General features: G+C 69.6%; 100 protein-coding genes and 9 pseudogenes (1 of these 109 running past the window's edge). 54 read left to right on the forward strand and 55 right to left on the reverse strand.

What is annotated here, in order from left to right:
• The 6 genes in view from ACFY5C_RS09685 to ACFY5C_RS09710 are tightly spaced (at most 53 nt apart) and all read right to left on the reverse strand, a layout consistent with a single transcriptional unit that may run on beyond the window.
• A protein-coding gene (locus tag ACFY5C_RS09685) for an acyl-CoA dehydrogenase family protein (protein WP_389442584.1) crosses the window boundary here: on the reverse strand, window positions 1-52 show its 5' portion. It extends 1121 nt beyond the left edge of the window; the window shows 52 of its 1173 coding nt (coding positions 1-52); its start codon is at window positions 50-52; its stop codon lies off the left edge, out of view.
• A 40-nt stretch (window positions 53-92) separates the two neighbouring features.
• Window positions 93-1265 carry an acyl-CoA dehydrogenase family protein gene (locus ACFY5C_RS09690; protein WP_389442586.1) on the reverse strand — a complete coding sequence of 391 codons (1173 nt, stop codon included), beginning with the start codon at window positions 1263-1265 and terminating at the stop codon, window positions 93-95.
• A gap of 49 nt (window positions 1266-1314) precedes the next feature.
• On the reverse strand, window positions 1315-3369 hold the full coding sequence (locus tag ACFY5C_RS09695) for an acetate--CoA ligase family protein (protein ID WP_389442589.1): 2055 nt from the start codon (window positions 3367-3369) through the stop codon (window positions 1315-1317).
• A 1-nt stretch (window position 3370) separates the two neighbouring features.
• A complete protein-coding gene (locus ACFY5C_RS09700) occupies window positions 3371-3562 on the reverse strand; it encodes a ferredoxin (protein WP_389442591.1) in 192 nt (63 codons plus the stop codon).
• A 53-nt stretch (window positions 3563-3615) separates the two neighbouring features.
• Window positions 3616-4854: an NADH-ubiquinone oxidoreductase-F iron-sulfur binding region domain-containing protein gene (locus ACFY5C_RS09705; protein WP_389442593.1), complete on the reverse strand. Its 1239-nt coding sequence runs from the start codon at window positions 4852-4854 to the stop codon at window positions 3616-3618.
• Entirely contained in the window at window positions 4851-5279 is a 429-nt protein-coding gene (locus tag ACFY5C_RS09710; RefSeq protein WP_389442594.1) for a hypothetical protein, read from the reverse strand. The genes ACFY5C_RS09705 and ACFY5C_RS09710 overlap by 4 nt, the downstream gene beginning before the upstream one ends.
• A 441-nt stretch (window positions 5280-5720) precedes the next feature.
• Between ACFY5C_RS09710 and ACFY5C_RS09715 the strand changes: the two genes are divergently transcribed.
• The 7 genes from ACFY5C_RS09715 to ACFY5C_RS09745 all read left to right on the forward strand — a co-directional run bounded on the left by ACFY5C_RS09715 (window position 5721) and on the right by ACFY5C_RS09745 (window position 13935).
• Window positions 5721-6914 (forward strand): aromatic ring-hydroxylating dioxygenase subunit alpha, encoded by a 1194-nt coding sequence (locus tag ACFY5C_RS09715; protein ID WP_389442596.1) that lies wholly within the window; start codon window positions 5721-5723, stop codon window positions 6912-6914.
• 193 nt (window positions 6915-7107) lie between these two features.
• Window positions 7108-8232 (forward strand): spermidine/putrescine ABC transporter substrate-binding protein, encoded by a 1125-nt coding sequence (locus tag ACFY5C_RS09720; protein WP_389442598.1) that lies wholly within the window; start codon window positions 7108-7110, stop codon window positions 8230-8232.
• A 3-nt stretch (window positions 8233-8235) separates the two neighbouring features.
• Window positions 8236-9135, forward strand: a complete 900-nt coding sequence (locus ACFY5C_RS09725; protein ID WP_389442600.1) for an ABC transporter permease — start codon at window positions 8236-8238, stop codon at window positions 9133-9135.
• A complete protein-coding gene (locus ACFY5C_RS09730) occupies window positions 9132-10016 on the forward strand; it encodes an ABC transporter permease (RefSeq protein WP_389442603.1) in 885 nt (294 codons plus the stop codon). The genes ACFY5C_RS09725 and ACFY5C_RS09730 overlap by 4 nt, the downstream gene beginning before the upstream one ends.
• A gap of 4 nt (window positions 10017-10020) precedes the next feature.
• Window positions 10021-11091, forward strand: a complete 1071-nt coding sequence (locus tag ACFY5C_RS09735; protein ID WP_389442606.1) for an ABC transporter ATP-binding protein — start codon at window positions 10021-10023, stop codon at window positions 11089-11091.
• Window positions 11092-11174: 83 nt separating this feature from the next.
• Window positions 11175-12509: a flavin monoamine oxidase family protein gene (locus ACFY5C_RS09740; protein ID WP_389442609.1), complete on the forward strand. Its 1335-nt coding sequence runs from the start codon at window positions 11175-11177 to the stop codon at window positions 12507-12509.
• On the forward strand, window positions 12502-13935 hold the full coding sequence (locus ACFY5C_RS09745) for an aminobutyraldehyde dehydrogenase (RefSeq protein ID WP_389442612.1): 1434 nt from the start codon (window positions 12502-12504) through the stop codon (window positions 13933-13935). Before ACFY5C_RS09740 ends, ACFY5C_RS09745 begins: the two co-directional genes overlap by 8 nt.
• Window positions 13936-13968: 33 nt before the next feature.
• Here ACFY5C_RS09745 and ACFY5C_RS09750 read toward each other — a convergent pair whose 3' ends face one another.
• From ACFY5C_RS09750 to ACFY5C_RS09760, 3 genes are all read right to left on the reverse strand, one after another.
• The gene (locus ACFY5C_RS09750; protein ID WP_389442615.1) at window positions 13969-15591 is read right to left on the reverse strand and encodes a sigma-70 family RNA polymerase sigma factor; all 1623 of its coding nucleotides are present in this window, start codon (window positions 15589-15591) and stop codon (window positions 13969-13971) included.
• A 301-nt stretch (window positions 15592-15892) separates the two neighbouring features.
• Window positions 15893-16960 carry a DUF1152 domain-containing protein gene (locus tag ACFY5C_RS09755; protein WP_389442617.1) on the reverse strand — a complete coding sequence of 356 codons (1068 nt, stop codon included), beginning with the start codon at window positions 16958-16960 and terminating at the stop codon, window positions 15893-15895.
• Window positions 16957-18396, reverse strand: a complete 1440-nt coding sequence (locus tag ACFY5C_RS09760; RefSeq protein ID WP_389442620.1) for a coproporphyrinogen-III oxidase family protein — start codon at window positions 18394-18396, stop codon at window positions 16957-16959. The genes ACFY5C_RS09755 and ACFY5C_RS09760 overlap by 4 nt, the downstream gene beginning before the upstream one ends.
• Window positions 18397-18612: 216 nt before the next feature.
• Here ACFY5C_RS09760 and ACFY5C_RS09765 point away from each other — a divergent pair, with 216 nt between their 5' ends.
• From ACFY5C_RS09765 to ACFY5C_RS09780, 4 genes are read left to right on the forward strand one after another with little or no spacing between them, the layout of a single operon-like run.
• The gene (locus tag ACFY5C_RS09765; protein WP_389442623.1) at window positions 18613-19863 is read left to right on the forward strand and encodes an ATP-grasp domain-containing protein; all 1251 of its coding nucleotides are present in this window, start codon (window positions 18613-18615) and stop codon (window positions 19861-19863) included.
• A 3-nt stretch (window positions 19864-19866) separates the two neighbouring features.
• Window positions 19867-21126 (forward strand): ATP-grasp domain-containing protein, encoded by a 1260-nt coding sequence (locus tag ACFY5C_RS09770; protein WP_389442626.1) that lies wholly within the window; start codon window positions 19867-19869, stop codon window positions 21124-21126.
• Window positions 21123-22394 (forward strand): MFS transporter, encoded by a 1272-nt coding sequence (locus ACFY5C_RS09775; RefSeq protein ID WP_389442629.1) that lies wholly within the window; start codon window positions 21123-21125, stop codon window positions 22392-22394. The genes ACFY5C_RS09770 and ACFY5C_RS09775 overlap by 4 nt, the downstream gene beginning before the upstream one ends.
• A complete protein-coding gene (locus ACFY5C_RS09780) occupies window positions 22391-23419 on the forward strand; it encodes a peptidogalycan biosysnthesis protein (protein WP_389442632.1) in 1029 nt (342 codons plus the stop codon). The genes ACFY5C_RS09775 and ACFY5C_RS09780 overlap by 4 nt, the downstream gene beginning before the upstream one ends.
• On the opposite strand, the gene ACFY5C_RS09785 is transcribed toward ACFY5C_RS09780, so the two are convergent.
• The 3 genes from ACFY5C_RS09785 to ACFY5C_RS09795 all read right to left on the reverse strand — a co-directional run bounded on the left by ACFY5C_RS09785 (window position 23416) and on the right by ACFY5C_RS09795 (window position 26377).
• Window positions 23416-24849, reverse strand: coding sequence for a hypothetical protein (locus ACFY5C_RS09785; protein ID WP_389442635.1), 1434 nt, complete (start codon window positions 24847-24849; stop codon window positions 23416-23418). The two genes, ACFY5C_RS09780 and ACFY5C_RS09785, sit on opposite strands and share 4 nt — an antisense overlap.
• Before the next feature lie 221 nt (window positions 24850-25070).
• The gene (locus tag ACFY5C_RS09790; protein WP_389442638.1) at window positions 25071-25952 is read right to left on the reverse strand and encodes an NAD(P)H-binding protein; all 882 of its coding nucleotides are present in this window, start codon (window positions 25950-25952) and stop codon (window positions 25071-25073) included.
• Window positions 25949-26377: a nuclear transport factor 2 family protein gene (locus ACFY5C_RS09795; protein ID WP_389442640.1), complete on the reverse strand. Its 429-nt coding sequence runs from the start codon at window positions 26375-26377 to the stop codon at window positions 25949-25951. The genes ACFY5C_RS09790 and ACFY5C_RS09795 overlap by 4 nt, the downstream gene beginning before the upstream one ends.
• Window positions 26378-26490: 113 nt before the next feature.
• Here ACFY5C_RS09795 and ACFY5C_RS09800 point away from each other — a divergent pair, with 113 nt between their 5' ends.
• Complete coding sequence (locus ACFY5C_RS09800; RefSeq protein WP_389443365.1) at window positions 26491-27075, forward strand: TetR/AcrR family transcriptional regulator; 585 nt, start codon at window positions 26491-26493, stop codon at window positions 27073-27075.
• A gap of 13 nt (window positions 27076-27088) precedes the next feature.
• On the opposite strand, the gene ACFY5C_RS09805 is transcribed toward ACFY5C_RS09800, so the two are convergent.
• Window positions 27089-27658 (reverse strand): heme-binding protein, encoded by a 570-nt coding sequence (locus tag ACFY5C_RS09805; protein WP_389442642.1) that lies wholly within the window; start codon window positions 27656-27658, stop codon window positions 27089-27091.
• Window positions 27659-27893: 235 nt separating this feature from the next.
• On the opposite strand from ACFY5C_RS09805, the gene ACFY5C_RS09810 reads away from it, so the two are divergent.
• Window positions 27894-29108 carry a sensor histidine kinase gene (locus ACFY5C_RS09810; protein ID WP_389442643.1) on the forward strand — a complete coding sequence of 405 codons (1215 nt, stop codon included), beginning with the start codon at window positions 27894-27896 and terminating at the stop codon, window positions 29106-29108.
• Entirely contained in the window at window positions 29105-29746 is a 642-nt protein-coding gene (locus tag ACFY5C_RS09815; RefSeq protein WP_389442645.1) for a response regulator, read from the forward strand. The genes ACFY5C_RS09810 and ACFY5C_RS09815 overlap by 4 nt, the downstream gene beginning before the upstream one ends.
• Here the strand turns inward: ACFY5C_RS09815 and ACFY5C_RS09820 are convergent.
• Window positions 29721-30107 carry a hypothetical protein gene (locus ACFY5C_RS09820; RefSeq protein ID WP_389442647.1) on the reverse strand — a complete coding sequence of 129 codons (387 nt, stop codon included), beginning with the start codon at window positions 30105-30107 and terminating at the stop codon, window positions 29721-29723. The genes ACFY5C_RS09815 and ACFY5C_RS09820 overlap by 26 nt on opposite strands.
• A 366-nt stretch (window positions 30108-30473) precedes the next feature.
• Window positions 30474-31370 carry a nucleotidyltransferase domain-containing protein gene (locus ACFY5C_RS09825; RefSeq protein WP_389442650.1) on the reverse strand — a complete coding sequence of 299 codons (897 nt, stop codon included), beginning with the start codon at window positions 31368-31370 and terminating at the stop codon, window positions 30474-30476.
• A gap of 326 nt (window positions 31371-31696) precedes the next feature.
• Between ACFY5C_RS09825 and ACFY5C_RS09830 the strand changes: the two genes are divergently transcribed.
• Window positions 31697-32209, forward strand: coding sequence for a hypothetical protein (locus tag ACFY5C_RS09830; RefSeq protein ID WP_389442652.1), 513 nt, complete (start codon window positions 31697-31699; stop codon window positions 32207-32209).
• Window positions 32210-32346: 137 nt separating this feature from the next.
• Here ACFY5C_RS09830 and ACFY5C_RS09835 read toward each other — a convergent pair whose 3' ends face one another.
• Window positions 32347-33420 carry an NAD(+)/NADH kinase gene (locus tag ACFY5C_RS09835; protein ID WP_389442654.1) on the reverse strand — a complete coding sequence of 358 codons (1074 nt, stop codon included), beginning with the start codon at window positions 33418-33420 and terminating at the stop codon, window positions 32347-32349.
• 490 nt (window positions 33421-33910) lie between these two features.
• On the reverse strand, window positions 33911-34474 hold the full coding sequence (locus tag ACFY5C_RS09840) for a snapalysin family zinc-dependent metalloprotease (protein ID WP_389442657.1): 564 nt from the start codon (window positions 34472-34474) through the stop codon (window positions 33911-33913).
• Between the two features lie 337 nt (window positions 34475-34811).
• Here ACFY5C_RS09840 and ACFY5C_RS09845 point away from each other — a divergent pair, with 337 nt between their 5' ends.
• The gene (locus tag ACFY5C_RS09845) at window positions 34812-35390 is read left to right on the forward strand and encodes a dihydrofolate reductase family protein (RefSeq protein WP_389442660.1); all 579 of its coding nucleotides are present in this window, start codon (window positions 34812-34814) and stop codon (window positions 35388-35390) included.
• A gap of 77 nt (window positions 35391-35467) precedes the next feature.
• Here ACFY5C_RS09845 and ACFY5C_RS09850 read toward each other — a convergent pair.
• Window positions 35468-35743 (reverse strand): annotated as a pseudogene (locus ACFY5C_RS09850) (aminopeptidase); the annotation flags it as partial.
• 388 nt (window positions 35744-36131) lie between these two features.
• Between ACFY5C_RS09850 and ACFY5C_RS09855 the strand changes: the two are divergent.
• The 3 genes from ACFY5C_RS09855 (at window position 36132) to ACFY5C_RS09865 (ending at window position 38935) form a co-directional block, all read left to right on the forward strand.
• Window positions 36132-37082 carry an alpha/beta hydrolase gene (locus ACFY5C_RS09855; RefSeq protein ID WP_389442662.1) on the forward strand — a complete coding sequence of 317 codons (951 nt, stop codon included), beginning with the start codon at window positions 36132-36134 and terminating at the stop codon, window positions 37080-37082.
• A 98-nt stretch (window positions 37083-37180) separates the two neighbouring features.
• The gene (locus tag ACFY5C_RS09860) at window positions 37181-38023 is read left to right on the forward strand and encodes an alpha/beta fold hydrolase (protein WP_389442665.1); all 843 of its coding nucleotides are present in this window, start codon (window positions 37181-37183) and stop codon (window positions 38021-38023) included.
• Window positions 38024-38272: 249 nt separating this feature from the next.
• Window positions 38273-38935, forward strand: a complete 663-nt coding sequence (locus tag ACFY5C_RS09865; RefSeq protein WP_389442668.1) for a pyridoxamine 5'-phosphate oxidase family protein — start codon at window positions 38273-38275, stop codon at window positions 38933-38935.
• Window positions 38936-39054: 119 nt separating this feature from the next.
• On the opposite strand, the gene ACFY5C_RS09870 is transcribed toward ACFY5C_RS09865, so the two are convergent.
• Entirely contained in the window at window positions 39055-40173 is a 1119-nt protein-coding gene (locus ACFY5C_RS09870) for an AI-2E family transporter (protein ID WP_389442671.1), read from the reverse strand.
• A gap of 404 nt (window positions 40174-40577) precedes the next feature.
• On the opposite strand from ACFY5C_RS09870, the gene ACFY5C_RS09875 reads away from it, so the two are divergent.
• Window positions 40578-41345, forward strand: coding sequence for a dienelactone hydrolase family protein (locus tag ACFY5C_RS09875; RefSeq protein ID WP_389442674.1), 768 nt, complete (start codon window positions 40578-40580; stop codon window positions 41343-41345).
• On the opposite strand, the gene ACFY5C_RS09880 is transcribed toward ACFY5C_RS09875, so the two are convergent.
• From ACFY5C_RS09880 to ACFY5C_RS09895, 4 genes are all read right to left on the reverse strand, one after another.
• Window positions 41324-41908: a TetR family transcriptional regulator gene (locus ACFY5C_RS09880; RefSeq protein ID WP_389442677.1), complete on the reverse strand. Its 585-nt coding sequence runs from the start codon at window positions 41906-41908 to the stop codon at window positions 41324-41326. The genes ACFY5C_RS09875 and ACFY5C_RS09880 overlap by 22 nt on opposite strands.
• Window positions 41905-43395, reverse strand: a complete 1491-nt coding sequence (locus ACFY5C_RS09885) for an MFS transporter (protein ID WP_389442680.1) — start codon at window positions 43393-43395, stop codon at window positions 41905-41907. The genes ACFY5C_RS09880 and ACFY5C_RS09885 overlap by 4 nt, the downstream gene beginning before the upstream one ends.
• Window positions 43396-43542: 147 nt before the next feature.
• On the reverse strand, window positions 43543-43977 hold the full coding sequence (locus ACFY5C_RS09890; protein WP_389442682.1) for a VOC family protein: 435 nt from the start codon (window positions 43975-43977) through the stop codon (window positions 43543-43545).
• Between the two features lie 97 nt (window positions 43978-44074).
• Entirely contained in the window at window positions 44075-44641 is a 567-nt protein-coding gene (locus tag ACFY5C_RS09895) for a LysR family transcriptional regulator (RefSeq protein ID WP_389442685.1), read from the reverse strand.
• A gap of 164 nt (window positions 44642-44805) precedes the next feature.
• Here ACFY5C_RS09895 and ACFY5C_RS09900 point away from each other — a divergent pair, with 164 nt between their 5' ends.
• Window positions 44806-47814: a family 16 glycoside hydrolase gene (locus ACFY5C_RS09900; RefSeq protein ID WP_389442687.1), complete on the forward strand. Its 3009-nt coding sequence runs from the start codon at window positions 44806-44808 to the stop codon at window positions 47812-47814.
• 344 nt (window positions 47815-48158) lie between these two features.
• Entirely contained in the window at window positions 48159-49295 is a 1137-nt protein-coding gene (locus tag ACFY5C_RS09905; protein ID WP_389442690.1) for a PQQ-dependent sugar dehydrogenase, read from the forward strand.
• A 59-nt stretch (window positions 49296-49354) separates the two neighbouring features.
• On the opposite strand, the gene ACFY5C_RS09910 is transcribed toward ACFY5C_RS09905, so the two are convergent.
• From ACFY5C_RS09910 to ACFY5C_RS09920, 3 genes are all read right to left on the reverse strand, one after another.
• Window positions 49355-49840, reverse strand: coding sequence for a GntR family transcriptional regulator (locus tag ACFY5C_RS09910; protein WP_389442692.1), 486 nt, complete (start codon window positions 49838-49840; stop codon window positions 49355-49357).
• Window positions 49833-50627 (reverse strand): hypothetical protein, encoded by a 795-nt coding sequence (locus ACFY5C_RS09915; protein WP_389442694.1) that lies wholly within the window; start codon window positions 50625-50627, stop codon window positions 49833-49835. Before ACFY5C_RS09915 ends, ACFY5C_RS09910 begins: the two co-directional genes overlap by 8 nt.
• 126 nt (window positions 50628-50753) lie before the next feature.
• Window positions 50754-52007, reverse strand: a complete 1254-nt coding sequence (locus ACFY5C_RS09920) for a low temperature requirement protein A (RefSeq protein ID WP_389442696.1) — start codon at window positions 52005-52007, stop codon at window positions 50754-50756.
• A gap of 216 nt (window positions 52008-52223) precedes the next feature.
• Here ACFY5C_RS09920 and ACFY5C_RS09925 point away from each other — a divergent pair, with 216 nt between their 5' ends.
• Window positions 52224-53855, forward strand: a complete 1632-nt coding sequence (locus ACFY5C_RS09925) for a protein kinase (RefSeq protein ID WP_389442698.1) — start codon at window positions 52224-52226, stop codon at window positions 53853-53855.
• Window positions 53856-53930: 75 nt separating this feature from the next.
• Here the strand turns inward: ACFY5C_RS09925 and ACFY5C_RS09930 are convergent, their stop codons facing one another.
• Together ACFY5C_RS09930 and ACFY5C_RS09935 are read right to left on the reverse strand one after the other, a co-directional pair.
• Complete coding sequence (locus ACFY5C_RS09930; protein WP_389442700.1) at window positions 53931-54773, reverse strand: GntR family transcriptional regulator; 843 nt, start codon at window positions 54771-54773, stop codon at window positions 53931-53933.
• A gap of 92 nt (window positions 54774-54865) precedes the next feature.
• Window positions 54866-55165: a hypothetical protein gene (locus tag ACFY5C_RS09935; protein ID WP_389443393.1), complete on the reverse strand. Its 300-nt coding sequence runs from the start codon at window positions 55163-55165 to the stop codon at window positions 54866-54868.
• Between ACFY5C_RS09935 and ACFY5C_RS09940 the strand changes: the two genes are divergently transcribed.
• The 5 genes from ACFY5C_RS09940 to ACFY5C_RS09960 all read left to right on the forward strand — a co-directional run bounded on the left by ACFY5C_RS09940 (window position 55050) and on the right by ACFY5C_RS09960 (window position 61327).
• Window positions 55050-56306, forward strand: coding sequence for an extracellular solute-binding protein (locus tag ACFY5C_RS09940; RefSeq protein WP_389442702.1), 1257 nt, complete (start codon window positions 55050-55052; stop codon window positions 56304-56306). The genes ACFY5C_RS09935 and ACFY5C_RS09940 overlap by 116 nt on opposite strands.
• A gap of 94 nt (window positions 56307-56400) precedes the next feature.
• Window positions 56401-57387: a carbohydrate ABC transporter permease gene (locus tag ACFY5C_RS09945; RefSeq protein ID WP_389442704.1), complete on the forward strand. Its 987-nt coding sequence runs from the start codon at window positions 56401-56403 to the stop codon at window positions 57385-57387.
• Window positions 57384-58247: a carbohydrate ABC transporter permease gene (locus tag ACFY5C_RS09950; RefSeq protein WP_389442706.1), complete on the forward strand. Its 864-nt coding sequence runs from the start codon at window positions 57384-57386 to the stop codon at window positions 58245-58247. Before ACFY5C_RS09945 ends, ACFY5C_RS09950 begins: the two co-directional genes overlap by 4 nt.
• A gap of 42 nt (window positions 58248-58289) precedes the next feature.
• Window positions 58290-59846: a beta-N-acetylhexosaminidase gene (locus ACFY5C_RS09955; RefSeq protein ID WP_389442709.1), complete on the forward strand. Its 1557-nt coding sequence runs from the start codon at window positions 58290-58292 to the stop codon at window positions 59844-59846.
• 47 nt (window positions 59847-59893) lie between these two features.
• Window positions 59894-61327, forward strand: coding sequence for a cellulose binding domain-containing protein (locus ACFY5C_RS09960; protein WP_389442711.1), 1434 nt, complete (start codon window positions 59894-59896; stop codon window positions 61325-61327).
• Between the two features lie 70 nt (window positions 61328-61397).
• Here ACFY5C_RS09960 and ACFY5C_RS09965 read toward each other — a convergent pair whose 3' ends face one another.
• Both ACFY5C_RS09965 and ACFY5C_RS09970 read right to left on the reverse strand, forming a co-directional pair.
• Window positions 61398-62342, reverse strand: a complete 945-nt coding sequence (locus ACFY5C_RS09965; RefSeq protein ID WP_389442713.1) for an LLM class F420-dependent oxidoreductase — start codon at window positions 62340-62342, stop codon at window positions 61398-61400.
• Entirely contained in the window at window positions 62339-63124 is a 786-nt protein-coding gene (locus ACFY5C_RS09970) for an ABC transporter ATP-binding protein (protein WP_389442715.1), read from the reverse strand. The genes ACFY5C_RS09965 and ACFY5C_RS09970 overlap by 4 nt, the downstream gene beginning before the upstream one ends.
• A 220-nt stretch (window positions 63125-63344) precedes the next feature.
• Here ACFY5C_RS09970 and ACFY5C_RS09975 point away from each other — a divergent pair, with 220 nt between their 5' ends.
• From ACFY5C_RS09975 to ACFY5C_RS09985, 3 genes are all read left to right on the forward strand, one after another.
• On the forward strand, window positions 63345-64370 hold the full coding sequence (locus ACFY5C_RS09975) for an ABC transporter substrate-binding protein (protein WP_389443367.1): 1026 nt from the start codon (window positions 63345-63347) through the stop codon (window positions 64368-64370).
• Window positions 64371-64396: 26 nt separating this feature from the next.
• Window positions 64397-65245 (forward strand): ABC transporter permease, encoded by an 849-nt coding sequence (locus tag ACFY5C_RS09980; protein ID WP_389442718.1) that lies wholly within the window; start codon window positions 64397-64399, stop codon window positions 65243-65245.
• Between the two features lie 464 nt (window positions 65246-65709).
• On the forward strand, window positions 65710-66759 hold the full coding sequence (locus ACFY5C_RS09985) for a PP2C family protein-serine/threonine phosphatase (RefSeq protein ID WP_389443369.1): 1050 nt from the start codon (window positions 65710-65712) through the stop codon (window positions 66757-66759).
• A gap of 203 nt (window positions 66760-66962) precedes the next feature.
• Here ACFY5C_RS09985 and ACFY5C_RS09990 read toward each other — a convergent pair whose 3' ends face one another.
• Window positions 66963-67346: a hypothetical protein gene (locus ACFY5C_RS09990; RefSeq protein ID WP_389442719.1), complete on the reverse strand. Its 384-nt coding sequence runs from the start codon at window positions 67344-67346 to the stop codon at window positions 66963-66965.
• 620 nt (window positions 67347-67966) lie between these two features.
• On the opposite strand from ACFY5C_RS09990, the gene ACFY5C_RS09995 reads away from it, so the two are divergent.
• Entirely contained in the window at window positions 67967-68407 is a 441-nt protein-coding gene (locus ACFY5C_RS09995) for a VOC family protein (protein WP_389442721.1), read from the forward strand.
• A gap of 331 nt (window positions 68408-68738) precedes the next feature.
• Here the strand turns inward: ACFY5C_RS09995 and ACFY5C_RS10000 are convergent, their stop codons facing one another.
• Window positions 68739-68939 carry a hypothetical protein gene (locus ACFY5C_RS10000; protein ID WP_389442723.1) on the reverse strand — a complete coding sequence of 67 codons (201 nt, stop codon included), beginning with the start codon at window positions 68937-68939 and terminating at the stop codon, window positions 68739-68741.
• A gap of 160 nt (window positions 68940-69099) precedes the next feature.
• Here ACFY5C_RS10000 and ACFY5C_RS10005 point away from each other — a divergent pair, with 160 nt between their 5' ends.
• The 4 genes from ACFY5C_RS10005 to ACFY5C_RS10020 all read left to right on the forward strand — a co-directional run bounded on the left by ACFY5C_RS10005 (window position 69100) and on the right by ACFY5C_RS10020 (window position 73021).
• Window positions 69100-69921, forward strand: a complete 822-nt coding sequence (locus tag ACFY5C_RS10005; RefSeq protein ID WP_389442725.1) for an ABC transporter ATP-binding protein — start codon at window positions 69100-69102, stop codon at window positions 69919-69921.
• The gene (locus ACFY5C_RS10010; protein ID WP_389442728.1) at window positions 69918-70679 is read left to right on the forward strand and encodes an ABC transporter permease; all 762 of its coding nucleotides are present in this window, start codon (window positions 69918-69920) and stop codon (window positions 70677-70679) included. Before ACFY5C_RS10005 ends, ACFY5C_RS10010 begins: the two co-directional genes overlap by 4 nt.
• Before the next feature lie 15 nt (window positions 70680-70694).
• On the forward strand, window positions 70695-71486 hold the full coding sequence (locus ACFY5C_RS10015) for a MerR family transcriptional regulator (protein ID WP_389442730.1): 792 nt from the start codon (window positions 70695-70697) through the stop codon (window positions 71484-71486).
• A 377-nt stretch (window positions 71487-71863) separates the two neighbouring features.
• Complete coding sequence (locus ACFY5C_RS10020; protein ID WP_389442733.1) at window positions 71864-73021, forward strand: DNA gyrase subunit B; 1158 nt, start codon at window positions 71864-71866, stop codon at window positions 73019-73021.
• A gap of 261 nt (window positions 73022-73282) precedes the next feature.
• On the opposite strand, the gene ACFY5C_RS10025 is transcribed toward ACFY5C_RS10020, so the two are convergent.
• Entirely contained in the window at window positions 73283-74101 is an 819-nt protein-coding gene (locus tag ACFY5C_RS10025) for an SDR family NAD(P)-dependent oxidoreductase (RefSeq protein WP_389442734.1), read from the reverse strand.
• 243 nt (window positions 74102-74344) lie between these two features.
• A pseudogene (locus tag ACFY5C_RS10030) lies at window positions 74345-75129 on the reverse strand (transposase).
• Between ACFY5C_RS10030 and ACFY5C_RS10035 the strand changes: the two are divergent.
• The 4 genes and pseudogenes from ACFY5C_RS10035 to ACFY5C_RS10050 all read left to right on the forward strand — a co-directional run bounded on the left by ACFY5C_RS10035 (window position 75128) and on the right by ACFY5C_RS10050 (window position 78409).
• Complete coding sequence (locus ACFY5C_RS10035) at window positions 75128-76294, forward strand: GNAT family N-acetyltransferase (protein ID WP_389442737.1); 1167 nt, start codon at window positions 75128-75130, stop codon at window positions 76292-76294. The pseudogene ACFY5C_RS10030 and the gene ACFY5C_RS10035 overlap by 2 nt on opposite strands.
• Before the next feature lie 139 nt (window positions 76295-76433).
• Window positions 76434-77030: a hypothetical protein gene (locus tag ACFY5C_RS10040; RefSeq protein WP_389442739.1), complete on the forward strand. Its 597-nt coding sequence runs from the start codon at window positions 76434-76436 to the stop codon at window positions 77028-77030.
• A 41-nt stretch (window positions 77031-77071) separates the two neighbouring features.
• A pseudogene (locus tag ACFY5C_RS10045) lies at window positions 77072-77409 on the forward strand (hypothetical protein); the annotation flags it as partial.
• Window positions 77410-77425: 16 nt separating this feature from the next.
• Window positions 77426-78409 (forward strand): BtrH N-terminal domain-containing protein, encoded by a 984-nt coding sequence (locus tag ACFY5C_RS10050; RefSeq protein WP_389442741.1) that lies wholly within the window; start codon window positions 77426-77428, stop codon window positions 78407-78409.
• Window positions 78410-78431: 22 nt separating this feature from the next.
• Here ACFY5C_RS10050 and ACFY5C_RS10055 read toward each other — a convergent pair.
• Together ACFY5C_RS10055 and ACFY5C_RS10060 are read right to left on the reverse strand one after the other, a co-directional pair.
• A pseudogene (locus ACFY5C_RS10055) lies at window positions 78432-78563 on the reverse strand (IS5/IS1182 family transposase); the annotation flags it as partial.
• A 132-nt stretch (window positions 78564-78695) separates the two neighbouring features.
• Window positions 78696-79817 carry a PP2C family protein-serine/threonine phosphatase gene (locus ACFY5C_RS10060; protein ID WP_389442743.1) on the reverse strand — a complete coding sequence of 374 codons (1122 nt, stop codon included), beginning with the start codon at window positions 79815-79817 and terminating at the stop codon, window positions 78696-78698.
• Between the two features lie 202 nt (window positions 79818-80019).
• On the opposite strand from ACFY5C_RS10060, the gene ACFY5C_RS10065 reads away from it, so the two are divergent.
• Together ACFY5C_RS10065 and ACFY5C_RS10070 are read left to right on the forward strand one after the other, a co-directional pair.
• Window positions 80020-82761, forward strand: coding sequence for a SpoIIE family protein phosphatase (locus ACFY5C_RS10065; RefSeq protein WP_389442745.1), 2742 nt, complete (start codon window positions 80020-80022; stop codon window positions 82759-82761).
• Window positions 82762-82866: 105 nt separating this feature from the next.
• A pseudogene (locus ACFY5C_RS10070) lies at window positions 82867-83061 on the forward strand (hypothetical protein); the annotation flags it as partial.
• A gap of 82 nt (window positions 83062-83143) precedes the next feature.
• Here the strand turns inward: ACFY5C_RS10070 and ACFY5C_RS10075 are convergent.
• The 3 genes from ACFY5C_RS10075 to ACFY5C_RS10085 all read right to left on the reverse strand — a co-directional run bounded on the left by ACFY5C_RS10075 (window position 83144) and on the right by ACFY5C_RS10085 (window position 85760).
• The gene (locus ACFY5C_RS10075) at window positions 83144-83836 is read right to left on the reverse strand and encodes a TetR/AcrR family transcriptional regulator (protein ID WP_389442747.1); all 693 of its coding nucleotides are present in this window, start codon (window positions 83834-83836) and stop codon (window positions 83144-83146) included.
• Window positions 83837-83910: 74 nt separating this feature from the next.
• Complete coding sequence (locus ACFY5C_RS10080) at window positions 83911-84558, reverse strand: HAD family hydrolase (RefSeq protein WP_389442749.1); 648 nt, start codon at window positions 84556-84558, stop codon at window positions 83911-83913.
• A gap of 2 nt (window positions 84559-84560) precedes the next feature.
• Window positions 84561-85760 carry an acetyl-CoA C-acyltransferase gene (locus ACFY5C_RS10085; protein ID WP_389442751.1) on the reverse strand — a complete coding sequence of 400 codons (1200 nt, stop codon included), beginning with the start codon at window positions 85758-85760 and terminating at the stop codon, window positions 84561-84563.
• A gap of 278 nt (window positions 85761-86038) precedes the next feature.
• Here ACFY5C_RS10085 and ACFY5C_RS10090 point away from each other — a divergent pair, with 278 nt between their 5' ends.
• Window positions 86039-86872, forward strand: coding sequence for an alpha/beta fold hydrolase (locus tag ACFY5C_RS10090; RefSeq protein ID WP_389442753.1), 834 nt, complete (start codon window positions 86039-86041; stop codon window positions 86870-86872).
• 127 nt (window positions 86873-86999) lie between these two features.
• Entirely contained in the window at window positions 87000-87821 is an 822-nt protein-coding gene (locus ACFY5C_RS10095) for a hypothetical protein (RefSeq protein ID WP_389442755.1), read from the forward strand.
• 140 nt (window positions 87822-87961) lie between these two features.
• Here ACFY5C_RS10095 and ACFY5C_RS10100 read toward each other — a convergent pair whose 3' ends face one another.
• Window positions 87962-88360 (reverse strand): hypothetical protein, encoded by a 399-nt coding sequence (locus tag ACFY5C_RS10100; RefSeq protein WP_389443371.1) that lies wholly within the window; start codon window positions 88358-88360, stop codon window positions 87962-87964.
• Window positions 88361-88540: 180 nt separating this feature from the next.
• On the opposite strand from ACFY5C_RS10100, the gene ACFY5C_RS10105 reads away from it, so the two are divergent.
• Window positions 88541-89782, forward strand: coding sequence for a cytochrome P450 (locus ACFY5C_RS10105; protein WP_389442757.1), 1242 nt, complete (start codon window positions 88541-88543; stop codon window positions 89780-89782).
• Here ACFY5C_RS10105 and ACFY5C_RS10110 read toward each other — a convergent pair whose 3' ends face one another.
• Genes ACFY5C_RS10110 through ACFY5C_RS10130 form a run of 5 tightly spaced genes read right to left on the reverse strand, consistent with a single transcriptional unit; the run spans window position 89783 to window position 93908 of the window.
• Window positions 89783-91150 (reverse strand): cytochrome P450, encoded by a 1368-nt coding sequence (locus tag ACFY5C_RS10110; RefSeq protein WP_389442759.1) that lies wholly within the window; start codon window positions 91148-91150, stop codon window positions 89783-89785. It lies immediately after the preceding gene.
• Window positions 91147-91785 carry an ATP/GTP-binding protein gene (locus ACFY5C_RS10115; RefSeq protein WP_389442760.1) on the reverse strand — a complete coding sequence of 213 codons (639 nt, stop codon included), beginning with the start codon at window positions 91783-91785 and terminating at the stop codon, window positions 91147-91149. The genes ACFY5C_RS10110 and ACFY5C_RS10115 overlap by 4 nt, the downstream gene beginning before the upstream one ends.
• Window positions 91763-92122, reverse strand: coding sequence for a DUF742 domain-containing protein (locus tag ACFY5C_RS10120; RefSeq protein WP_389442762.1), 360 nt, complete (start codon window positions 92120-92122; stop codon window positions 91763-91765). The genes ACFY5C_RS10115 and ACFY5C_RS10120 overlap by 23 nt, the downstream gene beginning before the upstream one ends.
• The gene (locus ACFY5C_RS10125; RefSeq protein ID WP_389442764.1) at window positions 92119-92532 is read right to left on the reverse strand and encodes a roadblock/LC7 domain-containing protein; all 414 of its coding nucleotides are present in this window, start codon (window positions 92530-92532) and stop codon (window positions 92119-92121) included. The genes ACFY5C_RS10120 and ACFY5C_RS10125 overlap by 4 nt, the downstream gene beginning before the upstream one ends.
• Window positions 92529-93908 carry an ATP-binding protein gene (locus ACFY5C_RS10130; protein WP_389442766.1) on the reverse strand — a complete coding sequence of 460 codons (1380 nt, stop codon included), beginning with the start codon at window positions 93906-93908 and terminating at the stop codon, window positions 92529-92531. The genes ACFY5C_RS10125 and ACFY5C_RS10130 overlap by 4 nt, the downstream gene beginning before the upstream one ends.
• A gap of 296 nt (window positions 93909-94204) precedes the next feature.
• Here ACFY5C_RS10130 and ACFY5C_RS10135 point away from each other — a divergent pair, with 296 nt between their 5' ends.
• Window positions 94205-95161 carry a helix-turn-helix domain-containing protein gene (locus ACFY5C_RS10135; protein ID WP_389442768.1) on the forward strand — a complete coding sequence of 319 codons (957 nt, stop codon included), beginning with the start codon at window positions 94205-94207 and terminating at the stop codon, window positions 95159-95161.
• Window positions 95162-95181: 20 nt separating this feature from the next.
• Here the strand turns inward: ACFY5C_RS10135 and ACFY5C_RS10140 are convergent.
• Window positions 95182-95826, reverse strand: a pseudogene (locus ACFY5C_RS10140) (AMP-binding protein); the annotation flags it as partial.
• Between the two features lie 626 nt (window positions 95827-96452).
• Between ACFY5C_RS10140 and ACFY5C_RS10145 the strand changes: the two are divergent.
• On the forward strand, window positions 96453-97226 hold the full coding sequence (locus ACFY5C_RS10145; RefSeq protein ID WP_389442770.1) for a calcium-binding protein: 774 nt from the start codon (window positions 96453-96455) through the stop codon (window positions 97224-97226).
• 91 nt (window positions 97227-97317) lie between these two features.
• Entirely contained in the window at window positions 97318-98094 is a 777-nt protein-coding gene (locus ACFY5C_RS10150) for a calcium-binding protein (RefSeq protein ID WP_389442772.1), read from the forward strand.
• 209 nt (window positions 98095-98303) lie between these two features.
• On the opposite strand, the gene ACFY5C_RS10155 is transcribed toward ACFY5C_RS10150, so the two are convergent.
• Window positions 98304-99248 (reverse strand): AraC family transcriptional regulator, encoded by a 945-nt coding sequence (locus tag ACFY5C_RS10155; protein WP_389442774.1) that lies wholly within the window; start codon window positions 99246-99248, stop codon window positions 98304-98306.
• Window positions 99249-99385: 137 nt separating this feature from the next.
• Here ACFY5C_RS10155 and ACFY5C_RS10160 point away from each other — a divergent pair, with 137 nt between their 5' ends.
• A complete protein-coding gene (locus ACFY5C_RS10160) occupies window positions 99386-99703 on the forward strand; it encodes a DUF1330 domain-containing protein (RefSeq protein ID WP_389442776.1) in 318 nt (105 codons plus the stop codon).
• A 170-nt stretch (window positions 99704-99873) separates the two neighbouring features.
• Here the strand turns inward: ACFY5C_RS10160 and ACFY5C_RS10165 are convergent, their stop codons facing one another.
• Window positions 99874-100986: a catalase family protein gene (locus ACFY5C_RS10165; protein WP_389442778.1), complete on the reverse strand. Its 1113-nt coding sequence runs from the start codon at window positions 100984-100986 to the stop codon at window positions 99874-99876.
• Between the two features lie 165 nt (window positions 100987-101151).
• On the opposite strand from ACFY5C_RS10165, the gene ACFY5C_RS10170 reads away from it, so the two are divergent.
• On the forward strand, window positions 101152-101415 hold the full coding sequence (locus ACFY5C_RS10170) for a helix-turn-helix transcriptional regulator (protein ID WP_389442780.1): 264 nt from the start codon (window positions 101152-101154) through the stop codon (window positions 101413-101415).
• A 272-nt stretch (window positions 101416-101687) separates the two neighbouring features.
• Here the strand turns inward: ACFY5C_RS10170 and ACFY5C_RS10175 are convergent.
• Window positions 101688-102016, reverse strand: a pseudogene (locus tag ACFY5C_RS10175) (transporter); the annotation flags it as partial.
• 473 nt (window positions 102017-102489) lie between these two features.
• On the opposite strand from ACFY5C_RS10175, the pseudogene ACFY5C_RS10180 reads away from it, so the two are divergent.
• Window positions 102490-102594, forward strand: a pseudogene (locus ACFY5C_RS10180) (winged helix-turn-helix domain-containing protein); the annotation flags it as partial.
• Window positions 102595-102679: 85 nt separating this feature from the next.
• Complete coding sequence (locus tag ACFY5C_RS10185; RefSeq protein WP_389442782.1) at window positions 102680-103483, forward strand: hypothetical protein; 804 nt, start codon at window positions 102680-102682, stop codon at window positions 103481-103483.
• Window positions 103484-104702: 1219 nt separating this feature from the next.
• Here the strand turns inward: ACFY5C_RS10185 and ACFY5C_RS10190 are convergent.
• From ACFY5C_RS10190 to ACFY5C_RS10200, 3 genes are all read right to left on the reverse strand, one after another.
• Window positions 104703-105335 (reverse strand): LysE family transporter, encoded by a 633-nt coding sequence (locus tag ACFY5C_RS10190; protein ID WP_389443373.1) that lies wholly within the window; start codon window positions 105333-105335, stop codon window positions 104703-104705.
• A 289-nt stretch (window positions 105336-105624) separates the two neighbouring features.
• Entirely contained in the window at window positions 105625-106350 is a 726-nt protein-coding gene (locus tag ACFY5C_RS10195) for a hypothetical protein (protein ID WP_389442784.1), read from the reverse strand.
• A gap of 158 nt (window positions 106351-106508) precedes the next feature.
• Window positions 106509-107408 (reverse strand): alpha/beta fold hydrolase, encoded by a 900-nt coding sequence (locus ACFY5C_RS10200; protein ID WP_389442786.1) that lies wholly within the window; start codon window positions 107406-107408, stop codon window positions 106509-106511.
• Between the two features lie 241 nt (window positions 107409-107649).
• Between ACFY5C_RS10200 and ACFY5C_RS10205 the strand changes: the two genes are divergently transcribed.
• Entirely contained in the window at window positions 107650-108201 is a 552-nt protein-coding gene (locus ACFY5C_RS10205) for a hypothetical protein (protein WP_389442788.1), read from the forward strand.
• A gap of 58 nt (window positions 108202-108259) precedes the next feature.
• On the opposite strand, the gene ACFY5C_RS10210 is transcribed toward ACFY5C_RS10205, so the two are convergent.
• Window positions 108260-109165 carry an alpha/beta fold hydrolase gene (locus tag ACFY5C_RS10210; protein ID WP_389442790.1) on the reverse strand — a complete coding sequence of 302 codons (906 nt, stop codon included), beginning with the start codon at window positions 109163-109165 and terminating at the stop codon, window positions 108260-108262.
• A 359-nt stretch (window positions 109166-109524) separates the two neighbouring features.
• Here ACFY5C_RS10210 and ACFY5C_RS10215 point away from each other — a divergent pair, with 359 nt between their 5' ends.
• Window positions 109525-110793, forward strand: coding sequence for a hypothetical protein (locus tag ACFY5C_RS10215; RefSeq protein ID WP_389442792.1), 1269 nt, complete (start codon window positions 109525-109527; stop codon window positions 110791-110793).
• A gap of 9 nt (window positions 110794-110802) precedes the next feature.
• Here ACFY5C_RS10215 and ACFY5C_RS10220 read toward each other — a convergent pair.
• Window positions 110803-111165 (reverse strand): annotated as a pseudogene (locus tag ACFY5C_RS10220) (transposase); the annotation flags it as partial.
• A 14-nt stretch (window positions 111166-111179) separates the two neighbouring features.
• On the reverse strand, window positions 111180-112229 hold the full coding sequence (locus ACFY5C_RS10225; RefSeq protein ID WP_389442794.1) for a zinc-binding dehydrogenase: 1050 nt from the start codon (window positions 112227-112229) through the stop codon (window positions 111180-111182).
• Window positions 112230-112870: the final 641 nt, after the last annotated feature.

A 112870-nucleotide genomic window follows, 5' to 3' on the forward strand; every position in this document is an offset into this window, starting at 1 on the left:
CGCGTGCGTCGGCCTTGAGCTGAACCTGGCGCGGGGTGAGACGGAAGTCCATGGAAGTCCTCGCTGTGCGGTGATGTGACGGGTGGGCGGTGTCAGGGCGTGGGCAGGGCAAGGGCGCGCGTGCCGCGCTTGATCAGCTCGTTGGCGATGATCAGCCGCTGGATCTCGGAGGTGCCCTCCCAGATCCGGTCGACGCGCAGCTCGCGGTACATGCGCTCGACGGGGTAGGTGCGGTCGTAGCCACGGCCGCCGAAGATCTGCAGACAGCGGTCGGCGACCCGGCCGGCGGCCTCGCTGGCGGCGAGCTTGGCGGTGGAGGCCTTCGCGTGCAGCGTCTTGCGGTCGGTGCCCGGCTGGTCGGCCTCCCACGCGACCTGGTGGGTGTAGGCACGGTTGACGGCGATGTCCACGGCGCAGTCGGCGAGCATGCCCTGGATGAGCTGGTACGAGGAGATCGGCGCCCCGAACTGCTCGCGCTCCACGGCCCAGTCCCGGGCGAGTTGCAGGGCGCGCTCGGCCGCGCCGACCGTGCGGGCCGCGATCATCAGGCGTTCGTCGGTGAACCATTCCTTGGTGAGCTCGTAGCCGTTGCCGACGCCGCCGAGCACGTCCTCGTCGGCCACGAAGACGTCGGTGAAGGTGAATTCGGGGTGCCCGTTGACGGCGGAGTGCATGAAGTGCGGGACCCGGGTCATCTCGACGCCGGGCGCGGCCCGGTCCACGAAGAACAGCGTCGGCTGCCGCTCGGGTCCGGCGTCCGCCTGCACCAGCAGGAAGTCGGCGATGTCGCCGCAGGTGACGAACCACTTCTCGCCGTTGAGCACCCAGCCGCCGTCGGTGCGGTCGGCCGTGGAGGTGCCCGAGGACGGGTCGGATCCCGCTCCCGGCTCGGTCACCGCGAACGCGTCGAACTTCTCCGCGCGGATCACGGGCAGCAGGTACTTCTCGCGCTGCCGCTCGTCGCCGTAGGCCAGCACGTTCGCGGGCCGCCAGGGAATGTCCCAGAGGCAGTTGGTGACCTTGCCGAACTCCTCCTCGACGATGACCTGGTCGAGGAGGCTGAGTCCGGCGCCGCCCCATTCGGCGGGCATGTTGATGGCGTAGACGCCGGCGTCCATGGCGGCCCGGGTCAGTTCGGTCACCAGCTGCTGCGGCAGGGGTCCGCCGGCCTGCTCGGACTGGTCCTCGTAACGCATCAGCAGGCGGGCGTACTCGGCGGCGCGGCGCTTGAGGTCGGCCTGCTCGGGGGTGTAGCGCATGTCCATGGGGGCCTCTTCGGTCAGGTCGGGGGTACGGCGTGCGGGGAGGGACGGGTCAGGCGAGTACGGCGCGGGAGTCGAGGGCGAGTGCTCCGTCGGGGCGTACGAGAAGGGGGTTGACCTCGATCTCGGCGATCTCCGGGTGGGCGGCGGCGAACGCGGTGATCGCTTCGACGGCCTTCGCGGCGGCGTCGACGTCGACGGGCGGTTTGCCCCGCACCCCGTCGAGCAGGGCGGCGGTGCGCAGTCCGCGCAGCAGACTCACGGCTCGTTCGGCGGGCACGGGGGCGAGGGTGAAGGCGACGTCGTGCAGGGCCTCCGCCAGCACTCCGCCGAGCCCCACCATGGCGACCGGGCCGAAGCGCGGGTCGCGGTTGACGCCGACGATCAGCTCGATGCCGTCGGTCAGGTCGGCCATGGCCTCCACGGAGTAGGAGGAGGCGCCGAGCCGGGCGTGCATCTCACGGAAGGCGGCGAGCAGTTCGCCGGGTCCGGCCAGTCCGAGTGCCACTCCGCCCGCGTCGGACTTGTGCAGCAGATGAAGGGCCTTGAGGACGTACGGGCCGGTGAATTCCTCGGCTGCGGCGAGCAGTTCGGTCTCGTCGTGGATCTCGCGGGCGGCGGGGAAGGCGAGGCCGGCCTCTTCGAGGGCTCGGCGCGTCTCCATGTAGCCGCTCTCGCGCAGCGGGGTTGCCGGCCGGGGAAGGGGCGTGACGCCGGTGCGCTGTGGCGCGGGTGCCGTCGCGGCGAGGGCGCGGGCGGCGTCCTCGGTGGCGGCGAAGACGGGTATGCCGGCCGCGGCGAGGGTACGGCAGCTCGGGGACTCGGGGTACATGGACTGCACGACGAGCGGCTTGGCGGTGGCGCGGTGCCGGGCGGCGATGAGGTGAGCGGCCTCCTCCTCCCCGTCCGCAAGGGCCTTGCCGCCTCCGCCGAGGCCGCCTTCGGCCGCCGCGTAGCCGCCGAAGTAGCCGGTCATCAGCACGGCGTCGACCTCCTCGGCCGCCAGCAGCGCGGCGACCGTCTCCGCGTAGGAGCCGGGGTCCTGCTCACCCATCCCGGCGAGGTCCACGGGGTTGGCGACGGCCGACTGCTCCCAGAGGGCCTCCCTCAGCTCCTGCCGTGTCGGCTCGTGGAGTTCGGGCACCGTCAGGCCGGCCGCCTCGACGGCGTCGGCGGCGACGACGCCGTGTCCGCCGCCGTCCGTGAGCACGGCGACCCTGCGTCCCGACGCCCGCCGTGCACCGCTCAACGCGGCCACGGCGACGGTGAGTTCGCGGGGGGTGGCGACGAGTTCCACACCGGCGTCGCGGCAGGCCGCGGTCACGACGTCGGCCGAAGTGGTCAGCGCGCCGGTGTGGGACTGCGCGCTGCGCGCGGAGGCGTCGCCGCGTCCGGCGGTGAGCAGCACCACGGGCTTGCCCGCGTCGGCGGCAGCCTCGGCGAAGGCACGTCCGTCGCCGAAGTCCTCCGCGTAGACCGCGATGGCCCGGGTGCCCTCGTGCCGGGCGCAGTCGGCGAGGAGGTCTACGAGGGTGACGTCGGCCTGGTTGCCGAGCGAGACGAACCGCGAGAAGCCGAGGCCGTGCGGGCGGAAGCGGAGCTGGAGTTCGAGGGCGAGGTTGCCGCTCTGGCTCAGAAGCGCGACGCCGCCGGGTGTGAACGTGTCGGAGGCCAGGAAGAGGTCGGTGGTGTTGTCGGCGATCCCCAGGCAGTTGGGCCCGACCATCACGGCACCGGCGGCGCGTACGCGTTCGGCGACGGCCTGCTGCCGTATCCGCCCCGCGTCGCCGGTCTCGGCGAAGCCGGCGGTGATCGCGACGATCGCCCGGGCCCCGCACCGCAGGGCCTCGTCGACGGCGTCCTCGAAACCGGCGGCGGGCACGGAGACCACCGCCAGGTCGACGGGCTCGCCGATCGCGCTCAGGCTGGGGGCGACGGTCCGGCCGAGCACCGTGCCGCCGCGGCGGTTCACCATGTGCACGGGGCGGCGGCCGCCCGCGCGTATCGCCTGGGCGGCTATGGCGTGGCCGTACTTGGCCGGGTCGTCGCTGGCCCCCACGACGGCGACGGATACGGGGTCGAAGAGGGCCGACAGGTCACGTCCCATGTCACTTCACCAGCCGCAGCGCGGTGTTGGGGCAGGCGGCGACAGCGGCCTCGGCGGCTGCCTCGTCGCCCAGCGGCACTTCGGTCGCGCGCATCCGCGCGTAGCCCCACTCGTCGAGGTCGATCAGCTCGGGTGCGGGTTCCTGGCAGAGGCCGTAGCCCTGGCAGCGGGTGGAGTCCAGCAGGAGTTTCATGGTGCGGTCCTTTCGGTGCGGCGGGTCGGAGGCGTACGGGGCCTGGATGCGGCTCAGGGCACCGGCACCGTGAACCGGCGCCCGTCCTCGGGTGCCGAGCCCGCGCAGGTGGGGCAGTCGGAGCGGCGGTGGGCGTCGATCCGGTCGGGGAAGTGGACGAGGAGGCTGCCTGCGATGCGGGCGGCGGCGTCCAGCAGCCCGCAGGCCCCGCGGCCGGGCAGCTGCTGCGACCAGCGGCGCAGCTTGTCGACGGAGTCGTGACCCGCCTCGCCACGGGCCACGGCCGTGAGGGTGGTGGCCAGCGCCCCGGTGCCGGACACGCACACCCCGCACTGCCGGGCGCTCTGAGCGGCCAGATAGGCGGCGGCCTCGGCGGCCACGCCGACGGGACAGTCCTCGGGGCGCAGGAAGTGCAGCGCGCCGCAGCCGAGGGCGCCGCCGGCCTCCTTCAGGCGGTCGTGGTCGAGGGCGAGGTCCGTCCAGCCCTCTCCGTACAGCCCGCCGAACATGCCGCCCAGCAGGACCGCGGTGGCCGTGCCGTGTCCGCACAGGTCGGCGAGGACCTTCAGATGCGTACCGGCGGGGACCTCGGCCAGCGCGGCACCGGCGGCACCGACGCCTGAGACGGTCACCAGGTGAGTCCCGGCGACGGAGTCCGCCTCGTCCGGGCGCGAGTTCAGCACCGCGACGCGGGCCAGGGTCTCCACGTTGGCGACCAGCGTGGGCGCGCCGCCGACACCGCTCTCGAACGGGCGGGGCGGCTTCGCCGTGGGCAGCGCCGGGCCGCCGTTGACGGCTCGGACGACCGCGCTCTCCTCCCCCGCGACATAGGTGTGCCGCGTCCGTACGACGTCGATGCGCACCTGGGGCGCGGACTCGGCGAGCGCCCGTCGCACGGCCTGCTCGGCGAGGTCGTCGGAGAGGTACACGAAGCCCCGCTCGGCGCCGGTCATGGCCGCGGCCAGCCGCAGACCGTCGAGGACCGCATGCGGGCGGTGCCGGAGCAGCCAGCGGTCCTTGACGGAGCCGGGCTCGCCCTCCTCCCCGTTGGCGACGACCACGCGCGGGCCGGGTGGTGCGTCACGGACGGCACGGAGCTTGACGGCGGCGGGGAACCCGGCTCCGCCGCGGCCACGCAGTCCGGTCGCGCTGATGCGGTCGAGCAGCCGGTCGGGGGCGACGAGCGGGGCGTAACCGCCCACGGCGAGGTAGCCGTCGATGTCCTCGGCGCCGCCGGGCGGAGCGAGCAGGCCGCGGCGCCCTTCGGGGAGGAGGGAGTACACGCCGGTCATACGGTGCTCCTGGGCTGGTGGTGTCCGGTGCGGGCGGGGGTGCGCCGGGCTCGCAGGAGTCCCAGCGCCCGTTCCAGATCGCGACGTTGCGTCGCGGTTCGGGCGTAACCGGCCCCGGGCAGGCCGATCAGCATGCGGTGGTGATCGAGGACGACCTCGCCCGCAACCAGCGCCGCCCGTGGATCGGCGGTGCCGGAGCCGGTGGCGGCCTCGACGACCAGTTCGGTGACTTCGCCGAGGTAGCGCAGCCAGCCGCGATGGGTGCCACGCAGGACCAGTCGCTCGACCCGGTGCCGTTCGGCGGTGACCAGGGCCGGCAGCGGGCTGCCGTGCGCCGGGGCGCGCAGGGCGGCCACGGCGGCGGGCAGTTCCTGTTCGGGCTCCGGCGTGAGGCCGAGCCAGACGAGACTGCGGCGAGCGCTCATGCGTGCCTCCGGGTTCGCACCGTGGCCGGGTGGTCCGGAGACGGTGGTTGCGCGGCGATGACGTGAGTGGGGATGACGTGGGTGCGGATGACGTGAGTACGGATGCTCCGGTGCCGTGACGCGAAGGGGCGGGAGCTGTGGGGGTGTCGGATCGGACACCCGCTGTGGCACGGACGGTGTCCGCGGGCTTGCGGAACACGCCTGGGCATCGGTCTGCGGGACCAGGGGCATCCGCCTGCCACGAGACTAACTAACTAATTAGTCAGCTCACAAGTCTTGACTTGCCCCCGCGATGGTCCCACTCTGACTAACCAATCAGTCAGCCGGATCGCGGCTGGTCCGGCGCCCCGCCTCAAGCAGACCTGGCGCCCCACCGGACGTCGTACCGGCCATCGCCCTCACCGCCCATCGCCGCCGCAGCGGCGCGGAGGAGGACCCCGAATGCATCCCTCGACCACCCGGGCAGGCACTGTCTCCGCTCCCCCGCCGGAGTCGCCCGAGCCGGCCCAGTCGCCCCTCGATCACCCCGGGGAAGCGCTGCCCGCCCGCTACTACACGGATTCGGCCGTCGCCGAGGCCGAGACCGACCGTATCTTCGCCAAGTCATGGCAGCTCGTCTGTCACGAGTCCGACCTCCCCGGCCCCGGCGCCCGGCTGACCGCCACCGCCGCCGGCCGTGAGGTGCTGGTCGTGCGCACCGAGGACGGCGGCCTCGCCGCCCACCTCAACGTCTGCCGGCACCGCGGCACCCGCCTGGTCACCGCCCCCGAGCCGTCGGGCAAGGCCATCCGCTGCCCGTACCACGGCTGGACCTACAAGCTGGACGGACGGCTGGTCGGGGCCCCCGAGGCCCGCCGGATCCCCTGCCTGGACAAGCCCCGGCTCGGACTGCACCCCGTCAACGTCGAGTCCTTCCTCGGCTTCGTCTTCGTCAACCTGGACATGGAGGCGACCCCGCTCGCCGAGAGCTGCGCCGGGCTGGCCGAGGCCGTCGGCCGCTACGCCGGAACCGGCCTGGTCCCGGTCGGCAAGCACCGTATCCACGACGTCACGGACGGCGAGGAACAGAACGCCAACTGGAAGGTGATCGTCGACAACTACCTGGAGGGCTACCACGTCCCCGTGGCCCACCCCTCCCTCATGCGACTGCTCGACTACCAGGCGTACACGGTGGACGTGCAGGAGAACTACGTACTCTTCGAGTCCCCGCTGCGCGACAAGCCGTCCTCGAACTGGACCGAGCGGCTCTACCAGCGGCTGGCGACCCCGATGCCGGGGCTGACCGAGGCCGACCGGCGGGTGTGGCGGTACGCCGTGATCTATCCCAACACGCTCATCGACTTCTACCCTGACCACGTGCTCGCGTGGACCGCCCTGCCCACCGCCCAGGACCGGGCGGCGATTCCCGGCGGCTTCTACACCCGGCACGGGGAGAGCTTCCGTACCCGGCTGGCCCGGAGGATCAACATCCACATCGGCTGGGTCACCAACGACGAGGACGCCGAGCTGGTGGAGCGCGTGCAGGCAGGTATGCGCACCCCCGGCTTCGAGCCGGGTCCGCTGTCACAGCGCGAGGCCGCTGTCGGCTGGTTCGCCCGCCGGGTCCGGGACGACCTGGACGGGAGCGCCGGGTGACGACCTTCGGCGCTGCGCGTCCGCCGCAGCCGCACGAGGCCGCCGTGCGCCTCCGTGCATCCTTACCGCGCGCCGTCTGACGCGCGCACGCACCCTCCCCAGACCGGTCTTCACTGCGGAATCAGGGCCTGAAGTGAGCCGACCAGCCGGTCCCGCCCTGGAGTTGTGCCGTTCCTCGACGGAGAGGACGTTCATGTCCCCCGAGGCAATACCGCCGTCCCGACGCGCCGTGCTGCGGGCGAGCGCCTTCGGCCTGCTGGGCGCCGCGGCCGGCGGCTGCGGGTTCATGCCCGCGAAAACGCCCGACGCCGAACAGCTGGCGCCTGTGAAGGCGCGTGTCGACGGCGATCTCGTCTACTTCAACTGGGCCGACTTCGTCGACCCGAGTGTGTTCAAGGGCTTTGAGAAGGAGTACGGCGTCAAGGTCATCCAGTCGAACTTCGACTCGATGGAAGGCATGGTCGCCAAGCTCAATGCCGGCAACCGCTACGACATCATCTTCCCCACGGCCAAATGGGCCCAGCGTCTGGTCCGCGGCGGCCGGCTGCGCCGTATCGACCACTCCGGGCTCGCCCACTCCGAGGCCATATTCGGAACCTACGACTACTTCGCGGACCCGTGGTACGACCCCGGTTCCGCGCACACCGTCCCCTTCACCGCGTACAAGACCGGCATCGGCTGGCGGCGCGACAAGATCGGTGAGCTCACCGATTCCTGGCGGGACCTGTGGAGCGACCGGGCCAGGGGAAAGGTCTTCCTGCTGGACGACCGCGACGAGGTCCTCGGCATGGGCGCCCTCGCCCTCGGTCTCGAGGTCAGCACCGGCGACACCAGCGACCTCGACCGCATCACCTCCCTGCTGGGCACCCTGCGGCCACGGCTGCGCGGCTTCTCCAGCGACAGCTACAACAACCTCCTCAACGGCAACGCGCTGATCCAGCAGGCGTGGAGCGGCGACATGGCCGCCATGCTCAACCAGGCCGACGACCCCTCCGTGTTCGGGTTCCAGGCCCCCAAGGAGGGCACGCCGATCAACTCCGACTGCTACGCCATCCCCTGGAACGCCCCGCACCCCGGCACGGCGATGCTGTTCATCGACTACATGCTGCGGCCGGAGAACGTGAAGAAGAACATCGAGTACATCGGCTACCCGATGCCGGTCGCGGGCAGCGAGAAAACCTACGCCGACCTGGTCGAGCCCTTCCCCGAGTGCCTGGTCACCCAGGACGACCTGAAGGCCGACGTGTTCTTCCGCAACGTCGGCAGCGCGGCGGAGGACGCCCGCGACGCCGCCTGGACCCATGTGAAGGCGGGCTGATCCATGGCACTGCCCCGCCCCTCCTCACGCAGCCGGCGCCGCGGCCCGAACGCGAACGGCACCCGTATCTGGACCTGGCTCATGCTGCCCGGCACCGTGTGGATGACCGGCTTCCTGATCGCCTCACTGATCCTCGTCGGCGTCCTCGCGGTCGGCACCACCGACGAACTGGGCAACCCGCGCTTCGGCTTCAGCCTCGCCGGTGTACGGGCGCTCGCGGACCCCGCCTACACCGAGGTCCTGGCCCGCTCCCTCGGCTACGCCCTGCTGACCTGCCTGATCTCGCTGCTGATCGCCTATCCGGTGGCGTACACGATCGCCCTGTACGGCGGGCGTTACAAGCACGCGCTGATCGCCGCGATCGTGGTGCCGTTCTTCGCCAACTACCTGGTGCGGATGTACGGCTGGTCGGTGGTCCTCTCCGACGACGGGCCCGTGCTGCGCACCCTGCGCGCCGTCGGGATCGCCGACGGCGGAACGAAGATCCTCAACAGCGGCCTCGGCGTGGTCGCGGGACTCGTGTACGGCTTCGTCGTCTTCATGATCATCCCGCTGTACGCGGCCCTGGAACGGCTGGACGTCTCCCTCATCGAGGCCGGCCGCGACCTGTACGGCGGCCCGGTACGCACCTTCTTCTTCGTCACCCTGCCCGCCACCCGGCAGGGCGCGGCGGCCGGGCTCGTCCTGGTCTTCCTGCCCGCCATGGGCGACTTCGTCAGCGCACAGCTCATGGGAGGACCGGACCAGATCATGATCGGCAACCTCATCCAGGACAAGTTCTTCCAGGGCCAGAACTGGCCGCTGGGCTCCGCGCTCACCATGCTGCTGATGCTGGTCCTGCTGATCGGGATGCTCGGCTATCTGCGGCGTACCCGCAAGGACGAGGCGGAGGCCCGAGGATGACCCTGCTCAAGCTGCCGACCGCCACCGCCCCCTCGGCCCGTCCGAACGCCCGGATCCGCACCCGGCGCGGCCGCGCCAACCGCAGGCCCCGCGGTCTCATCGCCGTCACCGGGCTGTTCTTCGCGCTGCTCTACCTGCCCATCGCCGTGGTGGCGCTGTTCTCCTTCAACTCGCAGAAGTCGCTGACCGTGTTCGACGGGTTCAGCCTGCGCTGGTACCGCGCCTTCGTCCACGACGACGTCCTCATCGCCTCCCTGGGCACCAGTCTGCGTATCTCCCTGGTGGCGATGGCGGGTTCGGTGCTGCTCGGGGTGGCGCTGGCCCTCGGTCTGGTCAGGTCTCGCACCCGGCTCGGCTCAATGGCCGGCCTGATCATGCTGGTGCCGCTGATCACCCCGGAGATCGTCACGGGCGTGGCGTCGATGCTGCTGTTCAAGGGAGTGGGCGTGCCGCTGTCCACGGGCACCGTGATGCTCGCCGAGATCACGTTCTCCATCTCCTACGTCACGGTCATCCTCCGCTCCCGGGTCGCCGCACTGAACCCGGAGGTGGAGGAGGCCGCGATGGACCTCGGCGCCACCCGCTGGCAGGCGGTCCGGCTGGTGACGCTGCCGGCCCTGCTGCCCGCCGTGCTCGCCGCGGCCGTACTGATCTTCGCGCTGGTCTTCGACGACTTCGTGCTCGCCTACTTCACCACCGGCGTCGACCCGCAGCCGCTGTCGGTGCGGATCTACTCGGCGATCCGCTTCGGGGTGCAGCCCACCATCAACGCGGTCGGCACGCTGATGCTCGCGGGATCCATCGCCCTGATCGCCCTGGCCCTGTTCATCCCGCGCCTCTTCGGCCGCCGCGGTGGCCTCGACATCCTCTCCGGAGAGTGACCCCATGGACGCGACCCCCGCAGTCCGGCTCGACGGCGTCTCCAAGCAGTTCGCCGACTCCTACGCCGTGCACCACCTGGACCTCGACATCGAGGCCGGCCACTTCTTCTCCCTGCTGGGCCCCTCCGGCTGCGGCAAGACCACCTCGCTGCGCATGATCGGCGGGTTCAGCGACCCCACCGAGGGATCGGTGCTGCTCGCGGGTGAGGACGTGACCGCGCTGCCGCCGAACAAGCGCAACGTCAACACGGTCTTCCAGAGTTACGCCCTGTTCGATCACCTGAGCATCGCCGACAACGTCGGCTTCGGACTCAAGCGACGAGGCGTCGCCAGAACTGAGATCCGGCAGCGCGTCGGGGAGATGCTGGAGCTGGTCCAGCTCGCCGGGTTCGCGGATCGCAGGCCCCGTACCCTCTCGGGCGGGCAGCGCCAGCGCGTCGCCCTGGCCCGCGCGCTGGTCAACCGTCCGGCCGTACTCCTCCTCGACGAGCCGCTGGCCGCGCTCGACCTGAAGCTGCGCAGGCAGATGCAGGTGGAGCTGAAGCAGATCCAGCGCGAGGTCGGCATCACCTTCGTCTTCGTCACCCACGACCAGGACGAGGCGCTGACCATGTCCGACCGGATCGCCGTGATGAACGCGGGCCGCATCGAGCAGTGCGGCACCCCCGAGGACATCTACGAGCACCCCGCCACCGGCTTCGTCGCCTCCTTCATGGGCACCTCCAACCTGATGACCGGCACCTACCGGGGCGGCGAGGTGACGCTGGACAAGGGTCCCGCCCTGCCGGTCGGCCCCCGTGCCGACATCGCGGACGGGACTGCCGTGAGCGTGTCCGTGCGCCCCGAGAAGATCTGGCTGTCGGACTTCGAACCGGGCATGTCGATGCTGAGCGGGGTCATCCGCGACACCGTCTACAGCGGCCCGACCACCACGTATCTGATCGAACTCGCCCCGGGCGTCACGCTTTCGGTGCTGGAGCAGAACACGGCCCGTGCCCGCATGGAGGACCGCTGGAGCGGCGGCGAGACGGTGGAGTTCGGCTGGCGGCCCGAGCACTGTCTGGTCCTTGCCTGACTTCCTGTCTCTTCACGAGCTCTGTCGTACGAGCTCTGTCGGCAGAGCTTTGTGTAACGAGCTCTGTCGAACGAGCTCTTGTCATGAAAGCGAAGCTGATGCATCACGACGTGATCGTGCTCGGCGCCGGTCTGGCGGGCCTGTGTGCCGCCCGGGACCTGGCCGCCGCCGGCACCGACGTGCTCGTCCTGGAGGCCCGGGACCGCGTCGGCGGCCGGGTCGAGCAGACCCGCACACCCGACGGCCGCTTCGTCCAGCTGGGCGGCGAAGTGGTCGGCCATGCCCACACCGCGTACCTGCACCTGGCCAAGGAACTCGGCCTGGAGCTGGTTCCCAGCTATGTCGCCGAGCCCGGCCGCATGACCCGTGCCACGCCGGAGGGCAGTTCGGCCGGCGATCCCCCGCACTGGTTCGGCCCCGGTGACGCGGCCCTGCACGAGCGGCTCGGCGCGGAGTTCGGCGCCCTCGCCGCCACGGTCGACCCCGACGACCCGTGGTCGCATCCCGACGCGAGCGCCCTGGACCGGCTGTCCGTGGCCGACTGGCTGCGCTCCCGGCAGGCCACGCCCGCGGTGGTACGCCTGTGGGAGATCGGCCAACTCGCCCTGGCCGGCGGCTCCTACGAGCGGATCTCCCTGCTGGCCGCGCTGCGCAAGAGCGCGGCGGTGCCCGGTTCGGGAAAGGGCGACTACGACTACGAGGACTGGGAGGGACTGCGACTCGCGGACGGCTCGGCGACGCTCGCCGAAGTGATGGGCCGCGCACTGGGCCCGCGCATCCGGCTGGGCTGCCCTGTCGCCGGCCTGGACATCCGCCCCGACCGTTGCTCGGTACGCCTGGTAACCGGTGAGGTCCTCACAGCGACGGCTGTGGTGAGCGCACTGCCGGTCGGACCGCTACGGGATGTCTCCATCAGCGGGGTCGGCGAGGCCCGGCTCGCCTCCCTGCACCGGCAACGCCACGCTACGGCCGCGAAGTTCGCCGCCGTCTACGACCGCCCCTTCTGGCGGGACGCCGACCTGAACGGCCTGTCCGAGGCCGAGGGGGTGCTGGGCAGCACCTGGCCGCAGAACGAGGGCGTCCTGTCGGCCCTGATCCCGCCCGAGCGCTACGGCGTCCTGCTCGGGACGCCACCGCAACTGCGCACGCCCGAGCTGCTCGCCGAGATGGCCGGCATGTTCGGCGACGAGGCACTCCGGCCGAGCGCCTGCCATCTGCGGCTGTGGGGCACCGACCCGTGGACCCAGGGCTACGTCACCCAGTGGCCGCCGGGCGAGGTGATGGCCGTCGGCCCACTGCACGGCACCCATGAACCGCCGTTCTACGTCTGCGGCTCCGACCAGTGGGTCGCCGGATACATGGAGGGCGCCGTCCGCACCGGGCGCGCCGCCGCCGAGGAGGCGCTGCGCCGTGGCTGACACCGACGACCTCGCAAGCGTGCTCAACCACATCGGCGGAAAGGAGGTGCCGGCCGCCTCCGGCGCCACGCTCAGGCTGATCGACCCGGCCACCGGGCTCCTGCACGGCACGGCGCCGCTCTCCGGCGCCGAGGACGTGGACACGGCCTGCCGGGCGGCCGAGGGGGCCTTTGCCGGCTGGTCGCTGACGACTCCGGCCGAGCGGCAGACCGCACTGCTGCGGATCGCCGACGCCCTGGAGACGGAAGCCGGTCCGGTGGCGGCCGCCGAGGTGGCCGACACGGGCAAGCCGCGGGCTTCGTTCCTGGGCGACGAACTCCCCGCGATCGTGGACGTGTTGCGGTACTTCGCCGGAGCTGCCCGCAACCTGCCGGGCGCTGCCGCCGCGGAGTACACGCCGGGCCGCACCTCCGTGCTGCGGCGCGAGCCCGTCGGCGTCTGCGCCCAGATCACGCCGTGGAACTACCCGCTGATGATGGCCGTATGGAAGATCGCCCCCGCGCTGGCCGCGGGCAACACGGTCGTCCTGAAGCCGTCCGACACGACGCCGTCGTCGGCCACGCTCCTCGCCCGGCTGGCCGCCGAGCACCTGCCGGCCGGCGTGCTCAACGTCGTGTGCGGCGACCGCGACACCGGACGCTCCCTCGTCGGCCATCCGCACGTCCGGCTGGTCGCCGTCACCGGAAGCGTCCGCGCGGGGCAGCAGATCGCCGCCGCGGCAGCCGCCGACCTCAAGCGGCTGCACCTGGAACTCGGCGGCAACGCACCGGTGTTGATCCACGCGGACGCCGATCTCGACGACGCGGTCGAGCAGTTGTCGTCGCTGGCCTACTACAACGCGGGCCAGGACTGCACGGCAGCGACCAGGATCCTGGTCGACCGGCGGATCCACGACACTTTCCTGGACCTCTTCGCCGACCGGGCCGCCCGCTTGCTGCCCGGCGCCCCGGACGACGAGAGCGCCGACTTCGGGCCGCTCGCGAACGCCGCTCAACTGGCGGGAGTCAGCGGCCTGTTGGAGCGGCTGCCCGACCACGCCGAGGTGGTCACGGGAGGCACGGCGCTGCCCCGCCCCGGCTACTTCCACCGGGCCACGGTGGTCGCCGGGGTGCGGCAGGAGGACGAGATCGTCCGCAGCGAGGTGTTCGGTCCGGTCGTCACCGTCCAGCCCTTCACCGACGAGTCCGAGGCCTTCCGCCTGGCCAACGGGGTCACCCAGGGACTGGCCGCCAGCGTCTGGACCCGCGACCACGACCGGGCGATGCGTGCGAGCCGTGCGCTGCGGACCGGCATCGTCTGGGTCAACACCCACGGCACGACGGTGTCGGAGATGCCGCACGGCGGCGTAGGCCACTCCGGGTACGGCAGCGACCTCTCCATGACCGGCCTGCTCGACTACACGCAGGTCAAGCACGTCATGCTGTGACCGCCGGTTGCGGACTCACCGCCGGTTGCCGACTCACTGCTTGGCGCCGAAGACCTGGGTCCACCACGGGCCGCCGGAAGCCTTGTGGATGCCCACGCCGATGTCCTTGAACGAGCAGTTGAGGATGTTGGCACGGTGGCCCGGGCTGTTCATCCAGGACTCCATCACCGCCTCGGGCGTCTGCTGGCCCTGGGCGATGTTCTCCCCGTACGTGGACCAGGTGTAGCCCGCGGCGGTGACACGCTGCCCGGGGTCGGCGCCGTCCGGGTTGGTGTGGTCGAAGAAGTCGCGGGCGTCCATGTCCTCGGAGTGGCGCAGCGCGGCCTGGTTCAGCTGGGAGTCCTGCGACAGCGGACCGCAGCCGGCGGCCGACCGCTCCTTGTTGACCAGCGCGACCACCTGCGCGACGGCACCCGACGGGGCCGCCTGTGTCTGCGGGGTGCTGGTCGCGGTGCGGGTCGGCCGGATGGACGGCCGGGGTTCCGGCACGCTCTTCTTCGTCGGGCTGGGCGACTTGGAGGGGCTCGCCTTCTTGGAGGGCGAGGCTGACGGTGACGGAGACTTCGAGGCCGAGGGGGAGGTCTCGATGGGGCTCGGTTCCGAGAGCTCCGCGGCGGGAGCGCCGGCATTTTGCGCGGCGGCCGCTTCGTCCTTCCCGTTCCCGGGGTCGGTGTCGAGGTACCACAGGGCGCCGCCCGCCACGCAGGCCGCCACGACGGCGCCTCCGACGGCTCGGCGACGGATGCGGCGGCGTCGACGTGCCTCAGTACGTGCGGCAGACCGGGCGCCGGCTCCCGGGCCCGACCTGTTGTGGCCCCCCGGGGCGCTCAGCTGGGACCCCGAGCCGGCCAAGGCCATACCGCCGGCTGCGGAGAGCACGCTCTCCAGCAGCGCGGGTGCCGCGGCGACCAGCGCCAGACCGGCCAACAGTCCCTCGGCAGGCATCAACCCGCTCCACAAACCGGAGCAATACGAGCAACCTCGGGCATGCCGGGCTATTCGCTTGCGCCACAGCGCCGAGGGCCGGCCGTCCCAGGAGGCCAGCAGACCTTGCAGCTCCTGGCAGCGCGGCCGCGCGTCGAGGGCCCGCACCACCACGCGGGCCGCCTCCAGCTGGGCCTTCATCCGCTGCACCCGGACCGCCGTGTGCTGCGGCGACAGCTCCAGGGCCTCGGCCACCTCGGCCCGGGTCAGCTCGCCGGCGCACTCCAGCCACCACAGCGACAGCAGCCCGCGGTCGTCCGGCTCCAGCCAGCGGGTCGCCCGTGCGGTCTCCATGCGCTGACCGGACAGCTGGAGCTGCACCAGGGTCAGGTCCACGAAGTCGGCGCCCGGATCCGCGAGCTCCTCGGCCTCCTCGACCCCGCCCGGCGCCGACTGCCGGTCATGCCAGTGCGCCCGCACCTGATTCATCGCGATGGCGACGAGCCAGGAGCGGAAGTTCTCGGGAGCACGCAGCCCGCCCAGCGCGTCGAGGGCACGCAGCATCGTCTCCTGCACGACGTCGTCGACGTCGACCGAGCCGTTCAGGGCCCGCCCCACGACGTTGTAGACCAACGGGAGATAGGCGCTGACCAGGGCGTCCTGAGCCGCCGGATCGCCGCTTCGGGCAGCGATCACCAGCGCCACCGACTCCGAGTTGCGCTCTGTACTCATCAAAACTTCCCTGTCCTCGACGCCGAACGATGCTGTCCGATGCTTGGGAGATCGATCGGTGAGCCCGGGATAACAGTTCTTCGGACGCATGTTCCACGTGAGACTCACGGGACCGTTCGGGCGGCGCAATGGGGAAAGTCACATCGGCCTGAAAACCTTCACGACTCCCTGCCGAAAGCGCCCTGTTTGGGTGTGTTTTGACAGTTGAGCACTGGCGTGTACCGGTGAGGTATCAAATACCGTGACCTGTCCCGCCGATTCGGCGCCGCAACTCACTGCGGCGCCGAATCGGACGCCCGCCTCAGGCCACGGCGAGCACCGGTCCCCGTGCGCCCAACAGGGCGCGCAGCGAAGGGATTTGACGCCAGGTCAAGCCGAGAGCGAGGGCGGCGAATCGGAGAGTGACATGCCGGGCGCCCTGTGCCGCGTCCCGGATCGCCTCCCACGCGGCCTGTTCCGTCCAGGGCAGGGCGGCTCGGGCGGGTGTCTGCGGCCCCCCTGCCGCGACGCGCTCCCGGTCGAGCTCGTGGATCTGCGTGAGCTTGGCCGAAAGGTCGGCGGCGGCCTCCAGGGTCGGCGGCAGTACGCCGAGCAGGTGGGCGGCGACCGTGTTGTGGGCGAGGGCATCGTCCAGGGTGGTGGAGTGGATGCGGGCGGAGGCGTCCGTGAGCGGGATGAGGTGGTTGACCGTACGGATCGGTCCGCGTACGCCGTCGACGGCCGCCGCGAACAGGGCGGAGGCTTCCGAGGGGTGCCAGGACAGAGCGGTACGGACCGCGGCCACGTCCTGCGTGAGCGGGGTGAGAGCGTCGCCGTCCAGGCGGTCCAGTACGTCGGCCTGGGGGATCTCCCCGTCGGTTCCCGGCCCGGCGACATATACGGTCGCGGGCACCCCGGCGAGCCGGCAGGCGGCCAGGACCAGGGCGTCCACCAGAGGGCTGCACAGAGTGTCCTCGTCGCCGTGCGCGAGGATGTCGCCGCCGACGTCGACGATGCGGACGTGGTCGTGCCCGGTGTCCGCGAGGCGCCGGATCTGTTCGGCCAGTGCCGACAGTCCCTGCCATGGGTCGAGCAGGGCCAGGCGTGCCGGCAGGTCGGCCGCCAGGGCGGGCAGCGTGGAGCCGGCGGGCCGGATCGGCCGCGTGGTGGGGACGATCACCGGCATGCCCGCATGGTGTGCCAGGTCGGCGAGGTGCACGACCCCGAGCGGGCCGGGGGTGGGGTCGACTTCTGGACGTTCCCAGGCATATGTGGCGATCGTGGTCTCGCCGAGGGGCGTGCCGGTGAGGACGCGGCCCACGGTCGCCGCGGTGATCGCGGTGCCCACGGGGTCCCCGCCGCCGCCCGCGGCGATGAACAGGTCGCTCACGCCGTCTCCTGTGCGGTGCCTATCCCGGTGATGCGCACGGGCGTACCCATGTTCTTGCGCGCACGCGTGTTGGCCTCGTGGAGGCCCTCGTAGTACTCGCGGTCGAGCTTCTTGACGTGGTCGGAGTAGAACATCCAGGACAGGATGTCGCGGTACTTGAAGCCCTTGGGTGTGAGCTGGACGCGGCGCGGGCCGACGCGGTGGATCAGTCCGTTGGCCTGGGCGGCGTCGAGGATTTGGTCTACTTCGGGGGCAATTGCGTCCAGGCCGAAGCGGTCGAGTTCGGACAGGTCGAGGTCGAAGGTGTCGAGCACGAGCCGCTTGCGGACGATCTCCTCCGAGGTGAGGGCGAACCCCGTCGTGGGCTGCAACCGGTGGGCCCTGGCGTTCTCGATGTAGTCGGCGACCTCGCTCAGGGAGGGCTTGACGCTGCCGGTCATGTAGTCGAGGACGGAGCTGTAGGAGCGGGCGCCGACACCGAGGCCGAGCAGGGGCACGCCGTGGAAGGTGAGGACCTTCTGCACATAGCCGCCGCGGCCGGGCTTCTTGTAGCGGACGGAGCCCTCCTGGACGTAGCCGTGGGCGGTGAACACCTCGCGGGCGTAGTCGTAACGCTCGTACAGCTCCGGCTTCCACATGTACTGGTACGCGCCCGTCCTGGAGAACCACGCGTCCGGTCGCACCGTGAGGAAGTAGGTGGAGATCGTCGTCGGCGCGAGTTTCGCCAGCTCGTCCACCGAGTGGCGCCAGGTCTCGGGGGTCTGCCCGGCGAACCCCATGATCAGGTCCGTCGACAGGTCCGGCAGTCCGCGTTCGTGGACGATCTCGACGGCTTGGCGGATGACGTCCTCGCCCGCCTGGCCCCGCCCCGCTTCCCGGATCTCCTGCGGGACCAGTGACTGGATGCCGATGTTGGCGCGCGTCAGGCCCAGGTCGAGCAGCCGCCCGAAGCCGTCGGGGTCGGCGACGATGGAGTCCGGCGTGGCCTCCAGGGCGACTTCCTCGACGGTGGAACGCCAGTTGGGGTAGATCTCGCCGAGGGTGGTGAAGATCTGCTCGAAGTGCCGCGTCGACAGCAGCGCGGGCGTGCCGCCGCCGATGTAGACCGTCCGCAGCCGGCGCGCCCTGATGACCTCCGCGTGGTCGCGGAGCTGCGTACAGAGCGCGTCGGTGTAGGCGTCGTACAGGTCCTCGTCGGTGGAGATGACGGTGTAGAGGTTGCAGAACCCGCATTTGTAGCGGCAGAACGGGACGTGCAGATACAGGTTGAGTTCGGGGACCGGGTGGTTGGCCAGGTCCCTCGCCCACACGTCGTGGATGTCCCAGGCGCCCTCGTCGAGCGGCCGGTAGGTGGAGCGGGGCGGATACGAGTACTGGTAGGGGGGTATGACGCCCTGCTGGATGTACTCGGCGAGCTGGTCGTGCGGGCTGTTCACGATGGATGACTCCTTCGCACCATGCCGTCGGTTGACCTTGCACCCCGATCCGAACACGCAACATTTTGTTGAAGCTATCGGTGTTGTGCACCAACTCCCGCATGCCGACGGGGCGTCATCGTTGTGGCTTCGCCCAACTCGGGCCTGTCATCAGCAAGTTGTTTTCAGAGAACAGCCCGATGGACGGTGCGCCGCCGTGACCGATCCACTGGGTTCGTGGACAGCAGCGACGAGCCGGGCGTGACCGGCGTGATGGTGATCGAGCCGATGGGCAATGCGGGACGCTTCCTCGCAGAGGCCGCCGCCCGCTTGGGGCTTCGGCTTTACGCGGCCACCGACGAGCAGGTGCACGCCGGCTACGAACCGTGGCTGACCCACGGCCTCGCCGGGGTGTGCCTGACCGAACTGGCCGACACCGAACGCGCGTTGGACGACATGGAGGTCTTCTGCCGGGATCATCGCATCGCAGGGGTCGCGGTCTGCTGGGAGTTGCTGACCCCGCTGGCCGCCCTGCTCGCCGCGCGCCTCGGACTGCCGGGCAACGATCCGCTGCGCGCCAAGGCCGCCCGCAACAAGATCGTCATGGCCGAGGCGTTCCGCGCGGCGGGCGTGGCGGCCCCCGCGGGGGCGGTGGTCACCGGCGCCGAGCAGGCCCACGCTGTCGCCGCCTCCGGCAGGCTGGGGTGGCCGCTGGTCGTCAAGCCGGCCGAGCAGGGCGGTTCCTGGGGCGTGAGCGTGGTGGCGGGCCCGGACGGACTCGATGCCGCGGTGGCCGCCGCCGGGCGGTTCACCCGGGCCGAGCCGCACGGTCTGCCGCTGGACTCCCGCGTGCTGCTGCAGAGCTATGTGCCCGGCGAGGAGTTCTCCGCCGACACGGTCGTGCACGAGGGCGTGCCCTTTCCACTGCCCGTGGTCCGCAAGGACACCACGGCGGGCACATACCGGGTGGAGACCGGGCATTCCTGCCCGGCCGGACTCGACGCGCGCACGGTGCGGGCGATTCAGGACACCGCGGCGCGTGCCGCGCTCGCCGTCGGCGTGCGCAACGGCATCGCACACACCGAGGTGAAGATCCCTCCGGGCGGCGGGCCGGTCGTCATCGAGACCGGGGCCCGGCTGCCCGGCGACAACATCTGCGAGATCGTCGAGGCCGCGACCGGCGTCAGCGAAGCGGTCGCCTATCTGCAGGCCGTCACCGGGCAGCTGCCGCACATCGCGCCGACCCGCGACGAGGCGGCCGCGTTGCGCTTTCTGCTGCCGGACCGGGCGGGCGTGGTGGAGGACGTCCTCATCCCCGATGTGCCCGGCACCCACAGCCACATCGACATTCGGCCCGGACAACGGGTGCCCGAACCTGCCGACAGTTCCGGCCGCGTCGGGCACGTCGTGGCGCGCGCCGCGTCCGTCGACGACGCCCGCCGCCTGGCCGGCCAAGTGATCGCCGACTCCCTGGTGAAAGTGAGCTGATCCGTGCCCAGTCCCGTCCGGAGGATCGCGTTCCTGCGGTCCGTGGAGATCCGACGCGCCGACCCGTACATCCAGCGAACCGTCCACGATCTGGCCCGGCAGGGCATCGAGAGCTGCCTGTTCCATACGCACGGCCCGGCGGATGAAGGAGACTTTCCCGGCACACGCCGACGCCTCGATCCCGCCGTCACACCCGCCGAACTCGCCCGCGAGGTCGCCGAGTGGGGCGCGGACGCCGCCGTATCCATCTCCCTGCCGTGCGAGAACGCGCTGCGGGACGCCACCGTCAAGGGACTCCTGGACGCCCGGGGCATCCCCACGGTCATGACCCCGCTGCCGTCGACCCTGGCCCTGTGCGACAAGTGGGAGACCAAGCAACTCCTCGCCCACGCGGGCCTGGACACCCCCCGCGGCGTCAAGGTCGACTCCGATCTGCTCGCCGGGCGCGGGGTGGCGTTCCCCGCCTACCAGGACGCGCTGCGCGCCACGGCCACCGGCATCGGCTACCCGCTCCTGTCCAAGCCGTTGTGGGACTCCACCAGCATGGGGATCAGGGCGCTGCCCGATGCCGCCGCTCTGGATGCGTACCTCGACGATCCGCCCGAGGTGTCCGCGGTGATCGAGGAGTGCGTGGCGGGAGCGCTGTGCTCGGTGGATGTGGTGGGCGAGCCCGGCGAGTACCGCGTACTGCCCGTGTGCTGGACCGGGACTGCCGGCACCGAGCCCGTGTTCACCTTCGCCGACCTGCGCTGGTGCGGCCCGGAACCGCAGGCCGACGCCGACTTCGAACCCGTCGCGGCCAAGCTGATCGCCCTGTGCGAGCGTCTCGGCGTCCACGGCTCCGTCAACGTCGACATGATCTACACCGGTTCGCGGTACGTGGTCCTGGAGATCAACCCCCGTATCGGCGGCGCCACCACACTGTCCTGCGCGGCCTCCGCGACGAACACGTTCGACGCCCTGGCGGCCATGGCACGCGGCGACTACAGCCCGGCCCCTGTGCGACGTACGGGATGGGCCATCGAGTTCCTGTCCCCCGAGCGCCTGCCGGAGTCGGCACGGACAGAGCTGATGGGCCGTCTGAATCTGGTGACGGCCCACGAGTTGGTGATCGACGACACCAGTCACGGCGACATCGTCGTCTTCACTCTCGCCGAAGGTGACGAAGAACAGACGGTCAAGCAACTGGAGGAGTTGCATCGGACAGTGGGCTGGCCCCGCCCCGAGATCCTGGGCAAGATCCGAGCCTTGCTCACCCCATGACCGGCACCGTCACGTCCCGTGCGCCCCGGCTGCGTCGCGTGCTCGGCATCCCCGCCACACGCGGACACGGCCGGTTCATCACCGGCAACCTCATCGACTCCCTCGGCAACGGCATGCTGCTGCCGCTGGGCCTGCTGTACTTCACGACCGTGCGCGATCTGCCCATCGCCGCGGTCGGAGCGGCCGTCACAGCTGGCCAGTTGGCCGCCCTGCCCGTCGTCTTCGTCGCCGGCAGGGTCATGGACCGGCACGGGCCCAGGCGTCTCACCGTCATCGCCAACGCCGTCAGCGCTGCCGGTTTCCTCTCTTTCCTCCTCGCCGAGCGGCCCTGGCAGGTCGCCGCCGCCTACCTTCTGGTGCAGTCCGGCATCAACTCCTACTACACGGCGCAGCGCACGCTGATCCTGCACGCCGCACCGGCCGCGCAGACACGCGGCTGGTTCGCCTTCACGGGCAGCCTGCGCAACATCGGCATCGGTGTCGGGGCGCTGCTGGCGGCGGGCACGCTGGCCCTGTTCGGCACGGCCGCTCTCACGTGGCTCGTCGTCACGGCCGCACCGCTTTATCTGCTGGCGGCGTTCTGCTTCGCCCGCGTTCCGACGAGCCCGCCGCCGCAGAGCGCCCCGGGAGAGCCGACGAGCGAGGAGAAGGCCGCAGTCGCCAGGTCCGAGACCGGCGAGATGCGCCGGTACCTGCTCCTGGTGACGTGCAACGTCCCCTTCGTCCTGTCCCAGGCCATGCTGTCGGTGCTCATCGCCGTGTACGCCACCGAGACGCTCGGACTGCCCGCCTGGTCCGCGAGCGTCCTGCTGGTGGTGAACACCGCGATGGTCTCCACCCTCACCAGCCCGTTGACGGCACACGCCGCCCCGAGGCAGCCCCGGCACACCATGGCCCTGGGCATGACCCTGCTGGTGTGCGCGATGCCGGCGTTCGCCGCGCCCGCGCTGCCCGGGGCCGGTCTGCCCGCATGGCCGGCCCTGATCACGGCGATCGTGCTGTTCAGCCTGGCCGAGATCTACTATTCGCCGGCCGTCAGCGAGCTGTCCGTCACGCTCACCCCCAGCGCTGCCCGCGGCAGCAGGCAGAGCCTGTACCAACTGTCCTGGTCCGCCGGCAACATCGCCGCGCCCGCACTGTTCACCGGCCTGCTCGACGCCCATGCCGTGCTGCCCTGGACCGTGCAGGGTGTGGCATGTCTCGTCGCCCTTGCCGCGATCCCGGCCCTCAAGTCCCCTGCCGCGCAGGGCGGAAGGAAGCAGGCATGAAGACCGAGATCGTCAGCAGCGTGCATGACGTACCGGCACCGGACTGGGACCGGCTCGCGGAGTGTGCGGGGGTCTACCTGTCGCACCGCTGGCTCGCCGGCGAGGAGAGCGACCCCACCGCGACCGCCTCGTACGCACTGATCCGGGACCCCGACGGCACCCTCGTCGCGGCCGCGCCCCTGTATCTCGTGCACAGCGAGCCCAACACCTACTACGAGCCCCCGCATCTGCCGCCGCGCGCAAAGAAGCCTCGCGTGATCGCGGGCGCCCGACGCGGCTACCACAACACGCCGTTGACCGACCCGGCCCTTCCCGACGACGTCGAGGTCCGGTGCCTGTCACTGCTCCGGGACGCGGCACGCGACCACGCCGCGCGACACGGGACCTCGCACTGGTGGCCCTACCTGACCGAATCCGCCGCACGACGACTCGCGCCGCTGTACGACACGCCCCCGCACCACATGGAGGACGACGCGACGATTGCGCTGCCCGGCGCCGGGTTCGACGACTATCTGGCCGCGCTGCCGTCCAAGCGCCGCGTGGCGATACGTCACGAACGCGCCGCGTTCGAGGCGGCGGGGCTCGATGTGCGTCGCGAGTACCTGATGGACTGTTACGAGGATGCCGGGCGGCTTCTGGCAGCGCTCCAGCGATCCCACGGCCACGGTGACGACACCGACGCGATGACGGGTCTGCTGAAACGACAGGCCGACGCCATGGGCGAACGCGCCCGAGTGGTAGGCGCCTACGACGGTCCACTGATGACCGGCTTCTGCCTCTACTACCACCAGGGCAGCACCACTTGGCTGCGCGCCGTCGGCATCGAACCCGAACGCCCCGCTCCGTTCGCGTACTTCGCCCTCACCTACTACGAGCCGATCGAGGACGCGTACCGCAATGGCAGTACCGCCTTGCACGCGGGGATGAAGGCGATCGAGGCGAAGCGGTTGCGTGGTGCGCGGGTCAGTGGGTTGTACGCGCTCGAGGACACGAGCGTGCAGGGGAGCTGCCTGTACGGCAGCTAGCCGCTGACGGCGTCGAGAACCTCCGCCCGCGCGGGGCCCGGCGGCATACGGTGCTCCACCTCCGGTAAGGCCCGCGTCACCGCCTCCACCATGGCCGCAGCGCTCATCTCCTCCCCCGCACCGGGCAGGAGATGGGCCCCGGCCCGCTCCGCCCGCAGCGCGTCGGAGTCGCGGCCGGCGAGCAGCGTCAGCGCCCTCGCCCGGTCCCAGTCGGGATGCCGGTAGGTGCGGCCGGCCGCGTGCGCGTCCATCTCCGCCAGGCGGTGACGGGTGTAGGCGGTGCTCTGCCGGTACACCTGCCCCAGCCCGTCCCGCGTCGCTCGGCCGAAGTCGATGACGAGGTCGGCCGGGTCACCGGTGCCGTGCCGGCGGAGGCCGTCACGCAGCATCAGGGAGTGCTGGAGGCTCATTGCCAGTCCGCGGCCGATGCTGGGAACGGTGACCGCCCACGCGTCACCGACGGCCACCAGCCCGGTGACAAGGGGGAGTTCGGTGTCGTACAGGGTCCGCTTGCGGTCCGTGAGTCCGGCCATGATCTGGACCCCGTCGGTGAGGGCCTCGCCCTCCAGCCAGGCGTCCGTGCCGGGGAACAGGCGCACGGCGGCCGACCAGGCACGTTCGTGACGCAGCAGCCGACGCAGTTCGTGGTCGTCGCTGCGGCTGATGAGGCCGAGCGAGTAGGTGCCGTGGTCGGCCGGGATGCGCAGGAGACCGAGGGAACCGTACTCCTCGATCAGAGGGAACGTGCTCGCGGGCAGGGCGCCGTCGGCCGACCGGAAATAGCGGCAGTGGTACGTGAACCCGCGCCGCCCCGCTTCCTCGACCGGGCCCGGTACGCCGATGTCACGCAGCCAGGAGGGCAGCGGCGAACGGCGCCCGGTGCAGTCGACGACCAGATCGGCGGCCCGTGGTCCCGTGCTGGTCTCCAGCCCGGTGACATGCGGTGCGCGGGAGCGGGACGCGGAGCGGCCGACGCCACGCCCGCCACCCGGTGCGCTGCGCAGTCCCCGGCACGCCACGCCCCGCTCGATGCGGACACCGGCCGCCTCGGCCGCGCGCGTGGCGACGTACTCGAGCAGACACCGCCGGGCCGCCAGCGTCTCGAAGCGAGCGTCGGCGGCCGACAGGCCGCCGTGCAGGCCCGGTTCGGGCGCCAGCACGTTCATACGGACGGCCCCGGCCGCCGTCATCTGCCGGACCAGACCGGGCAGATGCGCCTCGGCCAGTTGCAGCCAACGAGCAAGCGGAAGGTGGGTGAGGCGCAATTGCGGGATGCCGGGGCGATGCCACTGCGACCACGCCACGTCCGGATCCGACGGCGGGGGATGCGGATCGCGCTCCAGCACGGTCACCTGATGGCCGTCCGCGGCCAACAGCACAGCGGTCTGCAGGCCGCCGAGCGCGGCACCCAGTACGACGATGCTCGCCATGAGAGTCATCCTTCCCCGCGGGGCCGGTGACCGTACCGGCGTGCGGGGCTGTTCGGGAGCGCAGTGCAGGCGTCGCGAATCGGCAATGTGGCCGAAGCCTGCGTGCTGGGCGAGATGGGACCCGCCGCGTGGCGACGTGCACGTCCGCCGGTGGCCCAGGTGTTCAGTGGCCACGGTGCTGACGCCGTCGACATCTGTCGGCGGCCAGAGCCGCCCCTCGCCTACCGGGTCGGGCCGGCCTCCGGCACCGTCCGAGGTCGCGTACGTACCAGCTCCCGTTCCGCGACCACCCGGAACCCGTTCGGCAGTCGGCCGGTCAAGCGCAGGACGGTGTCGGTCGTCCGGTCCTCCGCTCCCCCGGCGATGGCACGGTCCATCTCGGCCAGCATCGTGGCGAACTCCGGCGGGATCATCGCGGCAAGACGTCCGCGCAGGTCGTCGTAGGTCAGGTGGTCGTGGGTGACCGGGCAGCCGGTGACCTGGGTGACGATCGCGGCGATGTCGTCGTGACTGAGCGCCTCCGGCCCGGTCAGGATCAGGTCCGTGCCGGGGGCGCGGTCGTCGGTCAGGGCACATACGGCGACGGCGGCGATGTCGTCGGCGTCCACGAAGCCGACCCGGCCGCTCCCGGCGGCGGTGCGGATGACGCCGTGCTCGCGGATGCTGTCGGCGTGCGCGTGCGTGCCGGTGAAGTTCTGCATGAACCACGAGGGCCGCAGCACTGCCCACTCGTCGAACAGGCCGGGCAGGGCCCGGTGCACCGCGCCCACCGCCGGGCCGCCCTCGGGGATGGCCGAGGAGCTCAGCAGTACGGCACGCTCCACGCCGGCGGCACGGGCCTGCCGGAGGAAGGGCAGCATGACCGCGGCCGGGTCCGGATCGCCGACCGGCGGCACGAGGTAGACGCTGTCGGCCCCGGTGAGGGCGTCACCGAAGGTGGCGGGGTCGTACCAGTCGAAGCGGACCGGTTCCGTGCCCGGCAGCGGGGTGGCTCGGCGGCCGGCGGCCTTGACGTGGTGGCCGGCGCCGATCAGTTGTGCGGCCGTACGGCTGCCCGTGGTGCCGGTGGCGCCGATGACCAGGGTGGTGCGGATGACGGTCATCGGGCGCTGCTCCCGGTGAAGTCGATGCCGGGTGCCTGGACCGCGAGGGGGTTCCAGTAGTCGCGGTAGGAGGTGAACCGCCCGTCCTGGACGGTCACGACGGCGATGTACGTCATGTCGAAGGGGCCTCCGGTTTCGACCGTACGGCCCACCCCGCGCATCTCGACCACGATGGTCCCGGCGTCGGTCGTCTCGTGTATCCGCAGGTCGGGGAAGCCGTGGAGGTCGATGTGGTCCGGGTAGTGGCGCATGTACGCGGCGATGGCGTCCCGGCCCTCCAGCCGCTCGGGCCAGCCCGGGGGCGCGAAGGGGAACTCCATGACGCCGCCGTCGGCCCACAGGCCGACCCAGCCGGAAATGTCCTTGTCCAGCAGCAGCCGCAGGCTGTGGCGGTACAGATCTGCCGGTGAGGTGGTTGTGGGCATGGGCTTGTCCTCCCGTACGATACGGACCAGCGGTCCGCTTCTTCCGAGAAAGATACGGACCGCCGGTCCGCATTGCAAGCGGAGGAGCAACGGAGGAGCCCATGCCGACCCCCATGGCCGAACGCAAGCCCCGCAAGGACGCGGCCCGCAACCGGGCAGCGGCCTTCGCGGCCGCCGACACCCTGTTCGCCGAATGCCGGAGCCCCGACGAGGTCACCATGGCCGACATCGCGGCAGCGGCCGGCGTCGGCAAGGGGACCCTCTTCCGCGCCTTCGGCGACCGCACGGGCCTGATCCACGCGCTGGTGAGCGCGCGACTCGAGCCCCTGAGGGTCGCCGTGGAGGAGGGCCCTCCGCCGCTGGGCCCGGACACGCCGCCGCTCGAGCGCGTACCGGCCCTGCTCGACGCCGTCCTGTGCTTCAAGCTCGACAACCGGCATCTCGCACTGGCCCTGGAGACATCCGGCTCGGACAGCCCCTACAGCACGGATCACTACGAGCGCTGGCACGCCCTGCTCCGCGACCTCCTGGACCGCGTCCCGGGCCTGTCCGGCAGCGACTTCACCGCCCACGCGCTGCTCGCCGCCACCCGGGCCGACCTCGTCGAATACCTGGCCGGTCAGAAGGCGGTGCCACGCGAGGAACTGCGCGCACAGCTGGCGAAGTTCACTGCCGGAGTGCTTGGCAGCGGCACGTGACGCGGTCCGGACGTCAGCGAGTCACCGAGTTGGCCCCGGCCTGCGCGAACTTCTCGTCCAGCGCACCGGACGGAGCGCCCGCGACCCCGATACCGGCGATCGGCGCGTTGCCCGCGGCGACGGGGACGCCGCCCGCGAGGAACAGGGTGCCGGGGATGTCCTTCAGGTTCGGGGCCTGCTCCAGGCGCTCGGCGAGCTGGGAGGTGGGGGCGTTCCAGGAGACCGCGGTGTAGGCCTTGCGCTCGGCGGACTCGTAGGACTGCGGGCCGGCACCGTCGCCGCGCAGGGTGACGACGGTGTTGCCGTTGCGGTCGACGACGGCGACCGTGACGCGCTGGTTCTCCTCCTCGGCGGCGTCGAGCGCGGCCTGCGCCGCCTTGGTGGCGGCGTCGATCGTCAGGTGGGTGGAGGTCGTGGTGGCCCGGGCCGGGGCGTTGGCCGAGGTGGCCGCCGCGGGCGTCGCCGCAGGCGCCGAGGCGTTGGCGGACACGGCACCGAAGCCCGCCAGAGCGACGACTGCGAGCACGGCACCGCCGGTGGTGACGCGGGCGCGGCGGGAGAACTTCTTGTGCACGGGGTTCATGGGTCGGTCGACTCCTTCGGTGGGAGGGCGGCTCGAATGCCGCCCCGCTTCGTCCGCTCTCCACCCTCGGCCCCGAACGGGGCCCGCACGGTCGGCGTTCCGGCTGTACCGGGGCAGCTCGACGGACGACACCGGGGTCATCCGATCGGTTGACCCGTAGGGCCCCAGCACCGGGTCACAATGGAGGTGTTTGCCCAGTTCAGCGGGCACGAGCAGGAAGGGAGGCAGGCACCGGATGCCGAACCGGTCGTACGAACCGAGCACCGTGGACGCCCCGTGGCTCGGCGTCGTGATGCACGCGGCGTTCTTCCTGCTGCTCGGCGGAGCGCTGGCCCGGTTCGTGCTGCGTCATCCCGGTGAACCACGTACGCCCTGGATCATCGCGCTGTGCGTCGTGCTCGCCGTCCTGTATCTGCTGGGTCCGAGGACCGGCGACACGCGCCCCCGGCCCACGCGGCGGCACTCGGCGTGGCTGGCGCTGGTCGTCGTGGTGTGGATGGTCCTGGTCGTGCTGGCGCCCAGTTTCGCCTGGTGCGCGGTGCCGCTCTTCTACACCGGTCTACGCACGCTGCCGGCCCGCCCGGCTCTGGTTCTCGTTGCGGTCCTGACGGTGTTCGTCGTCGCCGCGCAGGTGCAGCTCGCGGGTCGCTTCGACCCGAACCTGGTCCTCGCGCCGCCCGCCGTCGCCGCTCTCGCGACCGCCGTCTTCCTCCAGATGGAACGGCACACCGCGCGCCAGCGCGTCCTGATCGACGACCTGATCCGCACCCGCCACGAACTCGCCGCCTCCGAACGCCGCGAGGGCACTCTCGCCGAGCGCCAGCGGCTCTCCATGGAGATCCACGACACGCTCGCCCAGGGGCTGTCCAGCCAGCAGATGCTGTTGCAGGCGGCGGACCGGGTGTGGGACACCGAGCCGGACAAGGCCCGCGCCCATGTGCGCACCGCCGCGTCCGTCGCCGCGCACAACCTCGCCGAGGCCAGGCGCTTCGTGCACGACCTGGCCCCCGCCGACCTCGCCGGAGGTGGCCTCGATCAGGCCCTGCGCACCCTGGCCGGGCGGGAATCCGGGGCCGGCCTCACCGTACGCGTCCACGTCGACGGTGCCGAGCGCCTCCCTCAGCTGCCCGACCGGGTTCAGGCCGTCCTGCTGCGCATCGCCCAGGGCGCCTTGGCCAACGTTCGCGAGCACGCCTCGGCCGGCAGCGCCGCCCTCACCCTGACCCTCCTCGACGACGAGGTCGTCCTGGACGTATCCGACGACGGCCACGGCTTCGACCCGGCCGCCCTGCCCGACTCCCCCGCCGACGGACGCGGCCACGGACGCGGCCACGGGCTGCCCGCCATGCGGGCCCGGCTGCGCGCGCTCGGTGGGACCCTCACCGTCGACTCCGCGCCCGGCGAGGGCACCGTCCTGTCCGCCGCCGTCCCCCTGGAGGCGCCCCGATGACCCCCGACCGCGCTGCCGTACGCATCCTGGTCTGCGACGACCACGCCGTCGTGCGGGCCGGCCTGCTCGCGCTCCTCGACAGCGCCCCGGACATCAAGGTGGTGGGGGAGGCCGGGGCCGGCGAGGAGGCGCTCGCACTGGCCGCGAAGCTCATGCCGGACGTGGTGCTGATGGATCTGCAACTGGGCGAGGGCATCGACGGTGTGGAGACCACCCGCCGCCTGACCTCGACGCCCGGTGCCTCCCCCAACGTCCTGGTCCTGACCACCTACGACACCGACGCCGACGTCACCCGCGCCATCGAGGCGGGCGCCACCGGCTATCTGCTCAAGGCCGAGCGCCCTGACGAACTCTTCGCCGCGATCCACGCCGCCGCGGAGGGCCGCCCCGCCCTGTCCGCGCCGGTCGCGGGCCGCGTCATGGCCAACCTCCGCAGGCCCCGCCCCACCCTCACCGACCGCGAACGTGACATCCTCACCCAGCTCGCCCGCGGCATCGGCAACCGCGACATCGCCCGCGCCCTGTTCATCAGCGAGGCCACCGTCAAGACCCACCTGCGCCGCATCTACGACAAGCTCGGCGTCGACACCCGGGCAGGCGCGGTGGCGGTCGCTAAGGAACAGCGTCTGCTGCCATGAGGCCGGCGCCCGAGCGCGGTGCGCCCTCGGGCCGCTCAAGGGTTGACGCTGCTGAGGAAGATCCCCACTCGCTCTCGAAGATGTCGGCGCCCTCGGCCCACATGCTCTCGGCCTCGGCCCGAAGCGGGGGCGGAGGCTCTCCCGCGTCGCTGAGTCCGTAGCAGGGAATCGGTCCGCGCAGCCGGTCGATGCCGTCCTGGACAGCGCCGGTGGTGAGAAACACCGCGCTGTACGACACGTCCGCGTACTCGGGGTCCTTGACCCGCGGCCGTCGTTCCGTGTCGGCAGCGACCTTCTCGGCTGCGGTGAGCGGAGCGCCGCCCCGCAGCCCTTGTCGTCCAGCGAAGTCGACATCGTGCACTTGTCCACGTCGACGTCCGGGTACGCGTCCGTCGCGGCCTCGTAGGCGGCCTCGATGTCCTGCGTCAGGTGCGATGTCGCTGCGGACTCGGGGAAATCCGGTGCGGCTGACGCGGTGGCCGACGCCGACGATCTCGCCTGCGACGGCGTCGGCTTGGCCGGCGCAGGGTCGCCACTGCATGTGGTCAGCTGAGCCTCGACCGCCAGAGCCAGTGGCAACGGCCAAGTCCCCTCGACTTCTTCGACTGCGCCGTCCCTGCTCGTCCAGGGGCTGGCGGGGCTGAACGACCAGGACGCCGGCCCGGAGGTCCGTGCGCTGTGGGCCGGGGGTGCCGACCGGCTGAGGGGGCGGGGCGGGGCGGGGGCGCTACTCCTTCCGGTCCGCGGCGATCGACTCGTCGACGCGGTCGGCCACCCAGGCCAGGAAGGCCTGCACACCGGTGGCGGGCAGAGCGGTCGCCGCGTTGCGGGAGGGCCGTTCGAAGCTTCGCAGTGCGGCCTGCAGGAGCGGACGGAAGGGTTCCTCGGTTGCCGCGACCGCCTCCGCCGCCCGGCGCTTGGCCTGCCAGCGGCCCGTACGGCAGAACTGCACGGAGCGGCAGCCGTTGAGGACCCGGTTGTCCGCGAGATGCCCTTCGCCGGTGCTGTGCTCACGGACCGAGGCACGGAGCGCGGCGAGCACGTCGGCGCGTGCCGGCTCGGCGATCACCTCCGGCGACGGTCTGCCGTACAGCACGCGTCCGGCCTGATGGGCGACGGATCGGTCGATGACGTACCAGAACGCGGGCGACTCCGAAGGATCGACGCTGACCCGTTCGGGCAGGAGCGGTCCGGTGTTGATGTCCAGCAGGTAGCCGGCCTCGCCGGAGGGCCGCGCCGCGAAGTCCCGGTCGTAGACCACCAGCTCAAGCCCGGCCGCGGGGCAGGGCAAGGCGGGGTGGGCGAGAGCGGCGGCCAGGTCGGCGAGGGCTGGGTCGGGGAGGCCTGGGTCGGGGAGGCCTGAGTCGGGGAGGCCTGAGTCGGGGAGGCCTGAGTCGGGGAGGCCTGAGTCGGGGAGCGCTCGGCCGTGGGCGGTGCCGTCCACGACCACCGTGATGTCGACGTCACTGCGTCCGTGCCGGTAATCGCCGAGCGCGACGGAGCCGACGGCGATGACGCTCACCACGTGAGATCCGTACAGGGCGTGCGTGCGGTGGACGACCTCCTGCAGGTAAGGACGCAGTTCGTCCGGGACGGAGTACGGGTCGACGAGAGTCCGGGTCATACCGTCAGTGTCCGCCGAGGCCGGAAATCGACGAATGCCCGAGAATCTCCGCACCGGGCGGCACGCCAACGCACGCGGCACATCCGGAATCACGCCAATATCGGCATCAGGCACCTCGCGGGCGACGGCCGCTTCGCCGCCCCCCGCACGCGGCCCCTCCCGCCCCTTGCGGTGCACGAATACGCCCTCAACAGGCTCTTCACACAGTCACCGCACACCCGTTACACGAGGCGCACATTCGGCCTGCCGATGACCGGAGCGCTCTGCGAGGGGCAGACGACGTGCGCGCCGGATGCCTAGCCTCCCGGGCCATGCGATCACCACGTATGAGACGCCTGGGTCTCACCGCCGTCCTCGGTCTCCTGCTCGCCGTGTTCGGTCTGGCCCCCAGCGCGAGCGCGGCCGACCCCGCACCGGCCGCCCTGACGTTCACCGCCGACTCCGCCACCACGACACCCGGCGGAACGGTGCAACTCTCGATGACGCTGACCAACAACAAGACGTACGACGTCCTGTTCGTCTACCAGACGATCGAGCCGACGTGGCTCACCACGCAGCGCCCCGACCTGAAGTACAGCTTCACGGGCTGCGCTCTCACCACGGCCGCCGGCAGCACACCCTGCTCCGGCACCGGGCCCAGCAATCTCGGCCAGAACTACGGCGCCACCATCCCGCCCGGACAGAGCCGCACCGTCACGCTGACGCTCCAGGTGGCCGCCGACTCGGGCTGCAACGGCAACATCGGCTTCTACTCGTACTTCTACGCCGAGTTCAGCGACGCGACGAACACCAGCGGCGGCCCGGTCTTCACGCCGGAGACGCGCGTGCTCTGCGCCTGACGCCGCACCAACCAGCCGACGCCCCGTGCAGGTTTCTTCCTGCACGGGGCCAGTCAGGATGTCCCCCGGGCAGGGGACGGCCCCGGCGCGGATGGCAGTGCGGCCCGATGACGAGGACGGCCCGTTCGACGCGGCTGTCACAGGATGGGTGCCTGACCGTCCGGAACCCCCAGCAGGGCCAGATGGGCGAGGTCGCCGGGCGGGGGCGAGCTCACCGACCAGAGAGGCGCCGGACTCCCGTCGGCGACGGCGGCCGGGGCGTCGGTCAGGTTCATCCGCTCGCGCAGCCGGCCGTAGAAGTCCATCGGGCCGAGCCGGACGGCGCGCAGCCGACGCGGCGCCGCGTACACGCCGATCCAGTCCCCCGGGTCCAGAACGCCCCTCACCTGTCCGTCGATGCTGACGGCCGCCGGTCCCGACCGTTCGAGGACGCGAAGTCCGACGGGCTCGTCGGGGGCCGTGACGATCGACCGGTCGAACGCCATGTGCGGGGCGACCGGCGTGAACACGAGGGCCTCGGCGCGCGGCGAGACGACGGGTCCACCGGCGGCGAAGCTGTAGGCGGTCGAGCCGGTCGGGGTGGCAACCAGCAGCGCGTCGGCGGAGTAGGCGGCCAGGAGCCGGCCGGAGACGTACACACCGACCGACACCTGGCGGTCCCTGGCCAGCTTCTCCAGCACGACGTCGTTGAGGGCGGTCACATCCAGGGGGATGCCCCACTCGTCGTCGACCTCGCAGTCGGGGCGCACCGGGGGCGGCGGCAGGAGCGGGCCGCGGCCCCACCGGACCCAGTCCTCCAAACCCGCCGGCACTTTCAGGCGGCAGGAGGCACGCATGGCGAGCAGCATGCGGGTGTCGATCCTGAGCCGGTCCTCGCGCACCGCGTCCAGCGCCGCACGCACCTCGGAGGCCGGTACCTCCGTCAGAAAGCCCACCCGCCCGAGATCGACGCCCAGGACCAGGGCGTCGTTCTGCGCGGCCATCCGGGCGCCGCGCAGGAAGGTGCCGTCTCCACCCAGGGTGACGATCAGGTCGGGATTGCCGGCGGCCTCCACCTCCGCACGAGCGCCGCGCCGCCCGCCCTCGCCCCATACGTCGATGTCCGTGCACGGCACGGCGTGCTCCTCGCACCAGGCCCGCACCACCCGAGCCGCCTCGACGGCCTCCGGACGTCCGCCATGCACCACCAGGCCGAGCCGGTTCAACGTCATCTCCGCCTCCAGGGCATCTCGGTCACGGGGTCGTGGCGACGGTTCGGGAGCGCGTGCCACAGCCAAGGCCGACGCGGCCGGCAGGCCGCCCCATTCGTAGGATCCCTTGCTCGCTCCGACCCCGCATGCGCGGTCAGCGGAGGCGGAGGTGCGGAGGCGGAGGCGGAGGCACATGCTCTCCGCCTCGTGGTGAACGCCGGCGGCTGTGGGGGTCCGGTCGGCACCCGGGGGGGCGTGGGGAGGGCCAAGTGCGGCAGATTCGCTCTTGGCGGTCAGCGGCCGCCGATCTCGTAAACCATTGCGCGCCGGCGGAGCAGGGATCGTGCCCCTGTATCGGGCGGCCTGCGATCCTCGGCAGGCCCTCCGAGGGGGCCCGCCGCCGGACGAGCCCGAGGGCGCGCTTCCGGCTGCAGGTCCGGCTGATGTGAGTCCGCCCGGTGCGAGCAGGGCACCGGGCGGCTCCTGTTCCTCAGGCGTGCTGCGGCCGGCGTCAGTCCACGATCAGCTCAGCCTCCGCCGCCGGGGCCCGCCCGACGAGCGCGCCGCCGAAGTTCCCCTCGACCTCCGCCTTCTCCGCCGCGTCCGGATACGGGTTCGTGCATGCGGTGCCGGCGCTGGAACCGGACATCAGGCTCGAGCACGGTCCGGGCTTGCGGTCGGGCAGGCCGAGGATGTGCCCGAGTTCGTGGGCGGAGATGCGGATCGTGTCGTAGCCCTGGTCGACGGCCTGGCGCCCGATGTAGACGGTTCCGTTGCCCAGCGTGGTCGGCAGTGCGCGCGGCCAGCCGTTGTCCGCGAGGACCCGTATGTTCGCGCGCTGCCCGGCGTTGGCCGGGCGCAGCTCGACGGCGTCGACACTCTCGTTCCAGATCGCCGCGCCCCGGTCGACGGCGCTCCTGAACTCGGCGGAGCCGCCGGCGTCGTAGGTGAGGACACGGGCGGCCAGGGGGGTGTCCGCCGCGTCGAGCGGAGCGGCCACCACCTGGCCACCCAGCAGGGACAGGGACACCACACAGGCGGCGGCCAGGCCGCCGGTCAGCCTGCGTACGTGCATGATCGACCTCCTCGTGGGGGAAGGGTAGTCGTGCTCATGACATTCCCTCCCTCACTGCCCGGCGGCGGTGAACGCGAATCCGTCAATCCGAGGCGGCCCGCCCGTGCTGCCGCTCGACACGTGCGCCGAAGGTGTCGCGGAGGAAGACGTGGACCGCGGATCTACGACGCTCGAAGCCGTACGACGCTCGAAGCCGGACGACGGTCACCGCCGTTGTCGCTGCCGTAGTCACCGCCGTAGTCGCTGCCGTGTCATGTCGCCGGGCACGCGATGAGTCTCGCCGTGGCTGCCAGTCTGTATTTCCAGCAGGCGATCAATCTCACTCGAGGAGAGCACCATGACCGCTACCTACACCTTCGACGTCTTCTCCAGCCTCGACGGATACGGCGCCGCCGGGGGCGACTGGACCGGCTACTGGGGCAAGCAAGGCCCCGAGCTCCTCGACCACCGCCTCGCCCTGTACGGCGAGGAGCAGCGGATGGTCTTCGGGGCCAACACCTATCGGCTGTTCGCTCAGATGCTGGCCTCGAGCACAGCTGAGTCCGAGGTGCGTGACCCCTGGGTCACGCGGATGAGGAACATGCCGGCCACGGTCGTGTCGACCACCCTGGAAGAACCCCTCGACTGGCCGGACGCGACCGTCGCGAGCGGCGACGCCGTAGACATCGTCGCCCGGCTCAAGGAGGAGTCGGACGTACCGCTGCGCTCGCACGGCAGCCTGTCGATGAACCGGGCGCTGATGGCCGCCGGTCTGGTCGACCGCGTCCAGGTGACGCTCTTCCCTGTGATCACCGGCCGGACCGGGCTGGACCCGATCTTCCACGGTGCAGCCGACTTCGACCTCGAGCTGATCGAGAACCGGACGCTGGAGGGCCACATCCAGGAGCTCATCTATCGGCCCACCCTGCATGTCTGAGTCCGAGTTCCACGCCTGGTGCAGGGTGAGCGCCGACGGCGGTGGCCTCGATCCGAGTCCAGGGCGGGCCGGCTCGTTCAGCCGAGGGTGAGCAGCTCCTCGTAGAAGCCGCCGAACTCCCGCTCCCGGTCCACGAGATGGATCTCCGGGATCCAATGGCAGCTGCGGCCTGTCTTGTCGGTGCGTCGCAGCGGGGTGTCGTTGGCCGGGGCGATGTACGACTCCACATCCGCGCCGTCGATCCACTCGTGCGGGAACTCCCCGACCAGGTGCCCGGCATGCCAGCCGCCCAGCTCCCACCCGGCGTCGCCGGCCAGCCGCTCCACCTCGGCGTACAACTGCTTCCCGGTGATGCCGGCGCCTTCGACCGTCGCGGCGTCGGCGGCCTTCACATGCAACGAACGCCCCTGACGGCCCGACAGCAACTCGACCACCCGGGCCAGGAAACCGGCAAACGTACCCCGCATCCTGCGCCACCCCTCAACCCGGCCCCCCGAGAACGCGCCGCGGGGGGAACCCCGACCCGAGCAGCGGCCCCCGGTCGATGTACAGGCGGCATGGCCCGACCCTGCCCGTCCCGCACCGACAAGTGCCCGGACCGGAGCCACGGCCCTGACGAGTCGCCCTGCCACGGCACAGGCTGCTCGGCTTCCACGCGGCGCATGTCACACCTCGAGCGGATGCTCGGTCATATGGGTTAAAGCAGGCAAAAAGCCTGATAACCACCCAAGGAGTGCAGTGATGACTGAGCCCATTCTCGAGCCTGCGGCGCAGGAGCTCGCGGAGGCGACGGCCAACCCGCCGTACCTGTACGAACTCGGCCCTCAGGGCGCCCGTAAGGTCCTGGACGACCTGCAGGCGGCGCCCGTCGAGAAGCCGGACGTGGAGGAGAAGTGGATCACGGTGCAGGCCGAGGTCGGCGACGTGCGGGTACGTATCGTCAAGCCCGTCGGCAGCCAGGGCGCGCTGCCGGTCGTGCTCTACGTGCACGGCGGCGGCTGGGTCCTCGGCAATGCCGGCACCCACGACCGCCTGGTGCGCGAGCTGGCCGTCGGTGCGGACGCCGCAGTCGCTTTCGTCGAGTACGACCGTGCGCCGGAGGCCAAGTACCCGACCGCCATCGAGCAGGCGTACGCGACCGCTCAGTGGATCACCGCGAAAGGTGCCGAGGCGGGCCTGGACGGCTCCCGGCTGGTCGTGGCCGGTGACTCCGTCGGGGGCAACATGACGGCGGCGCTGACCCTCATGGCCAAGCGTCGCGGCGACGTGAACTTCCTGCACCAGTCGCTGTACTACCCCGTCACGGACGCGGCCCAGGACACCGACAGCTACCGGGAGTTCGCCGACGGGCCCTTCCTCACGGCGAAGGGCATGGCCTGGTTCTGGGACTGCTACACCTCCGATCCCGCCCAGCGGGCGGAGATCACCGCCTCGCCGCTGCGGGCGAGCCTGGAGGAGCTGCGCGGGCTGCCGCCGGCGCTCCTCATGGTCGATGAGAACGACGTGCTACGGGACGAGGGCGAGGCGTACGCCCGCAAGCTGACCCAGGCCGGTGTTCCGACCACGAGCATCCGCATCAACGGCACCCTGCACGACTTCATGATGCTCAACCCCCTCCGGCCCACAAAGGCCACAACTGCCGCGGTGGAGCAGGCCATTCGCGCCCTGCGCACCGCGTTCCACAACGACTGATCGTCGAGCAACACCCTGCCGTACCGCAGCTACGTCTTTATGTCTATATGGCTATATGTCCAGATGTAGCTAAATCCTCTGCCTCGAAAGGGCCCCTCATGTCCCGTCATTCGCGTCTTCGCCGTGCCCGCATGCCTCTCACCGTCATGGCCACCGCCACGGTCGCCACCGCCCTCTTCGCCACGTCGGTCGGTCCGGCGAGCGCCTCCGATGGCACCCCTTCGAAGGGCGCCAAGCCGACCGTCGTGCTCGTGCACGGCGCGTTCGCCGACTCCTCCAGCTGGAACGGCGTCATCAAACAACTGAAGCAGGACGGCTACCCGGTGATCGCCGCGGCCAACCCGTTGCGCAGCCTCAGCGGCGACGCCGCCTCCGTCAAGAACCTGCTGGCCGGCATCGACGGGCCGGTGGTCCTTGTCGGGCACTCCTACGGTGGGGCGGTGATCAGCAACGCCGCCTACGGCTCCGACAACGTCAAGGCACTGGTGTACGCCGACGGCTTCCTCCCCGAGAAGGGCGAGAGCTCCAACGAGCTGGTCAGCAAGTTCGAGGGCAGCGTCATCGGCGACGTTCTGCGTCCCGTCCCGATCACCAACCCCGACGGCTCCAAGGACTTCGACTTCTCCATCGACCAGTCCAGGTTCCACCAGGTGTTCGGTGCCGATGTTCCCGCGGACACCGCTGCCCTCATGGCGGTCACCCAGCGTCCGGGGACCGGCACCGCCCTGAACGAACCGTCCGGTGAGCCCGCCTGGAAGACCATCCCTTCCTGGGCTCTGGTGGGCTCAAATGACCGGATCATCCCCCGCGATGCTCAGGTCTTCATGGCCGAGCGCGCCCATGCTCACATGAAGGAAATCGAGTCCTCCCACGCTGTGAGCGTGTCCCACCCGGACGCCGTCACCGACATCATCGAGAAGGCGGCGCGGACGGTCCGCTGACCGGCACACCCAGCAGGGCGGGGCGGCGAAGACGCCGCCCCGCCCGTTCATCGCCGGCCGCCGCCCCGAGAACCGTCCCGACGCGATCGGGACGGTTCTTCCCGAGCGCCACGCCGACGGTCGCGCCCCTGCCGGCTTCGCCGCCTACGCAGTCGGATACCTGTGCCGACGACGACACCGTGCTCCATCCAGCGTTAGAGTGCCGTGGCTCCACGCCCAGTTGCAGGCAACAGGAAGGCAGCGCGTTCCGTGAACCACCCCCACGAGTCCACCGGTTCCGTCGGCGAGCGCCGCCTGCAGCACCTACTCGGGACGGCAGGCCAGGCCGCCACGTTCTACGACCGCCAGGTGCAGGACCGTCTGACACCGGAGATGGCGGACTTCATAGGTCGCCAGACCATGGCGTTCCTGTCCACGTCGGACGCCGGCGGAGCCTGCGACGTCACCTTCCGCGCCGGTCCCCCGGGGTTCGTCACCGTGCTTGACGACGGCACTCTCACCTACCCCGAGTACCGTGGGAACGGGGTACTCGCCAGCGCGGGAAACATCACTGAGAACCCGCATATCGGCCTGCTCTTCGTCGACTTCGCCCATGACCACATCGGTCTGCACGTCAATGGCGCAGCTCGGCTCCACGGGGACGAGGAGCAGCGGCGAGCCTACCCCCGCCTTCCGGTGGACACCGCTCCTGGACGCAGGCCCGAATTCTGGGTGCACATCACGGTGGAGGAGGCGTACGTGCACTGCTCCAAGCACATTCCCCATCTCGTGCCTGCGCCGCGTCCACGCCCGGGGGCCCAGCGGCCGAAGGATGCCGATTACTTCGTCACCCGCGCCGAGCACCAGGCCTCGCCGCGTGAGGGCGAGCAGACCGCGGGAACTCGCACCGGATCGCTGCCGGGCAGTGGCTGACCGGTGACGGAGCCGGTCCGCGCCTGGGGCGGGCCGGGGCCACCGGGCCCCCCGTCGACGACGTTCTTCACGAGATGGTCGGCCGAGTGGCGGCTGTCGGTGGCGCTCCTCGCACTGCGTCACACCTCCGGGACAGTGACACCGGCCGGCGCTTTGTCGGCCTCCGGCTCCTGCGGCGGGTCGGTGAGCTGCTCCCGCAGGTAGTTCCAGATCACCGCGATCAGTGCGGTGACCGGTACGGCAAGAAGACTGCCCACGATGCCGGCCAGACTGCCGCCCAACGTCACCGCCAGCAGAATCACGGCCCCGTGCAGGCCGAGCCCACGGCTCTGGATCATGGGCTGGAAGACGTTGCCCTCAAGTTGCTGCACCACGAGGATGATCGCCAGCACGATCAGGGCGTCCGTCGGGCCGTTCGACACCAACGCGATGAGGCATGCGACGAAACCGGCGAACACCGCGCCCACGATCGGCACGAAGGCGGCGACGAAGGTCAGCACTGTCAGGGGCAGCACCAGCGGTACGTCCAGGATCCACAGGCCGAGGCCGATGAAGACAGCGTCGAGCATGCCGACGAGCGCCTGAGACCGCATGAACGCGCCCAAGGTGTCCCAGGCGCGCTCGGCCAGGACCGGAACGTCGTTCGCGAGTCGGCCGGGCAACTGGCGGGCGAGCCACGGCAGAAATCGCGGGCCGTCCTTGAGGAAGAAGAACATCAGGAAGAGCGCCAGGATGGCCGTGACCAAGCCGCTGAGTGTGGTGGCCACTCCCGTTGCGACGGTGTTGACCAGGCTGCCGACGCTGCCCTGGACGCGGGCGACCGCGGTGTCCAGGGCAGTCGTGATCTGGTCGTCGCCGATGTTCAGCGGTGGCCCCGCGGCCCACTCGCGCACCTTCTTGATGCCCTCGACCACACCGTCGCTCAACTCGCCGGACTGGGAGGCCACCGGAACCGCGATCAGCGCGACGATGCCGATGACGACCAGGAGGAACAGCAGGGTCACCAGCAACGCGGCCAGCGCCGAAGGCCACCCGCGCCGCCGCAGCGCACGGGTCAGCGGCCAGGTCAGTGTCGTGAGGAACAGGGCAATGATCACCGGCCACACGACCGACCACATCCGGGCCAGGCCCCACAGAGTCACCGCAACCGCCACGAACACCAACAGCAACTCGACCGATACGCGCGCGGATGTGGCAAGCGCGGCGCGGGTTCTCCCGGAACTCAACATGTCAGGCATGCCGTCACACTATTGGCACGCCATTCAACCCTTCGCGAGGGCCACCGGTCAGAGGCGGCTCGACGGTCCTCGTGGCCCGGGGTGGCAGCCGCACTCGGGGCACGCCGAGCCGGTTGACAGGTGTGGCAACTCGACCCGCTCAGAGCGGAATCCGGCGGTCCTGCCGCGAACAGCGCTGTGGCCCGGGAGGGCTGGCATCACCCCTGTCAGGTGGGCTACGTTGTGCCGCGATGACTACCGGGACGGCCTTGCGCCACACACGGATTGGTGACCCGGCGCTCCTCTGAGCGCCGTACGGGCCGCTGTCGGCCCCCTGTTGGTTCGGGTGTCCGGTGCTGCCGCGCGGGCTCCGCCTCCTGTCGTGTTGATCTCAGCCCGACACGTCGACCACGACAGGAGAACTCATGCTCACCAAGACGTTGCACATTCCCACCGCGGACGGCCGGGCCGACGCCTTCGCCGCCTTCCCCGACCGTGGCCAGCGGCACCCAGGGGTGCTGATGTACGCGGACGGCTTCGGCATCCGGCCTGTGCTGCGGGATATGGCCTGCGAACTGGCCGGGCACGGGTACTACGTGCTCGTCCCCAACTTCTTCTACCGGCACGGACCGGCACCGGTGATCGAGCTTCCCGAGTACATCGGAGAAGAGGCCCGGCCTGCGGTCTTCGCCCAGCTGATGCCTTTGATCGAGGCGCACACCGCCGAACGTGTCCTGAGCGACGCAGATGCCTACCTCGGGTTCCTCACCGCCCAGCCCGAGGTGGCCGCCGGGCCGGTCGCGGTGACCGGCTACTGCATAGGCGGCCTCCTGGCGATGCGCACCGCCGCGGCCCACCCCGGCCTGGTGGCCGCTGTCGCCGGATTCCACGGCCCCGTGGGCGCCGGCGGCCCCGACAGCCTGCGCCGCTTCCTCTCGACGCTCACCGCCCAGGTCCACCTCGGCCACGCCGAGACCGACGTGACGCCCGAGGCGCTCGGCGAGCTCAACCGAGCCCTGGACGCCGCGGGCGTCGGCTACACGTCCGAGATCTACCCCGGCACCGTCCACGGCTTCACCATGTCCGACACCGACGCCTTCAACCCCGGCGGGCTGCAGCGCCATTGGGACCGTCTGCTGCCCCTCCTCGATCGCACCCTCCGCAGCGGCGCTCAGGGTGTGAGATACGCCTGAACCGCCGGTGCGTACCGGTCGACCAAGGCGTCGACTGTGCTCGCACGCACCTCGGTGCCGCGGGCGATGCCGTACATCACGCCAAGGCCCAGCAGGGTGGCAACGGCCAGTTCGGCGCGCAGGCCCGCGTCGGGGCCGGTGAGGCGGGCGGTGATGCGATCGGTGACCTGGGTGCGGAAGTTGGCCCGCAGGATGTCGCCCTGCTCACCGTGCAAAGGCGCGAAGACGATCCGCAGCACCGGGTCGGCGCCCTGCTCGGACTGGCTGACCAGCACGTGCCGGACCATGTGCGGGCCGAGCTCCGGGAGGGGTGCGGCCAGCAGGGCGTCGGCGTCGGCCTCGAAGGACATGACCTGGGCGAACAGCGTGTCCTTGTTGCCGAAGTACTTCAGGATCAGCGGCGGGCTCACCCCGGCGCGGTCGGCGACGGCCTTGAGTGTGATGTCGGCGTGTGCGTGCCGGGCCAGCAGGTAGCGGGCCGCCCTGAGGATGACCGCCCTGGTCGACTCGGCGTCCCTGCGGGCCGGTACGGGCGAGACGGGTGGAGTGCTCACGGCACTCATGCTCCCTCCATCACGTCGTCGCGCGCGCCCCGGGTGCGGTCGCCGGTTCCCTTCGGCCCGTCCGTGCCCGCCTGCACCCGGTCGCCGGGGATGCACAGTGCCGCAGCCGCGGCCCCGAGGGCGACCACGCCCGCTGTCACGAAGGACAGCTGGTAGCCGTGCAGGGTCGGCACCGGCGCTCCCCCGACCACGCCGGTGTGGTGCACGAGGACGGCGGCCACGGCCGCGCTGGACCCGGCCTGGCCGATCGTGCGCATCAGGACGTTGACGCCGTTGGCGGAGGCGGTCTGATCGGCCGGCACGGCTCGCAGGATGAGCGTGGGCAGCGCCGAGTAGGCGAGGGTGGTCCCGATGGCCACGATCGTGGCCCCCGTGATGATCATCCACAGGTCGCGGCTGTCGGCGATACGGACCGCGTAACCGGCGGCGATCACTGCGGCCCCGAGCGCGAGCGTGACACGCGGGCCGCGCGCGGCGGAGATCCGGGCGGAGACGGGCGACAGCAGGAGCATGACGACACCGCTGGGCAGCAGGCACAGGCCGGTGGCGACGATGGACAGCCCCAGTCCGTACCCGGTGGCCTTGGGGGCCTGCACCAGCTGAGCGGTGACCAGAGTGTTGGCGTAGAACGCGAAACCGGCAAGCAGGGCAGCCACATGGGACAGGCCGACCCTGGGCTCGGCCACCAGACGCAGGTCCACCAGCGGCTCCTTCGTCCGCAGCTGCTGCCTGCACCACAGGGCGAGCACCACTACGGCTCCGGCGAACAGGCCTACGACCCGCGCGCTGCCCCAGCCCCACTGCCCACCCTGGGACACACCCAGCAGCAGGCACACCAGCCCGACGGCCAGGCCGACCGTGCCGGAAACGTCGAACCGGCCCGGCTGTCGCACCGGTGATTCCCGCACCGCCCACCGGACCAGCGTCACGCCCGCCACGCCGAGGGCGCTGGTCACCCAGAACATGGTGTGCCAGTTCGCGTACTGCACGATCACGGCTGCCAGCGGCAGGCCCAGCGCGGCGCCGATGCCGACGGTGGCACTCATCAGCGCCACGGCCGATCCCCGGCGCTCAGGCGGTAGCTCGTCGCGCAGGATGCTGATGGACAGCGGGACGACCGCCGCGGCCGCTCCGGACAGCGTCCGGGCGGCGATCAGCACACCGATGTCGGAGGTCAGAGCACACACGACCGAGCCCAGGGTCATCAGCCCGAGAGCCGACGTCAGGACCCGCCGCTTGCCGTACATGTCGCCGGCCCGACCCAGCACCGGGGTGAGGACGGCGCCGGAGAGCAGAGTGGCCGTGACCATCCACGAGACCGTGCCCGCCGAGGCGCCGGTCAGCCGGGGCAGGTCGGGCAGCAGGGGAACGACCACGGTCTGCATGAGGGCCATGAGGATGCCGCCGAACGCGAGCACCGGCACGGTGAGCCGGTCCCGGAGGGTGCTCACACGGGGCGGCTTGCGTATCGCGGCGGTCTGATCCATCGGCACTCCAGCGGGCAGCGCCTGGCGAGGCAGCGGGTGAATGGCTATTCACCATAGCTGGTGAATAGCCATTCACCCAAGCCTTTGATTTCTGATCGGCGGGCAGCCGGCGCCCGCACCTGCACCGTCCGCGCGGCCCTGGGGTGCTCAGTCGAGACAGAACTCGTTGCCCTCTACGTCCTGCATCACGATGCACGACTCGTTTTCGTCATCGGCAGGCAGCAGCTGCACGCGTACCGCGCCGAGCGGGACCAGGCGTGCACACTCGGCCTCAAGCGCGGCGAGGCGCTCTTCACCCACGAGCCCGGTACCGACCCGCACGTCGAGGTGAACCCGATTCTTGACGACCTTCCCTTCAGGAACGCGCTGAAAGAACAGTCGCGGGCCGACACCTGAGGGATCACTGCAGGCTGCCCATGAACCCCGATCCTCAGGAGGAAGGGAGCGGTTGAAATCGTCCCAAGTGGCGAACCCCTCCGGCGGCGGCGGTACGACGTACCCCAGCACCTCGCACCAAAAGCGAGCGACACGCTCAGGTTCTGCGCAGTCGAAGGTGACCTGGAACTTCCTGATCGATGACATCGGCGCACCTTAGCAGGGGGCCTCCGATGCTCATGTCCCGTTGTGGATCAGCATGTTGTGGAAAGGATTGCCCGGCTCGGAGCCCCGTCCGCACGGGCTACCCGAGCCATGCCTTCACCGTGTTCTTCACCAAGTCATAGGCCGGGCTGCCGGATTTCGCGAAACCGGTAGGCCCCCGTTGCGGATCGACCACGCACACACTGACCTTCGGATGCGCGCGACGGAAGCGGCCCAGCATGTCTCCCAGGGGGCGACCGACAGGGTCGTCTGCGCAACGATGTCGAGCCGGCCGCCGCCGAGCCCGAGCACTTCCCGCGCCAGGAGGTCGCCGTGACAGGTCGCGCAGGACCTGTCGCGCCGGCCGCACCGGCGCCTCACCGGCCGCGGTGAGACAGACGCCCTGCGCGAGCCGGTGAAACAGTTTCCCGCCGCATTCGCGCTCCAGAGTGCGGATCGCGTGCGACAGCGAGGGCTGCGCCACGTGAAGCGCGTTGGCCGCGGCCGTGAATCCGCCGTGTTCGACGACCGCGGTGAAGTACTCCAGTTGACGTCGTTCCATCGGATCTCCGTCGTGTCTGCGCACGACCAGGGCCACCGCGCGCACCGCGGGCGAACGGCAGACACAGTCTGCATCGGCCGACCCGTCCGGTGCGGGCCCCTTCACCTATCGGACTTTGAGTCGGCTGATGACAAAGTGTGGACGCGCTCGGCAAAAGTCCCCTACGGTGGCGGCGCAACCGCACGAGTACCACCTCTGCGCGCTCCCCGCGCAGTGGTATCTCGACCGGAGTGCAATCCGGCGGCCTCCGGTCCGTTTCTGGAGGACCGATGCATCCACGGTTGTTCCGCCGCGCCCGAAGACGGCTCGCCCCCCTGCTTCTCGGAACCTTCCTCGTCGGGGGCGTGTGGACGGCGCCCCCGTCCGCCGCCGCGCCCGATGACATCCCGCCCCAGGAACCGGGAGTGACCCTGCGGGTGTTCGACACCCAGGTACCGCTCAGCAAGCTGTGCACGCTCAAGCCGGGTCAGACCCCCAACCACGACAAGCTGATGCCGACCGTGGACTGGTCCACGACCGGCGACTTCGGCGGCTTCGCCGACAACTTCTCGGCCGAGGTGTCCGGCTACCTCGTCATTCCGGACGACGGGTCCTACACCTTCCGCCTGACCAGCGATGACGGCTCGCGACTGACCATCGACGACCGGACGGTCATCGACCACGACGGACTGCACGGGGCCGAGCCGAAGGACGGATCCGTCCAACTCGGCGCCGGATCACATCCGTTCCACATCGACTACTTCGAACGGGGCGGCGAGCAGAGCCTCGCGCTGGCGTGGAAGCCCCCGTCCGCGAACGACTTCACCACCGTGCCGAGCGAGGCGCTGAGCACGGACGCCGGGGTGGTGCGGGTCACCGCCCCGGGACGCAAGGAGTGCGAGTCGGGAGCAGACAGCCCGGGCGACGGTCTGCCGCTGACCGACGTACGCCCCGACCTCACCCTCACCGACCTCCGCCCGGACGGCTTCGAGCCCCAGGTCACCGGCATGGACTGGCTGCCCGACGGACGCCTGGCCATCACCACCTGGGGCGGCTCACAGACCACCACGGGCGAGGCGTACCTTCTCGACAACGTCACCGGCGACACGAGTCGCGAAAAGGTGACCGTGAAGAAGGTGGCGAGCGGGCTGCGCGAGCCCATGGGCATCAAGTACGTCGACGGCTCGCTGTATGTGTCGCAGAAGCACGAGCTTACTCAACTGGTCGACACCGACCAGGACTTGGTCACCGACGAGTACCGCACCGTCGCCACCTGGCCGTACGGCGGCAACTTCCACGAGTTCGCCTTCGGGCTGCTCTACCGCGACGGCCACTTCTACGTGAATCTGTCCGTCGCCATCAACTACGGCGGCGCGACCACGACTCCGCAGCCGGCACCCGGCCGCGGGACCACGTACAAGATCAGCAGGAAGACCGGGAAGATCCAGCCGATCGCAGGCGGCCTGCGCACCCCCAACGGCATCGGCTGGGGCCCCGGCGGCGACATCTTCACCACTGACAACCAAGGCGGCTGGCTGCCCGCGTCCAAGCTCGTCCACATCAAGCAGGACCGCTTCTTCAACCACTACACCGACCCCTCGGGCCCCTTCGACGACCGGTCGGTGACCGAACCGGTGCTGTGGCTGCCGCAGAACGAGATCGCCAACTCCCCCAGCACACCGCTGTACTTGGCCAAGGGCCGGTTCGCCGGGCAGATGCTCCTGGGTGACGTCACCTACGGCGGGCTCCAGCGTGCCTATCTGGAGAAGGTGAAGGGCCAGTACCAGGGCGCCGTGTTCCGCTATACGCAAGGACTCGAAGCCGGCGTCAACCGCATCACCATGGGCCCCGATGGCGCGGTCTACGCGGGCGGGCTCGGCGCCGACGGCAACTGGGGCCAGGAAGGGAAACTGAAGTTCGGCCTGCAGAAGCTGACACCCAAGGGCGGCGACACCTTCGACATCAAGGAGATGCGTGCCGTCCCCGGTGGCTTCGACCTGGAGTACACGCAGCCGCTGTCCGAGGCAACCGCGGAGAAGCTTGCCTCCAGCTACCAGGCCGAACAGTGGCGCTACGCCCCCACGTCCGACTACGGAGGACCGAAGATCGCCGAGGAGCGGCTGAACGTCCGCTCGGCGACCCTCGCCGACGACGGGAGGACGGTCTCGCTGCGCCTCGACGGGCTCAAGCCGGGCCGCGTCGTACACGTCCGGTCACCACGCCCGTTCGCGTCGGCGTCCGGTGAGGCGCTGTGGAGCACGGAGGCCTGGTACACGCTCAACGCACTGCCGGGGAAGCAGCCGCCCCCCGCGACGCTGTACGAGGCCGAGGAGGCGCGGCTGACCGGGACGGCCGGAGTCAACACCGACCACACGGGCTACTCGGGCAGCGGCTTCGTCGACAGCTACGGCACCGAGGGCAAGGCGGCCACCACGTTCGACGTCACCGTCCCGAAAGCGGGTGACTACGACGTGAACCTGCGCTACTCCAACGGGCCCAACCCCTTCCAGGGCACCAAGTCTCTCTCCCTGTACGCCAACGGGCAGAAGCTGAGACAGACCGAGCTCGCCTCGACGGGCAACTGGGACACGTGGTCGACCCGGACCGAGCGGCTCACGCTGCGCGCGGGGAAGAACACCATCGCGTACCGCTTCGACTCGGGCGACTCCGGCCACGTCAATCTGGACCTGATCACCGTCCGTCCGCACGGCGCCCGGGTCACCCTCTTCGACGGCACCGCGGCATCCCGCAGTCAGTGGCAGCACACGGACGGACGGTCCGTGGAATGGCCGCTGACCGACGAGCAGTCGATGGAGGTGTGTTGCGGCGACCTCCGTACCAAGGAGGCCTACCAGGACTTCAAGCTGCATGCGGAGTTCCGTGTCCCGCTCCTGCCGGACGACGTGACCGGTCAGGACCGCGGCAACAGCGGCGTCTACCTCCAGGACCGATACGAGCTGCAGATCCTCGACTCCTTCGGTGACACGACGCTCGACACCGACGAAGCCGGAGCGATCTATCTGAAGAAGGCGCCGGACGTCAACGCGGCCACGGCACCGGAGACCTGGCAGACCTACGACATCACCTTCCGAGCCGCCCGCTACGACGCCGACGGCACCAAGACGGCCGAGACGCGGGTCACCGTCGTCTGGAACGGCAAGAAGATCCACGACGACATCGCGATCGACGGCCCGACCGGGGGCGGACAGCCGGAGGGACCGTCAGCCGGGGCCATCCGCCTCCAGGACCACGGCAACAAGGTGCGCTACCGCAACATCTGGGTGGAACCGCTGAACTGAAGTCACCGGAACCGCGAAGAACGGGGGCGCGCCTACGGGGCTCGCAGGCGCGCCTTCGTGCCGGCTCTGTCGCCGAGGCAAGATGGTCAAGCAGTCGTCCATCTGTTCAGCGACATCACGGCCCACCAATCGGGACACCGCCAAGAACCTCAGCGACAGCTTCTGCCACGGCTGGTCTATACCAAGCAGCGCTGTCCCAGTATCCTCATCCATAGTCGGCCGGTAGCAGACCGTTCCTCTCTCCCCACACCCCCCACCAGGTTGCGTGCTGGCGCGAGCGGTACCCCACAACATGCCCCAGCAGCCGCGCGACCTGCCGATTCACCGCCTCCAGGAGGATCTCGGTGAGAGTTCGCACAAGAAGCACGGCGATCATCGGCACCATCTGTCTTGTCGCTTCCCTCGCCCTGACCGCGGCGTCGGCCGACGAGCCCACCGCCCCGCGGGAGGCGGCGAAGGTCACCCTCAAGAACGTGGCCACAGCCCAGAATCCGACGGCAGGCGCCGCCGGTCCCGGCGGGAAGCTCTGGATCGCCGAACGCCCGGGCACGGTAAGGGTCCTGGACAGCAACGGGCTCAGTAAGCCCGTCCTCGACATATCCGCCGAGACCACCACCGACGGCGAACGCGGGCTGCTGGGCATCGCCTTCGACAGGTGGTTCGCGCACTTCTACATCTCGTTCACGAACCTCGAAGGCACCAGCACCGTGGACGAGTTCGCCGTACGGAACGGCAAGATCCAGCCGCAGACCCGGCGTACGGTCATCACCCAGACCCAGCCCTACGCGAACCACAACGGCGGCGATATCAAGATCGGCCCCGACGGCTACCTCTACATCGCGCTCGGCGACGGCGGCTCGGGCGGCGACCCGCACGGCAACGGGCAGAACCTCGACACACTGCTCGGCAAGCTCCTGAGGATCGACCCGAGGGGCGGAAAGCCGTACGCGATCCCGCCGGACAACCCGTTCGTGGACGACCCGAACGCGAAGGACGAGATCTGGGCGTACGGACTGCGCAACCCGTGGCGGTTCTCCTTCGACTCGGGCACGGGCGACCTGTTCATCGGTGACGTCGGCCAGAACGACTGGGAGGAGATCGACTGGGCCCCGGCGAGCAGCAAGGGCGGCGAGAACTACGGCTGGGCCGAGATGGAGGGCACCCACCCCTTCCGTGGCGGCACGGAACCCGCGAACCATGTGCCGCCGGTCCACGAGTACGACCGCACCAACTTCGGCTGCTCGGTGACCGGCGGCTACGTCTACCGGGGCAAGGCGATCCCGAACCTCAAGGGCCAGTACGTGTACAGCGACTACTGCGACGGCACCATCCGCTCACTGCAGTTGAAGGACGGCAAGGTGACAGCCGTGAACGACCTCGGAGTCAACGGCGGCGAGGTCATCTCCTTCGCGCAGGGCGGCAATGCCGAACTGTACGTGCTCGCCATTGGCGGCAGCGTCTTCCGTATCGACCCGGCGTAACGACTGCCGGCAAGTCCAGCGCGCCGGCATGCGAGGCGGAGGAGAGCGACTGCCGCCGCTCAAGCCTGCGCCTCACGCCTGTGCCTCACGCCTGTGACTTGCGCCGACGCCTCCGTCGACCTGTGGCCGCCCGTGCCGCTGTCGACGGTGGCCGAGGAGGAGGCGGGTTCCGAGTTCAGGGCGTTGCGGACGGCGGTGAGGATGTCCTCGGTGTCGGCTCCGAGCGCTCGGGCGGCGGAGGTGAAGTCCCGGGCCAGAGTTCCGAGTTGGGGGGCGTCGTGCGCGTGCGGCCCGGACGGGAGCGCCGCCACCCGCGTTCCCGCGCCACGGCGGGTGCGGATCAGTTCCACCGCCTCCAGCTCTCGGTAGGCGCGGGCCACGGTGCCCGGCGCCAGACCGAGGTCGGCAGCGAGCTGGCGCACGGTCGGCAGGCGCTCGCCCTCGACCAGCCCGCCGGTGCGAATGAGCGCGGCCAACTGGGCACGGATCTGCTCGTACGGCGGCACCTGGCTGGTGGTGTCGACGCGCACGGTGCGGTCACTCATCGTGGAACCTCCCCTCGTATGCCACCTCGTCGTCAACCGCCCGCGGTGCCACCACGGTTACCAGGGACCACCCGAACGTGAACAGGCTCAGCAGTCCCAGGGGACAGATCACCACGATGGTGGCGGCGCCGAGCGGGCCCGCGCAGGCCGTTTCCGTGAGCGCGATGAGCAGCATGAGAACGACGAGCAGGACCTGACTCGACACCAGCAGCCCCCAGGCTCCCGTGATCGCCCACGCGCGGTCGCGGCGCTGCTGGTAGTCGCCCGGCCCGTGGGCGATACGGCGCAGGGCCCAGACGCAGGCGGGGGTTCCGACCGCGAGGGCGGCGAACATCGGGCCGCTGTAGTAGAGGCCGGGCCAGGGGCCGAGGGACGCGGTCAGCCCTTCGCAGGCGACGGTCATGACACGCCCCGCTCCGCCTGTCCGGTCGGGGCCGGCGGAAGCCGTGACGGCACCCATGACCAACAGACCGACGAGGGAGGCTGCCTGCAGTAGAAGCAGCGGCGCCATACGGGGCGGCACGTGGTTTCTGACCAGACGCGGGGCGAGACTCGCGGTGCGGACCGCTTCCTGGGGGCCGAGCGTCAGGGCGTCGCCGAGCAGGACACCGCCCACCGCGCACAAGCCGAAAGCCGTGATGGCGAACACGAGGGGGATCGCGATGTCACCGCTCTCCATCGTGACCAACTGCTGTGCGGCGACGATACCGATGGCCAGGCCGGACCAGCGGGCGTAGTGGTCGGCGTGGTCGAGGAGCCGGGACTGGAGCGGGACGGTGTCGAGCACGTGGAGATCCCCCAGGACACTTGTACCAATCGGTGAGTACAAGATGCCCTGGGTCGGAATCTTGTGTCAAACACTCGATACAAGCGGGGACCCCGATGGCCGACCTGGGACTGCCTCCACTCGGCGTCAGTCGGCTGTTCTCTCGTTGATCAGGGAGCCCTGTCTCAGCCACCGCACGAATGCGAAGACCCAGGTCGCGGAGAGGAGGAGCAACAAGATGAGGGCCAGGAGCCAGGGGGCGGGGCGGGACCAGCCGACGAGCAGGGCGCCGACGGCCGCCGTGACGAGCACGGCTTGCACCGACTTGTAGACCGAGGGGAGTCGGTCGTAGTCCGCGAGCGTAGGCAGAAGCACCACGGTGGTGATCAGCATGACGGCTACGGACCCGCCCATCAGCCAGCTCAGGGCGACTGGTGTCCGGTGATCCGTGGCGTGCTCCACGAGCCCGACCATGCCCGCTCCGGCTGCCGCCACGGCCATGGCCATCGGCAGGTGAGTGAAGATCCAGGTCGCGAGGGAGTGGCCGGACTCGCGAGGCAGCCGTCGGGACACCAAGTCGGCGTAGTTCCACCAGAACCCGAAGCCGATGGCGAGCCCGAGCAGGCCCGTCGTGGTGACGAGTGCGCTGCGTTCGGTGTCCGTCAGACCGTTCACGACACCGATGACGACTTCGCCGAGCACGATGATGATGAACAGTCCGAAGCGTTCGACCATGGGCTGGGTCACGACGGTATAACTCGGCGTTCTGCGCCAGGAGATGAGAATGACGCACTCAACGCTGCACCACGCGACAACGAACACCGCCCAAACGGCGAGACGGGCGTCGGCCGACAGAGGTACCGAAGCCGCGATCGCGATGATGCCCGCGACCATGACGATCAGATAGCGGCGGGGCGTCCTGCGCAGCTCCGGTTCGTCCTGTCGGTACACGGAGTACCACTGGTAGGACAGCAGGGCCAGCAGCAGTGCGTACAGGGCCGCCAGGGTGCGGCCGTCGTCGCCGTCGGCGTGGCCGACGTAGACCGCCATGAGGGACAGCAGCAGCATCTGCACGAAGATCAGCGAGCGGGTGTGACCGTCCTCGCGGCCGTGCAGTTCGTAGAAGAGCGTGCCGTTCAGCCAGGCGATCCAGATCAGCCCGAAGACCACGGCGAATGTTGCCGTGCCTCGCCAGGAGAAGTCCTCGGCGAGGGTGTGGGCCGCCTGCCCGACCAACACGACGTAGACGAGGTCGTAGAAGAGCTCCAGGAAGCTGACGCTGCGACCGGTGTCGACCTCGCCGTGGCGCCGCGGCGGGCGGAAGAGCCATCGGCGGGTACCGGTACCCAGGGGGACTGCCTCTGCGTTGACAGGACGGGGTTCGGGGGCACTGTCGGACATGTGAGGCTCCTGGGGGGTGCGACCGAACATGTGAGCGCAGTGATGGTGACGGCTGGGGCCGGCAGCCCGTACGGTCCCGCCCCGCCACGCGCTCAGGATATGAACTGATATGAATGCATCGCGTGCAGGAACGGCCCGCGTGTATCACGGACGGTGCCCGTCCCCCGCAGCCACGGTTTACCGTCCCTGCGGCCCGAGCAGCGCCCGGAGAGTTTCATGAGACGTCTGGATCCGACCGATCCGCCGGCCATCGGCGGCTACCCCCTGTTGGCGAGACTCGGCGTCGGCGGTATGGGGCAGGTGTTCCTCTCCCGCACCGCGTCGGGCCGTCCGCTGGCCCTGAAAACCGTACGCACCGAGTTCGGCCTCGACCCCGGGTTCGAGCTGCGGTTCGCCCGCGAGATCGCCAGCAGCGACCAGGTGCGCTCCCCGTGGACCGTGTCGGTCGTGGATTACAGCCCCGCGGGGCACCGTCCGCAATGGCTGGCCACGGAGTACGTGGCCGCCCCTTCCCTCGCGGACTGGGTGGCTTGCGCCGGCCCGCTGCCCGAGACCGCCGTCCGGGCGCTGGCGGCGGAACTCGCCGAGGGGCTGCGGGCCGTGCACCGGGCGGGGCTCGCGCACCGCGACGTGAAGCCGTCCAACGTGCTGCTCGCCCGCCGCCATCCGCTGCTCATCGACTTCGGAATCGCCCGGGCCGCGGACGACACCCGGCACACCCGGACCGGCGGTGTCATCGGCTCCCCCGGTTACATGGCACCCGAGCAGATCACCGGGGGAATATCGGCCGAGCCCGGCGACATCTTCTCGCTGGGCGCGGCCCTCGTGTATGCCGCCACCGGGAACGGGCCCTTTCTGCACCCGGGCGAGGATCCCTCCGCCGCCCAACTGCTCTACCGCATCGCACACGAGGAGCCCGCGCTCGACGGTGTGCCGGAGCCGCTCGCACCCATGCTGACCGCCTGCCTGGAGAAGTCACCGCGGGACCGCCCCACCGCGGACGAGTTGCTGCAGAGGCTCAACGCCGGGCCGGGCGGCTGGTCCTCGGCTCGGCCGCCGGGTCTGGAGGCGGACATCGCCGCACGGGAAACCGAGCTGGCGGCGCTGCTGGAACACTCGGCGCCCGTACCCCCTGAGTCACAACCGGCGCCGAACCCCGCACCACAGACCGGGTTCGGGCCACCGACTGCGTACGGCCCTCCCCTCGCCCTCCCGTCGGGTCCCGTTCCCGGCCCCGGCGCCGTGCCCCTCGCCGCGTCCGGGCCCGGTTCCGCACCCGGCCGGCCGTCGGCGCGGGCATGGACGGCCGCCGTGGCCGCGGGCACGGCGGTGACCGCGGCCGTCGTCACGGCGCTGGCCTGGCCCGGCGGCACTGATGATGCGGCGGGTGGGAACGGTCGTACGGCCCCGCCCGCGTCCGTCTCTCCGACCCGCACCGCTGCCGGCGATGCCCTGCCCGCGTCATGGGTGGGCACGTGGAAGGGCACCGGACCCGGCAGCGCCGCCGGCGACGGCCTCGTCAACGCGCGCACGACCCGGGTGGCCGTGACCGTCACGCTCCACGCTGCGAACCGGGGCGAGATCGTGGGCAGACAGATCAGCCACGTGACCGAGGACGGCACAGGCCGGGACCTGGGATGCACCGAGACGCTGCGTCTGCGGGAGACGCATGGAACGTCGATGGTCTTCGAGGCGGTCACGAGCGCACCTACGGATCCGTCGGCCGGCGTGCTGTGCGCGCGAGGCAACCTCTACACCCTGTCGAAGACCGGCGCCAACACCCTGACCCTGGGGAACGAGGGCAGTCAGACGACAGGGTCACCCTCCCGGCTGACCCGCTCCTCCTGACGCCTGACGTCTGACACCTGACACGTCGGCCATGAGTTGTCTCCGCCCTCCGTTCTCCCGGTCACCGGTCACCGGTCACCGGTCGGCGTGGACGTCGCCCTGAGCCGTGAGAACGACGGCTTCTTGCTGGGGGAAGACACCGGGCGGAATGCCCGGGATGGATTGCGCCGGGGTCGCTTGCTCATCACCGGCCGCACGGCCCAAGGTCAGGCGGGTGACGATGCGGTACCGGTCCCCGCGGTAGAGGGAGTGGACGTACTCGACGGCCTGGCCCTCGGTGTCGCTGGTGAGGCGCTCGAACAGGAGCGCCGGCGACAGGTGCGGCACTCCGAGGATCTTGGCCTCGGCCTGGCTGACGACGGTGGGCTCTATCGTCTGCACGGCTTCGCTCACCCGGACTCCATGGCGGTCGTGCAGGTGCTCGTAGAGGTCGCCCGTTTCCAGTTCCTGCGCGCTCAGCGAGGGAACCAGTCCCGCGGGGATGTGGAGGTGCTCGATGGCCATGGGCACGCCGTCGACGAGCCGTAGCCGCGCCACGTAGACGATCTCGGCGGCGGGTGACAGGTGCAGTTTGCGGCCGACCCTGGCCCCGGCGGCGATGGTGGTGAACTCCAGCAAGTGGCTGGTCCAGACGCCGGACGCCCTGGGAACGACCATGGCCTGGTGGTCCGACACCAGCTCTTGCGTGATCTTCTCCGGTGCCACGAACATGCCTCGGCCGTGCTCACGTACAAGGAGTCCTGCGGCGACCAGTTCGTCGACGGCTGCCCGCAGGGTTGGCCTGGAGACCTGCAGTGCGGCGCACAGGGACCGCTCGGAAGGGATGGCGTCGCCAGGGTCGAGCGATTCCATGAGTTCGAGGATGTGGTCCCGGACGCGTTCTCGCTTGAGAACCGGACCCGATTCGCCAGCGCTCATGCTGCTGCTCCCGCCCCGCCGTTCGTGACTGCACTTGACCAGTCCACCACTTCTTACCACTGATCGAGTACTGGTCAGATGGAGTGTAGCCATCACCGCCCCGCCGTGACGCGGATCGGCGTGAATCGTTCAATCAAAACCCAGGCCAGCACGGAGGGTTGACGCTTCGATTGGTCTATGCCAACTTCATCGACCAACAAGAGGTCACCTGACCAGTCACCCAACTGGTCAGGTGGCGTGGTGCTTTCCTCCCAGGGGTGAACTGTGAAGCTCCGCATGCTTGCTGGTGTTTCCGCGCTGGTCATCGCCGGCGGCCTCAGTGGCTGCGGCGGCGATTCGGGGTCGTCCGGTGAATCCGCCGACGGCCGGACGACGATCGATGTCTGGCTCATGCGCGACAGCGTCTCGGCGCAGTTCCAGAAGGAGTTCGTCGCGGGCTTCGAGGCAGCTCACGCGGACATCGACGTGAAGGTCCAGATCCAGGAGTGGGACGGAATCGGTGAGAAGGTGACCGCCGCCCTCGCGAGCAATGACGCTCCGGATGTGATCGAGACGGGCAACACGCAGGTCGCCCAGTTCGCGCAGAGCGGCGGCCTGCTCGACCTCAGCGACAAGGTCGACGAGCTCGGTGGCGGCAACTGGCTCAAGGGGCTGGCCGAACCCGGAGCATACGAGGGCAAGCAGTACGGCATCCCGTACTACGCGGCCAACCGGGTCGTGATCTACCGCACCGACCTGTTCAAGAAGGCCGGCGTCGACGCCGCTGCCATCAAGACCCGCGACCAGTGGATCGCCGCGACCGAGAAGCTCAACTCGGGCGGGTCACAAGGCATCTATCTGCCGGGCCAGATGTGGTACGCGCTCGCGGGGTTCATCTGGGACGAGGGCGGCGACCTCGCCACGCGGTCGGGCGACACCTGGAAAGGCGCGCTCGACAGTCCTGAGGCCGTACGCGGCATGAACTTCTACGAGCGGTTGCAGGCTCTCGGCAAGGGCCCCAAGGACTCCGACGAGGCGCAGCCCCCGCAGGCCGAGGTCATGGCCAAGGGGCAGGTGGCGCAGATCATTTCGACCCCCGGCGGGGCCAACGTCGTCATCGCGAACAATCCCGAACTCGAGGGCAGACTGGGCTTCTTTCCGATCCCCGGCAAGACCGCCGCACAGCCCGGTTCGGTGTTCATCGGCGGTTCCGACCTCGTCATCCCGGCGGCATCGGGCAAACAGGACGCCGCCTTCACGTTCATCAAGGAACTCACCGGTGACGCCTGGCAGCGCAAGCTCGCCGCGGCCATGAGCTACGTACCGAACAAGACGACCCTGGCCGACGCGGTCGCCGCCGACCCGGGCGCTTCCGCGATGGCCGTGGGCGCCGCCGTCGGCCGGGCGACACCCAACACCCCCGGCTGGGCCGCCGTCGAGGCGAAGAACCCCATCAAGGACTACATGACCGCCGTGCTCACCGGCGCCGATGCCCAGGCCGAGGCCGCGAAGGCGTCCGCAGCGATCACCGCGGCCATGGCTACCGGATCCTGAGCCACGCCGTCATCGCCGTCGCCCCCCGGCGCACCCAATGCCCCTGGACCCGCCGCACGGCGCGGTCCGCCGCACACCGAGAGGAGAGGACCTCGTGACGGTCGTCCGTGAAGCCGGCGCGCCACCCACCTCGCTCCCCCGCTCGGCCGACGGGTCGGCCCGGCCCGGCCGCGGGGGCAGGCGAGGGCCCGTCGGGAGCGGAGCCTGGCCCTATCTGCTCATCGCCCCCACGGTCCTGGGCATGCTGTATCTGCTCGCGTACCCCCTGCTCCGCACGGTGCTGATTTCGCTCCAGGACTTTCAGCTACGTCAACTCATCCAAGGGGACGCCCGGTTCGTGGGCCTGCGCAACTACGCGACCCTGCTGACGGACGCCCACTTCTGGCAGGTCGTGCGCCGCACGTTCCTCTTCATGACCGTGAACGTCACCTTGATCATGCTGTTCGCCACGCTGGTCGCCCTGGTGATCGAGCGGCTGGGCCGGGTGGGCCGTATCGCCGTGCTCAGTGCGCTCGTGCTGACCTGGGCCACGCCGGTGATCGCCGCCACGACGGTCTTCCAGTGGCTGTTCCACTCGGAGTTCGGCATCGTCAACTGGGCCTTGCAACAGGTGGGGTTCACGTCGTTCGACCGGTACCCCTGGTTCGCCCACGGTCCGGCCGCCTTCACGATCCTGGTCGCGCTGATCGTCTGGCAGTCGGTGCCGTTCGCGGCCATCACGCTGTACTCGGCCCTGGTCACCGTGCCGACCGAGCTGTACGAGTCGGCACGCATCGACGGCGCCTCGGCACGGCGCATCTTCCGCGCCATCACGTTTCCCATGATCCGGCCGATCTTCATGCTGGTGTTCTCGCTGGAGGTCATCTGGACCTTCAAGGCGTTCGTACAGATCTGGGTGATGACCAACGGCGGCCCGGGGGACGCCACCACCATCCTGCCCGTCTACGCGGTGCAGACCGCTCTGTCGAGTCAGCGCTACGACCTCGGCTCGGCTGCCTCGATGGTCACCGTGCTGATGCTGGCCGGCGTGCTCGTCTTCTACTTCCGCCAGATGTTCCGCCAGGAGGGCGAGGCTCTATGAGCATCCCGCGAGGCGTCTCCAAAAGCACGGCGCGCCCGCGGCTGCGGCGCACGCCGCTGCACCTGGCCGCCGCAGTGATCGTCGTCGTCTGCCTCTTCCCCGTGTACTGGATGGTCGCCACCGCGTTCAAGCCCAGCCGGGACATCCAGTCCGACAGTCCCCAACTGCTGCCCCGGACCTGGACGCTGGACCACTTCCGGGCCGCTGTCGACGCCGACGGCTTCGGACTGTTCTGGCGCAACAGCATCCTCGTGACCCTGGGCGCCGTCCTGCTCTCCCTGCTCGTCGCACTCGGCTCCTCGTTCGCCGTGGCACGGATGCGCTGGCGCGGCAGACGGCAGTTCATGCTGATGGTGTTCATCGCGCAGATGGCACCGTGGGAGGCACTGATCATCCCGGTGTACATCATCTCCCGCGACACCAACATGCTCGACCGGCTGCCCACCCTGACACTGCTCTACTTCATGATGACGCTGCCCTTCACCATCGTGGTGCTGCGCGGCTTCATCGCCGCCATCCCACCGGAGCTGGAGGAGGCGGCACAGGTCGACGGCTGCACGCGCCTGAGGGCCTTTCGCCACATCGCCTTCCCCCTGCTCGCCCCCGGGCTCATGGCCACCTCACTGTTCGGCTACATCACCGCCTGGAACGAGTTCACCTACGCCAACTTCCTGATCATCAAGCACCAGGACAGCCGCACCCTGCCCGTATGGCTGTCCTCCTTCCAGAACGTCTTCGGCACGGACTGGGGCGCCACCATGGCGGCCTCCACACTCTTCGCCCTCCCCGCGCTGGCCGTGTTCCTGCTGCTCCAGCGCCATGTGACGGCCGGCTTCGCCGCCGGCGCCGTCAAGGGCTGACACTCCCCCGCCCTGTCCCGCACCCGACCCCCGGAGACAGCTGTGCCCGCACCCCCGCCCGTGGCCCTCTCCCTGCTCCCCCGCCCCACCAAGGCCCATGCCAGAGCAGGACACTTCACCCTCGGCCCCGACACCTGCCTGCGCATCAGCAGCGGTGCCGAACCCGCCGCCGAGCTGCTGCGCACCCTGCTCACCCCGGCCACCGGCCTGCCACTGCACTCCGCCGAGGACGCAGCCGTGGTCCTGGCCCTCGATCCGGCCCTGAGCGGACTGGGCGGTGAGGGCTACGGGCTGACGGTCGGACCGCACTCCGTACTGCTGCGCGCCGCACAGACCACCGGCCTGCTGCGCGGAGTACAGACGATCCGCCAACTCCTGCCCCCGCAGGCCTTGGCGGCATCGCCGCAGCGAGGTGTGCGATGGTCGCTGCCCTGTGTGGAGATCACGGACGTCCCCCGGTACCGCTGGCGCGGCGCGATGCTCGACGTGGCCCGCCACTTTCAGCCGGCGTCGTACCTGCGGCGTTACGTGGACCTCCTCGCCCTGCACAAGATCAATGTCTTTCATCTGCATCTCACCGACGACCAGGGCTGGCGGATGCCGGTCGCGTCGTATCCCAGGCTCACCGAGGTCGGCTCCCATCGTGTCCGGTCGATGGCCCGCGCCGGAAGCGACGCCTACGACAGCGTGCCGCACGGCGGCGCCTACACCCGCGCCGAGTTGACCGATCTGGTGCGGTACGCGGCTGCCCGAGGCATCACCGTGATGCCCGAGATCGAGATGCCCGGCCACGTCCGTGCCGCCCTGGCCGCGTATCCGCACCTGGGCAACCGTCCCGACCGGGTGCTGGACGTGTGGACCAGGTGGGGCGTCTGCGACACCGTCCTCGGGGTGCACGAGGAGGTCTTCGACTTCTGCCGCACGGTGCTGGAGGAGGTCCTGGACGTCTTCCCCTCCCCCTACATCCACATCGGCGGCGACGAGTGTCCCCTCACCGAATGGGAGCAGAGCCCAAGAGCCAGGGCGCGCGCCCAGGAGGCGGGGCTGAGTGGTCCCGGCGCTCTGCACGGGTGGTTCCTGGGCCGCGTCGGGTCATTCCTGGCCCGCAACGGACGACGGCCGGTCGCCTGGGCCGAGGCCGGCACGGAGCTGCCCGACTTCTTCACCGTGATGGCCTGGCGCGACCCCGCGCATGCCCTGACCGCAGCGGGACGCGGCCACGACGTGATCAACGCCCATCACCGCGCCACCTACTTCGACTATCCGCAGAGCGGCGGAACCCAGGAGCAACCGGCGCAGCCAGGAGCCGTCGTGGCGCTGAGGGACGTACATACGCACGATCCCGTGCCCGAGGGCGCAGCACCTGAAGCTGCCGCCCGCGTACTGGGCACTCAGGCGCAGCTGTGGACCGAGTACGCCGCGACGCCCGCCCGCCTCGAGTACCTGACCTATCCGCGCCTGTGCGCACTGGCGGACCGCGCCTGGAGCGGTCCCACCCCCTGGGAGGAGTTCCGCTCCCGTCTGGCCCGGCACACTCCGCGCCTGGACGCGCTCGATGTCCTCCGCCACCCCGGAGACCGCACCACAGCACAGCCCTGATCCCCCGAGCACGACGAACCCCACATCCCGTCCCGGAAGGATGCAGCATGAAGTCCCGAACCACGCCGAACAGACTGCGCGTCGCCGCAGCAGCCGCTGTGGCCATGGCCATGGGCACCGCCGGTCTCACCGCCCTGACCGGCACCGCGAGCGCCGCGACGGACGACGTGACGGTCCAGTACCGGACCAGCGCCACGGGCGCCACCGCGGACCAGGCCGAACCCTGGCTCAAGGTCAGGAACACCGGCGACAGCGCCCTCCCGCTCAGCAACGTCAAGGTGCGCTACTACTTCAAGGCCGACTCCGCCGGCGCCGCCTACCGTTTCGCCTGCTCCTGGGCGGTGAAGGGCTGCTCCAACATCACCGGCACCTTCGGCACCCTGGCCAACCCGACGGCCACGGCCGACCGTTACCTGGACATCGGCTTCACCTCGGGTGCGGGCACCCTCGCCCCCGGGGCCGACACCGGGGACATGCAGCTGCGCTTCCACCGGGCCGACTGGCAGCCCCTCAACCAGGGCGACGACTACTCCTTCAGCGCCTCGAGGTCGTCGTACGCGGACTGGCCGAAGATCACCGCGCAGGTGTCCGGCAGCACGGTGTGGGGCACTGCCCCCGAGGGCAATGAGCCGACCGATCCCCCGACCGACCCGCCCACCGACCCTCCGGCAGGCGGACAGAGCCTGTTCGACGACTTCAACTACACCGGCTCCAGCGACCCGAGGATCTCGGCGAACGGCTGGAGCGTCCGCTCGAACTCCGGCGGGCCCGGAGTGCCCGGTGCCACGTGGTCCCCGGAGAACGTCACCTTCGCCGGCTCCGGCGGCAACTCGGTGATGAACCTGCGGACCTCGACCGCGGGGACGGCCGAGAGCACCAAGCACACCGAAGTCCTCACCAAAGCCATGAAGTTCAGGAACGGCACCTACGCGGCCCGGGTCCGGTTCTCCGACGCGCCCGTGTCCGGACCGGACGGAGACCGCCTCGTCCAGACGTTCTTCACCATCAACGACCTCAAGGCGCCCATGGCCGACGACTACGCGGAGTACGACTTCGAGTACCTGCCCAACGGCGGCTGGGGCGAGCCGGCCAACATCCTGTACACGACGTCATGGGAGACCTACAACCCCGACCCATGGCAGGCCGTCAACCAGCACACCGAGTCCCGGCAGAGCTGGGCGGGCTGGCACGACCTGGTGCTCACCATCGACAACAGCACCATCAAGTACTACGTCGACGGGCAGCTCTTCGGCACCCACGACGCCGCCTACCTGCCCGAACGCCCCATGTCCATCAACTTCAACCAGTGGCTGATCGACCTCGCGGGCCAGACCAGCACCACGCCCCGGTCCTACGACGAACAGGTCGACTACGTCCTGCACGTCAAGGACCAGGTCCTGAGCCCTGCTCAGGTCTCGGCCAGGATCAGCGCCTACCGCACAGCCGGCACCACGTTCGAGGACACCGTCCCCAACGGCTAGGCCGTCCCTGTGGGCAGCGGGGCTCAGCCGGTGCGCACCCCGGGGGGCGGAGCCCTGCTGCACCCACGCGCTACAGCTGCGGAAGTACCTCGGCGGCGATGAGCTCCAGATGGTCGAGGTCGGTGAAGTCGATCAGGCGGAGATGGAAACGGACTGCGCCGATGGCGGAGAACTCACCGATCCGGTCGACGAGTTGGGCCGGTGATCCGATCACCGGGTCCTCCGGCGGCAGCGCGCTCTTGACGTGCAAAGGGGCGGCACGCCGTTGTGCCGCTGCGTCGGTGTGGCCGATCGCGACCACGACACCGGTCGAGAGCACCAGCGGTGGCCGGCCGGCTTCGGCCCGGCCGGTCCGTTCGCATGCCTCGGCAACTCGTCGGTACGCCCGGGCCGTCTCTGCCACCGACTTGAAGGGCATGTTGAACTCGTCGGCGTACCGAGCGGCCAGCTCCGGTGTGCGCTTGGGCCCGCGGCCCCCGACGATGATCGGCGGTGCCGGCGCCTGTACGGGCTTCGGCAGGGCGGGCGCGTCGAGCAGTTGGTAGTGGTCGCCGTGGTGGCTGAAGTGCTCGCCAACCGGTGTGCGCCACAGGCCGGTGATGACGGCCAGCTGCTCCTCCAGCCGGTCGAAGCGCTCCGGGGCGGGCGGGAACGGTATGCCGTACGAGGTGTGCTCCCGCTCGTACCAACCGGCGCCGAGGCCCAGCTCGACCCGCCCGCCGCTCATCCGGTCCACCTGTGCGACCGTCACGGCCAGCGGGCCCGGTAGCCGGAAGGTGGCCGAGGTGACCAGGGTGCCGAGCCGGATCCGGGAGGTCTCCCGGGCGAGCGCGCCGAGCGTGAGCCAGGCGTCGGTGGGGCCGGGCAGCCCAGGATCGGCGCCCATCGCCTGATAGTGATCGGCCCGGAAGAACCCCTCGAACCCGCAGGCTTCGGCGAGTTGCGCGAAACGCAGCTGATCGTCGTAGTCGGCGCCGCGGTGCGGCTCGGTGAAGATGCAGATCCGCGCGCTCATCGCCCCTCCGTTTCGACGGACGTGGATATGTCCCGCTCCATCAGCAGCTCGTGCAGATCGGCGGTGCACCGGGCCACTTCTTCCAGGTGCGCAGTTCGGCCCAGCGTCCTCGGCCGGGGGATGGCGATGTCGACGGTTTTGAGGATCCGGCCCGGGCGCGGGCTGAGCACGACCACCCGGTCGGCGAGCAGCACGGCCTCGTCTATCGAGTGGGTGACGAAGACGACTGTGGACGCGTTCTCGATGTGGATGCGTTGCAGCTCCACCGCGAGGTCCGCGCGGGTCAGCGCGTCGAGTGCGGAGAACGGCTCGTCCATGAGCAGCACCCGGGGCTCGCCCATCAGCGACCGGCACAGTGCGACGCGCTGCTGCATGCCTCCGGAGAGCTCGTGCGGCCGGTGCTTCTCGAAGCCGCTCAGTCCGGCCGTCTCCAGCAGCCGGTATGCCCGGTCGCGGTGCTCGGACCTGCGCCAGCCGTAGATCTCGACGGGCAGCAGGACGTTGTCGAGGACGGACCGCCAGGGCAGCAGGGCCGGCCGCTGGAACAGCATGGCGACATCCCGACGGGCTCCGTCGACCTGCTCGCCGCCGATGGTGATCTCGCCCTCGGTGACCGGCAGCAGTCCGGCGATCAGCCGGAGCAGTGTGGACTTGCCGCACCCGGACCGGCCCACCACTGCCACGAACTCGCCCTCGGCGATGTGAAGTCCGATGTCCTGGAGGGCCACGGTCGAGCCGGAGCGGCTGGTGAAGCTCCGGGACACACCGGTGAGTCTGATCATCCGGCGGTCTCCCCATCCACTGGCGATCGCCATTCCGGCCGGTTCGTGACGCCCGGTCAGGCTACTCGGAGCAGGCCGCTGTGCGGTACCTGTCGTCCTGTCCCTGTATCCCCACTGCCGCGCACCTGGCCCGCAACTGCCGTGCCCTCGTAGGCTGTTGTCCGCACTGAGTGTCATGCCCTCGGCACAGTCGGCGGTCGGAAAGGACAACACCGTGCGCATGAACAGGTTCGCCCGTACGGTCACCGCGGTGGCCCTGGCCACGGCGCTGGCCCTGGTCTCGGGGTGTGGCGGCTCGGATTCCGACGCAGGTGCCGGTGACGACGACAAAGCACTGAAGAAGGTCACCTATCTGACCTCGTTCGGCAACTTCGGCCGGGACGCGTACGCCTGGGTCGCGAAGGACAAGGGGTACTTCGAAGAAGCCGGCCTCGACGTGGAGATCAAGCCGGGCCAGGGCACCGGCGGCATCATTCCGGCCGTGGTGAGCGGCCAGGCGCAGTTCGGACCCATCGACCTGACGGGCGGTCTGCTGCACATGGGCAGCGGCCAGGCGAAGGACTTCGTCGCGGTGGCCGCCATCCAGCAGCACACCATGGCCGCGATCGCCACCACCGCGGGCAACGGGATCGCCGAACCGAAGGACCTCGAGGGCAAACGGCTCGCAGACACGCCCGGCTCCGTGGTGCGCAACCTCTTCCCGACGTACGCCCGACTGGCCGGAGTGGACGCCGGCAAGGTGACCTGGGTCAACGGCGAGGCACAGACGCTGATGGGCACGCTCGCCGGCGGCGCGGTGGACGGTATCGGCCAGTTCGTGGTGGGCAAGCCGACCATCGAGGCGGTGACCAAGAAGAAGGCCGTCCTGCTGCCGTACAGCGACGTGATACCCGATCTCTACGGGAACGTCCTGATCACGTCCACGAAGATCGCCGAGCAGGATCCGGAGATGGTGAAGCGGTTCAGCAGTGCGCTGCTGAAGGGGTTGGAGTACAGCCTCGCCCATACGAAGGAGGCCTCCGAGATCCTGAAGCGGAACGTGGACGCCACGAACCCGGCCGCCGCGGCCGCCGAGTTGGAGTTGATGTCCGAGTACGTCACGCCGGAAGGTTCCGGCACGGTGATCGGGACGCTGGACTCCGCGCGGGTCGCGAGGAGCATCGCGATCCTGGAGGAGGCGGGCGCGCTGCCGAAGGGAATGACCGCTGACCGGATCATCGACTTCGACCTCGTGCCGAAAGGCTGATCGGGCCGGGCTGGGAGAAGGATGGGATGACCGACCTCTCGAAGCCGCCGCAGGCCCCGGCGGCGGGTCCGGAGCCGGTGCCGCGAGCCGGACCGGGACCGCGGCGCGGAACCGGCATCGGCGCCGTGCTGCTGCCGCTGGCCGGCCTGCTGGTCGCGCTCGGTGTGTGGTGGCTGCTCACGTCCGCGCTGGAGCTGATCCACCCGGCAGTGCTGCCTCCGCCGGGTGCCGTGCTGTCGGCGTTCACCGCCGCCCCGGGCCGGTTCCTGGAGCACACCGGAGACACCACGGTGGAGACCGTCGTCGGGTTCGTTCTCTCCAGCGCCTGCGGAGTTCTGATCGGGCTGTCGCTGGCGGGCTCGCGGGTTCTGGAGCGAATGTTCACGCCGCTGCTGGTCGCCGTCAACGCGGTTCCGAAGATCGCTCTCGGGCCGCTGCTGGTGGGGGCGCTCGGCTGGGGGCAGAAGCCGGTCCTGACCATGGTCTTCCTGCTCTGCTTCTTCCCGATCGTGCTGTCCACCGCGACCGGGCTCACGTCGACCCCCGCGGACCTGGCCGAGTTGGCGCGCTCGCTGGACGCCTCCCGCTGGCAGGCGTTCCGCAAGGTGCGGCTGCCCGCCGCACTGCCGCAGATCTTCGTCGGGCTGAAGGTGGCCATGCCGCTCGCCGCGATCGGCGCGGTCATCGGCGAGTTCCAGGCGGGTGAGAGCGGGCTGGGCTTTCTGATCGTGCAGGCGGGCGGGGTCGGCGACACCGCCACCGCGTGGGCCGCGATCATCCTGATCGGGCTGATGAGCATCCTGCTCTACTTCGCTCTGGTGTTGTTGGAGCGGTTCGCGCTGCCCTGGGTGAGGGAGACCACCTCTCGCGGTTGACCTGGGGGCCAGATGCCTCCGAGCGACGCTGCCTTGCGCCGCGCAGGTGCCGTCAGAGCGTGCTTGATCATGTGAACGGCGTTGACCGCCTCGGAGCAGCTGCCGAACGCCGTTCCCCCGCCGGATCAGGACCGGCATGGCTCGACTGGCACGGCCCGACCGGCATGGCCTGACTGGCACGGCTCGACTGGCACGCCCGACTGGCATGGCCCCGACAATCATGGAGCGGGATGAACCCGCCACATCGTGTGCCCCCCCCGGGTCCAGAGGCATCCATCCCGAGCCCACCGCCTGGCCCGGAGCAGCGTCAATCGCGATCTCGGCCCAAAAGGCGATCGCGGGTGTGGGCGTCAGTGCGGGCGCCGGGGCCCGTCGAGGTGTATCCAGAATGTATGGTTCCGAGACGTCTCAAAGATCATCGTTGGTCACAGGAGCCACGCCAGGTACTACTGGCGGTGCCGATCATGATGATTGTGATCGTCACGGTGGTCGACATCCTGGCTCCGCCCAGCGTCCACCTCGGGCCGTTCCTGGTGGCCGCGCCAGCCGTCACGGCGTCGTTCGCCGGTCCCCGGACCACCGCATGGGTCGGCGCCGTCGCCGTATCGGCCCAGGCCGTGGTGGCGGTGGTGCGCACGAGCATCGCCGATCTGAACCACTCCTCCCAGCTGATCATTCTGATCCTGATGTCAGCGTTCGCGACCTCTTTCGCCGCCCGGCGCGAGCGCCATGAAAAGGAACTGAGCCAGCTGCGGTCCGTTGCGAAGGCCGCGCAGGAGGTGGTGCTCAAGCCGCTTCCCCAGCGTGTCGGTTCGTTGCACATCGCGTCGGTCTACCTGGCCGCCGAATCCGAGGCACAGCTTGGCGGCGATCTGTATGCCGCCGCTCGTACGGCCCACGGGACCCGGATCCTCATCGGTGATGTCAGGGGCAAGGGCCTGGAAGCCGTCGGAGACGCCGCCCTCCTGCTCGGCGCTTTCCGGGGCGCGGCCCACAGGCAGGCAGACCTTCCGGCGCTCATGGCTTTCCTCGAGGGAACCGTCTCCTCGGACCTGGACGACCCTGCGGCTCTCGACGCCGCGACCGAGGATCGCGGCGAGGCGTTCATCACCGCCGCCGCACTGGACATTCCGGACGACGAGCCGGTCCTTCACCTGATCAACTGCGGACACCCCTCGCCTCTGCTGCTGCGTCGCGGCCACGTCAGCTCTCTCGAAGTACGCGCCCCGGCACCCCCGCTGGGTCTCACCGATTTCGTGGAAACCGAGCTGTCCGAAGAGGAGTTCGCCTTCGAGCACGGCGACATCGTCCTTCTGTACACGGACGGTGTCATTGAGGCCCGCGACCGCGAAGGCGCCTTCTACCCGCTTGCGGAACGGGTGGCCGGCAAAGCCGACAAGAGTCCCGACGCTCTCCTGACCCGCCTGTGCAGGGACCTGATGCGGCACGTCGGCGGACATCTGGGAGACGATGCCGCCATGGTGGCGATCGAGCGCATGCCGCGGCGCCCCTGAGGACGCGGGTTCAGTGGCGGACTCCCTTCCCCCGGTGGCGGACTCCCTTCCCCCGGTGGCGGACTCTCTTCCACATCGCCGCGTGTACCTACCTGCATGGCGTCGAGGGGCCTCTGCATGTGCTCTCCGCCTCGGCCATGGACGTAGGTGGCGTCCATAGCCCGAGGACTCGCAGATCCCGAGTGCGCCTGTTATCCGCGCTGCTATGGGCCTGCTGCACGGAAACGAGCCAGGAGGGTCTGGGCCGGCGGGGTATCCGCGTCGAAGAACTGCGTGGCCAGCCGGGTCGGCACAGCCGGTCCGTGCATGCGGACCTCGTGGCAGCTGAAGCAGAACGCCGCCTCGAACAGCACCAGGTCAAGAGAGTCCTCATACGCTCGGATACTCCAGCCTGGCGAGAAGCCGCAGCGGTGCTGTTCGCTGCCGGGCAGGCTTTCGAGCAGACTCAGGGCGGTGGCGGCTTCGTTCCCGGCCCAGTGGGTGACCACCCTGCCGGGGTATGGAAGGTCCCGCCTGGCCGGGAGGGCCGAGATCCGTACGACCTCGATCAGCACGGTGGTGGCGATGGCTTCGGCGGGGAGCTGCATGTGCGCAGTCTGCCTGGTCGAGGCGGCAGCCAGGTAAGGAGCCGGAACAGGCGGTTCGCCGCCGGTGCGGTCAGCTGATGGGACTCGGCCCGGGCCCATATGGTGCGGGCATGTCTTACACCTCGCCGCACAGGGCCGTCGGCGCCCTGCCCGGTCGCGTCACCGCCGCCACGCTCCAACAGGCCGTCGGATGTGATGTCTCATGAGACATCAGGCGCCGAGGCATCGGTGACCCCGCCGACGCGATGTCGCCAGAGGTGAGGTGATCCCGCATACGCAGGCAGCGCACTGGGTGCCGGCATCGCGCTACCGCTGTGTCAGCTGTGTCAGCGCGTGCCTCGGCGACGAGGTACGGCTGGACGGTGACGTACCGGAGCTTGCTCGCAGAGCCCCATCCAGCGAGCGGCACGCTGCGGCTGATCGTCTTCATGGGAGCGGCCACCCGCACTGCACTCACCCTCGGTGGCGGCGGGGCCGGCGGGTCTGCCGTAGCCGTGCTGAGGCGCGATCCAGAGTTTTCGGAGTTCCGCGTTCTGAGGATGTCGAGAACGTGCCACCGGCTCCGTCCCAGGGACATCAACGGCGACCACCGGCCGCACGAGGCAGAAGGAGAAACCAGCATGGCGATTCAGCGGATGGACAACGTCGGCATCGTCGTCGAGGACATGGATGCCGCCATCGCGTACTTCGTGGAACTCGGTATGGAGCTGGAGGTCAGGACGGAGGTCGAGGGCCTCGTCGCCGACCAGTGCACCGGCCTCGACGGCGTCCACTGTGACATCGCGATGGTCCGGACCCCGGACGGTCACAGCCGGCTCGAGCTGGCGAAGTACCGCAGCCCCGCGGTGATCAGCGCCGAGCCGCGCAACCGGCCGCACAACGTTCTGGGCACGCACCGCGTCATGTTCGCCGTCGACGACATCGAGGACACCGTTGCCCGCCTGCGCCCTCACGGCGCCGAACTCCTGGGCGAGATCGCCCGGTTCGAGGACAGCTATCTGCTCTGCTACGTCCGCGGCCCGGAGGGCATCATCGTCGGACTGGCCGAGCAACTGCGCTGAGCAGGAGGCACCGAACCCACGCAGCCGAACGAGATCATCGAGGTTCTGAACCGCCCGTTTCCCCTGCCGTGCCCAACCGGATTCCGTGATCCTCACCCGGCCGGCCGCAGTGGCCCGCTATCGTTCCCGCAGGCGCTCTTCTCAAGCTTCCGGTCCCACGCCATAAGGCCGACGGACCAAGGAATCCTGAGGGGAACCTCATTGGAGAACAAGCACCACCTTTGGCCGCGCTTGCGCGGTGCGGTGGCATCAAAGGTCGTTCCAGGCGTCGTGTCGGGCGTGCTCGTCCAACTCATTCTCGCCTTGCTCGGCCTCAACTGAGATGCAGCGCTCAGAACCGCCCCGGGGAGCTCCCCGGGGCGGTTCGCCTGTCGGCCGATGTGATCGGACTGTGTCGTGCCGTTGCCGCCCTCAGACGTCTCCGGTTTTGGGTGCACCGGCTCAGCGCGAGGATCACGGAGTGCTCCGTCCGGCCGTGCCAAGCGATCAGGCCGCTTACGAACTCCGCGTACACGGCCGGATCGACCTCCACCGTGTCCGGGTCGCCCTCACGGGACGACCCGCATCAGGCCGGCGATCCGGATGCCGCGGGCGGAGCCGGCTTGACCTTGACGCTGGGTCAACCCTCCATCCTTCCGGCAGGGGCGTCCTCGCAGTCGCGTGGAACAGCTCCGCGAAGGAGGCAGATGACCATGACGGCCCAATCGATCGCCGGTCCGGCGTTGCGCGTGCAGGGTCTGGAGAAGTCGTACGGAAAACTCGAAGTACTGCGCGGCGTGGACTTCGACGTGCCGCCCGGCAGCATCTTCGCCCTGCTCGGCTCCAACGGGGCGGGCAAGACCACGACCGTGAGGATCCTCGCCACGCTCCTGAAGGCCGACGCGGGGACGGCGAGCGTCAATGGCTTCGACGTCGCCACGCAACCGGCGAACGTACGGGAGTCCATCAGTCTCACCGGGCAGTTCGCGGCCGTCGACGAGATCCTCAGCGGCCGGGAGAACCTCGCCCTCGTCGCCAGGCTGCGCCACCTCAAGGACCCGGGCGCGATCGCGGATGACCTGCTGAGGCGTTTCTCGCTCAGCGAGGCGGGCGCACGGCGAGTGTCCACGTATTCGGGTGGGATGCGCCGCCGGCTGGACATCGCGATGAGCCTCATCGGGAATTCGCCGGTGATCTTCCTGGACGAGCCGACGGCCGGACTCGACCCCGAGGCGCGCATCGAGGTGTGGGATGCGGTCAAGGAGCTCGCCGGCCACGGAACGACGGTGCTGCTCACCACGCAGTACCTGGACGAGGCCGAGCAGTTGGCCGACCGGATCGCGATCCTCCACCAGGGTCGGATCATCGTGGACGGCACCCTCGCCGAGCTCAAACAGCTCTTCCCGCCCGCCAAGGTCGAGTACGTCGAGAAGCAGCCGACTCTGGAGGAGATCTTCCTCGCCGTCATCGGCGGCCGCGACAAGAGCGACGCCACTGGCACGACAACGGGCACGACGACTGGGGGACAACGATGACCGCGTACTTCTTCAGCGACACTGCCGCGCTCACGGGGCGGACCCTGCGCCATGTCACACGCAGCCTGGACACCATCATCACGACCGCCATCACACCGGTCGCCATGATGCTGATGTTCGTCTACGTGTTCGGCGGCGCCATTGATACAGGGTCGGTTTCGTACGTGAACTACATGCTGCCAGGCATCCTGCTCATGACCATCGCATCGGGCATCTCCTATACCGCGTACCGGCTGTTCACCGATGTGAAGAGCGGCATCTTCGAGCGATTCCAGTCCATGCCGATCGCGCGGTCGGGTGTGCTGTGGGCCCATGTCGTCACGTCCCTGGTCGCCAACCTGATCGCGCTCGTGCTGGTCGTGGGCGTCGCTGTGCTCATGGGCTTCCGCTCAGGGGCAGGAGTGTCGGCATGGCTCGCGGTCGCGGGCATCCTGCTTTTGTTCACCCTGGCGCTGACCTGGCTCGCCGTGATCCCCGGGCTTTCCGCGTCGTCGGTCGAGGGAGCGGGCGCGTTCGCCTACCCGCTCATCTTCCTGCCGTTCGTCAGCTCGGCGTTCGTGCCCACGCAAACCATGCCCGGCCCCGTACGCGCCTTCGCCGAGCATCAGCCGGTGACGTCGATCGTCAACGCGATCCGTGCTCTGTTCACCGGGCAGCCGGTCGGCGACGACATCTGGATCGCGCTCGCGTGGTGCGTGGGCATCCTCGTCGTGGCGTACTTCTTTGCGATGGTCGCCTATCGCCGGAAGATCGCCTGAGGCAGGCTGAGACCCATGCTCACCATCAGTCAGTTGGCGGCGTATGCCGGGGTGACGGTACGGGCGGTCCGCCACTATCACAAGATCGGGCTGCTGCCCGAACCCGAGCGCGACCGGTCCGGCTACCGGACCTACGATGCCGCCGCGGTCGTGCGACTGATCCGCATCCACACCCTGGCCGCTGCCGGCGTCCCGCTGGCCAGGGTGCAGGAACTCCTCGACGCCGGTCCGAAGGAGTTCGCCGGCGGCGTCCAGGAGATCGACAAGCATCTGCGCGCCGAGATCCGGCGGCTGCAGGACACCCGCAGCCGACTCGCCCGGCTCGCCGCCGGAGAGCATCTGGCGCTCCCACAGAGCGTCGTGGACTACCTCGGCCGGCTGCGCGGTCTCGGCGTCGGGGAGCGGTACATCGAGCTGGAGCGGGATGCCTGGATCATGATCGCCGCGCAGGTGCCGCACCTGATCGACTCCGTGATTGCCAAGAAACACGAGGAGCTGGACGACCCCGACATGGTGCGGCTCTACAGCTTCTTCACCGGGGAACCCGACTGGCTGGCCGGCGATCCACGGATCGTCGAGATCGCCGACATCCTGGAGCGCCTGATGATTCGCGCCGTGGAGGCCGGCGAGGTGGGTACCGACGGCTTCGACGATCAGTTCGTCGCCCTGATGGACTCGACCATGCTCGAGTCCGCACCGGGCGCCGAACTGGTGTTGGCGATTCTCAAGGAGCGTGGCTGGAGGGGCTGGACCCGCATCGAGCGAGTGCCTGCCGACAGGCTCAACACCGAACTGCCGCCGTCTTGAAGTAGCAGTTCGCGGGGCTGGTGTGACGTGGTTGCCACGACTCGTCCGACACGATCCTCGGCCACGTCTCCACGCCGCGCCGAACGCTCAACGGCCGCCCTACGCACGACGATCAGGACCGATACACCTCTTCCTGCACGTGACGGATTTGGCGGCCTCACAGGCACCCGGGGCGGGGGCGTACACGGCCTGGGCGCGCGCCTGGGGACGCTCCGACCGCGGTGCGCGCCCCCAGGGCCGACCCACCCCTGACAGGCCGCTCCCCCTCCGTCCACGACGTCGGCAAGATACCTCTGAGCTGGCCTTTTCATGGATTCCACCTAGGCTGAGGAGATCTACGGGACGCCATGGGAGGGGTCTTCGTGAGCGGGGAAGGCATGGGGTACGACGCTGCCCGGATCGAGGTGCTGGAGGGACGGGAAGCCGTGCGCAAGCGGCCCGGGATGTGGGTCGGCTCGACCGGAGAACGCGGCCTGCATCAACTGGTGTTCGAGGTCGTCGGCCGAGCGGTGAATGAGGTCCTGGCCACGGGTTCCGGCACCGTCGACGTCACGCTCACGTCCGACGGTGGCGTGCGGGTCGCCGACAACGGGTTGAGGGGCACCTTTGAGGCCCCTGACGCCGGGGACACTGGTGGCCCGGGCCTCGAAGCCCTGCTGACGAGCATGCGCGCCGGGCCCGGGCCTGCTGGTCGGCACATCGTGGCCGTGGGCCATGTCGGTGGGGGGCTCTTCGTCGCCAACGCCCTGTCGAGCCGGCTGAAGGCCGAGGTGCGGAGCGAGGGAGTCCGCCGGGCCCAGGAGTACGCGCGCGGGGCCGCTCTCGCCCCGCCCGCCGCCGTGGGACCCGCGAGCGACAGTGGGACGACCATCGCGTTCTGGCCCGATGCCGAGATCTTCGAGACGACCCGGTGCTCGTTCGCCGTGCTGGCGGAGCGTTTCCGGCAGGTGGCCTTCCTCAACCGTGGCCTGGCGATCTCACTGACGGAGGAACGCCCGGCGGGAGCGGCTCGGACGGTCCAGTTCCGCTTCCCGGACGGGGTACGGGACTTCGTGGCCGCCCTCGACGCGGAGGCCGGGGCGAGCCTCCATCCGGACGTCATCGGATTCGAGCGGGAGGACCCTCGGATGGCGGGGACGATGGAGGTGGCCCTGCTGTGGAGCGGCTCCCGCGAGGAGCGGGTGCGCAGCTTCGCCAACAGCCAGGCCACCCCGCAGGGCGGCACGCACGTGGACGGCTTCCGCGACGGAGTCGCAACTGCGGTCACTGCGTACGCGCGCGCCAGGGGGCTGCTGAAGGCAGCGGACCCCGGTCCCGTCGCCGACCGGATCGGCCACGGCCTTACGGCGATCGTGTCGGTGAAGTTGGACGGTCCAGAGTTCCTGGGCCCCACGCGAGGACTGCTGGGCAACGCCGAGGTGCGTGCCTGTGTCGGCGAGGCCATCCGGGAACATCTCGGCACCTGGTTCGAGGAGCACCCGGAACGGGCCGCGGAGGTCGTCGGCCGGATCGTCCGGGGCATCCACCAGTGCTGAACAGCAGCGGACCGCCGGCCTGGGTGCGAGAAGCCGTACCGCCTGCACGGGCTCACACACGACCTGGTGCTCCGTCAGAGACCGCAGCCCGTCAAGGAAGTAAGGAAGTACGGTCAGACCAGCTGAGGGGGACGTGACCCGCTACGTAGGGCTTGTCCGGCGGGCCTTGAGGCTGCCGTGGTCTTCATGGCCATGGTCAACTGGTGGGAGTGTTGCCGGACAGCGAGCGACAGCAGCGGTCGCTGGATCCCTTGACCAGGATCAGCTCTTGTCTTCGCGCGGCGTGACGCGGAAGTCGAACGGAACGGTTCCGGGATCCAGCGCCGTCACGCCCCCATCCACTGTCAGTACAGCGCCGTTGACGAAGGACGCAGCCGGCGACAGGAGCCAGGAAATGGCCTCGGCGACCTCGCGCGGATCCCCGGGGCGGCGTGCCGGCAGCAGACGAGTGGCCTCCTCGTAAGCTTCGTCCACATCCCCCGAAGCGAACCCGGCGTCCTCGGCGAACCGGGCCATGCGGCGGTCAGCCATCTCTGTGCGCACCCAACTGGGACAAACGGTGTTGGCTCGCAAGCCTTGCGGCCCGTAATCCACTGCCAGGGACCGGCACAACTGCAACAGTGCCGCCTTGGAAGTGGCGTAGGCGGCGTTGCCCACCCCATTGCGCAGCGCAGAAACCGAAGCGACAGCGACGACGGAACCTTGAGTCCGGAGCAGGTGCGGTAATGCCGCCCGCATCAGAAGAAATGGGCCGGTGAGATTAGTACGGAGTACCAACTCCCAGTCCTCATCCGATAGCTCCGCGACACCCCCGCTTCGTCCCACTCCTGCATTGACAACCAGCCCATCGAGCCGACCGAACCGCGCGACGGCTGTTTCTACCAGGCGGAGAACCGCTTCGGGGTCACTGGTGTCAGCCTGGCAGGCCAGAGCTCCGGTTTCCTTCGCGACGTCGTGCAATGGCTCCGACCGTCGGCCGGAGATGACAACATCGTGCCCAGCCATACGGAGCAGCCGCGTAGTTGCTGCTCCAATCCCCGTGCCTCCCCCGGTCACGACCACAACACGCTGATCCGCCATGTACGTTCAACCTCCTGCAACGATCAGACCCCGGTGTCGTGATCATATGCGGCCGCGAACTAGCGACCCAGGCCAAGGTGAATAACTCGACTAAATCCGGCCTGAGTCGAAGCTGTCATTCTGCGTGCTACGGCTCCCTGCTCCGGCGAGGCGGGCACAATTGGTTGAGGCGGCCAGGACAGAGCTGTAAGGGCTGTCCCGTAAATGAACTCAGGTGTGCTGGCTGGCCTGCTCGTTGCTTCCTCATCCCGTGAGGGTGAGGTTGTACAGGCGGGCGACGCCGAGCATGGCCTGGTGGACGCCTTCACCCTTCAGGCGGCAGTCACGGGGCGGCAGTCACGGAAGATCTTCCAGGCCTTCATGCGGGCAAAGGTGTGCTCGACACGGGCTCGGACCTTGCGGTGAGAGGCGTTGTGCTCCTGCTTCCAGGCTGGGAGTTTGACTCGGCCGGGCTCACGGCGGTGTGGAATGACCAAGCCGGTGCCTCGGTAGCCGCCATCAGCGATGACTGTGGTCTTGCCAACGGCAGCCTTGACGCCGAATAGTTGCCACGCTTTGCAGTCGTGGCGGTTGCCGGGTACTGGCCGGCCGACGGAGACGATAAGCCGGGTGTCGGAGTCGATGACGACCTGGTGGTTGGGCGAGTACCTGTAGTTCTTGGACTGCTTGGCCACCGAATGGTCACGAATGGGGACCAGCGTGCCGTCCACGACCAGCACTTTGTCCCTGCGATACCGCTTGCGAGGCTACAGGGCGAGTGATGGGGCGACGTGGTCGATGATGCGGTCGGCGGCCGACTTTGAGATCCCGAAGAGCGGGGCGAGCTGCCGCAGCGTCAGGTTCGTCCGCCAGTACGCGGTGACCCGCAGGATACGGTCCTCGAACGGCAGGCCCCACGGCCGGCCCTTGCGAATCTGATCTGCTCCCTGGCGTCGCAAAGCGGTGACCAACTTGCCGAACTGTCGGGGACTCAGTCCGCTGAACGGGGTTATCCAGGAAGGCTCCCACGCTGTGATCATTCCGGCCATGCCGGTGATCATCGCAGCAGACAGAACCCTTAAATCACATGCGGACGAGATGTTGATCGTCTATATCTCGACGGCAGGTGCCCCCTCCGGCTCGCAGTTTCCCCTCGGCCCACGTGGCCGCGTGGTCGGGTCAGCAGCATCGTCGCCGCGCAGGCCAAAGGGAGACAGAACGATGTCGTACACCTTGTTCACCCAAGCGACCGGAAAATCTGTGGAGCCCTACGTGACCCCTGACCTCATCTTCCGCCCCATCACCGGCCTGGAGGAGATCGACCTCTTCAACGCTCTGCCAGGCCCGTACAACGACAGCCTCACGGAAGATCTCCGGAACGGTCACTGCCGAGCCGACTGGATGTGGGTGGCCTTGCAAGACAGCCGACCGGTGGCACGGGTCGGCTGGTGGTCCCGCAGCGGCACCAGACCTGAAGTCCTGGAAACCCTCGACATCGACGACACCTGCGACGACACCTCCCGGATCGACATCGGCGCGCGCCTTCTGCATACCGCCCTGACCACGCTCTTCCCCACGGGAACCGTGCCGCCCCAGTACGTCCTCCAACCCGTCCCGCCGACTTGGAGAGACGACTCCTCCACTGAACGCCGCATCAAAGACCGGATAGAGGTGGTGCGGCGCACCGGCGGCAAGGTTTTCGTCGAGAGGCTCCGCTACCGCTGGACGTCCAGCACACCATTGCCCCCACAGCTCGGCCGACTGACCTTCCAGACAGTGAGGAGCGCTGAGGAAGCGATCGATCTCCTCACCCGCATCCTTCCAGGCACGCTCGATGCCTACAGCCAGGCCGACGTCGCCCGTTCCTCAACCGAGGACTATGCCCGCGTGCAGTACCACGACGAGCTCCTGAGCTATTCCAGTCCACGTGCATGGTGGCGGATCGGAGTCCGGAGCGACGGCGAACCGGTCGGGATGGTTGTCCCGGCCCAAAGCCCGAACGGATTCGTGATCGCCTACCTCGGAGTCGTCGAAGATCACCGGGGACACGGCTTCGTCAACGACCTACTCGCCGAAGGCACCCGCATCCTGGCTACCCAGGGCGCCGAACGCATCACCGCCGACACAGACCTGGCAAACCAACCGATGGCCAGCGCCTTCCAGCACGCCGGCTACGACAACTTCGCTGGGCGCATTGACATGCGCTGGGACTAATCGGCCGCCTCCTTGCCCTCAGACTCGGGCCCACTCACGGAGGATCACGACTGCAGGCCTTTTGCCTACCGATCCGGAGGTCAGCCTCGCGGCCCGTGGAGTTGCGTTGCCGTGTGCGCGACGTGTGTACGGTGCTGGCGTGATCGACACTGAGGGTGCCGGGCTGGGCACGGAGGCCGCTCGACGGCTGGCAGAGGCGGGCTGCTGCGAGATAGCTCCGGGGCTCAGCGAAGAGGAGTTCACCCGGATCGAAGCGACCTACGCGTTTGAGTTCTCCTCGGATCATCGCGCCTTCCTCGCTGCGGGGCTGCCTGTTGCCTCGCCTCCTGAGGAAGGCGCGACGTGGGAGCAGCCGTGGCCGGACTGGCGTCATGCCGATCCGGACGACCTGCGCTATCGCCTGGAGTGGCCGGTGCGGGAAGTGCTGAGCGATGTCGGCCATGGCCGCTGGCATCCAGCTCTGGGAACACGTCCAACCGATGATGAGGAGGCCGTCGACGTGGCCCGGGCAGTGCTCGCACAGGCGCCGCGCCTCGTACCCGTTTATGGGCATCGCTTCCTACCTGCGGGCCGCGGCACTTGGCGGCATCCTGTCCTGTCGATGTGGGGAACCGACATCATCTGCTACGGCCACGATCTGGCCGATTACATCGACCACGAATTCGGCGAGGTCGACGAGGACGCGCCGTGGGCGCCGCGAGCCTCCGTGCCGTTCTGGAGAGACTTCCTGGGCTGAGATCGCTTCAGGACCGACGTCAGGCGTAGATGATCTCTGTCATGCCGCGAGCGATTGGAGTGATCACGGCCTCGGAGCCGTCCTGGATATCCCCATTCGCAGGAGTGGCGCCGCGCGAGTCCAACCGGGTAGCGCGTGCGTGGGCTGCGACGCGAGGGCGCCAACGCTGCCCGGAGAAGGCGGCCGTGGGGACTCCCACCGGAAGACCGGGGGCTGCTGGTGGCGGCGTACAGGCGTACCACCTGACACTGATCGCCGACGGCGACTACCAGGGCACCGGACTCATCTCCCGCACCGCCGCGAGCAAGGGCAGAGCGAACTCCCCGCCTGGAAGGAAGAACACAACTCCTCCCATCGCGCGGTCCGAGCCCGCGTCAAAGAGGAGGATTAGCGGCATGACCATGGTGAAGGACATCGATGCCCGCGGTATGCAGCACTGCGAGACGACGGCGCTGGGCGTGCTGCTGCGACATGAGGGACTCGACTTGTCCGAGCCCATGCTGTTCGGGCTTGGCTCCGGGCTGTCCTTCATCTACTGGGACAGCAAAGGCATGGGCTTTCCCTTCCTGGGAGGCCGGGTCAAGCCGTTCGAGCTCACCAGGAACCTGGCCGCCGTGCTCGGGCTCGAGCTGCTGGTCGGGGAGACCACCTCCCCGCGTAAGGCGTGGCACAACGTGGCAGCACACATCGACGCCGGTCGGCCGGTCGGCCTTCAGCTCGACAGCTACCACTTGGACTACTTCACCACCAAGGTGCACTTCGGCGGGCACGTCGTGGCCATGTACGGATACGACGAACAGGACGCCTACCTGGTGGACACCGATCCCCAGGGTGGAGCCGTCTCGACCAGCCTTGCCGGCCTGGCCAGAGCCAGGGCCGAGCGCGGCCCCATGACCGCCAAGCACCGCTCCTTCACCATCACGGCGCCCAGTAGCCTGGCGTCACCACAGGACCGGATCATCCCCGCGATCAAGACCTGCGCCAACGCCTTCCTGAACCCGCCCATCGCGAACCTGGGCCACCGGGGCATCGAGAAGACTGCCAAGCAAGTGCCGAAGTGGCTGCAGCGCAGCGACAATCCGCGAGAGGATCTGCCACGGGCTGCCGTCCTCATGGAGAGGGCCGGCACCGGCGGTGCCCTGTTCCGCAATCTCTACCGGGATTTCCTCGCCGAGTGTGCCCAGCTGATCGACAGCAGCCACCTGCGCACTGGCCTCAGCCTGTACATCGAGGCCGCCGCCCTCTGGAGACAGGTGGCCGCCCTCGTCGAGAGAGCAGGCGAATCCGGCGACGCGAAGAACCTCATCCAGGCCGGCTCCGTCCTCCACGAACTGTCGCGCATCGAACGCGATGCGATGCAGGCACTCAGCATGCTCTAGAGGGAGAGACCTGTCCGGAGGGTCATGTACGGAGCCGAAGCCGCACCCAGGCAACGATGACAGTGCTGCCATGAAAGACGTAGGCGCGTTTGTCGAATCTTGTGTCGGCGGCCCGAAAGATCTTGAGGGCCTTGATCGTCCGCTCGACTTCGTTCGCCCAGTCGGCCGACGCGGATGTGCTCCATGAACGGGATGAGGTGCGGCGTGTCTCCCGCACTGACCCGGGTGATCAGCCGGGCCGGCGCGCGGCGTCCCTCCTCACCGGCGAACCGAACCAGCACCGTCATCAGCCCTCTCCACCGAAGGCTCCCCGATCCTGCACATCGGAGCGCCTCAGCGCGAGGGCGGCAATGTCGTCATCGAGCCGTCCGCCACTGTGCCGCAGCAGATCCCCGTGCAGCTGGTCGAGCAGCTCTCGAGGCTGCTCCAGGTCCTGCCGCTGCATCCAGTCCGGAAGCGGAAAGAACTGGCCCGCATGGTCCCGGGCCTCCGATACGCCGTCCGTGTAGAGGAGCAACTGGTCACCCGGGGCGAAGGCGACGCTGTCGACCCAGTAGCGGTCACCGATGAGCGCTGCGAGGTTGAGGGGCGGGGAGGGGATGGTGGGCTCCAGGACCCGGACCTTCCCGCGATGCGCGATCAGCGGTGGAGGATGCCCGCAGTTGAGAAGTCGTATGTGGCCGCCGTCGCGCGGGATCTCGGCGAGGAGAGCGGTGGCGAAGTGCTCGGGCTGGTCCTGGGCGGGAAACACAGCGCTGTGGCGCGTGACGGTGGTCTCCAGGCGATGGATGATGCCCTGCAGGTCGGGCTCGTCGTACGCGGCCTCCCGGAAGCAACTGATCACCGCCGAGGCCACCCCCACTGCGGACAGGCCCTTGCCCCGTACGTCGCCTATGAGCAGCCGGACCCCGTGCGGTGTACCGATCGCTTCATAGAAGTCGCCGCCGATCCGAGCCTGCTCCTGGGCCGCCAGATACAGCGACTCGATCTCGACGTCCTTGATGCGGCGCGGCAGCGGGCGCAGCAGCACCTTCTGGGCCGCGTCGGCGACGAGCCGGACCTGGAAGAGTATTTCCTCTCGCTTGAGCCGGACGTGACTCCCGTATGCGGCCGCCAAGGTGACCGCGACGATTGCGGCCGACGTGTACTGCGTCCCCAGATCGGTGTAGAAGAGGCTGAGGACTGTCATGAGCAGCAGGCAGAACGCCCCCAGCAGGACCGTGGGCAGCACGGGCCACATCGCGGCGGCAAGGGCGGGTGCGGCCGGCAGAAGGCGGCTGATGGCGATCTCCCTGGGTGTGGAGAACGCCAGTACGGCGATGAGGATGGTCAGGACCACGGGTGACAGCCGGGCAACTTCCCATCGGCCGCTGTAGGCGGGACGACGGCGCCTCAGCCGTGCAGACATGATCACAAAATGCATAATATCGACTCAAACGGGCGTCGGGCGCGGAGAGAATCATGGACTGCACGTCGGCAACTGCGGCGGAGGACCCCGCCCGGAGGAGCCGACGGCCATGCCACGCTTGGCCTCGCAGACGCCCGCAGCCGACCGGGCAGGGGCGAGGCGGGCTCTGGCCGCTCGGGATCACCAATGCTAAAAAGGTCGCATGGCGAATCGTTTCGCCCGTTTTCAACACCTATCGGTCAAGCGTGTGATCGGCAAGAGCACGCGGAGCGTGGCCGGGCAGGTGTTGATCTTCCAGGTGGCTCTCGTGGTGCTGCTCGTGGCTTGCGGCGTTTTCGCTCTCATCCTGCAGTCGGAGCGGGACACCAATGCCGAGGCCAGGCGCCGTTCCACGGCCGTGGCCCAGACGTTCGCGCACTCACCGGGCGTCCTGGCGGCATTGCAGACTCCGGATCCGAGCAAGATTCTCCAGCCGCTCACCGAGGCCGCGCGCCGGGCCGCCGGTGTGGACTTCATCGTGGTCATGAACACCGAGGGCATCCGGTACACGCACCCCTTGCCGGACCGAATCGGAAAGCAGTTCGTGGGCGAGATCGGACCATCGCTGGCCGGGAGGGTCTATGTGGAGAGCGTCGACGGCCCGCTCGGTCGCGAAGTGCAGGCGACGGTCCCGATCGAGAACGCCGGGAAAGAGGTAGTGGGTCTCGTCTCTGCGGGGATGAAGGTCAAGAACGTCGAGAGTCAGTTGACCCGGCAACTACCGATCATTCTGGGCGCCGGGGCCGGAGCGCTCGTGTTGTCCACCGGTGTGACGGTATTGGTGGGCAGGCGGCTGCGACGGCAGACACACAGCCTGGCCCCGGACGAGATGACCCTGATGTACGAGCACCACGACACGGTGCTCCACTCCGTCAGGGAAGGGGTCCTGATCGTGGCTGCCGACGGGCGCCTGATGCTGGCGAACGACGAGGCCAGACGGCTGCTGGGGCTCCCTGCGGACGTAGAAGGAAGGCTCGTCTCGGGCCTGCCGGGCCTCGACCCCGAGACAAAGGCGCTGCTCGCCTCCGGCCGCGAGGTCACCGATGAGGTCCACCTCGCGGGAGAGCGGCTGCTCGCGGTGAACCAGCGGCCCACGGACCGCAAGGGAGGCCCCAAGGGAACGGTGGTGACGCTGCGCGACTCCACCGAACTGCAGGCGGTGACCGGCAGGGCCGAGGTGGCACGGGAGCGGCTCAGGCTGCTCTACGACGCCGGCCTCCACATCGGTACCACCCTGGACGTGCTGCGCACCGCCGACGAGTTGGCGCGGGTCCCCATTCCTCGCTTCGCGGACTTCGTCACCGTGGACCTGGCCGACGCCGTCCTGCACGGCGATGAGCCCGCCGCCACGGGGACGGACATGCGACGCGCGGCTGTGTTCGGCATCCAGGACAACCACCCGCTCTCCGAACAGGGCCGGCTCTTCGACTACCTTCCCTCCACTCCCCAGGCACGCGGCTACGGCAGCGGCCATTCGCAGTTGGTGAGCGATCTGCCGTCCGCCACGGGCTGGCGCCTGCAGGACCCGGAGCGCGCCCAGGCGATCATTGACCACGGCATCCATTCCCTCATCACCGCCCCCATCCAGGCCCGTGGCGTCGTGCTGGGCATGGCCAGCTTCTGGCGCGGGCAGCAGCATGAGCCCTTCAACGAGGAGGATTTGTCACTGGCGGAGGAGCTGGTGGCCCGTGCCGCGATAAGCATCGACAACGCCCGCCGCTACACCCGCGAGCACGCCTTGGCCGTCACCCTCCAGCGCAGCCTGCTGCCGCAGGCGATGCCCGAGCAGAACGCCCTCGACATCGCCTACCGCTACCTCCCCGCCCAGTCGGGTGTGGGCGGAGACTGGTTCGACGTGATTCCCATGCCGGGGAGCCGGGTGGCACTGGCGGTCGGCGACGTGGTCGGCCACGGCCTGCACGCCGCCGCCACGATGGGACGACTGCGCACCGCGGTCCACAACTTCTCCACGCTCGATCTGCCACCCGACGAGCTGCTGAGCCATCTGGACGACCTGGTCGGGAGCATCGACCAGAACGAGACGGCAGAGAGTGCGGCGGGCGTCGTGGGCGCGACCTGCCTGTACGGGATCTACGACCCCGTGACGCGTCACTACGTCATGGCCCGTGCGGGGCATCTGGTGCCCGCGCTGGTCCACCCTGACGGAACCGTCACCTTCCCGGACGTGCCGGCCGGTCCGCCCCTGGGCCTCGGCGGCATGCCGTTCCAGACCGCGGAGCTGTGCCTGGCGGAGGGAACCCAGCTCGTCCTGTACACCGACGGACTCATCGAGGACCGGAGGCGTGACCTGGACGTGGGAATGGAACTGCTGCGCAACGCGCTGGCGGGCCACCCCGGCCGGCCACCCGAGGAGACCTGCCAGGACGTGCTGGACAGCCTGCTCCCCGGGCGCCCCAAGGACGACGTCGCCCTGCTCGTGGCCCGCACGCGGGAACTGCCGCCCGATCGGATCGCCGACTGGGACGTACCCCAGGACCCGGCCGCCGTCTCCGGTATGCGCGATGCTGTTTCGCAGAGGCTCGAGGCGTGGGGTCTGTCAGAGTTCGGCTTCACCACGGAGCTCATCCTGAGCGAGCTCATCACCAACGCCATCCGCTACGGCGCCGGGCCGATCCACGTGCGGCTGATCCTCGACCGCACGCTGATCTGCGAGGTTGCCGACGGCACCAGCACCTCCCCGCACCTGCGGTACGCCGCGACCACGGACGAGGGAGGCCGCGGCCTGTTCCTGGTCTCGCAGATGGCTGAGCGCTGGGGCACCCGGTACACCCCGCAGGGCAAGGTGATCTGGACCGAACAGGCCCTGCCCGAGGTCATACAGCAGCCCGCCCCGAGTCCCGCCGACGCGGACACGCCCCCGGGCGACGAGGCAGCCGACCCGTGATTCGGGTCGTAGCGCAGGCCGTGGTCGATCGGTGGAGAGAGTCGCGGCGGGGTCAGGCGTTCTCGATGACGTCGGCCGGTGACAGCAGGCACGAGAAAGAGAATCATGGCGGCGGTCGCGGTCACGGTCACATCGACGGCGCTCATGCTCGGCACACCAGGCACCGGCCCGGCCGCCCCTGCCGCCCCGCCCAGCCTGCGCGCCTTCGGGATCAGCGGCGACGGCACCCTGATGGCCACGTTCACGACCGACCAGCCGCAGGTCCTCGACCGGGTCCGGACTGCTGCGCATCCAAGCGGAAAGTCACCTGCTCGATAGCTTCTGTCAGGGCCTCTAAGGGCTTCGCCCCGGCTCAGGCGGCGGATCTGCCGGACCTGGTGGATCAGCTTTGGTCAGGGAACCGCAGGGCGTTCGCCCAGAGCCGGGTGACCGTGGAGACGAGTTCCTCGAAGTCCACCAGCGTGCCTTCTTCTTGCCGCTCGCCGAGCACGAAGGCGTTGTAGGCCATGACGCTGACCATGCCCGACAGCGCACGGGAGGCCAGCATCGGGTCGACCGCACGGTCTGCGACACCGCGCGCTTGCAGGTCGGCGATGCCGCGTGCATTGCGGCGGATGAACGCGTCGGCGCGCCGGGTTCGGAACGTACGGAACTCCGGCTCCACTTGCGCGACCTGCTCAAGCAGTGCCATCAGCTTCGCGTTGCGCCTGTACGCCTGGAGATACGCGCGATTGCTCGCCTCGAGTACCGCATAGGGATCGTCGGCACTCTCCACCCGGGCCATCCCGGGGTGCAGCATGTCCTCCTGCGCCTCCAGGAGGACGGCGGCCAGCACCTCTTCCTTGTTGGCGAAGTAGGTGTAGAACGATCCCGCCGCGCACTGCGCCTCTTTGGTGATGTCGGTCAGGCGGGTGTCGAGGTAGCCGTCCCGTTCGAACACTTTGCGCGCGGCCTTCACCAAAGCCGCCCGTGTCCGCGCTCCGCGCTTCGTGGCGGGCGGCTCGCGAAGGTGCGAGAGGGGCGCCATCGGGGGTGCCTGTTCGCCGTCGATCTCCTCGGCCGCGGTGGTGTCCATCGCGGAAACTGTACTTGAACCTGACGCCATGGTCACAAAACCGCCTCCGCCGAAGAAGAGAGGTTCTCGATGGGTCAGGCGCTGATCCCGAATCGTTCGGCGAGTTGGCGACGGGTGTCGACGGCGCTGGTGTGCAGTACGCCGCCGATCCCTATCCTGGCCGCTCCGTCGAGGTTCTGCTGCAGATCGTCGATCATGACTGCCTCCTCGGGGTCGATGCCGAGACGTTCACATGCGATCGAGTAAATCCGTCTGGAAGGTTTGCGGATGCCGACCTCAGCGGAGATGACCACCACATCGGCGACGGCATCAAGTTCGACGCCGTCGTAGGTGCCGGTGCCGAAGGAATTGGACACGAGAGCAATGGGACGGCCGGCGGCTCGAAGATCACCGAGCAGCGCGAGCATTTCCTGGTCGATCGACATGCCCGCCTGCATCCGGGCTGTGAGCCCCTCGGCCGATACGTCCGCGCCGTGGGCACGGAGACGGTCGGCGAACCCCCGCTCGAAGGCTTCGGTGTCGATCCGGCCGCACTCGTGGTCGGCCAGGAGTGCGCGTGCCGGCTGGTCCCGGCTGAGGAGGTCCAGCGGCAGGCGCGGGTCGCAACCGAGCGAGGCGCCGAAGTCGGTGAATGCCCGCAACACACTTGAGGTGATGACACCGCCGAAGTCCACCAGGACCGCGGTTCGGGTCTTTGCCACGCCGTTCGACAAGGTATCCACGCTCAGGCGACCTCGAACAGTCCGGCTGCGCCCATGCCGCCCCCGACGCACATCGAGATCACCACATACCGAACGCCCCGACGCTTGCCCTCGATGAGGGCATGGCCCACCAGACGGGCACCTGTCATTCCGTACGGGTGACCGACAGAGATCGCGCCACCGTTCACGTTGAACCGCTCCGGGTCGATGTGCAGTTCGTCGCGGCAGTACAACGCCTGAGAAGCGAACGCCTCGTTGAGTTCCCACAGGCCGATGTCATCGATCGTGAGGTTGTGTTGCTTCAGCAGCTTGGGAATGGCGAACACCGGCCCGATGCCCATCTCGTCCGGTCCGCATCCAGCAACGGTCATACCGCGGTAGACGCCCAGCGGTTCCAGTCCGCGGCGCTCGGCCTCCTTCGACTCCATCAACACTGATGCCGAAGCCCCGTCCGACAACTGCGAGGAGTTGCCCGCAGTCACGCTGGAATGCGCGCTCACCTTGCCGTCGGGCAGAACCGGCGCCAACCCGGCCAGGCCGTCGAGCGTCGTCGACGCGCGGTTGCCCTCGTCCCGGGTCAGCGTGACCTTTTCGTCCCACACCTCCCCGGACTGTTTGTCGCGCACCTTCCTGACGCTGTCGAGCGCGACGATCTCCCGGTCGAAACGGCCGGCTTCCTGCGCTGCCGCGGTGCGCTGCTGCGACACCAGCGCGAACTCGTCCTGGCGTTCCCGGCTCACGCCGTAGCGTTCGGCGACGATCTCCGCCGTCTGCAACATCGGCATGTAGATGCTCGGCTTGTGCTCGACCAGCCAGGGATCCGTCATGCGGTGGGTGTTCATGTGGTCGTTCTGCACAAGGGAGATCGACTCGACACCGCCGCCGACAGCCACCTGCATGCCGTCCGCGACGATCTGCTTGGCGGCCGTCGCAATGGCCATCAGGCCCGACGAGCACTGCCGGTCGACCGTCATCCCGGACACTGTGTCCGGAAGCCCGGCACGAAGAGCGGCCTGACGCGCGACGTTGAAACCGGCTGTCCCCTGCTGCACGGCGCAGCCGAAGATCACGTCCTCGACCTCACCGCCCTCGAGTCCGGCGCGTTGTACGGCGTGGGACAGAGCATGGGCGGCGATTTCCTGCGCCTGGGTGTCGTTGAACGCGCCGCGGTAAGCCTTTCCGATCGGCGTCCGTGCCGTCGAAACGACGACTGCTTCCCTCATGTCGCCTCACTGTTTCCTGTTGGTGCGGTTCGTCCCGGGGGCTTCGGGACCGGCGTTCCCTGACGCGGGCCACGGCCGCGGGGGGTGCGGTGGTTGGTTTCTGACTCCCGGTTCGTTTCTGACTCCCGGTTATAGTTGAATCCGGCGTCATGTTCAACCTATCGAGCCCCCTCGACGCTCGTGCAGGGCAACGCGCGTCTCACGCGGTCGCGGCCTTGACAGAGCACTCCCCCACCTGAAGGCTACCGACCAGTCAGTATGAAGGGGTGGGCCGTGTCGTGACCGAGCAGAGGATCTCCACCGGTGCGGGCGTGTTCGACGCGATCGTGGCGGGTCCGCCCGAGGGCCGCCCGGTGCTGCTGCTGCACGGCTTTCCCCAGAGGGGGCTGGCGTGGCAACGGCAGATCGCCGAGTTGGCCGAGCAGGGCTACCGGGTGGTGGCGCCCGACCAGCGTGGGTACTCCCCCGGCGCCCGCCCCCAACGGCCCGAGGACTATCGCATGAGTCTTCTCGTCGACGACGTGGTCGCGATCACGGAGAAACTGGGCTGGGTGACGTTCGACCTGGTCGGCCACGACTGGGGAGGCGCGGTGGCCTGGTGGACCGCTGACGCCCACCCCAGCCGCATACGCACCCTGACGGTTGTCTCGACACCGCATCCCGGCGCCCTGGCCACCGCCCTGCGCACCGACGAAGACCAGCGCGGCCGCTCGCAATACATGATCGACTGGCGTGAAACGCCCGCGACCGAGGAGCGCATGCTGGCCCACGACGCCCAGCTGCTTCACGCCCTGTACGCGGGGAAGGTTCCGCAGGCCAGCGCCGACGCCTATGTACGGCACCTGTCCCAGCCAGGCGCTCTCACCGCCGCGCTGAACTGGTACCGGGCAGGCCGCCCAGACGGCGCGATCGGCACCATCGACGTCCCCACGCTGTACATCTGGAGCACGAACGACAGCGCTTTCGGCCCGGCGGCGGCACGGGACACCGAGCGGTGGGTCAACGGGCCGTACCGCTTCGAGACCCTCAAGGGCGTCAGCCACTGGGTCCCCGAGGAGGCGCCCGAAACGCTGAGCCGTCTGCTCCTCGAACACTTGCGAGCGCACAACTAGGGCGTGTTGAGTCCCGCCTGCCGCCCGACGCCCGGCTCGCCCTCCGGGCGGACGAGGGGACATTGCGGACACGACCTAGTACAGAACCGCAGCGCACCCCGTCCCCCGACGCTCCGAAGAGGTGACCGTGAAGACAGCGCGTGCAGCCTGGCGCGGACTCGAGCCCGTGCACGGCATGATCTACTTCGTCCCTGAGGCAAGGCGACGGTATGCGGACCTCGGACTGAGCGGACGCGCCGGTTACTTCACCTCCCGCAGCGCCGCGTTCGGCCGGGCATCCGCCGAGCTGGTCATCGCGACCTTCTACAACTTCAACCCCGATCTCGTACGGCAGTCGCTCGACGGGGCCTGGGACGCAACGACGCCGCAGCAGGTGCTCGACGCGCGGTACGCCGCGGCGGGCGAAGCCCTGCGGCGGGCTGGAATCCACGAACTGCCCGCCCTGGACCAGGTCCTGTCACTGACCCGCCGGGCCGCCGAGGCAGCATGCGAACACGCCCAGGGCCGCCCGCTCTTCGCCGCGCATGCCGCACTGCCCTGGCCGCAGGAGCCGGTGCCGCAACTGTGGCACGCCCAGACGCTGCTCCGGGAGTTCCGTGGAGACGGCCATGTCGCCTGCCTGCTGAGCGAGGGGGTCGGGGCTCTGGAAGCCCTGGTTCTGCACGCCGCCACCGGCGAGGTCCCTGTCGCCTTCCTCAAGGCCAGCCGCGCATGGCCCGAGGAGGAGTGGGTCGACGCCCAGGAGCGCCTACGCGAGCGAGGTCTCCTCGACGGCGACTCCCTCAGCGCGGAAGGCGTACTTCTGCGTCGGCACATCGAGGACCGCACCGACCGCCTCGCTCTTCCCGCCTACGCCGCCCTGGGCGACGCCGACTGTGAACGTCTCGCCGAACTCGCCGGCATCTTCGGCCGCGCCGTCGTCGAAGCCGGCCTTCTCAAGCTCGGCTGACCGGGCCCTTGCCCCTGCGCTTCCTGATCCCGCCGTCCCAGCCCTCGGGGGCAGGGGGCTTCCGCTCGGGCCGGTCCGGCGACGGCACGCCCCCTCGCGGATCCCGCCCCGGCCGGGCTCAGGTTCGGCCGGGGCGGGTGTCAGAGGGTGGGGGACTTCCCGCGGAGGAGGGATGAGCGGAGGGCGGAGTGCAGGCGGGGTGTGTTCGTCCACTCGTGGTCGCGCGACGGGGAGACCTCCCAGTACAGACCGGGGCGCGTGATGCGGTGCAGCGGGGGAATCGCCACGTGGCAGCCCCGGCCCAGGACACGCACCTGCGGGAGTTCCCAGTCGGCGGCGGAACCAGGAGGAATCAGCCAGTACAGGCGTCCGCCGAAGCCGTCCCCGATCACGGCTCCCGTCTCGTCTCCGAGGTCGCGCAGTGCGTCGATCCCGAGGTCGAGCGGTACGCGTACGGCGTCCCACCAGCCACCCGCGGCCACGAGCCGCACCTCGACACTGCCCGGGTGCACCCACCACGGGGCCTCGTCGACAGTCATCGCACTCACCGGCTCTCCGATCCGACACCCCGCACCGTAAGGCGGAGACGAACCGCCGACTTACGCCCGCGCGCAGGGAAGTTGTCCCCGCGCGCAGCGTTCGGGCACGACACTCACCCGCGCACGCTACGTTCAAGTAGCTTTACAAACCGTATTGATGCGCGAGCGCAGGAGGCTTCCGTGGGACACCCCCGCCCCTTAGTGATCGACCCGACCGGCCGCGACATCCACGGCGAGGCCGCCCGGATACGCGAGCGCGGATCGGTGACCCTCGTCGAACTGCCCGACGGTGTGCGGGCCTGGGCCGTCAGCAGTCCCGACCTCCTCAAGCGCCTGCTCACCGACCCACGCGTCTCCAAGGACCCGCGCCGGCACTGGCCCCGGTGGATCAACGGCGAGATCTCCCCGGAATGGCCGCTGTTCACCTGGGTCGCGGTGCAGAACATGTTCACCGCCTACGGGAGCGAGCACAAACGGCTGCGCGCCCTGGTCTCCAAGGCGTTCACCGCACGCCGCAGCATGGCGCTCCGACCCCGTGTCGAGGAGATCGCCACGGCCCTGCTGGAGCGGGTCGAGACGGCCGGACGGCACGGCCAAGTGGTCGATCTGCGCGAGGAGTTCTGCTATCCGCTGCCGATCCAGGTGATCAGCGAACTCTTCGGCCTGCCCGAGGAACAGGGTGCCGAGCTACGGGCCGTCGTGGACGGCGTCTTCCACACCTCCGCCACCCCGGAGGAAGTCACCGACATCTATACGCGGTTCTACGCGGCGATGGGCGAACTCGTCGCTCTCAAGCGGCGGTCGCCCGGCGACGACCTGACCTCGGCGCTCATCGCGGCCCGCGACGACGGCGACACCGGGCTGAGCGAACAGGAGCTGCTCGACACCCTGGTGCTCATGGTCAGCGCCGGCCACGAGACCACGGTCAACCTGATCGACAACGCCATCCACCTCCTGCTGACCCATCCGGACCAGCTCGCCCATGTCCGCTCCGGCCGCGTCTCCTGGGAGGACGTGGTCGAGGAGGCGCTCCGCGTGGAGGCGCCCGTCGCCAGCTTGCCGCTGCGGTATGCCGTCGAGGACCTCGTGATGAGCGGGTTCGGCGGGCCGGACGGGGTGGTGATCGGCAAGGGTGAGGCCATCCTCGCCGCTTACGCGGCCGCCGGACGTCACCCCGGGAAGTACGGCGAGGACGCCGACCACTTCGACGTCGCCCGCGCCGACAAGGAGCACCTGGCCTTCGGCCACGGCGTGCACTTCTGCCTGGGCGCCCCGCTGGGGCGGCTGGAGGCCCGCATCGCGCTCCAGGCACTCTTCGACCGCTTCCCCCGACTCCGACTCGCCGTCGCTCAGGACGAGTTGGAGCCGGTCGACTCGTTCATCTCCAACGGCCACCGCTCGCTTCCGGTACGCCTGTCCTGATCACTCGCCACGCCACCACGCCAGCAGCCGGGCGCCCCATCCTCGCCGCACGCGATCGGCCTCGGGCCCGGCGGTCGGCCCGGGTGCCGGCGCGGCGCGCTGCACGGGCGACTCGTCGCCGGCGGTAGAGGGGGTGGCCGGGGTGACGGCAGCCGGCGGGAAGACCACCGGCAGCGCGGCCAGCGCGCGGTGGAAGGGACCCGGCCGCCAGGCCAGTTCCCCCACGGGTACGGCTAGTTCGACGTCCGGAAGGCGGTCGAGCAGCTTCTCCACCGCGACCGCCGCGATCAACCGGGCCGGACCCTGCGCCGGGCAGTTGTGCGGGCCCGCGCTCCACGCCAGGTGGGCGCGGTTGCCGGTGCGCTGATCCGTCGTCAGGGCCGGGTCGGTGTTCGCCGCGGCGAGACTGACCACGAGCGGATGCCCCGCCCGCAGCAACGTCCCTTCGTACACGACGTCATGGATCGGGTAGTGCACGGCGTAGTTGGCCATGGGCGGGTCGGTCCACAGCACCTCGTCGAGGGCGTCCTCCACCGGCAGACTGCCGCCCGAGAGGGTGCCCGCGAACCGGTCGTCGGACAGCAGCAGCCGCAGACCGTTGGCGATCAGGTTCTGCTGGGGCTCGGTGCCCGCGCCCATGAGCAGGACGAGGGTGTGCACCATCTCCTCGTCCGTGAGCTCGGCGGGATGGGCCATGAGCCAGGACGTCACATCCGGCCCGGGCCGCCGGCGCTTCAGCGTGACGAGGTCCAGCAGCGTCGTCGCGAGCAGTTCGTTTGCCTTCTCGGCGTCCACTCCGTCGAAGATCCCGGACATCCCCTGCACCAGCCGCTCTCCGTAGTCGGCCGGGCAGCCGAACAGGCGGTTGAACACCAGCAGGGGAAGCACCTGGGCGTACTCGCCGAGCAGATCGGCCCGCTCGGCCGGGGCGATGCGGTCGATGAGTGTGTCCGCGCTCGCCTCGACGTAGCCGCGCAGGGTGGCAGGGGCCACCCGGGCCAGGCTGTCCGTGATCGCGACGCGCAGCCTGCGGTGCTCCGCGCCGTCGGCCCACAGCGCGTTCGGCCGGTACATCATCATCGGCACGACCGGGCTGTCCGGGGGTACGGTGCCGTCCGCCAAGTCCTTCCAGCGGCGGGCGTCCTTGGAGAACGTCTCGGTGCTGCGCAGCACGTGCAGGGCGGCGTCGTATCCGACGACGAGCGAGGCCCGCACGCCGGGCGCCAGTTCGACCTGCGCGATCGGACCGAGGTCGCGTAGCCGCCGATAGACGGCTGCCGGGTCAGTGGCGAACTCGGGCCCGTGCAGGGACTCGTGCGCAGGGTGCGCGGGGCAGCCCGGCGGCGGGATGGGCGGTACGGAGGTCACGCATGCTCCAGGTGGCCGATGGGGGTCCCCCCGCTCGAGCGAAGCCGAGAGTGGGGGAGGGTGAGGAGGTACTCGACGAGACGGATGAGTGCCCGCGTGGCCGAGACCCGGTCGCGGGCGTCGCAGCGGACGAGGGGAGTCTCGGGCAGCAGGTCGAGGGCCTCGCGCACCTCGTCGAGCTCGTACGCGGGGGCGTCGTGGAACTCGTTCAGGGCGACCGCGTACGGCAGGCCGTGCTCCTCCAGTATGCCCATGACCTCGAACGACTGGCTGAGGCGGCGGCTGTCGGCGAGGACGAGCGCACCGAGCGCGCCCCGGGTCATGTCCTGCCAGAGCCGGGTGAAGCGCTGCTGGCCCGGCGTGCCGAAGAGGTAGAGCACCAGGCGGTCGTTGAGGGTGAGCCGGCCGAAGTCGAGGGCGACCGTGGTGGTCGTCTTGTCCCGCATGCCGGCCAGGTCGTCGACGAGGGCGCCGGCCTCGGTCATGACCTCCTCGGTGCACAAGGGCCGGATCTCGGAGAGCGTGCCGACGAACGTGGTCTTGCCGACCGCGAAATGGCCCACGATCAGCAGCTTGACCGCCGTCTGCACACTGGGCCGCAGGTAGACGTCGTCAGAGGCGGGCGCGGAGTCCATCGAGCACCTCCTGGAGGATTCGGGCGTCGGTCGGCCGGGCGGCGGGGATCGGTGCGCGGGTGACGATGTGGCCGCTGTCCATGAGGTCGGCGATCAGCACTTTGGCCACGCCGACCGGCAGCGACAGGTGGCCGGCCACCTCGGCGACGGAGAGGGCTCCGGGCCGGCACAGCTCCATGAGCCTGCGCTTTTCCGGGTTGAGTCCGGTCACCGGCAGATCGTCGGTCGCGATCAGCAGCGTGACCAGGTCCAGGGTGTTGCGGGTCGGGTGGGCGCGGCCGTCCGTGACGACGTACGACCGCACCAGCCTGTCTGCGGGGCGGCGCCGGGGTGTCATGCCGGGCTGCCGGTGTCCTGACGGGCGGGGCTGGTCAGCTCCTTGCCGAGCCGGTCGACGAGTTTGTGCATGCGGTACGTGACCGCCTCCATGTCGACGTCCTCGCCGGTGGAGACGGCGAGGTAGGCGCCCTCGCCGGCGGCGACCAGGAAGACGTAGCCGTGTGCGAACTCGATCATGGTCTGCCGCCACGGGGTGTGCGGGGCGCCGCAGAACTCGGCCGTGCTGCGGCTGATCGACTGGACGCCGGACAGACCTGCGGCCAGCCGTTCGGCGTCGTCGCGGTCGATGTCCTTGGAGAAGGCGCGGAGCATGCCGTCGGCGGAGAGCAGGATCGCGTGACGCGCCTGCGGAACCTTCAGCACCTCGTCCAGCATCCAGCCCAACGTGTTGTTGGTGGGCCCGGTCATTCGTGGCTGTTCCCTTCGTCGTCGTGGAGCGTGTGCCGGGCGTCCCTGCCGGATCGGGTGCCGCGTGCGAAGGCGCCCATGCGGCGGGCGTTCTCCTCCGCCGAGCGGCCTGCGACCTCTTCGGCCGGTGCGGGCTGCGGGGCCGGTTGCCGTGGGGAGCGGCGACGGCGCCTGGGCAGGCCGCCCGGCGTCGTCGCCTCCGCGGGTTCGGGTGCGGGATCGGGGGCGGGCGCGGCAGGGGAATCGAGAGCGGGGGCGAACGGATCCGCGGTGGGGGCCGTGCCGGGCGGGAGCGTCTGCGCAGGGGGGCGCGCCGGCGCGGCGGCGGACGTGGGCGCGGGCGGTTCGGCGGGCGGCACGGACGCCTGGTCGGCGGGGTCCAGGTGCGTGAGCAGGGCGGCCGGCAGGAACACGACCGCGCGTACACCGCCGTACGGGGAGAGCGTGTCCACGGAGACGTTGAACCCGTAGCGCTCGGTGAGCGCCCCGATGACCGCGAAGCCGAAGCGGGGCGGGTCGCCGAGCCGGACGATGTCCGCGTCGTGCGTGCGGGCGAGCAGTTCGGCAGCCTGCTCGGCCGCCTGGCCGTCCATGCCGACCCCGGCGTCGTCGATCACCACGCAGGCACCGTTGTGAACCGTCTGGACGGTGACCTCGACGGTCGTGCCCGGCTGCGAGTGACGCGCCGCGTTGTCGAGCAGTTCGGCGACCGCCAGTACCACCGGTTCGACGGCCCGGCTCCGCACGGCGATGTCGACCTCGCCGTTGATGCGGATGCGCCGGTAGTCGCGGATGCGGGAGGTGGCGCCGCGTACGGCCTCGACGAGCGCGGAGGTGGCACGCTGACGGCCCGGCCACGAGCCGCACAGCACGGCGATGACCTGGGCACGGCGGCCGAACTGGGCGTTGGCGTGGTCGATTTCGAGCAGATCGCTCAGCACGCCGGGGTTGTCGTGCCGGTCCTGCATCTGGGAGATGGACACCTGTTGTTCGTTGGCCAAGGCCTGGATGGAGCGCATCGACGCCTTCAAGGCGGCCTTCGCCGACTGGTCGGCGCTCGACCGGGCATGATCGACCGCACCGGCGAATCGCTCCACGACACCGTCGAGACACTTCGCGAACTCGGTGTCGGCGAGCCGGGTGTCGACCAGACCGACGGCCGGGACCTGCTGGTGGGGGGCGTCCTCCAGGGCCGGCAGCCGGGCCGAGACGAGGTGCCGCAGTTCCTCTTCCCATGCCCGAAGGCCGTCCCCCAGTTCGGCGTTCCGTCTGCGCTGTCGTGCGGTGATGCCGCGTTCGCGCACCAGCAGCACGGCGACGGCGATCAGGCCCACGGCCAGGCACCAGAACACCGCCTCCGGCATCTGTTCCGTCATCAAGTCCTCACAGCGGGTGGCGGGTCGACGGGCAGCGCACGACGGTAGTGGCGCGTCCCGCATCCGGACTTGTCCGTGCGCGCAAGGAAGTTGCCGAGGGACGCACGCGCGTTCGTGGAGCGTGCCGCGGGCCCCGATCGCGTCCGGCTCGGCTCCCGCGCAGGCCGATGAGGCCGATACGAGTTCCGGAAACCGATTGCTGGTCCCTAGGCTGCGCCGAACAACAGTCCCCGAACACAGGGGCGTTCGGGACTGCTCCCGAGGCCGTCGGGAGACGTCGCAGCGAAGGGGATGCGTTGCCCACGGGAAGCTACGTCGTGGAGACGACGAGGACCGCCGAGGTCGGAGCCCGCGAGCAGACCGATCTGTGGAGTGAGCGCGTCGCGGCGTACCAGACCAGGATGGACTACAGGTACGCCCGCGCCGAGGGCTTCCGCGGCGAGATGGTCCGGCAGGGCAGCGACAGCTACCAGGTTGTCACCTGGTACAGCGACCAGATCGAGTACGCCCGCACACCGGGCCTGATCCGTCAGATGCCCGACCCCGACTACCGGCTCCTCTTCCCTCTCGCCGGCGAACTGCTGCTGCGACAGGACGACCAGCAGGTGCGGCTGACGCCGGGCACGGGCAGCCTGATCACACTCGGTACGCCCTTCGAGATCCTGCACGGCGCGTCCCTGCGCGGTGTCATCTTGTCGATCCCGGCCCAGGAGATCGACGGGCCGCTGAACCGGAAGGCACCGCTGGCCACCGGGCTCGATCTGACCAAGGGGCTGGGCCGTGTGGTGCACTCCATGGTCCGCGGCCTGAACGACGAGCGCGGCAACCTCACCACCCCGCAGTTCGACGCCGTCTGCGACCGCGTCGTCGAGCTGCTGTGCATGCTCGCCTGCGGCGACGACCGCCCCGACGTCCAGGGACAGCTGACGGAGGTGGAGGCGGTGGTCCGCCGCCATGTGCGCGAGCACGCGGCCGACCCCGACCTGTCCGGCGCCTCCATGGCCCGTGCCCTCGGCTGGTCCCTCCGCCAGATCCAGCTCGCGCTCCAACACGTGGGCACCACGCCCCGCGACCTGATCCGCGAGGAGCGCCTGCGCCTGGTCCGCGAGCGCCTCCTGCGCGCCGACTGCGCGCACATGACGATCACGGACCTGACGTACGCCTCGGGCTTCTCCTCGGCGAGCGCGATGAGCACGGCCTTCCGTCGGCGCTTCGGGGTGAGCCCCCGGGAGATGCGTTCCGAGGCCCGCTGATCCCGACCGGCTACGGGACCGGCGTCGGCCAGTTCGTGCCGAAGCTCGTACTCCTCGTACTCCTCGTACTCCCGGAGCATGGGGTTCACCGGGACGTGCACGGCTCCGGCGCGCAGGATGCCGAGCATGGCGACGATGAACTGCGTGCAGTCGGGCAGGAACACCTCGACGCTGTCTCCGGGGCGTACACCGCTGCGCTGCAGGCAGCAACACAGCCGCGCCGTGAGTCCTTCAGAGCCTCGTACGTGATCTGCTCGCCGTAGAAGGTGATCGCGACGCCGGTCGGGATGGCACCGAGCCCAGTGCCGCAGGTGGTCGGTGAGCGGCCACTGCCCGAGCGGGTGCCCCCCTCGGCATCGAGGCCGCCACACGCGCTGCTGGCGGGCCCGTACATCGGCCACGTACTCCTTCACGCGCGTGTTGTCCGCCACGACGGCCTTCACCCCGGCACCAGCCCGCGGGCAGGGACAAGGGTCCGGACGCGGTGGGGGCAGGCCGGGCGGCTTCCGTCTGGTGGAGCTCCACGAGACCGCGCCGGTGACGGCTGACCCACCGGCGATGATCCCCACGCCGGCACGTGGCGAACAGGCCAGAAGCCAGGGCCTGTCAGCCGCTCCCGACGCCCTCCTGAGCCAAAGGGGCGACCGCGATCGCCGACTTCGCACCGGCCGTCATCAGCCGCGCCAGGAGGCTCGTGCAAGTGTCCGGGGTGCTCTGTCGCAGCTGCGGCACGGGCCGCCACTGGACGCCCCTTGACGGTCTGCTTTCCCACAGAGGAGAGCCCTGTTCACGAACCCTTTCAGATCGGCCTTGCGAGCCGAATCAGCGGCACCCCGCGATTATTTGAATGCGATACAGGTGAATCGTGAATTGGCAAAGCTGGGGCTGATGCAAATCAAGCGGCAGGCATGCGTGCGGGTGATCCCATTCCTGGCCAGGGCGACGCTCCACGCGCGGAGACCGGTGCATTCAGCAATGGCGCTAATTCGGCTTCAGCACGGCTTCGCAGCCCGGCATGCTCTGGGTGCCCGGACGCCACGGCCGATCACCGGTCGAGCAGGCGTCGGCCATGGCGGGATGGGAGGGGTCGCTCGACGAGCGAGGACTGTCCATGGGTCCTGGCTGCGCCCGGCGGACCACCCGCCGGATCCGTCATACCTGTCTCATCCGGTTGATCCGGTGATCTACGCAAAAAGACGCGGTCCTTTGACGAACACCGGCCGTCACGGCCGGAGAGCAATGCGCACCGCCGCGAGATGGAAATTCGAGTTCCTATTGTCAGGAGCAGGTCATGAAGAGAACTTATCGCCGCACCGGGGCACTTCTGGCCACGGTGTGCGGTTTCGCTCTGTGCCTCACGGGCCTGGCCCGCGCGGCCGACGTTCCGACGCCACACATTCTCGCCACGACGCTGGTGAACAAGACCGGCACCACCATCACGGTCACCGCCGGAGTCGGACGGGGCAACACGATCAGTGTCTGGCAGTCAGGCGGCACCATCAGGATCAGAGACACCGGAGACACGGTCGCACCGTCCGGCGACTGCTACGCCATCAGCACGACCGAAGTCGCCTGCAGGGCCGCCGACACCACCGAACTCGTGGTCAACGCCGGCGACCAGGACGACAACGTCACCTCCTCTCTGGCGGCACTCGGCGTCACTCTCATCGGCGGCGCCGGCAACGACAACCTCTACGGCGGATCCGCCAACGACACGCTCGAAGGCGACGAGGGATCCGACTTCCTCTCCGGCGGTGCCGGCAACGACACGCTGACCGGGGCGGCCGAGGCGGACAGGATCTTCGGCGGCTCCGGCAATGACTCCGTCGAGGGACGCGGTGGCTCGGACATCGTGGACGGCGGTGCCGGCAACGACGTGATCTACGGCGGCAGCGGCAACGAGCACATCGTCGCCGGCGCCGGCAACGACTACGCCGAGGGCGGCAACGGCCGGGACACCATCGACGCCGTGGACAACGTCAGCGGCAACGACTATGTCGAAGGCGGCGCTGATGTGGACGACTGCCGCGCCGACTTGGGCGACGACGTCAGCGGATGCCCCTGACCAGCACGAGCGCGCAGCACGCCAGCACCCGTACACGGCGAGATCCGTGCACGGTCCGTACACGGCGAGACAACACGAAAGGCGGGCACCGATGAGAACACGAAGCATCTGCACCACGGTGGTAGCGATCGGCGCACTCACCTGCGCCCCGCTGACCGCCGCCTCCGCCACGCCCGGTGCGGCCCCCGGCGGAAGCCTGGCCGGCACCACGGTCGTGCAGGAGGTGGGCGACACCTTGGTCGTCACGGCCGACCAGGGTATGGCGAACGACATCACCATCCGGCGTCAGGGCAACGTTGTCGTGGTGACGGACGCGGGCGACACCGTGGCCGCCGTCGCCCCGTGTCAGTCGACGGGGACGCACACGGCAGAGTGTCCGCTGCCCGTCACGTCGATACGGGTCAACGCCGACGACGCCGATGACAGCGTCACCATCTCCCCGAACCTGGAGGCCGTCGGAACGGTGTTCGGCGGTGCGGGTGACGACCAGCTCAGCGGCGGCCCCCGGGCGGACCGGCTCGTCGGCGACGACCCGGCCGCCACCGGCCTGCGGGCGACACCGGGCAACGACACCATCAACGGCGGCCCCGGCAACGACACGATCTCCGGGCTGGCCGGTAACGACACCATCAACGGCAACGCCGGCAACGACACCCTCAACGGCGACGACGGCAACGACACCCTCGGGGGTGACCAGGGCAACGACACCCTCACCGGGGGCCGGGGCAACGACACGCACATCGGCAGCGAGGGCAACGACACCCTCAACGCCGTGGACAGCATGATCGCCAACGACAGCCTCGACGGCGGCCTGGGCTTCGACACCTGCAATCGCGACACCGGCGACACGGCCATCAACTGCCCCTGATCGGGACTTCCCGAACCGCTTGACCGTCACGCGCTCGTGCAGCATTCCGGAGGGACTGATCGGGTCGGAGGCGTCGCCGGGCAGCCGTATCGGCTGTCCGGCGGCACCATGACAGCAGGTGGTGAACGAATCCCGGTCGGCGATGCCGACGTGGCGGGGCCCTTGGCGAGACCGCGCTCGACGCCTGCCGCAGGTGGCCCCCTACGTGCCTACTGCACCGGTTGTGGCGCGTGTTGTGCGCGCCTGAACCGTCCGGGAGCGACGCCGAAAGCGCGCTTGAAGGCGTTGGCGAAGGCGAATTCGGAGGTGTATCCGACCTGTTGGGCCACCGCTGCGAGTGGATCGTCTCCATCGCGGAGGATCCGAGCCGCGGTGCTCAGCCGCCACCAGGTCACATACGCCATGGGGGCCTGTCCCACCAAGTGGGTGAACCGCCTCGCGAAGGCCGTCCTCGACATGCCGACGCGATGGGCGAGTTCCTGCACTGTCCACGGATGCGCCGTGTGGCGGTGAATGTGGTTGAGCGCAGCGGCGATCGCCGGATCGGTCAACGCGGCGCACCAGCCGGCGGAGGGGCTGCGAGAGGTCTCCTCATCCAGCCACGCACGCAGGACGTAGACCAGCAGCAGATCCAGCAGGGCAGGCAGGGCGGCGTCCGCTCCCGGCCTTGGTTCCCGCACGTCCGCGCCGAGCAGATCGACAGCGGCCCGCAGCGCCGGGTGGCGGCCCGGCCCCGCGGGGATGTGGATCACCTCGGGCAGTGCACGCAGGAAGGGGTGCACCTGCCCCCGATCGAGCCGGTACGCACCGCACAGCAACACGGCCCCGCCCGTGCCGGGTCCTGCCCCCGGGTCACTTGCGACGACGTCCCTGCGTTCCAGGTCCGCCTCCGGGGGCAGGAGGGCCGGAGCCTGGTTGGGATCACTGCTGACGCCGTGCATGGCCCCGTGCGGCAGGAAGACCACATCGCCTGCGGTCAGCAGCAACGCCTCGCCGTCGGGCGGCAGGAGCCAGCAACTGCCGTGCAGCACGATGTGGAATCCCGCCCCCGGGTAGGGACCAAACCGGTTGCCCCACTCGCCGACACGGCGGGAGTGGGTGAACTTGGCACGGCCGACCCTCATCGTGGCGATCACATCACTGACAACGTCCACGGGGCGACACTACCGGTCCGCCCCGGATCGGGACGATGACGCATGTTCTGGCCCATCACACGCATGGGAAAGGCCAGTTGGGTCTTCGTATCGTCGAGACCGACAGATCCCGACCTCGACCCGCAGGAGTATCGATCATGCCCGCATACGTCGTCATAGACCTTGATGTTTCCGATCCCAGCGGATTCCAGCAGTACATCGACGGTGTGACTCCGCTCATCGAGCAGGCCGGCGCTCGCAACCTGCTGATCGACGACAACGCCGTCGTCCTGGAAGGAGACTGGGAGCCCGCCACCCTGGTCATCCACGAGTTCGCGTCCAAGGCCGCGCTGCAGGAGTTCTGGGACTCGCCGGAGTACCAGCCTCTGAAGGAACTGCGCCGCAAGTACTCCTCGGTGAAGGTCGTCGCGGGAGAGAGCCCCGACTTGCCCTGGCAGGACCGGCCGCAGTCCTGATCGCACCGTCGAACGACGCGCTGCGGGCCGCGCATCCGTAACGACGCTTGCGCATCCACGAGGACGGCGAGACACGCGGCGTTGGACGGCCGTCTCGTCCTGCGGCCGCTCGCGTTCGGCACAGGCGCTGCGCCGCGCGACCGCGGCTTGTGATCTCCGGCCGAGGCGGCTCAGCCGAGCAGTTCCGCGCTGCCGGCCGGTTCACGCCGCTCTTGTCCGTTGATGCGGTGCCGTTCGATGGACGAGCGCCGGTAGACCTCCTGCCGCACCCGCTGGATCTCGCCGATGGGCCGGTGCTCCTCGCGTGAGCGCCACGGTGTGATCGACGTGGCGTCGGCGGCCACGAGATTGTCGTCCCCGCCGATGTCCTGGCGCGGGAGGTCCACCCGGGCGACCGTCACCCACGGCGCCAGCTCCTCGGGCCATTTGACGGAGGTGTTGTCCACCGGCATCCGGGCCAGATCAGTGTTGAGCTGCACTTGGAGCTCGAAGGAGTGATCTCGCTCGGCCACCTCGGCGACCAGAGTGCGACGGAACGCCTCGTTGTCCGCGCGCACGTCCACGATCTGGTGTGTGAGGTCCGCCAGGGACTCGGCCGTCGGCGCGGTGCGGATCTTGGCGATGTGGTCGCCGTACCGGAAGGCGCCCATGCTGTTGTAGGTGTACGACAGCAGGTTCCGGCGCGGGACGGTGGTGAACGAGAGCATGGCGAACAGTTCGTCCCACAGCCAGCCGTCGGGATCGGTGAGCGTGCCCCGGCGGGTGAGGAACTCCGCCATCCAGGTCTTGCGGCGGGCGGGATTCACCAGTGCCTCGGGCAGCTCGGCGAACAACTCCTCGATGACCATGTAGTCGTAGGCGGTGTTCGCGAAGAAGACCTCGTTGTTGATCAGGTTGAGGTCGAAGGTACCGGTGTCCTGTTCGTCGGCCAGCAGTGAGGGGCCGGGGACCCCGAACAGCTTGATGCCCATCCCGCACGCCGCGCCCAGCTGGTGGTCGGGACGTTGGTGGCCCAGACCGTTGGAGTAGCGGACCACGGCGTCGTACACGGTGGGCCGGGCGAAGATGCCCTGCCCGTGGAAGCCCCGGTTGTCACTGACCGTAACGATTGCCTTGAGGAGGCCGTAGGTCTTTCCGTGGGCGGTCCGGACGGCGCGGCCGACGGCCTCGCGCTCGACGGAGCCGTCGGTGCGCTGCGCCACCTGTGCGACCACTGCCTCCAACTCCTGCTGGTAAGTCGGACGTTCGACGGGGCGGTAATCCTCGTAGCGGACGGGATCCATGGTGCTGCCTCCCTGTGACGATGCTGTCGACTCCAGACCCTAGCCAGCAATTCAATTGTGCACAACGTAACTGCTTGTGATGTATCACACGTTGCTTCGGGCAACCGTCTGCCCCACCCTGTTCCGGGCCGAGACCGGCCTCAGCCCCAACAGGCCGCCCGGCCGATGCGGTTCCAGAACGCGCGCGGTGCCGTCGCCGGGGCCGTCGCCGTGGGCTGCGCCCCGCACCTGGCACGGGTGGCCGCCGAGTGCGGCTCCTACAACCACTCCCACCTCGTGCGCGACTTCAGGCAGTACACCGGGCTGAGCCCCACCGCCTGGCCGGCCGAAGAGTGTCGGAACGTCCAAGCGGCCGGCCACCGCGAGCGCGCAGATCCGGCGCGCCTCGACCTCTGGCCGACGCTGCAGGCCAGGACGCTCCCGCCCTGATCGTCGGTGGTGCGGGCGCAATGCAGTTGGGGTCAGGTGTGGCTGGCGTCGGCGACCTCGCAGACCAGGCATCGTTCACGGATGAGTCGCAGGGTCACGGGGCTGCCGGCGTAGCGGTAGGCGTTGGTGCCGCGCCGTGCAGCAAGGCACCCCTGAGCAGCTCTCGAGGCGCCCTCCTCCACCTACGTCGGCTACTTCATCGGCTCCCCGGCGATGAACGACCTGACCGTGGGCCGGGGCGACGGGCGCTTTGCGCTGGGCGGCGGCGGATCTCCGAGCCGGTTGCGGACCAGGCGCTCGAACTCCGCCCGGTGGTCCATCAGCCAGCTCAGGTAGAACAGGCCCTGGTTGATGACGCCTGAATCGACGCCCCGCTTGTACTCGACGATAACCGGGGACCCGTCCTCATCGAGGCCGAGCGAGTCGATCCGGCCTCCGTGAACTGGCCCCGTGCTGTACTCGCTCGCCAGGAAATTCACACCCAGCAGGGTCTCCATGTGTGCCTCGACGAGGCCCTGCACATCCGCCCCGACCTCAGCTAGTCGCGGCACCACTCGGTCACGCCAATTGCCGTTGTGTGGAACAGCTTCAGGGCCGACACCTCCCCCTCCTCTTCGGAGTGATCATCAAAGTCGAGCCGGACCCGGATTATTTCGTCGACAGCCTTCGGAATTGTGAAGATCACATACGAAGCTGCGCAGGAACCACCAGGCAGGCGGTTCGAGGAATCCCTGTATTCCACGTTCGAGCGGTCAGGGGCCAGGTGGATAGCACAGGGGCTTTCAGCGGGATTTCTCCTGCCCTGCAGCACAAACTGGTGCTCATCTCCTCGGAGTGTTGTCGGGTGACGTGTGCTGATCCCTGCGGTAGGCCGGTGGTATGCGGTACGCGCAGGGTGGCGGACTGACCGTGGAGCGCGGCGGTTGCGTGAGCGGATGCGGTATGAGGCGGGTGAGCAGACGCCCTCGCCTCCACCGGGCCGCCGAAACTGCCCAAGCTGTCGGAAGGCGCGTTCACCGAGTTGGAGAAGGAGCTGGCGCTCGGTCCCGCTGAGCACGGCTGGGAGGACCAGCGGTGGACCTTGGCCGGATCAGAGCGCTGATCGCGTGGACGTTCCACGTCGACTGCTCTGTGGCGGCGGTGTGGCGGCTGCTGCACCGGCACGGCTGGTCCTGCCAGTGTCCCGCCCGCCCGGTCTCAGAGCCCCACCGCATGCTGAGAACAGGTCGCGTTACCAGGCATTGCGAGGGGACAGAATGGCCCGATGACGACAAACTCGCCTCTGCCTCAGGCCCCGGCCCGGAAGCCGGATCTCGAGGACGACTTCACGGCTGCGACGCTCAGAGCAGATATCTGGGTCGATCACTACCTGCCGCACTGGACGTCGCCCGAGCGTTCCCGGGCGCGCTACGACTTCGACCATGGCGGGCTGCGGCTGCGCATCGATGCTGACCAGCCGGACTGGCGGGAGGAGGACGCTCCACTTCGCGTGTCCAACCTGCAGACCGGGATGTTTTCCGGCCCGATGGGTTCTGAGCGGGGAACACACCGGCATCGTCCGGACGGACTGGTCGTCCGCACGCAGACCCCTGAGCGCATGCTGTGGGCGCCCTCCGCCGGGCGCGTGGACGTGACGGTCAGCGCGAGCGTGGACGAGGGGTGCATGCTCGCGGCGTGGCTCGTAGGAACCGAGCATCTGTCCGCGAAGGACACCGGCGAGATCTGCATCTTCGAGATCGACGCCGACGGTGTCGGCGACAGCCACAGCCGTGCGCGATGTGGGGTGAAGGCGCATTCCGACGCGCGATTGACCACCGATATGACCGAAGTCGTTGTTCCTGTGGACGCATCGAAGCCGCACACCTGGACTGCGATCTGGGGGCCTTCAGGCACTCTCATCGGCTGCGAGGGTGTTGTCGTGAAACACATGCCGCCGTTTCCCCGCTACCCGCTGTTCCTGATGATCGACCTCTTCGAGGTCTCCCGCCGTTCAGCCAGCGCTGCCTCCTATCCGAAGACAGCTCACGTCCATTCGGTGCGTGGTTGGACTGCTGGTTCCGCCGAGTGAAGGAGGTCCGCCGTTTTCGCACGGGAAAACGTGCCGTGCCGCTGATGCAGACTGCCGCGTCGCCAACTTCGGCGACTGCATGACCGGCCGGCCGTGTCTGCATGCCGGAGGCGGGAGCCGGGCATTCGGCTCCCAGGGCTTCGGGTGGCCTGGGCGACTGCCGTGGCCGGCGACAGGTTCCGGGCGGCATTTCGCCGAGGAGAAGCGCTTCATACGGATGCTGATCATCACCGCCGGTTCACGGGGTGACGTCGGGTCCACACGGGACTGGGTCGGCGGCGAGCCATCAGGTCGCCGTGGCCGCTCACCCATCTTTCGCCGCACTCGTCGGCGGGTGCGGTCTCGAGCACCGGCCGGTGCCGGGATGCCCGCAGGGGCTGATCCGGGACTGGGCTCGGGCAGCATCGCAGGATGAGGCCCAGGCGCTGGCGTACGCGGACGGGCTCGCCGATGGGGTGGCCGAGGCCGTGGCGGGCGGGCTGACCTGCCTGCCTCTCCGACCCGGCCCACCGCCGCGCTTCCGCACTCGCCTTCGGGATCGCCGCAGAGGGCGGCACCGCTTCGCTACTCGCCACATCGGCTCGGAGAGCGCCAGGTGAAGCCGGGGGTGCTCCGGTCTCACCCGCCCCGTGGGGAGTCGCGATGGGAGCACTGCAAGCCACCACCAGACGGCTCCGGCTGGCTGCTTCCGCAGCCTGTGGTGGGCCAGCCCGTCAGACAGGACCGGACGATCCCGAGACAATGAAGGGTGCGATGGAGGGATCCTCGTCGAGGTCCGGCACGCGACCCGCCACCGGCTCGTTGCCCGCGGCCATGACCTCCTCCGCGCTTGCACACAACCACCCACTGAGGGGCTCCAACTTCATTGCGAGACAGTCGGGTTGGAACGGCTGGTGGTGCGCAGAGAGCCACGTCGGGCCAAGCACCCTTCACTGCCTCGGCGCACCCAACCATCTCCCGTGGTGGCGGGGGAAGGGGTTCCACACGCCTCGGGGCGACCCACGGCTCAGGGTCGCGGTGTGGGCGGTGCCGGGATCGGCGTACCGCTCGGAGTCGCCTTTACGGCGGACCAGTCGGCGCCGGGGCTCGTCGTCGCGCGGCTGCCGCGGAGGCGCTCCTGCACCTCCCGTACGCCGGAAAGGTCTCCGGCGGCGGCACCATGCGCCCCGGCCGAGGACCGTCGCCCAGGTCGAGGGGTGCGTACGCCGAGAACGGGCTCTCACGGCGCGGACACGAGCAGGCGGATGGCCAGAGCGGTGATCAGAGCGCTCGAGGCCAAGGCGGTGACGAGTCGTCCCCGCCTGCCTGTCAGGACCCGGCCGAGCAACGCCCCGCTGCCGGCCAGCATCAGCTGCCAGCTGGCGGACGCGGCGAAGGCGGCGAGAACGAAGACCGCTTGATGCGCGGGCCCCGGACGCACCGCTGTGCTGCTCCCGAGCACCAGCGCCGTGAAGTAGATCATGGTGGAGGGGTTGAGGATGGTGATGCCGATGAGGCCCAGATACGCCCGCAGGGCGCTCACCGGCATCCGATCGCCACGAGTGGCCGTCCGGCGCTTCCGGTACTCGCCGACGGCGGCCGCGCCGCTCCGAGCCGCCAGTGCGAGGAGCACGAGCGCCGAGGCCCACCGAAGCGGAGCCAGGACGGGCTGCAGAACGCCGGTGAGGGCCGCGCCCCCGGCCACGGCAGCCAGGGCGTAGATCCCGTCGGCCGTGGCGACCCCGAGTGCCGCACAGGCCCCGATCCTGAGCGACGTACGCGCGGTGAGTGCCACCAGATATGTCGCGACGGCCCCGACCGGGATGGCGATGCCATAGCCGGCCACGAGCCCCGCGACCAGGGCCGCCGTCATGTGCGGACGAAGCTCGGCCCCCACGGGACGCAAGGCTGTCGCTGCAGCATGGCCCGTCGTGCGGCGGGGCTGGGCGACAGGAAGGCAGAGAGACTGTTCATGGGGAGACTGTGGCCCGTCGCACCCCTCACTAGGAGAGTAAGTACTGCTCACCCCTTCCGCGTTCGCGCGGGCGTCGGCGACCGGGTAGCACCGCACCCCCGCGTGGGCGCAGCAACGCCTGTGCCGCGCACGAGATGCTTCGTAAGCGGCACAGGCTGTATGAGCTTTCGCGGGGGGGCCGGAAACGCTACCTGCCAGTGCGGTGGTAACGGAAACGCAGCTCGAAGGTCCCCTCGAGGGACCCGGTCGCGGGGTCGAAGCGTCGGAGGCCGGCAGCCTCTACCCCCGTGCCGCGGATGCCGGCGAACTCGCCGGTGCCTCCGATGATCACTCCCTTGCCGTCTGCCCGGGGGCCCGCCGTCGTCACGGCGTCGAGGGTGCCGACCCACGGCTTGCCGCTGTCGAAAGCGGGCTTGAAGACCTTGGAGGCGACCTCGGAGGAGTCCTCGATCTGATCGAGGACGATGGTGCCCCTGCCCGGGAAGAACAGGGTCCACACGGTGTGCGTCAGGAGCTTGCCCGCCTCGAAGTCGGTCTCCGGGAGGACTTCCTCGATCTCGGTGGCGAAGCCCACCACCGTGCCGTTCCTGTCCCGGACCTTGGCGCCGAGGGAGAACGCATTGTGCAACCGGGGCTCGGTGAACTTCGCGATCCCTTCGGGGAAGGCCGCGAGCGGCAGATCACCGCGGTGGGTCTCGAAGACGCCGTCCTGCGGGACCTCGGCGAAGAACGACTCCTCCACCCAGCCCCCGGCCCGGCCGTGCTGCCCCGCGGCCTCCTCGCGCTTCCCCGGACGCTCCGCGTCGGCCGCGTGGGTCAGCGACGGGACGAGCACGGCCGTCAGCACGGCACCCGTCAGGCCGACCAGCATCCGGCGCCCTCGCCTGCCGGACCGGCTACGCAACAGAGTCATCAGCATTTCTCCCGATCGTCGGTGTCACAAGTGATGCACCAGCACACTTTCCCGATCTTGATCGAGGGGCGAGAGTAATGCGTACTTCGCTCTCGTCATGCGTTTCACCTCGACCCGTGTGCACCTCCTACCGCCGCTTCCGCGCCTTCTTCCAGGTTTCAGGCGTGCCGCGTGTGGCGCAGTATGACGGCACTCCACGTCTCGATGACGGCGTCGTCGGGGGCGGCGTGGCCGTAGCCCTCCAGCTCGATGTAGTCCGCGCCCGGTATGCAGTCGGCGAGCGCGCGTCCGTGTTCGACGGGGACGATCGGGTCGTCGGTGCCGTGCAGCACCAGGGTGGGGACGTCCAGGTCGCGCAGGCGCGGACCCAGGTCTCCGATGGGGAACGAGGCACCCACGGCCAGTGGGCTGGTGTCGGTGTGCCCCGGGACACGCGCCCGGTCGTACTCCCTTGTCAGCGTGCGCCGGCAGGCGTCCTCGTCGTAGTGGAGGGAGCCGCGCAGGAGGAGGTACGACTGCACCCGGGCCTCGATTGCCTCCTCACGGGTGGAGGGCGGTGACTGCGCGAGCCGCGTCTGCAGCCGGTGGACCTCTGCGAGGTAGTCCGCGTGCGGCGGCGGGGAGAAGTAGGTGTCCTCACCGGACAGCCCGCGGATCACGCCGCCGAGGGCCGAGCTCGTCGAGATGAGCGTCAGGCTGCGCACCCGCTCTCGGTGGTCCAGGGCGAGCAACTGCCCGATGAACCCGCCCATGGACGCACCGGCGACGTGCGCGCGGCCGACACCGTAGGCGTCGAGGACAGCCACGGCGTCCCGAGCCAGATCGGCGCAGTCGTAGGGCTCTTTCTCGAAGTCCACCAGGGAGGACTTACCGCTGTTGCGGTGGTCGTACCGGATCACGTATCGGCCGCCGGCGGCCAGGCCCTCGCACATGCTGTCGGGCCAGCCCAGACACTGGGAGTCCGCCCCGATGATCAGCAACAGCACCGGATCGGACGGATCGCCGAACGCCTCGGTCCACAGTTCCAAGTCACCGCTCGGCACCGGCTTCTCTGTCATTGCAGCATCCCTTCGCAGAGGTCGGCCCTGGATCGGTGGCGGACTCTCCGGACACCGCAGGAGGGCGTGCACGATGCTTCCACCACGCCCCGGCGTACACCGGAGTAGCCGCTACTCCCCGTTCCCACCAGGCGACTTGACGGGGCACGCAGATCGCCTGGAGTACCGATTACCTACGTGCGACCCGTGCTTCAGGGCATATCAAACGGTTCGACAGCACAACTCCACACGGGAGAAACACGTGAGAAAGCGTTTGATGCGTACGGCCTTTCTGGCCGGCGCCGTCGTCATGGCCACCTGCCTTCCCGGAGCGGCACACGCGACGTCAGGAACGGCGGCCGGCGAGGCGGTGACCGCGGACGAGAAGGGACACGTCCTGTTCTGCACAGGCCGGGCCGGTGACAGGTCGGTCACGGTGGACCTGTACGACAACTCGTTGTACGGCTCCTTCGTCAGCGTGATCGTCGAGGGGCCGGACGGGGAGTACGGCGGCGGCTCGACTCCTCCGCTCCTCTTCGACAACGGCTCGGTCTCCGCCGAACTGCCCATCGAGAAGCACGGTGCGGACGGTGGCCCGGCGGGTCGGGCCGTGATCCAGGGCACCTACGCGGCCTCCGGAGAACCGGAGCGGGTCCATGACATCACCAGAGAACCGTCCTGGGTCGTCGTCGCGCACGGCACCAGGCAGCAGCTCAGCACGTCGGTGAGCATCACGGTGCTGGGTGAGACCACCCCGCTGTCCTGTGAGCCGTCGTTCGCCTATGACCTCAAGGTGACGCGCACGCCGCAGTAGGCGGCAGGGTCCGCCGATCGGCGCGTCACGACCGGCGGACCCCCTCGTCGAACGCTCGTCACACCCGTGACGAGATGTCGAGGATCGCCTCCGTCCACTGATCGATGCCGGAGGGGGGAACGCAGGTGTGCCCGGCGCCCTGTACACCCACGAACACCGCTCCGGGGATGGCGCGCGCGAGGGCCTGACCGTGCTCGACGGGGATCAGGGGGTCCTCCACGCCGTGGACCACCAGGGCGGGCACGTCGAGCGTGCTGAGCCGCGGTGCAAGGTCGCCCAGGGAAGCGGAATTGAGGAAGATCCGCGGGCTGATGTCCGGCCGCAACGGGTCCCCGGCGCGGTCGAATTCCGCGGCGAGAGTACGCCGGCAGTCCGCCACCTCCGTCTCCGTGGTGCTGCTGCCCGCTGCCAGGACGTAGGCCCGCAGCCTGACGTCGATGACCTCTTCCCGGGTCGTGGGCGGGTGCTGCTCCACCTCGGCCGACAGTCGCGCCAGGTTCTCCAGGTAGCCGTGGTGAGGCGGCGGCGTGAAGTTGGACGGCTGGCCGGCCATGGCCGCCAGAACGCCGGTGAGTGCCGAGCTCGTGGACATGAGCGTCAGGGAAAGAACGCGGTCGGCGTGGTCGAGGGCGAGGACCTGGCTGACGATGCCACCCATGGAGATGCCCACCACATGGGCGGCGGCCACACCGTACCCGTCGAGTACCGCGACGGCGTCCCTGGCCAGGTCGCCGAAGTCGTACGGGTGCTCGTCGAAGTCCACCAGCGACGACCTGCCGGTGTTGCGGTGGTCATAGCGGATGACGTGGCGCCCGTTGTCCGCGAGCCCATGGCAGAGACTGTCCGGCCAGCCGATTCCCTGGGCGTCCGCGCCGACGATCAACAAGGCGGTGGGATCGTCCGGGTCACCGAAACTCTCCGTCCACAATTCCAGTTCACCGGCTTTGACGAAACGCTCACTCATGCATTCACTCCCTGACGAAGGCCAACAACCCTGAACAACCGTCACACCGTCGCTCCGATGGGAACTGAGTAGTCGCTACTCGCCTCCACGGCGACCGGCGGAGTCCGGGTTCGACACAGGGCACGGGTACACGGGTACGCACCGTGCCGGGCCGACGACGCGGCCGGAGGGAGTACGAGGTACTCCTGTGACCGCGATTCGAAGGCTGCGAGAGTCGGGCGTCCGGCGCTCCGCCTCATCCACGTGCAGACGCTGACACACCCCGGGACGGATTCTCTCGGCGCGTAGTCCGCCTCCCCCCAATGAGTCCAGAGCGCCCGCTCGCACGACAAGCCGGAGGAACAAAGAAGGTGCGTACCATGACCATGAGAAAGGGCGGAGGGCTTCTCAGCACGGTCGCTCTCGTCGGGGTTTCGTTCGCCATGACACTGGCCGAGCCGGCAGCCCAGGCCCACGCCGCCACCAACCACCCCACCAACCACCTCGCCTCAGCGCTGGAGTTGGCCGGCAACCTCAACTCCATCGGCTGGGACGGCGGCCAGGACACGTACAACTCGTACTCGACCGCCGGTGAGGTGAAGTGGGGCACGCCGGGCGAAGGCACTACGTACAGGGCTCACACCCAGTGCGCACCGTTCGTCACCCAGGTGCTGAAGCACGCTTATCCATGGGCGACCGACACCTACTTCAGACAGAACTTCGGCTCGACGAGCCCTTACGCCGAGCAGTACCAGAAGGCCATCGCCAAGGACTCCACGCAGAACTTCGACCGCGTCACCGATGTCGCCGCCATCCGGGCCGGGGACATCATCGCGGTCGACTACGACCCGACCGCGTCGACCAGCCCGTCAGGGCACGTGATGATCGCGACCGGCTCTTCGGCCGGCGAGGACAACACCGACACGGACCCGGGCACGACCGAGTACGTCTTCCCGGTCGTCGACAGCACCAGCAGCCGACACGGCACGGACACCCAGTACCCCGATACCCGAGCCGCGGGGAAGGGAGGCGCCGGGACCGGGTACATCGTGCTGGTCGCCGACAGCACCGGCACCATCGTCGGACACCGCTGGAGCCCGACGGACAACACCGTCCGTACCACCGAGGAGCAGCCCCTCGCCGTCGGCAGAGTCACCCAGGACGACACGAGCGTCGCCCAGCTGCTGGGCAACCCCGGCTTCGAGTCCGGTGCGACGGACTGGACGACGTCGTCCCTGAAGGGCAACGCCGCCCTCGCCCACACCGGTACCAACTTCATCCAGATGCCGTGGCAGAACGACCCGCTGCCGGCGCAGCCGTACCTCACCGAGACCCGGCACGTCCCGGTGACGATCCCGACCGGGAGTGCGGCGCGTCTCAGCTTCTGGGCCCGGGTGACCACCTCGGAACCGGTGGGCAACGGTCCCGTAGACACGATGAGGATCCAGGTCATCGAGAAGAACGGAACCGTGCACGAGCTCGGTCGGCTCACCAACCTGTCGGCCAACAACGGCTATGCGCAGTTCACCTATGACCTCTCGGCGCTTCCTCTGACCAGCAGTGAGGTGTCCATCAACTTCCGCACCGCGCTGAACTCGTCGTACCGGACGAACTTCCTCCTCGACGACACGGCACTTCACGCCGACTAGGGTCCGTCTTCAAACGGATCTTGCCCGGAGCAGGAACGACGCGAGTGTGACCGCCGCTTCGTAGGAGGTGGCGGTCTTCTCGTATCTGGTGGCGATGCCGCGGAAGCCTTTGAGCCGGTTGAAGCAGCGCTCGATGATGTTGCGTCGGCGGTAGATCTCCCGGTCGAACCCAGGCGGCCTGCTGCCGCGGTGACCGCGATTGTGCCGGTGCCGTCGCTGGTCGTTCTTCTCCGGGATGGTGTGCGCGATGCCGCGCTTGCGCAGGTAGGCGCGGAAGCCGCGGGAGCTGTAGGCCTTGTCCGCGATGACATGGTCGGGTCGACAGCGTGGTCGGCCCAGGCCGTGGCGAGGGACACGGATCCGTTCGAGAAGCACTCCACGTCCCATCACGGAGTCAGAACGAGACGGATCGGGTCGCCAATCTTGTTCGCCAGGCGCTCCACCGCGCTCGCCGCCTCCGACAGCGGTATGAGCGCACTGACCGAGGGCCCGAGGTCGAGTCGGCCGGTGGAAGCCAGCCTGACCAACTGGACGATATGTTCCGGAGTTGATCCGTAGTGACCGCAGATCCGGTGTCCCAGCAGGCTGAACGCGGTGCCGTCCGCGACCGACAGCGGGTGGGGAGTGAGTCCGACGAGCACCAGGGAGCCTCCCCGCGCCAGGCCGGCGATGGCCTGTTCCCGGACGACCGGCGCGCCGGCAAAGTCGAAAGCAGCGTCCAGTCCTCGGCCTGAGGTGGCCTGGGCGATGCTGTCCGCGAAGCGCGGGTCGGCGGGGTCCAGGGCCAGATCGGCACCGAAGCTCAGTGCCCGCTCTCTGGCCCTGGGAAGCGGATCGATCGCGATGACGGGGGCCGCACCGACCACTCGGGCGATCCGCACCGCATGGGCGCCGAGCCCCCCGACCCCCCAGATCCCCACGGCCTGCGCGGGACGGACGTCTGCTGTGGCGACCAACGCGGCGTAGGAGGTGGACACGGCATCGGGAATGATCGATGCCTGGTCGAACGGCAGGCTGTCGGGGATCGCTACGAGCGTCTCCTCGCGAGCGACGGTGAACTGGGCCCACCCGCCGTCGTAGTCCACGCCACGGGTACGCGGCTGTACGCACGGGGGGCGGTGAGTGACACAGCTCTCACACAGGCCGCACCGCTGACCGGCCAGCAGCAGCACACGCTTGCCAGGCGTCCAGTCACCGGCGACGTGTGGCCCAAGGCTGTGGACGACCCCGGCGACCTCGTGCCCGAGGGTGACGGTGTCGGCCGTGGCGTACTGCGGGCTGATGCTGCCGTCGATGAGGTGCAGGTCGGACAAGCACACTCCAGCCGCCTTGACTTGCACGAGCACTTCCCCAGGCCCGGGAACGGGTACCGGGACTTCCTCGACCCGGAACTCCTTCTCCATCAGGTGCAGGCGTCCGGCAAGCATGGTGTCCATGGATTCGTTCCTTTCGTGGTGAGTATCTGCACTCAAGGACACCTCTCCCGCAGCGGCACGGCATTAGGGACTCCCCCTGCATTCTTCTGGATCACCCCAAGATGTCGCGGAAGGACTCCGCGCGCGCTCCGGAGGCACCGCATATCTCCGACCACCCGACCGTCCTGGGAGAGGCCGGTGGGGCCTGCGGCCGGTTGGGGAGATCTCAAGCCGCCGCTGTTTTCCACACCGACAGGGGCGCCCAGTACAGCGCGGCCGCCTTCGCCGACGTCTGCCACCGGCACGGCATTCGCCGCGGCATGGGCGGGTCGGCTCGAGCCACGGCGCTCGGCCCCCTCGCACCCGCGCCGAGTTGAAACAACAACTGATCACCACACGTACGCTGTCACTCGTCGCATGAACCCGGGTGTCCACTCCCCGGGAGCAATTAAAGAGGGCCGCGGCCCCGTGGCCCCCGACAACGGACCGGGCGCGTGGAACGTCAACTGGCCGGAATGGCAGGCCGAGAGCGCTCTGCGGTGACGCCGCTGACCGGATGCGCACCAGCTCCCGAGCAGTGATTACTCGGGCCACCGGGGACGCACCGCCGTAAAGTGGCGGCCACCACGCCCTTTGCCGACTGCTCCGCGCGCTGGTACCGC

The sequence above is a fragment of the Streptomyces sp. NPDC012935 genome, from assembly GCF_042900345.1.
Lineage (GTDB): Bacteria > Actinomycetota > Actinomycetes > Streptomycetales > Streptomycetaceae > Streptomyces.

Coding starts and splice junctions, on each gene's coding strand:
- ACFY5C_RS09690 (WP_389442586.1), bottom strand. CDS start 1,265: ATGGACATGCGCTACACCCCCGAGCAGGCCGACCTCAAGCGCCGCGCC.
- ACFY5C_RS09695 (WP_389442589.1), bottom strand. CDS start 3,369: ATGGGACGTGACCTGTCGGCCCTCTTCGACCCCGTATCCGTCGCCGTC.
- ACFY5C_RS09700 (WP_389442591.1), bottom strand. CDS start 3,562: ATGAAACTCCTGCTGGACTCCACCCGCTGCCAGGGCTACGGCCTCTGC.
- ACFY5C_RS09705 (WP_389442593.1), bottom strand. CDS start 4,854: ATGACCGGCGTGTACTCCCTCCTCCCCGAAGGGCGCCGCGGCCTGCTC.
- ACFY5C_RS09710 (WP_389442594.1), bottom strand. CDS start 5,279: ATGAGCGCTCGCCGCAGTCTCGTCTGGCTCGGCCTCACGCCGGAGCCC.
- ACFY5C_RS09715 (WP_389442596.1), top strand. CDS start 5,721: ATGCATCCCTCGACCACCCGGGCAGGCACTGTCTCCGCTCCCCCGCCG.
- ACFY5C_RS09720 (WP_389442598.1), top strand. CDS start 7,108: ATGTCCCCCGAGGCAATACCGCCGTCCCGACGCGCCGTGCTGCGGGCG.
- ACFY5C_RS09725 (WP_389442600.1), top strand. CDS start 8,236: ATGGCACTGCCCCGCCCCTCCTCACGCAGCCGGCGCCGCGGCCCGAAC.
- ACFY5C_RS09730 (WP_389442603.1), top strand. CDS start 9,132: ATGACCCTGCTCAAGCTGCCGACCGCCACCGCCCCCTCGGCCCGTCCG.
- ACFY5C_RS09735 (WP_389442606.1), top strand. CDS start 10,021: ATGGACGCGACCCCCGCAGTCCGGCTCGACGGCGTCTCCAAGCAGTTC.
- ACFY5C_RS09740 (WP_389442609.1), top strand. CDS start 11,175: ATGAAAGCGAAGCTGATGCATCACGACGTGATCGTGCTCGGCGCCGGT.
- ACFY5C_RS09750 (WP_389442615.1), bottom strand. CDS start 15,591: ATGAGTACAGAGCGCAACTCGGAGTCGGTGGCGCTGGTGATCGCTGCC.
- ACFY5C_RS09775 (WP_389442629.1), top strand. CDS start 21,123: ATGACCGGCACCGTCACGTCCCGTGCGCCCCGGCTGCGTCGCGTGCTC.
- ACFY5C_RS09780 (WP_389442632.1), top strand. CDS start 22,391: ATGAAGACCGAGATCGTCAGCAGCGTGCATGACGTACCGGCACCGGAC.
- ACFY5C_RS09785 (WP_389442635.1), bottom strand. CDS start 24,849: ATGGCGAGCATCGTCGTACTGGGTGCCGCGCTCGGCGGCCTGCAGACC.
- ACFY5C_RS09790 (WP_389442638.1), bottom strand. CDS start 25,952: ATGACCGTCATCCGCACCACCCTGGTCATCGGCGCCACCGGCACCACG.
- ACFY5C_RS09795 (WP_389442640.1), bottom strand. CDS start 26,377: ATGCCCACAACCACCTCACCGGCAGATCTGTACCGCCACAGCCTGCGG.
- ACFY5C_RS09800 (WP_389443365.1), top strand. CDS start 26,491: ATGGCCGAACGCAAGCCCCGCAAGGACGCGGCCCGCAACCGGGCAGCG.
- ACFY5C_RS09805 (WP_389442642.1), bottom strand. CDS start 27,658: ATGAACCCCGTGCACAAGAAGTTCTCCCGCCGCGCCCGCGTCACCACC.
- ACFY5C_RS09810 (WP_389442643.1), top strand. CDS start 27,894: ATGCCGAACCGGTCGTACGAACCGAGCACCGTGGACGCCCCGTGGCTC.
- ACFY5C_RS09815 (WP_389442645.1), top strand. CDS start 29,105: ATGACCCCCGACCGCGCTGCCGTACGCATCCTGGTCTGCGACGACCAC.
- ACFY5C_RS09825 (WP_389442650.1), bottom strand. CDS start 31,370: ATGACCCGGACTCTCGTCGACCCGTACTCCGTCCCGGACGAACTGCGT.
- ACFY5C_RS09830 (WP_389442652.1), top strand. CDS start 31,697: ATGAGACGCCTGGGTCTCACCGCCGTCCTCGGTCTCCTGCTCGCCGTG.
- ACFY5C_RS09835 (WP_389442654.1), bottom strand. CDS start 33,420: ATGACGTTGAACCGGCTCGGCCTGGTGGTGCATGGCGGACGTCCGGAG.
- ACFY5C_RS09840 (WP_389442657.1), bottom strand. CDS start 34,474: ATGCACGTACGCAGGCTGACCGGCGGCCTGGCCGCCGCCTGTGTGGTG.
- ACFY5C_RS09845 (WP_389442660.1), top strand. CDS start 34,812: ATGACCGCTACCTACACCTTCGACGTCTTCTCCAGCCTCGACGGATAC.
- ACFY5C_RS09855 (WP_389442662.1), top strand. CDS start 36,132: ATGACTGAGCCCATTCTCGAGCCTGCGGCGCAGGAGCTCGCGGAGGCG.
- ACFY5C_RS09860 (WP_389442665.1), top strand. CDS start 37,181: ATGTCCCGTCATTCGCGTCTTCGCCGTGCCCGCATGCCTCTCACCGTC.
- ACFY5C_RS09870 (WP_389442671.1), bottom strand. CDS start 40,173: ATGCCTGACATGTTGAGTTCCGGGAGAACCCGCGCCGCGCTTGCCACA.
- ACFY5C_RS09875 (WP_389442674.1), top strand. CDS start 40,578: ATGCTCACCAAGACGTTGCACATTCCCACCGCGGACGGCCGGGCCGAC.
- ACFY5C_RS09880 (WP_389442677.1), bottom strand. CDS start 41,908: ATGAGTGCCGTGAGCACTCCACCCGTCTCGCCCGTACCGGCCCGCAGG.
- ACFY5C_RS09885 (WP_389442680.1), bottom strand. CDS start 43,395: ATGGATCAGACCGCCGCGATACGCAAGCCGCCCCGTGTGAGCACCCTC.
- ACFY5C_RS09890 (WP_389442682.1), bottom strand. CDS start 43,977: ATGTCATCGATCAGGAAGTTCCAGGTCACCTTCGACTGCGCAGAACCT.
- ACFY5C_RS09900 (WP_389442687.1), top strand. CDS start 44,806: ATGCATCCACGGTTGTTCCGCCGCGCCCGAAGACGGCTCGCCCCCCTG.
- ACFY5C_RS09910 (WP_389442692.1), bottom strand. CDS start 49,840: ATGAGTGACCGCACCGTGCGCGTCGACACCACCAGCCAGGTGCCGCCG.
- ACFY5C_RS09920 (WP_389442696.1), bottom strand. CDS start 52,007: ATGTCCGACAGTGCCCCCGAACCCCGTCCTGTCAACGCAGAGGCAGTC.
- ACFY5C_RS09925 (WP_389442698.1), top strand. CDS start 52,224: ATGAGACGTCTGGATCCGACCGATCCGCCGGCCATCGGCGGCTACCCC.
- ACFY5C_RS09930 (WP_389442700.1), bottom strand. CDS start 54,773: ATGAGCGCTGGCGAATCGGGTCCGGTTCTCAAGCGAGAACGCGTCCGG.
- ACFY5C_RS09940 (WP_389442702.1), top strand. CDS start 55,050: ATGCTTGCTGGTGTTTCCGCGCTGGTCATCGCCGGCGGCCTCAGTGGC.
- ACFY5C_RS09935 (WP_389443393.1), bottom strand. CDS start 55,165: ATGAGCCAGACATCGATCGTCGTCCGGCCGTCGGCGGATTCACCGGAC.
- ACFY5C_RS09950 (WP_389442706.1), top strand. CDS start 57,384: ATGAGCATCCCGCGAGGCGTCTCCAAAAGCACGGCGCGCCCGCGGCTG.
- ACFY5C_RS09960 (WP_389442711.1), top strand. CDS start 59,894: ATGAAGTCCCGAACCACGCCGAACAGACTGCGCGTCGCCGCAGCAGCC.
- ACFY5C_RS09965 (WP_389442713.1), bottom strand. CDS start 62,342: ATGAGCGCGCGGATCTGCATCTTCACCGAGCCGCACCGCGGCGCCGAC.
- ACFY5C_RS09970 (WP_389442715.1), bottom strand. CDS start 63,124: ATGATCAGACTCACCGGTGTGTCCCGGAGCTTCACCAGCCGCTCCGGC.
- ACFY5C_RS09975 (WP_389443367.1), top strand. CDS start 63,345: ATGAACAGGTTCGCCCGTACGGTCACCGCGGTGGCCCTGGCCACGGCG.
- ACFY5C_RS09980 (WP_389442718.1), top strand. CDS start 64,397: ATGACCGACCTCTCGAAGCCGCCGCAGGCCCCGGCGGCGGGTCCGGAG.
- ACFY5C_RS09985 (WP_389443369.1), top strand. CDS start 65,710: ATGATGATTGTGATCGTCACGGTGGTCGACATCCTGGCTCCGCCCAGC.
- ACFY5C_RS09990 (WP_389442719.1), bottom strand. CDS start 67,346: ATGCAGCTCCCCGCCGAAGCCATCGCCACCACCGTGCTGATCGAGGTC.
- ACFY5C_RS09995 (WP_389442721.1), top strand. CDS start 67,967: ATGGCGATTCAGCGGATGGACAACGTCGGCATCGTCGTCGAGGACATG.
- ACFY5C_RS10005 (WP_389442725.1), top strand. CDS start 69,100: ATGACGGCCCAATCGATCGCCGGTCCGGCGTTGCGCGTGCAGGGTCTG.
- ACFY5C_RS10010 (WP_389442728.1), top strand. CDS start 69,918: ATGACCGCGTACTTCTTCAGCGACACTGCCGCGCTCACGGGGCGGACC.
- ACFY5C_RS10015 (WP_389442730.1), top strand. CDS start 70,695: ATGCTCACCATCAGTCAGTTGGCGGCGTATGCCGGGGTGACGGTACGG.
- ACFY5C_RS10020 (WP_389442733.1), top strand. CDS start 71,864: ATGGGGTACGACGCTGCCCGGATCGAGGTGCTGGAGGGACGGGAAGCC.
- ACFY5C_RS10025 (WP_389442734.1), bottom strand. CDS start 74,101: ATGGCGGATCAGCGTGTTGTGGTCGTGACCGGGGGAGGCACGGGGATT.
- ACFY5C_RS10035 (WP_389442737.1), top strand. CDS start 75,128: ATGCCGGTGATCATCGCAGCAGACAGAACCCTTAAATCACATGCGGAC.
- ACFY5C_RS10050 (WP_389442741.1), top strand. CDS start 77,426: ATGACCATGGTGAAGGACATCGATGCCCGCGGTATGCAGCACTGCGAG.
- ACFY5C_RS10060 (WP_389442743.1), bottom strand. CDS start 79,817: ATGTCTGCACGGCTGAGGCGCCGTCGTCCCGCCTACAGCGGCCGATGG.
- ACFY5C_RS10065 (WP_389442745.1), top strand. CDS start 80,020: ATGGCGAATCGTTTCGCCCGTTTTCAACACCTATCGGTCAAGCGTGTG.
- ACFY5C_RS10075 (WP_389442747.1), bottom strand. CDS start 83,836: ATGGACACCACCGCGGCCGAGGAGATCGACGGCGAACAGGCACCCCCG.
- ACFY5C_RS10085 (WP_389442751.1), bottom strand. CDS start 85,760: ATGAGGGAAGCAGTCGTCGTTTCGACGGCACGGACGCCGATCGGAAAG.
- ACFY5C_RS10100 (WP_389443371.1), bottom strand. CDS start 88,360: ATGACTGTCGACGAGGCCCCGTGGTGGGTGCACCCGGGCAGTGTCGAG.
- ACFY5C_RS10115 (WP_389442760.1), bottom strand. CDS start 91,785: ATGGACTCCGCGCCCGCCTCTGACGACGTCTACCTGCGGCCCAGTGTG.
- ACFY5C_RS10120 (WP_389442762.1), bottom strand. CDS start 92,122: ATGACACCCCGGCGCCGCCCCGCAGACAGGCTGGTGCGGTCGTACGTC.
- ACFY5C_RS10125 (WP_389442764.1), bottom strand. CDS start 92,532: ATGACCGGGCCCACCAACAACACGTTGGGCTGGATGCTGGACGAGGTG.
- ACFY5C_RS10130 (WP_389442766.1), bottom strand. CDS start 93,908: ATGACGGAACAGATGCCGGAGGCGGTGTTCTGGTGCCTGGCCGTGGGC.
- ACFY5C_RS10145 (WP_389442770.1), top strand. CDS start 96,453: ATGAAGAGAACTTATCGCCGCACCGGGGCACTTCTGGCCACGGTGTGC.
- ACFY5C_RS10150 (WP_389442772.1), top strand. CDS start 97,318: ATGAGAACACGAAGCATCTGCACCACGGTGGTAGCGATCGGCGCACTC.
- ACFY5C_RS10160 (WP_389442776.1), top strand. CDS start 99,386: ATGCCCGCATACGTCGTCATAGACCTTGATGTTTCCGATCCCAGCGGA.
- ACFY5C_RS10165 (WP_389442778.1), bottom strand. CDS start 100,986: ATGGATCCCGTCCGCTACGAGGATTACCGCCCCGTCGAACGTCCGACT.
- ACFY5C_RS10170 (WP_389442780.1), top strand. CDS start 101,152: ATGCGGTTCCAGAACGCGCGCGGTGCCGTCGCCGGGGCCGTCGCCGTG.
- ACFY5C_RS10185 (WP_389442782.1), top strand. CDS start 102,680: ATGACGACAAACTCGCCTCTGCCTCAGGCCCCGGCCCGGAAGCCGGAT.
- ACFY5C_RS10190 (WP_389443373.1), bottom strand. CDS start 105,335: ATGACGGCGGCCCTGGTCGCGGGGCTCGTGGCCGGCTATGGCATCGCC.
- ACFY5C_RS10195 (WP_389442784.1), bottom strand. CDS start 106,350: ATGACTCTGTTGCGTAGCCGGTCCGGCAGGCGAGGGCGCCGGATGCTG.
- ACFY5C_RS10200 (WP_389442786.1), bottom strand. CDS start 107,408: ATGACAGAGAAGCCGGTGCCGAGCGGTGACTTGGAACTGTGGACCGAG.
- ACFY5C_RS10210 (WP_389442790.1), bottom strand. CDS start 109,165: ATGAGTGAGCGTTTCGTCAAAGCCGGTGAACTGGAATTGTGGACGGAG.
- ACFY5C_RS10215 (WP_389442792.1), top strand. CDS start 109,525: ATGACCATGAGAAAGGGCGGAGGGCTTCTCAGCACGGTCGCTCTCGTC.
- ACFY5C_RS10225 (WP_389442794.1), bottom strand. CDS start 112,229: ATGGACACCATGCTTGCCGGACGCCTGCACCTGATGGAGAAGGAGTTC.